We start from the raw sequence: 105166 nt of genomic DNA, 5'->3' as shown, positions 1-105166 counted from the left end.
ATGAGAAATAAAATAAGAAACGGCATTTCTCATTGTTTTTATGCCTTTTCACCTTAAAAATCATGTATTTCTCATACTTATTTAAATCATTTCTCATTGGGCATAAAACAACATGAACCGGATTTGAACAATCTGAAACATTTATTATGCACTTGAAAAAGGTATGGAGAACCGTTCAATAAAATATCTGCGGAAAAACTAAAAGACCAGGAAACAATAATCGGGTTCAAGGCAAATGCCAAAAAGGATAACGCTTAATTACACATTATCAAGCAGTTATCAAGATGACAAAGAACGACATACGCATGTTTTTCTATAAGCATTTCTATCGTTGCACTCCAGTACACAGGCTTGTTCACTCTAGTGCACAGGCTTAGGCACTCGAGTGAACAAAGCTGTGTACTCGAGTGGAACAAGACAGATGGCTATAGAAAAACATAGCAATGATTAATCAAAAACATAGAGACAACAGGTGAACGGCATAAAAACAAGCTATAAAACACAGGAAGTTGATAGGGAGTTGACAGGGTGATGGATGAGAAATGCGATAAAAAAGAGAAAGAAGCCATGAGAATTATGCTAAAGCCAATGAGAAACAGTTGAAATAGCTATGAGAAACACATGTTTTTTGAGGTAAAATGGCTGAAAAACAATGAGAAATGCCGTTTCTTATTTTATTTCTCATGCTGATATACTACTGATTAACAACAAATTGACTTATAAACAATGAGAACATGAGAAATGAAAATGAAAAATCGTTCCTAGTAGGGATTTAAGTTTTTCCGTAGTCTCCCGCTCTGCCTGAGCCTATCCGGCAAGGAAATAAACTCCAAACACCTACCCTTTCCGCACGCCAATCCCTAAAAACAAAGAGATTAAACGTGGAAAAGGGTAAATGTAATATGATTCAATCCGGCAATCTATTGGCGGAACAAAAAGAATTGCGGACGAGTATATAGCTGTATATCTTTTACTTTACCGGATAAGAACGAGCCTTCACGCACTTTCACCCGTAGGGCAGAAACTTTATATATCTCCTTCATGTCAATAATAATCTGATGAGGATGGGCAGAACCGACAGTCGGATCTGTATGCCAAAATGAGGAGACATCGCCATCGTATAAGTTCTCTCCTACTCCCAAATTTTTATCAGACAGTTCACTACTTACATAGACAACTTCCCATTTTGTCTTATCAATCGCCTGTCCCTTATCGTCCAATAACTCGACTTCCGAAATACAAGCCTGATTGTCATCGGTATAAGAAGAAAGCGTTTCGATGCAAAAATGGCGTAATGTTGTGGCAACGGGAAATTCAAATAGCTGCCAGTCATTGGATTCCTGTACGGTGGCTTTCAGCGCAATATCTCCCTTTTCAAGAATTGGAGTTCCCTGGACGATACGGCGTTGTCCTTGTTGGTAGTTCTTATCCACTCCCAGGCTGTCGAGTATGGGTTGGCCCAAACCTTGCAGGATACGGTTTCCGGTATCTTCCATTTCAAAGACAACGATTTCATTCTCCCCTTCTTTCAGCCAGGGGGCAGGCACGTATAAAGTCTGCTGCGGGCCGATGTTCCAAAAACGTCCGAGTGATTTTCCATTTACCCAAACAGCGCCTTTTCCCCATTGGCTCATATCGACAAAACAATCCCCTTTCTTTTGAAGGTTGAATACGCCCTTATGGAAAGCCGGAACTCCACGCACCGGTTCGCCGAAATTCAGTTCGGACACCTTTTCTTTATAGAGAGGTAACGGAGTGATAGACCATCCGGTCAGTTTTTCATCTCCCCATAGCACTTGGTTCGTAATCCCTTTGCGGTTGAACTGTATATCAGGGCCGTAGTTGACGCGCCCTGTGTTTTCCACCAATATCTCCAAGACGGCAGGCGCCTGGGGAATATCCAATAGTACGTTATTCTGATTGTAACGGCGATCCAGGCTTGCCACCTGTTTTCCATTCACCAGAATCACGGCATAATCACGCAAGTCCTGTATGATCAGCTTTTGTTTTCCCGCCTTGTTGATGGTAGTCTGATAATGTATATATCCGAAATCAACGCCCAGGTCTTCCATTGAAAATACATTTTCCGATTGGGTAGTCTGATGGAAAGCAGATTTCAGGGGAGCACTCTCTTTCAGTTCAATCGCAGCAAAGGACGTTGTCGGATTATCGGCAGGCACTTCAGGCAATACCGTTCCTTCGGGCAGATATTTCTGAATCACTTCCCTGAAAGCATGATATTTGGGGTAACAGTTTCCCCATTCGCCCAAAGGCGCGTCATAGTCGTAGCTTGTGGGTTGCGGACGATAGCCGCCGGCTGTATTCGCCCCGTTCGTATACCAGAAGTTGGTTCCGCCATGAAACATATACATGCTGACGGACACACCATGTCCCAACATCCAGTCCAGTTGTTCCGCCGGACGCTTATAATCGACCGTCGAATGATGCTGTCCCCACACATCAAACCATGCCGGATAAAATTCTGCCACGAAATACGGGCCACCCGGATGATATTTATCTATAATCTTAAAAATATCTTCGCTGAATACACCGTTCAATGTGGGCAACGCCCCGTCGATATGTCCGGCCTCAACCTGTCCGCCACCGTCACAAGTAAACAGCGGGACATTAAATCCCGCCTCCTTTATCATATCGCGGAGAGCAGCCAGGTATTCCTTATCCGCATCGTAAGAGCCGTACTCGTTTTCCACCTGTACCATCAGTATGTTACCGCCATTGTTGATAGTCAGCGGAGCCAGTTGTTCGCCAAGCGCCTTGATGTACCGTTCGCAATATTGCAGGAAACGGGCGTCCTTGCTACGATAAACCATATCCTTTTCCTTCAGGAGCCAGGAAGGATAACCACCGAAGTCCCACTCCGCACAGGCATAAGGCCCCGGACGAAGTATCACATACAAATCCTCTTCCTGTGCGAGACGGACAAATTCGGCTACATCCGCCTGTCCGCTAAAATCAAACTCACCGGGTTGGCTCTCATGGAAATTCCAAAAGACATAAACCGATATGGTGTTCAGCCCCATCACACGGGCTCTTTTCAGGCGGTCGCGCCAATATTCGTGAGGGATACGGGCATAATGCATTTCGCCACAAATCAATTGTACGTCTTTCCCGTCGATGTTGAAAGTTCCACCGTCCAGCTTGATACGTTCTTTGGGAGAGCAAGCCAGGAACAGGAGTGGAATTAGCAAACCGAGTAATGTCCGACAAAGTTTTTGCTTATTCATGGATATTAAATTGTTATATTCTTATTTTATCTTGTCATACCTATTGCACAAACGCATGACGGAATTTATTTATTTTATTCCATCCGCCACGCGTAAAGTCAGGAACGGCAACCGAAGCCGAACCATTTTCGATGGAAAGGCGGGTCAACTCCGCCATACAACACCATTCTGCCAAATCATATACATCCATATCCAACGGCAAACCGTTGCGCAGACAATACACCAACCGATAATCCATGATGTAATCCATACCGCCATGACCGCCCACTTTCCTGGCTGTCTCTTCCAGTTCCCGGTGAATGGGGTGTTTGTATTTGTCCATTATTGCCTGTTTGGCTTCTTCGGACATGGAAACGTGCGCGTTCAGGTTCTCATGGTTGGGGACGATATGAGTATCCACCTGTTCGGGACGCAGGCAATATTCTTCGACCGGGTATTTGCTGGCATATCCGTCTGTGCCGACCAATTGGTACATACGGCTATAGGGACGCGGTGTCATTACATTGTGCTGGATAAGCATCGTCTTGCCATTTTCCGTACGGATGACAGTAGTCGTCTGATCGCCATTCTGAAAATCTTTCACTTCCTCACCCGTTGTTTTTCTGATATATGCAGGCCCGTTGACCGCTTTAGTGTCCATAGCCACCAGTGTCTTCATCCTGTCTCCCCGGTGAATATTGAGCAACTGGCAAGCCGGACCGATGCCATGTGTCGCATATATGTCTCCCCGGTTATTACGATTGTAATCCATACGCCAGTTGTTCCAATAGGAAGTCCAGTATTCTTCAAGGTTATGGATATAAGCGCCTTCTACGTGCAGAATCTCTCCGAACACTCCCTGTTGCGCCATGTTCAGCGTAGTCAGTTCGAAGAAGTCGTACACGCAGTTTTCCAGTTGCATACAGTGCTTGCGGGTTCTTTCGGACGTATTGACGAGACTCCAAATCTCATCCAGTGTCATGGCAGCCGGCACTTCAATAGCCACGTGTTTGCCGTGTTCCATGGCATATACCCCCATTTCGGCATGATGCTTCCAGTCCGTAGCTACATATACAAGGTCTATATCGTCCCTTTCGCATAACTGCTTCCATGAGTTTTCATCTCCATAATAAGCCGTAGCTTCGGGCAAACCGGCTTCTTTGAGAATATCCTGCGCCTTTTCCACGCATTCCCGGCGAATGTCGCACAAAGCCTTGATTTGCGTGCCCGGAATATGAGTGAAACGGGCAACTGCTCCCGGGCCACGCATCCCCAGTCCGATAAATCCGACCCGTACAGTGTCTATCTTGGGAGCTGTCAACTGAATGACATCTTCCTGCCCCGAAGGGCGCTCCATAGTAGCTACTACAAGGGGTTGTATAGTTCCTTTCTTCTGCCCGCAGCCGGAAAAGCCGACAAGCAGAAGTAGGGAAATCATTAAATTGAAATATATCCTGTTCATAACGTTCTTTCTTCTTACAAAAAAATATTAGCGGGTAATCTTATTTACAATCTCCGTCAAAGACATACGTGGCGCATCGTCTGCCATATGCAGGTTCTTTTCCACCCATTCGCGTTCCCAATGAAAATAATCGGGCGCTTGCGCTGTCTCTCCGCGAAGCAAGGCGCGCTGATAGTCAAAGTAAACCATCCAACGATCTTTGTAGTAGGTGTTCATCATGCCCGCCCATTCTTTATAGGCATAATCATGCAAATTGTCTTCCGTCGGTATGTGCTCGCCCCAATAAGTGATAAGCATCATCAGATTGTGGAAATTGTTCTTTTTCTCTGCGGCGGTATTACCTGCATCTTTCGCTTGCTGCTGCCAGGTGCTCAGGCGGAAGAACGGGTCTTGTGCCAATAGTTCGTTTTCGGTATCTATCATATCGAGGAAGCGGGATACTTGCTTTTCATACTTTTGCGTATCTTTCTCCTGATAAGCAGTCATTATAGCATTGAATACCGAATCGGCATCATTCGCTATCACTTGCCGCAGAAAGTGTATCAGGTCGATGCGATAGGTACGGACATCACTGAATTGGGGCATTGCCCTGGCAAACAGGAGTGCCGCTTTTCGATAAAGCTCCGTGTCGTATTTCTTAGCCAGTCTTCCCCAGGAAGAGACGGATTTGAGTTCCAACGCCGGACGCGCACATAAGATGTTTTCGGGCGGGCCTTCCTGATAACCGACTTCACTGCTATAAATGGATTTCAACATCATTTTCCAGGCAGTCCGTATATCATCGGTGATGCGTCCATAACGGGCTGTAATATAAGATTCCACCCATTGGTCTACATCTACGCGGTCTTTGTGCCACACCAATTCAAGCAACAGTTCATAGGTAACCGGGGTATTATTAATGCCTTCGGGCAAAATGCCTACTCCCTTCATATATGATGCGTATTCTCCATTCGAAGCACGGTGAACCTCATCGGCAAAACGTTGCAACTTTCCGTTGATGCCCGGCCTTTCGCCAAAGTTAGTGACGGTAGCCCAGATGAAAGGAGTTCCCTCGTAGCCTTTGCGAGTCTCCCAGTTGTTAGTGTTTTCGCCGAATAATTCCTGTACCAGTACGTAGCGTTTATCCAGTTTCTCAAGCAGTCCCGGCTTCGGGTTGTCCTGCCAGCCTTGCAATACCCAGACGGATTCCGGGAAGTATTTCTGCATTGTTTTCTGTATAGCCCGGCCTGCGTCACCCAACGCTACGCCGTCCGTTGCTCCGCCTTCGTGAAAAGGGTCACCGGAGAAGAAACGGATATCCGACCCATACAAACGGCGGGTTTCTTCATAAAATATTCCGGCTATACGGTCGAATTCGGGATCCGTCGGGTCGAGAATATCCGGCCTTGTGAAAGCTCCCCAAGTGCCTTGGGGGATGATATGCGCCTTACTTTTGTTTTTCAGGTTGCTCGGCACCATTCCGTAGAATCCGGGCATCAACGGTTCGATACCCAGTGACTTCATGCGTTTCAGCATTTTCTGTACGAGTTTCTTCCGGCTGTCTATCTGCGACTGGGGCATAGGGCCGCCCCATCCTTCGATATTTCCCATCAACCACCAGGCATTATAGGCAGGGCCGGTGATAAAGTCGGCAATCTCCTTTTCCGAATAGTTCATCCGGCGGAGCGTGTTTTGCCATACAGCTTCCGATCCGTTGGCTACCAGCATCAGGTTAACGCCGTTGAGCGCCATCCAGTCAAGCTCCCACTGCCAGTCGTACCAATCGTAGAAACTCATGGTATAATTAAAGGTACAGTAATTCAGCGCATAGCGATATATAGATGAGGTTTTGACTGTTACGGGTTGGTCAATGACCGGAAGCTCTTTTACGGGGGCGAGCTGGTCACCAAGATGCGACATACTGCGATGGCAGTAATACCTCAAGTACCAGTTGACACCGACTGCCGCCGCATTTGCGCCGGTAGCCTGAACCAGTAGTTTCTTATTTACTGTCTGCAATGTGAAGCAATCGCCGTCCGAAGAGGGCATTGCCTTGAACTGAATATGTTTGCCCAGCCACGGAGCACGACGGGATACAAGTTCCCGCACGCCGTCGAACGGAGCGGCATAGGTATGGGCTGCCGTACACAGCAACACAAAAAGAATAGCCAGAGAGTGTTTCAATATTTTCATGATTTGTATATTTGAACAAGTAAAAGGGCAGATACTTTATTGATCGGCACCTATATTAACAGAATGAATCTCACAACGCTTGTCACCGTCTATGTCGAACATTCCGATGACATATCCCCGATATACAAGACCTGTGCCGATGGCCGGCGAAGCGGATTTCAAGTGTAAGTCCGGTTGTCGCGTACGGGTGCTTTTCAGCAGCGGGTCTACATTGAACACCGATGTCCGGTCGCCGCTTGCGGCCTGCCAGGCGGAAAAATCGGTATATTCTTTGCCGTCCCACATCCATTTATGGTTTTTCTTGTTCGGTGAGAAGTAGATATTGCCGCCGATAAAGTTATTCTTTCCCGAGGTGGTGTATTTGCGGATAAAGATGTCTCTGTCCGACAGGGCATAAATGATATTGTTGGCTATCACATTCTCCTCGCACAATTCGGACAGGCGGATTTCACCTTCACTGCTGTTGTCACGGTCGTTCACTTTCAGGTAGTTGTTTGTGCCGTCCAGTTGTCCGCCTTTCAGGTTGTTGTTGAACAAGGTGTTGTTCACCACATAGCAACTTTTGGTGCTCAGCCCGTCGAAACCGAGATAGGCTCCCATATAGATGCCGGTACGGAAGTTGTTGTACACGAAATTGTTGCGTACGATGCAGTCCTTGGTTTGCAGTTTGTAGCTTTCGCTGCACAGCCCGATTCCCCGGTCGCATTCAAAGACTTCATTCTGTTCTACAATCGTATTTCCGTTGCCGCACAGGTAGATGCCAATCGCTCCGCCATTGGATACGGACTGGCTCCAGTAATCCTGTGACTTTTCGTGCGTGCAGCGATATACTTTATTGCGGCGCACTATTCCGTTACGCGCATAATTGACCGAAATATCGCCATGAGGATTCAGGTTATCTCCGCCTGCGATAATGATACCGATGTTTTCCACATCATGCACTTCATTATCCTGAATCGTGAAATCGACCACGTTGCCTGCCAGTGTGAAGGCTTCGCTTGTGCCGCTATGAATCTCGAATATCTCGCATTTTTCTATCAGCAGATTGCGAATCGGGGTGTTGTCGTTATTACCTAACACCAGGATGGCATGCGCGCTGCGCCAGTCACCTTTGGCATCGACCAGCGGGCAATCATTCTTTATGTCGTACACTTTGCATCCCCGGAAGGTGATATTGCCGGAAGTACCGCTTATATAGATACCTTCCGGGTCTGTGTTGTTCTCCGAATCATGGGCATGGCAGATATGCAGGTTTTCAAATTGCATATAGTCGATACTGTTAAGCTGTACCAGAGCATTCCCCCACCCTTTGATATACAGTCCGGAACCGTCTATCCTGGCTGTCTCGCCGGGATAACTTTTCAATGTTATCATCTTGCCGGGTTTTCCCGAACGTGTAGGAACGACAAATTCGCCGTATGAGCCTTCACGCAGGAAAACGGTATCACCGGGGTTGACACGTTGCAGCGCGTTGGCTATCGTCTTGAGTGGTTTTCTTTTACTTCCATCATTCGCATCGTTACCGGTCGGAGCTACATACCAATGGGCAGGGGTAGCTCCGCACGCCAACAAGCTAAATAGAAGAAAGCTAATGAGCGAGCAAAAACTTTTTCTCATTTCTATTTTGCTTTTAATTGAAAATCATTGAGTTTATTTATTTCATTGCACTGTCACTGATCGGCACCTATGCTGATCGTCGTTCCGCTATAACGTACGTCACCGTCAATATCATAGTTGCCAACGAAATAGGCAGCAATGAAATGGCCTTTCCCCTTTGCTGGCGAACCCGGCTGCAAATGCAGGTTGGGATTAGGAAGACTGGGACTCTGCAACAAAGGATCGACATTATAGATTGAATTTTCATCACCGCTGGCTTTCTGCCATGCTGCGAAGTTCGTGTATTCGACACCATCCCAGAACCACTTGTGATTGGCGGTAGTCGGAGAATAATAGAGGTTATATCCTATTTTATTCTTGCTGCCGGACTTGGTGTACTTACGGACGAAAATATCCCTGTCGGTCACTGCGTATATGAGGTTGTTCATGATTGTATTGTTGGTACAATTCTCCGCCAATCGGATTTCACCCTCACTGTCCTTTTCGTCATTGATGTTCGCTGAATTATTGCTTCCGTTCAGTGCACCGCCAACCAGATTATTGTGGTAGAGGGTGTTGTTTACTACATAGCATCCGGACGTACCGCCGATGGTATAGCCGATATAATCGCCCAGATAAATGCCTGTACGATAGTTGTTGTAAACAAAATTATTACGCACGATACAGTCTTTGGTCGCCAGTACATCACTCTCACTTATCAGGCCGATGGCACGGTCGCACTCCCATACAATGTTCTGTTCGATGACGGTGCTTGCGCCTCCGCAGACATATATCCCGATAGCACCATAGGCAGCGGGGTTATTATAAACGCCTTCCCAGAAATCTTTTGAGACCTGATGGGAACATCTGTATACCCTGTTACGTCTCACTACTCCGTTACGTGCATAATTCACGGATATATCGCCGCCCGCGTTCAGGTTATCTCCACCCGCCACGATGATTCCGATATTTTCCACATCATGCACTTCGCAGTCCTGTATGGTGAAGCCATCCACATTTCCGGCGATGGTCAGCGTCTCACTCGTTCCGGTGTGTATATCGTAGATTTCACATTTTTCGATGGTCAGGTTGCGTATCGGAGTTCCGTTATCGTCGCCTATCACCAGGAATGCATGCGCACTACGCCAGTCACCGTTGTTGTGTCCCGCAAGGCAGGTACTTTTTATATTATAGACTTTGCAGTTACGGAAAGTGATGTCTCTCGATACTCCGTTGATATATACCCCTTCGGGGTCGGTGTTGACGTCCGAATTCGTAGCGTTGCAGATATGCAGGTTTTCAAAGGTCATGTATTGGATGCTTTTCAGTTGCACCAGAGCGCTAAACCATCCTTTGATAGTCAGTCCGGTTCCATCAATCTTGGCCGTTTCACCCGGATAGCTTTTTACCGTTACCAGTTTGCCCTTTTTCCCCGAACGTGTAGGAGTGACAAACTCATGGTACGCGCCTTCCCGAAGGAAAATCGTATCACCGGGATTGACCCGCAGCAATGCTTTGGAGATACTTTTCAGAGGACTTTCAACAGTACCGCTGTTTGCATCATTGCCTGTGGTAGCCACATACCAGCTCACCGGTTCACTGCCGGAAGGATCACCGGGATTATCCGGGGCACCCCCGCCATTGCCCCCTTGTTCGTTTCCCGGTTTGCCCGTAAGCTCCTTGTCGTCATTGCCACATGCACTAAGACCTATGAACAAGGCAAAAGCCATTAGAATCATTTTCTTTCTCATCTGTATTTCTTTTAAAGTTGTTTACTCGTAAACAATTTTTCTTATTACATTATTCTTCTTGTCATAGACATAAATCACACCATTCTTGTCGACAGCAAGATCCTGCGGGCCTGCGAAAACGGCTGACGAGCCATTCGCGTCTACATATCCTTCCTGAGTACCTCCTGCCACCAAGCGTACCGTCCTGTTGGTCATATCGAGCAAACGGATACTTTGGTCGAGATTCTCGCCACCATTCCACGAACCATTACCGGCCACGTAAATATCCCCATTCGAATCAATAGCCAAATCACACGGATACGTAAAGAGGGCGTCTTCAAAAGCTCCGTTCAAATATCCTGCCGTACCCTTGCCTGTCAGAGTCTCCGCTTCCCAAGTGCCCGCTTTGAATTTGACTATGCCATTCAGTATCTGATCGGCTCCGTACAAATTGCCTTCCTTGTCCAAAACAAGTCCTCTGAAGTTACCGGTAGCAATCTGGGTAGAACCGTCTTTTGTCCATTTATATATACCGCTATTGGATGAGACAAAAATATCTCCGTTGTTCTTATCCACAGTCAGCATCCAAGGTTCAAAGTCAGTCGCGCCGAGTGTGGTAACCACGCCGTCAGGGGTTATTTTCCTGATTTTCCATCCGAATACATCGGTCATGATGATATTGCCTTCCGCATCACAATCCATACCATAGAGTCCGTTGAAGCGAGCTTGTGCTCCTGTCCCGTCTACGTCACCTCTGTTTCCGGCGAGTCCGGCCAAAGTGGTAACAGTCCCGTCAGGAGTAATCTTGCGGACGCAGTAGTTGACACAGTCACCTACGTACACGTTTCCATCATTATCGACACAAATTGAACCTTTTCTCCAGTCTTCGGCAGGATCTCCCTTAGCACCGTCGAAGAAGAACAACGCTTCGCTTCCAATGCCATCCTGGTATCCCGGTTCGCCATTGCTGCTACCGGCAAAAGTAGTAACTACCGCTGAGAACGAATAGGTGAATGCTTCAATGGTGCGGACGGGTTCGCGGTTGGCAACAGTAACCGTCAACACACCGTCTCCCAACTTAGGCGGAACAATAGCCATGATATTGTTCATGTTGCAACTCAGCACTTTTAAAGGGATGTTTCCTAAGGTCACCGAGATATCTTCCGGATTTTCCGAGAAGTTCTTTCCGGTAATAAGGATTTCCGTTCCGGCACTACCACTGGTCGGATAGAAGCGGTTCACTACCACCGGACTGCCGGCATCGTGCCCGTCGTCGTCCTTACAACTGCTAAACAGACTCGTACTGCATACCAGCAAAGTCAAAGTAATATATTGAATAATGTTCAGTTTCATAAGACTTATCATTTTTCTACGGTTGTTATTTTCTTTACACAATTATTCCGGCGATCCAGCACGTACACCGTACCATCCTTACCAACGCATACAGAAGAAGGAGCACCAAAGGCAGCAGGCAGACTCTCGATGGTAGAGTTGACACCTGCATAGGAGAGCACTTCGAAACTGCTGTCCGTATTGCCGGATGTTCCCGAACCGGCGAATGTGGAAACCATTCCAGTTTTCTGGTCTATGTAACGAATACTCTGGTCGGCACTGGCTGTCGAAGCTTCTGCCGTACCATTGCCTGCCACCAAAATATTTCCGTCCGGCGCAACAGCGATTCCCCACGGGCTGGTAAATGTAGCTTCATTGTACGCACCGTCGGAGTGTCCGCTCCGTCCGCTGCCGGCTATCACAATCGGGTCATCCCAACGATCCTTGACATATTTAATAATTTGATGGGTTCCGATATTCGTTACATAAAGATCTCCCGTTGTTTTATCTACGTCCATTCCGCCCGGGCTACCATTGCCTGTGACAATCACAGTACCATGATTACTTGGATAACCACCGTAATCATTCAAGTCCTTCAGAAGAATATTGCCATTTGAAGTCATACTGTAAAGCCGGTTACTTGCCTCGTCAATCGCCAGGCTGACAGCTACCTGCCATCCCATATAAAGGGCTTTTCCATCCGGTTCAAAACATATGGTTGCCGAAGTCCAGTCATCACTGACATACATATTTCCTTTACTGTCAATTTTTATATCAGTGGGACGCATTACTGCGTTATATGAACCTGCACCGCCATTGTCCAATCGCCAGTTAAGTCCCCAGTCTACATCATTTTCCGTTCCTGTACCGGCCACTTCGCTAACAGTTCCGTCGGGCGTGATTTTACGAATACGCAAATTACCGATATCTGTCAGATATACGTTGCCATCGTCATCTACCGCGATACCACCCCGGCGGTATTCCCAATCCGCACACATGATATTAAATTCGGAACTTCCCGGCAACGTGGTGATCGTACGTTCGAACAAGAGGTCTTTATATTCAAACTCGCCCGTAGAAAGCGTTCTTCCGTTGAAACTGATGATAATAGGCCAGGAACCGAAATCCGTTTCGGGAATAGTCACTTGGAAATAACCTTCTTCTGCCGTACATTCTGCCGTTATGTCATTATACGTTGCCGTCGGATTCTTGATTTCTGCCGGTAGGTTCTCTACATAGATGCGTACTTTCGTCCCTACTTTTCCGTAAGCAGGAGAAAAACCTGTGATGGCTGTTTTCTGGAAAGCAAAGTTTACTTCTGATTGAGCAGTCTTTCCTTTTGCATTGATGACAATAGGAGCTGTCCCTATCGCTTCATTATCGGGAACCTCGACCAATAACTGTTCTTCATTGGAACGCAGGATGGAGAGTTCCACTTCATTGATGGTCACGCTGATAGAAGCCGCATCCAAGGGGAACTGCTCTCCATTTATCAATAATTGTGTGCCGCCTTTTCCTGTATTCGGAGCAAAGTCATAAATAGAAAGCTCTCCGGAGCGGAGCGATAATGACTTTTCATCATCGTCCGTACACCCCCCGGTAAAAATGGCTGCTGTCAGAATAACAGCCATAGATATATAGTATGAAATTGTTTTCATTTTGCTATCTTATTAATTTTATATTATCGGGTAAATTCTACCATCCCGGATTCTGTACCAAGCCACGTCCGCGGTCAATCTCCGTCTGATAGATAGGATACAAGTACATCTTATTATCCCAATATCTGGTCTGCAAGATTTTACGTTCATAGAAACCTTCAAAAGCAAAGCCTTGTCCCTGATCGTCAGCAAGTACATTCATACGATAGATCTTGCGGTTTTCTTCTTTCTCATAAAGCAGGCGGCGGGCAAGTGTCCAAAAGCGGTCGCCTTCGAAAGCAAGTTCGATTTGACGTTCACGGAGAATCCATTCACGCATCTTTTCCTTGTTTCCCAAATCCTGCGGGTAGGTAGCCGTAATATTCGGAATACCTGCACGGTCACGGATTTCATTAAAGTAGCTGATAATTTTGGAATCTTCAGGATTGTATTCATTCATCGCTTCCATATAGTTCAAAAGTATCTCAGCGTAACGAATATGTATATATGGACGATATACCGCCTGGTCATTACGGATACTGGAAGAGGTACTTACTTTCTTCGCTACATTGTATCCGGTAAAGTCAGTCATCTGCGTTCCTGCACCCGATGAACCGGAATAGTAATATTCTGCTCTTCCGAATCCATCCTTATTCTTGTCGGATGAAAAGAAGTTGCGGTCGTCTACGGTAATGGCAGAAAGTACAGGGCGTCCATTGTAATGTACGGAAGCATAGAAACGGGGCTCACGGTTGACGTACATATTCGATTCTCCCTTGCGGTATCCCCGGTTTATTTCATTACGGACTTTTCCGTATTCTGCGGGGTCGTCTTCTTTCGCGAATCCTGCTTCGGTATAGTTCTCATCATCATTGATATCCAGGCCGTCACGGGTCAGGAATGCATCCACGATATTTTGTGTCGCATTCTGCATGCTATATCCGCCGTTTTTCGGGTTGCAGCGTTTGTCGTATCCCCACTGCCAGTCTCCGGATTTATGCGTAGCGAATATGACTTCCGCATGATTGCCGGACATAAATAAATCGCGGAAAGACAAATAAGGGTCAAAGGTTCTGTCACCGCTTTCCGTATTGCGGTAGAGGTGATAAATACCCAAATCAATCACATCTTCGGCAGCCTCAGCGGCAATCCGCCACTTTTCGTTATCCTTGGTCTGCGGCGCCAACAGTTCACCGTCCTTATTCTTGAAATCCTTAAAACGGGGATTTCCATTCCAAAGTTCGCTGGCTGCCAGTAAACGTACTTGTGAGATAACGGCCAAGGCGGCGCCTTTCGTAGGACGTCCCAGGTATGCCGTAGAAGTCCATACCTCAGGAAGTTCGTCCAACGTAGATTCCATCAGTCCACAAACATACTCCACACATTCTTCAAACGGACGACGCACGTATTTATTAAAGTCTTCGTCCTGTTCGACGGGCTTATCAAAAATCACAAACGGGCCGTACAAGCGTAAGATGTTCCAGTAGAACCATCCGCGCAGGAAGCGTGACTCTGCCTTGTACTGTATCTTCAGGTCTGTACTCAGTACGCCTTCGGGAACACGGTCTATATTCTGTTCAAAAATAAGCGCTTTCTGGATACCCCGATAAGCGGCATTCCATTTATTATCTCCCAGTGTATTGGAAGGGCCCCAATTGCCTTCCACCATCTTACGGACATTCGTATTGGAGAATACACAAGAGCTTTCATCGGCAAAGCCAAATACGACCGGGTCATCCGTAGATAACCAGATATATCCGTAGATATTATATAAGTAAGATTCTGCATCTGTACGGGTTTCCCAGATCATATCCGATGTTTTCAGATTCTCAGGCTTCTGATCCAGATAGTCACAGGAAGTGACTATTCCCATCACACCAACAGATAATAATCCGGCAGCCAATATACGGTTAAATATTTTTCTCATTGTTTTCATTGCTTGATTAGATTAAAATGAAACTCTCATTCCCAAGGTCACCATACGTGATAGCGGATATTTCGCGCCATTAGAGCCTAGTTCGGGATCCCACAGTTTGAATTTGGAGAAGGTAAGCAGATTTTGTCCGGACAGGTAGAAATAGAGGTATTCTATTCCCTTGTCCATCAGTCTCTTATTCTCAAGGGTATATCCCAACGATGCTTGTTTCAGACGCAGGTAGTTACCGTTTTTCAGCCAATGTGTACTATTTACATAGTTATTGTCACTGGTACTGGCATTGGCGGTCATACGCGGATACCATGCATCTGCACGCGGATTATCTTCCGTCCAGCGATCCAGTGCCTTGGTTATAACGTTACTCGGATTCAGTCCCATGCCGGTGAAAGGTACGATACCTACTCCGCCTGCTCCCCAATCGCCATTGCCTGTGTCCATAGAGCCACCATTAGCCATAATGGATACATCGGATACACCCTGGAAGAACAGGGACAGGTCAAAGTTATGATAGTTGACGTTGAAACCCATACCGTAAGACCAGGAAGGGAACCAGGACTTACCCAGATAACATTGGTCGTTGGCATCAATCACATTGTCGTTGTTGAGGTCTTTGTATTTGATGTCACCGGGAGCCAGTTCACGCAATTGCTTCGGACTGTTTTCAATCTCTTCCCAACTCTGGAAATAACCGTCGGCTACATAACCGTAGTATTCGCCATAACGGGTTCCTTCACTCTTCTGATAAGAATATTGCATATCCGGTTCGTCACGGAATACGATTTTGTTTTTACTGTAAGTCACGTTACCATACAGGCGTAATCCCACTTTGTTATTGATACGGGTCTGATATTCGAGGTTGGCGTCCAATCCCTTATTATCCATCTCACCCATGTTAGCGTAGATAGCGGCATCAAATCCTGCCATGCTCGGTAAAGAAGAACGCTGAATCAGAATGTCTTTACGTCTTTCCCAATAATAATCCAGTGTCAGGTTGAGTTTGCCTAAAAGCATCATTTCCAAACCGATATTTGTTTTATAAGACTTTTCCCAAGTCAGTTTGTTTGAGCCTAGAAGAGTCTCCCTGATACCATATACGAGATTACCATTCGGACCAAAACCGTAGTTATTTCCGCTTCCGAACTGGGTAAAATAGGCAAAACGGTCGCCTGTTCCGCCAATGTTATCATTACCTACAATACCATAGGAAGCGCGCAACTTTAATAAATCAACCGTATGAACGATGTTTTGGAAAAAGGGTTCATGCGAAATCACCCATCCTACGGAAGCGGCAGGGAAAAAGCCGAAACGGTGTCCGGGAGCAAAATTCTCCGAACCGGTATAGGAACCGTTTATTTCTGCCAAGTAGCGGTCTTTATATCCATAACCCAAACGGGCGGCAACGGCCTGATTACGGTAAGGGATGGATGCAATGGCACTTCCGGCGGTAGCAATCATACGGTTACGCATATTATAGAGTACCATTCCGTTGATGTTGTGTGAACCGAATGTGCGGTCATAGGCTATGTTCGCTTCGGTATAGATTACCCTTTCTCCGGTATCACTGTGCTCGTAATAGAGTTCGTCGGAACCTTCTTTGATAGGTTTCCCGAAGATAAGTTCTCCATTGCCGTCACGTTGGTTGGCATACCACAAGTCCACTCCTCCCGTACGTTTGTTATTAAATTCACTATAACTGTCGAATGAAAAACGTACATAGGCCGAAAGACCTTTGGTTATGAAATCTAATTTCTGATTGACTGTAAACACTGATTGCAAGGCAGGACGGAAGGTATCGGTATAACCTGTGTTCTGCACTTCATTCATCGGGTTGGAACCTGCATTGGCGGGTGGGCCGGCCCAACGTCCGTCCGGATAGCGGACAGGGAAAGCAACCGGTGAAGTGGAAAATGCTTCGTACCAAAGTTTACTGGAACTAATGCCCGGATAACGTGAATCGACCATAATGGCAGATAGGTTCATCTGCAATAAGGTGGTTTTCGTTATATTCACGTCTACATTGCTACGGAAGTCATAACGTTTATAATTCAGGTTAGGATTATAGCCGTTTTCATCCTTTACGTTGTATTGTCCGCCTTGATTATAGAAAGAAGCTGACAGGTAATAACGAACCAGGTCGCTACCGCCACTGATATTCAGATTGACATTGGATACGGAAGATACTTTCTTATAGATCTGATTAATCCAGTCTACATTCGGGTATAAGTAGGGATCCAATCCGCTTTCGGTCTTCAATATCTGCTCGCGGGAATAAACTTCATTCAATCCTGAGTTTCGACGGCTTTCATTATAAAGCATCATATAGTCCGTACCGCTCAACATTTCAGGTACTTTGGTGAAGTTTGTAAAGCCTGTCTCTGCCTTGATAGAGATTTTTGGTTTGCCGACTGTTCCGCGCTTTGTAGTAATAATCATTACGCCGTTAGCACCTTTCGCACCATATACGGCAGTGGCGGAAGCGTCTTTCAGCAGAGAGATGCTGACAATGTCTTCCGGGTCGATATTGTTATAGGCACCCCCATAAGTGGAGTTTACGTCGTCACGCTGTACACCGTCTACAATAACCAGTGGAGAAGTGTTTCCCGTGAAAGTACCGATACCACGGATAGTAAAGGTCGAGTTATCGTATCCCGGCTCACCGCTGGATTGCACGGAGATGATACCTGCCACCTTGCCTTGCAAGGCGTTACTCAGATTTGCGACCGGAGTTTTCAGGCTTCCTATATTCACCGAAGCTACCGAACCTGTCATCGTCACTTTCTTTTGAGCACCATAGGCAACTACCACAACTTCTTCCAAACTTGAAGTCGCTTCCTCCAAAGAAACATTAATAGTAGTCTGATTACCTACTTTTACAGTCCGGGGTTCATATCCCATAAAGCGGTATTCCAGTGTTGTCTGGCCATCGGGCACTGTAATCATATAAAATCCGTCGATGTCAGTAATCACTCCGGTAGTGGCATTTAATAATTTCACACTTGCTCCCGGAATTGACTCACCAGTGGTAGTAGTGACGTTTCCTTTTACGGTACGCGATTTCTTCGTGTCGGCTGTATTTTCTTCTTTCGCAGGAAAGAGTAATATTTGCTTGCCCTGAATTTTCCAGGAAATTCTTTTGCCTTTAAAAGCCTGTTCCAGCACGACATCTATTGACTGTTTCTTTGCTGAAACGGTAATGCGCTGATTCGCATTTAGTTGATTATCTTTATAAAGGAATGAATACCCGCTTTGGGTTTGAACGGCTTCCACAAACTGTTTCAGCGTAACGCTTTTCATGTTTAAAGTCAACAATTCTGACTGTTGTGACCATGACTGGACAGGTACAAAGAAGAGTAGAAATAATATTTGCCAGGTACATAGTCTGAGCTTCCCCAAAAAGGATGAGGGCAAAATAAAACCTCTCACTCCCTTTGGGATTGAAATATTTTTCATAAATTTGCAATTTAAAATTAATAAAAGGTAGAGTTAATTTTAATCTGAAGAGGATTGGAAAACGGGAATTTTCCGATCCTTTTTTTCTTTTTTCAAGTGGTGTTCATCATTTTTCTTTTTAGGGTTAGCAATTTCTTTTTCAGTTTATCATACTATCAGGCTGCCTATCTCTTTTATTTCGGAGTCACTAAGTAAGTGCCGTCCGGTTGTTTCTGAAAACGAATGGGAGTAATCAAATCAATCGTCTCAAAAATATTCTCTAAAGACTGCTCTATGTCAAAACGTCCTGAGAATATTTCCTCTTTCAATCCCTCGCCTTCAATGCGAATCTCCGTATGGTAACGCTTGCTCAACATAAACATCACATTATCCATTTTCTGGGATTCGATATTCATATATTTATCTTTCCAGGTAGTGTAGAGCTGAAGATCGACATGGCGCACTTCAATGCCGGAGTACTGCTGGACACGCCCCATCTCACCCGGCCTTAAAATCACCCCGTCTTCTGTCTTGTTACGCTCATTCAGTTTCACGGAACCGGATTCCAATACAACTTCCGCCGTATTCTCCATTTTGGATACCCTGACATCAAAGCGGGTGCCAAGTACCATTACTTCTACAATGTCCGTAACTACCTGAAAGGTTCTTCCATTATCTTTCTTCACATCAAAGAAAGCTTCACCTTCGAGGTATACTTCACGGTTGCGTCCCGAAAGTCCATCCGGATATTTCAAGCTCGAACCGCCACCCAGCCAAACTTTGGAATTATCAGGAAGTGTAAACAACAGGGCTTCTTTTCCCTGATTCATCACAATCAGCATATCCGGTTTTCCCAAAAGCTGATAGCCCAAAAGTCCGCCCAACACAAACAAAACGGCAATACTGGCAGCAACGGCACAACGGCGGATGATTAGTTTCAGCCGAGGCTTCCTGTCTGTCTTCATGCCTGTTTCTATCTTACTCCAAGTTCGGTTCATGGCTTCTTCTGTCTGATGGGTATCCATGTGCACCAGCGAGTCTTCCATCAACCGGGAAGCACGCTGCAAAGAGGAGTCCTCTTTCAACATCTGTTCCAGTGACTCTTCTTCCTCTTTATTTAAAGAATGGTCTGTTCTTTTAGCGAGCAAGTCCCATATTTTACTGTCTTCTTTCATCGTTCTACAAGTATTATTAAGCGCTTCTATTAATAAAGACAGAAATAAAATAAAAAATACGTAGTTGAATTCAAATAAAAAGTTACTTTTGCAAATAAATATTGTTAATAGACGCTTCTACATTTCTATTATTTTATTGTAAACACCTTATAATCAAATTCTTGAATATGTTACACAGAGAAGATGACATTAGTTGTCTATTACGTCAAATCAGTGAAGGTAATGCTTCTTGCTTTGAAAAAATGTATAAGCGGTACTTCAAGAAGTGCTATTCCATTGCGTTATATTTCGTCCAATCCGCTTCGGTCGCTGAAGATGTGTTGTCTGAGGTATTTCTCACTTTGTGGGATAAACGTCAGAACCTGAAAGATGTGAAGGATTGGGATTCTTATTTATTTATCACAGTCAAAAACCATGCTCTTTCATTTTTGGAGAAACACCGCCAGTACAATCTAAGTTCCATCAACCAAATCGTAATAGAAATACCCGGAAATGATCTCACTCCGGAAGAGAAACTGCTGAAAAAAGATATGGAGGAGAATATGCAACAGGCCATCCAGCAACTACCCGAAAAAACAAGAATCGTTTATTGCATGGCGAAAGAGGAACTTATGAGTTATAAACAAATCAGCGAAGCACTGGACATATCCGAAAGAACTGTCAATACACATATGACCAATGCTATTCGCAAATTAACAGCAAGCCTGCGAAAGTATTTTAAGTAAGTTAAATCATCCGGGCTAATATTTGCTCTATTTCAACCAAATCATCCGGTGTGAAATCCAAATGTTCCAATGCTCTTAAATTATCTGCTAATTGATTCACGGAACTTGCCCCCACAATGACCGATGTCATTCTATCGTCTTTCAGTATCCATGCCAATGCCATTTCTGCCAGAGTTTGCCCACGACGACGGGCTATTTCATTTAACTGCCGGGCAGCCTCTATCTTTTCAGGAGTAACTTGCGAACGCTGAAGGAAACCGGAAGAGCGGGCGGCTCGCGAACCTTCAGGGATACCGTTCAAATATTTGTCAGTCAGCAAGCCTTGCGCCAAAGGGGAAAAGGCGATAAAGCCGGAACCGAACTCAGCAGCCAATGGAAGGGTTTCGGCTTCCACCGCACGGTCGAACATACTGTAACGGTATTGGCTGATAAGACAGGGTACACCTGCTTTTGCCATCATTTCGTAAGCTATGCGGGCTTGTTCGGGGGGATACTTGGATATGCCGATGTAGAGGGCTTTGCCTTGCTTCACTATATCAATCAATGTTTGGATGGTTTCTTCTACCGGGGTTACTCCATCATAACGATGGCTATAAAAAATATCGAAGTACTCCAGACCTGTACGGTGGAGACTCTGGTCGATACTTGCCATCAGATTCTTACGAGAACTATTGCCACCGTAAGGTCCCGCCCACATTTCATGTCCGGCTTTGGAAGAAATAATCATTTCATTCCGATACCCCTGGAAGTTCTCTTTCAGGATTCGTCCGAAGTTAGTTTCCGCACTTCCGGGAACAGGGCCGTAGTTGTTTGCCAAGTCGAAATGGGTGATACCCTGATCGAAAGCGTACTTAATCATGTCGGTTGCCACATTGAAATCGTCCACACTACCGAAGTTGTGCCATAGTCCCAAAGAGATGAGAGGTAATTGCAAACCGCTTTTGCCACAATATTTATAGGGCATATGTTCGTAGCGGTCGACAGCAGGTTGATAATTGAAAGAGTTTTCCATAAGGCAAAATTGTTAGTTTTCTAATATAGTCCGTTAGAACTGGAAATAAATAAACGGTTGAATCTCCGAGCTTTTCATTTGGATGACGAGGTAAATCAAGCCTGTCATCAGCAATGCTTTCCCTATGAAAGGCAGGCGGATTACTCCACGGCACACGGCATTTTCCCAACTATCGGGCGCAAAATGGAGCATGAAGCCGAGCAGCATTAAAGCGAACACGCGCCAGTAACCTTCTATCAACTGCGGAAAAAGTTGGGGACGGAAAGTGGTGAATAACTGTTTCAACATATCCATCGAGTTTTGAAAATCAGCATTGCGGAAGAATATCCAACAGAAGCATACGAAATGGAAAGTGATGATAACGCCGAATACACGACGCCAGCCATGGCTTTGCTCACCTTTCTTGCGCCCGGTGATTGTCATCCACATTTTATGCAATGCCAAAGCTACACCGTGGAAGGTTCCCCACAGTACGAAATTCCAGGATGCTCCGTGCCATAATCCACCAAGAAACATGGTGATTATCAGATTCAAGTATTGACGGAACTTTCCTTTCCGGTTTCCACCTAAGGAGATGTATAGATAATCTTTCAACCAACTGGACAGCGATATATGCCAACGACGCCAAAATTCGGTAATGGAAGCGGATTTATAAGGAGAATTGAAGTTCAGGTTGAAATGGAATCCCAGTAGCAGGGCGATGCCGATAGCCATGTCACTATATCCTGAAAAGTCGCAATAAATCTGCAAAGCATACCCGTAAAGCCCCATCAGGTTCTCGACTCCCGAATAGAGGGTAGGATTATCGAAGATACGTTCTACAAAGTTGATGCTGATATAATCGGAGATAATGGCTTTCTTGAAAAGACCGGAAACGATCAGAAAGATTCCGCGTCCGAACATCTCCTGTGAAACAAATAAGGGTTTCCGGATTTGTGGGATAAAATCGCGGGCACGTACGATAGGGCCTGCCACCAATTGCGGGAAGAAAGATACATAAAAGGCATAGTCCAAAAGATTGGTCAATGGTTTTATTTCTTTTCGGTAAACATCGATGGTGTAGCTCAATGACTGAAAAGTGAAAAAAGAGATGCCGACAGGCAGGAAGATGTCGAGAGCGGTAAACTCTCCACCCATCAATGAAGCGATCACTCCACCCAGGAAATTGGTATATTTGAAATAGACAAGAAGTCCCAGATTAATACCCAAGCTCAAAGTGACCAATCCTTTACGCTTCCAATGTCCCTGGGTACGATCCATCAGTTGCGCAAGGAAGAAGTCGGCAACAGTGACTATGGCAAGCAGGAAGAAATAAGTACCACTACTCTTGTAGTAGAAATAATAGGAAAAGAGGGTGACAAACAAGATACGGGCAGTGTATTTATGTTGTAACAACACATACACTACCATGAAAGCAGCGAACAGCCAAAGGAAGATACCGCTGCTGAATATCATCGGCGCTTGCGGGTCGTAGGTAAGTACCTCTTTTAGTCTACTGAAATCTATATCAATGGGAAACATAGTCGTTATATGCTTTTATGATGGCTTGGTATAATAAATTTCCTTGAAGGATATATCCTTCGGGTAAATAATGTACATGATCGGGACGCATCAATTTGGCTTCCGTCCAGTTGGTGCAGGCACGACGCTTGCCGCCGACTACATCGTACATATCCCAGACCAGCAGGCGATTATTTTTAGCATAGCGACGAATCGTCTCTGCGGCTGTCGCCGTGCGGGGATTAATGGCATAGGTACGTCTGCGCCTTCTTTGCCGGAAACTTTCATATGAACCCGGTGGAGTAGTGAGAAGAATAGGCACGTTGGGAAGACTGTCGCGCAGGAGTTTTACCAGTTCATCCATCTGATTATAGTGCACATTCATATTATAACGCCGGTTATGGCTTTCATTCGTTCCGAAAGAAAGAATCAACAGTTCGGGTTTCAAGGCTGCGATTTCGGCGATACGGTCGGGATGGGTAAAGGTGAGACAGGTGGCTCCGTTCACTCCTTTGTCTATGTAGGAGACAGCACCGAAAGTCTCGGTCAGGCGGGTTCCGGTAGTTTGCGGATAAATATGTCCGCGTACGTGGCTGTCACCGATATGAACGATGCAGACTGTATCTTCGGAGAGTCCGGCACGCACTTGGCGGAGATGTTCGAATACAGGAGACAACAGGGCTATGCTGTCGATAATCTCATTCCGTCCGGTTTCACGGAAAGCTGTCGGGAAGAAGATTTGCGCAGAGATGGTATCATTCGCCCAGGTCATTTCACGCAAGGGCTTGATTTTCTTTAGAGTCTTGCCTAACGGTGGGCAAGCAGGGATACGGTCTTGCGCTGTCGCTTCCGGCACGAAACAGGAGATGTTCAGGATTACAGTCCAAATAAACATTATAACAGGCAGCAGGTTATTCTTTCTCATAAGCTCTCCTCCTGTCGTGTTGTTCTTTACCATATATCAATGTCTCATAAAGCAGTCCTGCCAAGTGTTTGCCACCCCGGAAGTTGATATGCGTATAGTCGTAGTTTGCCATAGACGGTTTGGCATGGACAAGTTTCGCCATACTACCTTCACCGCCCATTGCTTCGAACATATTCCAAAAGGCGATACCGCTTTCGGCGGCGATATTCTGTTGATAACGGATCAGGTTCTTGACACCCGGCATAGTGCGAAGTTCACCATTCTCGTTCTTGTAGTCACGGTCACCGACACTTAACAGCAAGATTCCGGCTTGTGGAAAACACGTTTTCAGATGGTCGATGGCGGTAAGTAGTCCTTTCTGGTAGTTATCGTAGTTACGTCCGCGTTCGGTAGCGACGTTCAACCCGTATTCAAGAATAATCAAGTCGTAGGGACGCTGACGGTTAAATTCCTTCAACATTTGTTGCGGGATGCCACGCAGGGAAAGACCGGAACTGCCACGCAAGGAGAAGTTATCGAGAATGATTCCTTTCTTTCCGTCCATTGCCAAGCCATAAAAGAGTGTGGAGTCGGCACGGTCTACCGTCCAACGGATAGAGCCGATGCGCCCGTCTACCTGAACTTCCTGCAAGCTGCCGGAAGGTGGCAGAGCGTAGCTTCTACTGTCTCCTTTGTTCACACGGGCAGAGAGGTGGACGGAATCTCTATTATAGAAGAAAATAGAAGCGCGCTGACAGGTATCAAGCAATGAGGCGTATTTGCTCTGTCCGCGCAGTTCTACATAAGCCCCATTTCGGGGAACGAAATAATGACCGGAGATGCCTTGCTTTTTCCTGTCAAAATAGACGCTGTCCGTCACTGCGTGGCTCGCCCATCCACCGAACATATGCCGCACCGTAGGACGGTAACCGCTTGTCATGGAAGTGATGGTGACGAAACCTACTCCACAACCGCCGAAACGTTTCTGAAGCATTTCGCGTAAGTCGGCTGTAAAGATGTCCGCTTCGATAAAGGAGTCACCGAATACGGCAATACGCACTAATTTATCATCGGATGATTCGGAGGTTGCGGAAGAGACCCGGTCGAGGGCTTCGTAAAAAGGAGCCATGCCACGATGGGTGGAATCGCTATAATCTTCAATACAGGTCATACCCGCCCGACAGGTATCTACAAAAACCGGTTTCACCACAGGCGGCAGAGGAATACTGTCCGAATCGGCCACGGCTGTATCTGTACCCGGATAGCGAATATCGCTCAAAAGGTCTACACGCCTCAGCGTGTGTCCGTCTATGGTGATGGCCGGAAGCCAATGAAGCCCCAGCAGGGCTGCAAAAACAATCAGTACAAACCACAACGAATATTTCAAATAATTCTTTATAATCTCCATAATGTTCCAAAATCCCAAACGACCGCAAAGATAGACAAAAGCCATAAAAAGAAAGGAGAATCTACATTATTTATGAGATTCTCCTTTTCGTTTTATTTATCTGCCGAACCGAATATCAAATGGTCCGTTCAATGTTCCACACAAATGCACGCAAGCCTAATTGCTCAGTTTGCAAGTCCATCTTATGCAAGATATCCAACAGCGGGTCAACTTTACTGTCGTCTACAACGGTCAGGATGGACGAACACATACTCGGCCAGGCATGGCTTCCGAAATGAGGGTCGCCTGTCTTCGAGCCGCGTCCCTGTACTCTCTCGAGATATGTGAAACCACGGCAACCCAAACGGTCGAGCAACGCAATGATTCGTTCGTAATAAGCCTGGTCGAATGTTATCAATACTGATTTCATATTTCTTAGTTGTTATTTCTTAATGATATCCTAATTATTTTCCTGGTAATAAAGATCCAGTTCACGTTGACGACGGAGTTTACGACGCTGGTTCTTGATTCCCGTTCCTGCGAATACACAATATAAGGTAGGAATCAGAATCAAAGTCAGAACGGTTGATACCGTCAGACCACCAATTACGGCAATCGCCATCGGGCTCCACATCTCGGAACCTTGTCCGCCGGCTATTGCCATCGGAATCATACCGAGAACGGTGGTAGCAGTAGTCATCAATACCGGACGGAGACGGCTCTTACCGGCCGTCACTACGGCGTGCAACACCGACTGACCGCGCTCCCGACAGAGGATGATGTAGTCGATAAGCACAATACCATTCTTCACCACAATACCAATCAACATGATACCTCCCAACAGACTCATGACACTCAATGTGCTGCCCGTGAAGAACAATGCCATCAAGACACCGCTAAACGCAAACGGCAGTGAGAACATGATGATGAACGGATAAGTCAGAGACTCGAACTGCGCAGCCATCACGATGAATACGAGAACCACAATCAGAATGGCGAGTGTACCCAAGTCGCGGAACGAATCCTGCTGATCTTCGTACGAACCGGAAATCTGAATGGTCACATCACCCGGCAGGTGCATCTTGTCAATAATCTGGTTACCGGAAGCAACCACATCACCCAACGGAGCACCGGAAATTACGGCGGACACCGTCACGATACGTTCGCGGTCTTTACGCTCGATGGTAGGCGGAGCAAAACGTTCTACTACCTTTCCGACGTCTTTCACACGGACGGACTCACCTTTGCTATTGTAAATAAGAATGTTCTCTATACTTTCAAGACTTGTACGATGTTCGGGCGCGTAACGCACTTTGATATCATACTCGTCTCCATCTTCACGATATTTGGAAGCGACGGCACCATTGATACGGTTACGGAGATAGTTACCGGCAGTTGCCAGGTTCAGTCCGTGCATCGCCAGTTTCTCGCGGTCGAAGTCTACCTGATATTCCGGCTGGTAGTCGCTACGGCTGATGTTTACTTCGGTTACGCCTTTCACATTCAGCAACTCGCGTTTCAGACGGGCTGCCACGCTATCGGTCATTGCCATGTCGTATCCGTACACTTCGAAGTCAGCACTGGCTTGGGCAGACATACCTGTATTGCTACCACCGAGAATTACCTGCGCCTTACTGAATTCAGGATAGGCTTTCAGGTCAGTACGCATCTCGTCGCAGACTTTTTCGAGCGTGATGTTACGATCGCCCGGATCCACCAGACTGATGTTGAACGAGATAATATGCGAACCGTTGTCCTGCATGGAAGCCCATGTATTGTCCGAGTCGGCTTGTCCCACTGTATAGTTACATACTTTCATAATGCCCTTATACTTGGTCATCCACTGGTTGGTCAACTTCTGCGAAAGTTCCTGTGCTATCTCTTTTCTCGTACCGATAGGCAACTCCAGTTGCACTGCAATACGGGCGTTATCCTGCGCTGGAAAGAACTCTGTACCAATACCTTTGGCACACAGCAAGCTGACAGCGAAGAAAGCGATACATCCCAGAACGATTATCCAACGATGACGCACTGCCCAGTTCAGCATCTTCGCATACCAGGTGTCGAGTCCGTCCAATGTTTTTTCAATCGGGGTAAAGAGTAGTTTAAATGCTTTCGACTGCTTCTTCTGCAAACGTAGCAACTGCGAACAGAGCATCGGCGTCAGTGACAAAGCCGCCACGGTGGAGATAAACATGATGGCACACATCATCCAACCCAACTGTTTGAAAAGTACACCGGACATACCGCTTACCATCGTCAACGGGAAGAATACGGCAATCATGGTCAGCGTAGAAGCAATAACGGAAATCGCCACCTCATTCGTTCCATGCACGGCCGCCTGTTTCGGGTCGGAACCGCGTTCGATATGTGTCGTTACGTTCTCAAGTACTACAATCGCGTCATCCACCACCATACCGATAGCGATAGAAAGGGATGAAAGCGAGATAATATTAATCGTATTTCCACTGATCGCCAGGTAAATGAATGAAGCAATCAACGAAAGCGGAATGGTGATACAGATAATCAACGTCGCACGCCAGCGTCCCAGGAAGAGGAATACGACTAATACTACGAACAGCAAGGCATAGGCTACGGTTTCCGTCAAACTGTCGATAGTGTTCAAAATGTTATCGGACGTATCGACGATAACACCAATCTTCACGTCACTCGGCAGGTTCTTCTGAAGTCTCGGCAGTGCATCGGCTACTTTCCTGGAGATTTCTACCGAATTGGCTCCCGACTGCTTCTGAACAACAATCATGGCACCCTGCACACCGTTATTATAGGTTTCCTGTGCACGCTCTTCTACCGTATCCACAATTCGGGCTACGTCACGCAAAAAGACATTCGCCCCATTGTGCGTACCCACCACGACATCTGCCAACTGGCTGGAGTCATCAAATTCTCCTTCGACACGCAAGGAGTATGTCTCACTACCGATATCGAAGTTACCACCCGGAATGTTCTTGTTCTCGGCTCCGATGATGGAGCTGATTGTTTCGATGGTCAAGTTATAGGCTTCCAGTTTGTTGGGGTCGCAATATACCTGTATCTCACGTTGCGGCGCACCACTGATGGACACCGTTCCAACTCCCGGAATACGTGCCAGAGGGTTAACCACACGGTCGTCCAATATCTTGTAAAGCGCGGACTGGCTCTCATTCGCCTGTACGGAAAGCAACACGATAGGAATCATGTCCGTACTGAACTTGAAGATAATCGGGTTCTCGACATCATCGGGAAGCTGTGAGCTTACCATGTCGAGCTTATCGCGCACATCATTTGTGAGGACGTCAATATCATTACCAAACTCGAACTCCAATGTAATCAATGACATATTTTCGGAAGAACGAGAGGTTATATGTTTCAGGTTGCTCACCGCGTTCAGTGTATTTTCGAGCGGGCGAGTCACATTATTTTCTATATCCGAAGCACTTGCGCCGGGATAAGCGGTCATTACCATGATCGTGTTTGTATCAATGTCCGGATACAGGTCGATAGGCAATTTGGACAAGGAGAAAAGACCAAAGATCACCACTGCCAGGAAGCAGAGCGAGGTCATAATCGGTTTCTTAACCGCACCTTCGTATAAACTCATTTCTTTAGGGATTAATTTGTTAGTGAACAGTGATTGATGAAAAAACGCCAATCACTAATCGTTAACCGTTTATTTATTTCTCAACTTCTACTTCTACGCCGTTCACCAAACGTGCCTGGCCGGCAACTACAACTTGAGAATTATCGGGCACACCGGATTTCAACTCGTACTCCGCACCCATACGTCTACCTAACTCTACTTTATTATAAGATACTTTACCATCTTTATAAACGAACACATAACGGTCGCCGGAACCTGCCTGCTTTACGATAGCCAAATCAGGAACGACCACGTTGTCGGCCGTACCGAAGTTCAGTGTAGCACGGGCGAACATCCCGGGACGTACACGCTGATCCCTGTTATCCAGTTTGATTTCGACCGGGAATGTGCGGGTAGTGGCGTCTATCGTAGGATAAATCAGGCTGATCTTTCCTGTAAATGTCTCGTCACCATATACATCGAGTTTCACATCGACAGGTGCGCCTTTCTTCACTTTGGTAAAGTAAGTTTCGGAAACATTGATAAGGAGTTTCACCGGAGTGATTTGTTCTACTACCAGTACAGGGTCACCGCCACTGTACATATCGCCGTTATCATAGTTGCGTGCAGTAACTACACCGTTGATAGGACTCAGCAAAGAGGTGTTTTCCACCAGATTCTTGTAAGCTGTCTTCTTCACGTCGAGTTGCATCTTCGAAGCATCCCACTCCGACTTGGACGCACCGCCTACTTTATAGAGTTCGTCGATACGCTTGAATTCTATCTCCTGATTATCTAGTTGCAGCTTTGTCTGTTGCAGGTTGGCCGCATCCATTTCCACTAATTTCTGTCCTTTGGATACGCGGTCGCCCACTTCTACAAAGATACGGTCGATACGCACGGGAGATGAAGGAGCGATGTTGTTTTTCGCTTCCGCTTCTACCGTTGCCGTGTAATCCTGTATCTGGTCTACGGGACGTGCCGTTACGTCTGCCAGCTTCACGATGGGTTTGTCTTCCACCTGCTCCGTGGCAACTTTATCTTTTCCACCTGTACATGAGCCCATAAATACAGTTAACAATAGGGCTGCCAATTGGATACTTGTTTTCATATTCCTTAGTTGTAATTTTTTAGTTGTCTATCTTTATTCTTTTCCCAATACTTGGTCGAGGTCTGCCTTAGCAACCAGATAATCATATATGGACTGATTGTAAGTGAGTTGTGCCTGAGTCAGTGATACCTGCGAACTATTGAGTTCGAGCACCGTACCTTTACCTACATCATAGCGTTTTTCGGCAATGGTCACTGCCTTCTTTGCCTGCAACACGTTTTCTTTATTGCTGACTACCTGCTCTGTACTGGCAGCCATATTGTTACGGTAACTTACAATCTGCATATTCAATTGTCTTTCTGTGTCAATACGGTTCCAGTCCAACTGGCGCTGCTGAATACGGGCGGATTTCACTTTCGTAAAGTTGCTTGCCTTATACAAAGGGATGCTAAGATTGAACATCAGGCTTGAACTGTTGCTCCATGTATAATCGAAGAAGTTGATATTCGGATTATACAAAGACTGATAGTTGTAGGAGAAGCTCATTGACAGGGTCGGCATGAAATTCGTTTTCAAGGACTTTACGTTCTTCTCCAGTAACTTCATGTTCAGTTCCAACTGCTTCATGGTGGTATTGTTGTTCAGATTAACCTCTTCTTCCTTCAACTGATTGGCAAACATAGCCATCTCGTAATTAGTCAGATTATCATTAATCTTAATCTCCACATCGGCTGTAATGCCCATCAATACCTTGAGCTGCAACTTAGCGAGAGTCACTGCGTTGGCTGCCGCAATCAGGTTCGGTTTGATGCTGCGCATCTGCACATCCGCACTGATTTTATCGTATTCGCTCACAGTCCCCTGCTGATATTTGGCGTTGACAACATTGTAATTGTCTTCTGCCAATTTGTAGCTTCCCTGAAGCACTTCGTAGCTGTCTTGCGCAAGCATCAACTGATAGTAGGCTTTGCTTACCTGATTCACCAAATCCAGTTTGGAAGCACGCGACTTCTCCACTGCCAGTTCAATATCCGTCTTTGTCATTGACATGGCGCGATATACACCCGGCACGAACAAAGGCAGATTTATGCTCAATCCGGCATTGGCGGTATTCGTACCGTCCTGTCCCATCTTGAACGACATATCATTCAATTTCATTTCGGCTGCCTTGATCGTATGATCCACAGACCCTGCGATACTGGCTTCCGGCAACAGACTTTGCCACGCTTCCTTGCCGGCAACTTTCTTCAAAGCGATTTCTTCTGCCGCCACTTTCATTGTCGGATTCTCATCCAAGGCAATTTCCAAGGCTTTTTCTAAGGTTAAGGTTAGCGTATTCCCCGCTGTCTGCGTTTCTTGCGCTTTTGCAAAACCAAATGCACAGAGCACTACAGCCATCAAAAGAATCTTCTTACCTGTCAGTCTTTTCATTTTGTTCATAAAACTGGTTTCTAATTTAAATCTTTAATTGTTTGTCAACAGAACCTCATTCTTCCTTATTCTACAATGCGGTTCTTACGGTATTCTTGTATGAAATCTTCCAGTACCTTGGCTCCTTTCTCTGTGGAGATGCCGCGGATATAGGTAAACATGATAGACTCGTACACTTCTATAAATGGATATTCATTGCAAATGTCCGTATTCAGCAGCACATCAAACTGCTCGCGTACCAACAAATTGACAATGGCAAAATTCACGTCCGAACGAAAGATGCCCTGATCGACTCCAACCTTGAAGAAGGACATCGTTTTCTCCGAATCGCTGTCCTGACGGGCTCTCATCATCTCATACACCTTCGGGTATTTCTTGATGTCTTCAAAAAAGCGCTTATTAGTCTTATGGAACACCTCGATGCTTTTCTGAAATACCGCAAGTATCACTTCGAGCACGTTGTGCGACTCCTCAAATATCTGCTGCAAATACTTGTCCCTGTCTGCCTGTGCCTTCAGTATGCATTCCTTCAGCAATGATTCTTTGTCCGAAAAAACTTCATAGAGTGTACGTTTGGATATACCCAATGCAGCCGCAATGTCGTCCATCGTAATACTCTTGATGCCTTTCGAGGTGAAAGCTTCCGTTGCCGTCACTACGATTCGTTCTCTTAACTCTGCTCTTTGGGAAGCGTCTTTTCCATGCTCTGTCATCGTTCGTTCTTCTTAATTGTTTTAATGCAGTTTTCGTTTTTTCTTCATTCACAAAGGAAAAACGGAACAAAGATATATAGAAAACTCAATTAACAAATCTAGTTTCCTTGTATTTATAATCCATTTGAGAATTATTATCATTCTGCAGACTGATATGAAAACAAGTGTTAAGAGGAAATACGGAACAAATACACGGCAAAGATAAGAAGTAAAGGAATAAGAAGTAAAGTTTTATCGCTATCAGAAGGGTTCTGACCGATAAAGGCCGGATAAATGCCGATGAAATTCGACGCTTACCCGGCCATAACAGTCACCCTTATTAACGAAAAACGAAAAAGGGATGGGTTTATGGTTAATATTCAATTTGGTTCCTTTTCAGGAAGGCGACTGTTTTATGTATCTCCTTGTACATCACGATGTCATCTTTCACAAAAGGTACTTCTTTCCTGTATGCGTGAAGGAAACGTTCCAGTACGGGAGACGTTTTTAGCGGGCGACGGAAATCGATGCCTTGAGCGGCGTTCATCAGTTCGATGGCAAGGATATGTTCGAGGTTGTCCATTACTTTATATAGCTTGGTGGCAGCATTGGCACCCATACTCACATGATCTTCCTGCCCGTTGGAAGAGACGATGGAGTCGCTTGATGCGGCATAGCAGTACATTTTATTCTGGCTGACCATTGAAGCGGCGGCGTATTGGGGAATCATAAAGCCGGAGTTCAGGCCGGGATTGGCTACCAGAAATTCGGGGAGTCCACGGAGTCCCATAATCAGTTGGGAAACACGGCGTTCGGAAATATTTCCCAATTCGGCGAGAGCGATGGCAAGGAAGTCATAAGAGATGGCAAGCGGTTGCCCATGGAAGTTTCCGCCGGAGATGATCCGGTCTTCGTCGGGGAAGATGGTGGGGTTATCGGTGACGGAGTTGATTTCCGTCAGCAGGACGGAAGCGACGTAGCGGATGGCATCTTTCGTGGCACCATGCACTTGCGGGATACACCGGAAGGAATAGGGATCTTGCACATGTTCTTTGTGACGTTCAATCAATTCGCTGCCGGCCAGTAGTTTGCGGAAGGCTTCGCCTGTCTCAATCTGTCCCCGGTGAGGGCGGATTTGCTGAATACAGTCCATAAACGGGTCAATACGGCCGTCGAAGGCTTCGAGGGAAAGGGCGGCAATCAGGTCGGCTTTCTTCGAAAGGCGGAAGGCTTTGAGCATGGCGAATACGCCGTTGGCGCTCATAAACTGGGTGCCGTTCAACAGGGCGAGCCCTTCTTTGCTCATTAGCTTGACGGGTTCCCAGCCAAATTCGTCGAGAACGCTGATGGCTTCGCATTTCTTTCCTTTGTAGTAGACATCGCCGACACCGATCAGGGGAAGGAAGAGATTGGCCAGTGGGGCGAGGTCGCCGGATGCTCCAAGAGAACCGCGGTCGTAGACAATGGGCATGACGTCGTTATTGAAGAAATCGAGGATGCGCTGCACGGTAATGAGTTGAACACCGCTATGTCCGAGGGAGAGGGCGTGGGCTTTGAGCAGCATCATTAGTTTGATAATGACGGGGCGGATTTCTTCACCTACGCTGCAAGCATGGCTCTTTATCAGGTTTTCCTGGAGTGTGCCCAGTTCATCGGAGGAGATGTTTTTGGTACATAAGGAGCCGAAGCCTGTTGTAATGCCATACAGGGGTTCTTCGGAAGAAGCTATCTTACGGTCGAGGTAGTCGCGGCATTTCTGAATGCGCAACTTTGCTTCGGGAGCCAGTTCCAGTTTCAGGTTCTCGTTGATAATCCGTTCGATGACTTCGAAGGTCAGTTCGCCGGAACCGACATGATATACATTTTTACTCATACGCGCAAATCTTGGTTAACGGCATCCAGTATTTCTTTCTCTTTCTGACAGGCGGCTTGCTCTATCTTATCGGCTTCGGTTTGCAGTTGCAGGACAAATTCCCGATCTTTGAGCGAACCGAGGTTGATGCGGACATTCAGCAAAGCTCCGAGGACGGCGGAACGGGCGGACATCATGGCGACACAGGCATCTGTGACGGCGTTGCGGTTGCCGAGGTGGACTACGTCTGCAATGATTGTCATCATGTCCAGGGCTTTTCGGGCTACTTCCAGGGGAATGAGGGCGGCCTTTTTAGTTGCTTCCTGAATGGCGGCGCTGCGGGCGGCTTTTTCTTCATCGGTCGCTTTGGGAAGTTTGAAGCAGGCAAATACTTCGTTATAAGCTTCGGAGTCTTTGTCAATGAGTGCGATAAACTCGTCAAGCAGGCGGAGGGTGATAGTTTGGGCGTGTTGCATCAGTTCTTCGCTGACTTCGTAGCCTTTTTTGCCGACGGTAAGCCGGGCTACCATTGTGGTGAGAGCGGAAGCTAATGCTCCGTTCAGCGCAGCAATACTGCCACCACCGGGCACAGGGTCACTGCAAGCCACTTTATCTAAGAAATCTTTTACGGTTAAATCTGCTAACATGGTATTCTGTTTTTTTAATTGGTTATTAATTGACGGGGTATAGCATACCGCCTTTTATGGTCATTATTACACTATTCATTCCTATATAGTAAGGTAGAATGTGATAGTTTGCGGAGTTCAGGACGACAAAGTCACCTTGCTTGCCGACTTCAATGCTGCCGATACGGTCGGCCCGGTGAAGGGCGGCAGCTCCGTTCAAGGTCAGGGCGGTGATGGTTTCTTCTACGCTTAGTTTCATGTAGATGCATGCCAGGGCGATAGTCAAAGGGATAGAACCTGAGAAACAGCTTCCCGGATTGAGGTCGGTGGCAAGGGCTACGGCGCAGCCGGCGTCGATCATTTCACGTCCGCGTGCATAGGGTTCTTTCAGGGCAAAGGCGGTCAGAGGCAGCAGGGTGGCTACTACACCGGTATCTGCCATTGCACGGATTCCGGCATCGGAAGCGTGTAGCAGATGGTCAGCCGATAAGGTACCCAGTTCGGCTGCCAGTTCAGCGCCGCCGAGGGAGACTATTTCGTCAGCATGAAGTTTCAGCAGGAAACCCTGGTCTTTGGCGGCTCGGAGCAGGCGGCGGGATTGCTCGATGGAGAAAACGCCTTGTTCGCAAAAGACATCGCAACATTCGGCGAGTTCGTTCTCACGGATAACCGGAAGCATTTCACGAATCAGGAAGTCGATGTAGTCGTCACCTCTTTCTTTGTATTCTTCGCTTTTCCCTTTATATTCTCCAGGAAGGGCATGGGCACCGAGGAAGGTGGAAACGATGTCGACACGTTTATGTTCGTCATTGTTCAGGCTACGCATTATTTTTAGTTGCAACAGTTCGGTTTCACGATCCAGACCGTAGCCGCTTTTTCCTTCTACTGTGGTCACTCCCATCGTACTCATCTTCTTCAGGAAGCTTTCGGCTGTCGAACGGAGTTTCAGGAAGTTCATTTTCCGCGTCGCTTTCACGGTACTGGCAATGCCGCCACCACGTTCCATGATAGACATGTAGCTTTCGCCTTTCAGACGCCAGGAGAATTCTTCGGAACGTTCACCACCGAATACGAAATGGGTATGGGAATCGACAAAGCCGGGCAGCAGACAGTGCCCGCGGGCATTGTAATGCCAGTAGTGCTGATAGTAGCCGTCGCGGTCTTCACCACGGTTCTCGCCGACGTAGGTGATGATGCCTTTAGTTACTTCCACCGTCCCGTTTTCTATGATTTGCAGTTGCGACATTTCTTCCCCTTTACGGGCGGAAAAGCCGATAGGGGTGACGATGCGGGCGTTGAATATAATCAGGTTTTCACTCATATAGTTGTTTTTAATTATTCCATAATACGAGCTTCCAGAACTTGCTGCATGGAGAAGTTTTCTAGTCCGAGGTAGTAGGATGCTGTGTCAATCAGGGCTTCCATCGGCACAAGGCCGATTATCTCGCTGCCGACAATCGTAACACCGTAGCGGCGGGCTTCGATACGTGTTAATTCGAAGGCACGGTAAAGGGCGGTACGGGTGTAGTCGGTCATGTTGATGGATACTTGCGTTATGTTCCGTTCTTTCAGCTCTACTCCCATCGCCTTGACATAGCGGAGTCCGCCATTGATGTGGCGGATATTTTTGGCTATCTTGGTAGCTATTTCGAGATTGTCCGTACTTAGGTTGATATTATATGCGACAAGCGGCATACGGGCTCCGATGGCTACGGTTCCAGCAGTGGGGTGGCGTTCGGCGGGGCCAAAGTCCGGTTGCCATTCGGGAAGTTTTATCTTTTCGGCCATTCCTTCAAATTCACCTTTGCGGACGGAAGCGAGATTTTCGCGGTGTGGCGCGGTGGCGGATTTTTCGTATAGAAAGACCGGAAGGTTATATAGTTCGGCTACGCGAGCGGCAACTTCTTTTGAAAGTTCGACGGCTTCTTCCATCGTAGTGTTTTTAATGGGAATGAAAGGGACAACATCCACTGCTCCCATGCGGGGGTGTTGTCCTTTATGATGGTTCAGGTCTATCAGACGGACAGCAATTCCGATGGCTTCAACCACTGCGTCACGCAAGGCTTCCGGTCCACCGACGAGAGTGACGACCAGACGGTTATGGTCTTCATCGTTGCTGTAATCGAGTAGCTTTACGCCTGCCTTGCCACGGAAAGGAGCTACTATCTTATCTATTTTCCCTAAATCGCGTCCTTCACTGAAATTGGGGACACATTCGATGATTTTATTCCAACTCATGATAAATATTTATGTTATAGGTTACATTTACAGGATAACTATAGGTTTTATTCAATTATATGCCTTATTTAATTCCACTACATATATTGTTTAATACAACCACATGTATTATTGGGCTCAATTGCATATTTTATTTCAAACGCCTACATCTTCGGGTAGTTCCGTATATTGTGGGAACTTATTCTCTTATCTTATGAGAACTTATTCCCGCAATATAAAGGAACATTTTCCCATATTTTGTGGGATTACTTCACCGTAATATCTGAAACTATTTTCTTTATTAATTCTTCGTCAGCCAAATAGGGCAGTGTTATCTGATAGTCTCCGGCGTGGGATTCGTTGAATGCTTCACTAGTTTCTATTGCATGCGGATTACGTGCCCAGGAGCGTCGGGCTACACCACCCATTACATCCCAAAGCATGGCGGAACGAAGTATTTCATCCACCCGTTCGCTACCATCGCATACCATACCGAAACCACCGTTTATTGCTTTACCAATACCGACTCCGCCACCATTGTGCAAAGCTACAAGACTCATTCCACGGGCGCAGTTTCCGGCAAAGCACTGCACTGCCATATCTGCCATCACATTGCTTCCGTCTTTTATATTCGATGTTTCCCGGAAGGGGGAATCCGTGCCGCTCACGTCATGGTGGTCGCGTCCCAACATGATAGGCCCTACTTCGCCACGGCGAACCATTTCATTGAAGCGGAGTGCTATGTTCATTCTTCCCACAGCATCCTGATAAAGAATGCGTGCCTGCGTTCCCACTACCAACTGGTTCTTTTCCGCATCACGTATCCAATTATAATTATCCAAATCCTGACCGCGTCGATTGACGTCGATACATTCCATGGCTGCATGGTCTGTCTTTATCAGATCTTCATGTTTTCCACTCAGGCAAACCCACCGGAACGGGCCGTAACCGTAGTCAAAGAGTTGAGGTCCCATAATGTCTTCTACGTAACTCGGCCAGATGAATCCGTCTTTCTCGTCTACACCGTTGCGGGAGATTTCTTTTACTCCGGCGTCATAAATCGCTTTCATAAAGGAGTTTCCATAGTCAAAGAAATAGGTACCTCGTGCTACCAGCTTTTTGATTACTTCGAAATGACGGTGCAAGGAGATATCCACCAAACAGCGGAATTGCTCGGGAGATTCGTGAAGAAGTTGTGTACGCTCTTCAAAAGTCAGTCCGGCAGGGCAATAGCCGCCTTCGTAAACGGCATGACAAGAGGTCTGGTCGGATAATAGTTCAATGGAGATATTCTTTTGTTCGGCATATTCAAGCAGATCGACTACATTGCCATGATAGGCTATTGAACAGGGTTCGCGACGCTGCATCGCTTCGTTTGCCATCCGGTATGCCTCTTCCATATCTTGCGTGACGTGTCCTACCCAACCTTGGCGATAACGTGTTTCAATACGGGAACTGTCTACTTCGGCTATTATGGAAGCGGCTCCGGCTATCTCGGCAGCTTTAGGCTGCGCTCCGCTCATTCCGCCCAAACCGGAAGATACAAACAGATGTCCCCGCAAATCTTTGTCTTGTGGAATACCGAGTTTCAAGCGCCCCGCATTGAGCAGGGTATTAAATGTGCCATGGACGATTCCCTGCGGGCCGATGTACATCCAACCGCCGGCTGTCATCTGACCGTAATTAGCTACTCCCATCTGGGCGGCAATGTGCCAGTCGTGCTGATTATCGAATTGGCCGATCATCATGGAGTTCGTTATAATGACGCGGGGAGCGTCGGGACGGGAACGGAAAAGCCCTAAGGGATGACCGGACTCTATGACCAGGGTTTGTTCCTGGGTTAGTTCTTCGAGATATTGTTTAATCAGGCGATATTGCATCCAGTTTTGGCAAACTTGTCCGGTCTCACCGTACGTGACAAGTTCGTAGGGATACAAGGCTATATCAAAGCAGAGATTATTGTCAATCATCACTTGAAAGGCTTTACCTTCCAGGCATCGACCACAATACTCATCTATTGGTTTTGCTTTCAAATCGCCTTCAGGACGAAAGCGGTATCCGTAAATCCGTCCGCGAGTACGCAGTTCTTCCATAAATTCGGGGGCTAACTGCTCGTGCCATTCAGAGGGGATATAACGCAAAGCGTTTTTTAGTGCTGTAACTGTTTGAGCCGGAGTAAGTGTGTAACCACGGTCGGGAGCTCTCCGGATACCTTTTACAAAACCCGGATAAGACGGTAGTGTGTTGCCAAGAGTCATCTTCATACTAAAGCAGAATTAAGGATTACAAACTGTAAGTAATACAGCCGTACAACTCTTCGCAAGATAGAAAAAAAGAAGATAAAAGGCAAGAAAAACTTCACTTTTCTTGTCAGAAAGTTATTATTTCTGTTTATCCCGCAATTCCAGCAAATATTTAAAAGTATGCTTTGCCTCCGGGCTGTCATCTTTCAAATAGGCTTGTTTCAATTCGGGGTATTTCTTTAATAATTCAAGCATCTTGTCTTTGTCCATGAATTCAATCTTTCCTGTCTCGGCATTCAATTCATAGCAGACACGTTTTGTGACCAAGCTCGAAGCTGCAAGGGCGTCACCGATATTTCCACCCAGCTTCACATCATCGTCTTCTACAAAATTCCCACCGACAACAGAGCCTAAAGGCACGGCACAGAAATAGATTTTTTTATCTAACTGGACAGCCGGAGCATACCAAGCTCCGAAACGCAGTTTTTTATATCGCAACTTACGGCAATTCAAATATAAATCACCTTTTTCATCGCGCACAGCAAAACAACGCTTTTTCAACCGCCGTCCCATAGACTCGTCATCACCTGCCGTTACCCGGTAATCGGCACCACCGGTCAGCACAATCTGATTCCGGGAACGCTTTTCTACCCGCAGTATGGCAACGGTATCGCCATCTTGAGCAAGCAACTCTTTCAAGTTGGAATAAATTATGTTTTGCGCAATTAACGGAAGGCTAATCACGCTCATCAGCAACAATAAGATACATCCTTTCTTCATAAGCCATCCTCCTTTCCTTGCTAAACGCATTTTAGAGTGGAAAGTTATAAATTTTAGCGGATAAATGCAAGGGGGAGTACAGAAATATCGAAAAAAAAGGAACTGGAAACCAATATTTGCTTCCCTGATGCACTTTCTCCATATGCATTATCAGGCGATATATTCGGATAATTATTGTCGAATCCATATTTTAATCTCCTACCGTTAATAAACAGTAAATCTGCTCCCGACTAAAACAAGCTGCTATCACGAGCGTTGTGAATTATATTACCTTTGCGAAAAAGTATTGAATTTGTCATGGAAAAACTGGAACAGATTATCGCTACATATCAACAGATTATTCAAAAAGCAGAGTTGGAGCTGCAAAGTGCCCGGAAACGTATTTATTACATTAGTCTATTACGATTGGTTTTATTCGTCGGTGCCATAGCCGGTGCAGTCACTTTCTGGGCTGACGGGTGGCTGTATATCTCTGTATTTGCCATCCTGCCTTTTATCCTATTTGTATGGTTGGTAAAACGTCACAACTTTTGGTTTCACCGGAAAGATTTCCTGAAAAAGAAAATAGCAATCAACGAACAGGAGTTGAGGGCTATCCAATATGATTTCTCTGATTTTGAAGACGGTGAAGAATATATTGATTCGGGACATCTCTATACTTTCGATCTGGATGTATTCGGGGAACATTCTCTTTTCCAGTATATTAACCGTACATCAACACCTGTCGGCAAACAGCATCTTGCAGATTGGTTCAATAGTCATCTGGAAAATAAGGAAGCCATTGAACAGCGCCAGGAAGCTATTCGCGAATTATCCACAGAACTGGAATACCGGCAACAAATCCGTTTACTTGGATTACTTTATAAAGGAAAGCCCGCTGATACTACCGAAATTAAAACATGGGCCGACAGCCCAAGTTATTACCGAAAGCATACGTTATTACGTATTATCCCGATAACGGTAAGTATCATCAATCTCGTATGTATAAGTCTTGCCTTTTCAGGTATTTTGCCTGCCAGCGCCGCCGGCGGGGTATTTATTAGTTTTGTCATATTCAGTTCTGTCTTCTCCAAAGGAATTACAAAACTGCAAACTACTTATGGTAAAAAGCTGCAAATTCTCTCCACATATGCCGATCAGATTCTTCTTACGGAGAAAAAAGAGATGCACAGCCCTATATTGCAGCAATTAAAAGCGGAACTTACCAGTCAGAATCAAACAGCTTCGCAGGCTGTCCGCCAGCTTTCCAAATTAATGAATGCACTGGATCAACGGAGTAATTTGCTAATGAGCACTATTCTCAACGGACTTATATTTTGGGAACTACGTCAGGTTATGCGAATTGAGCAATGGAAGGATACGCATGCCAAAGACCTTCCCCGCTGGATAGAAACGATCGGAGAAATAGATGCTTACTGCTCGCTGGCAACATTCGCATACAATCATCCTGAATATATTTATCCGAAGATTTGCTCTCAGTCTTTTCATTTACAGGCTAAAGGACTCGGTCATCCTTTAATGGATCGGAACAAATGCGTGCGCAATGGAATAGACATCGACAAGCGTCCTTTCTTTATTATTATCACCGGAGCGAATATGGCAGGTAAAAGTACTTATTTACGTACCGTAGGTGTAAATTATCTCTTAGCATGCATTGGTGCTCCTGTCTGGGCGGATCAAATGGAGATATATCCGGCCCGCCTTGTCACTAGCCTTCGTACCAGTGATTCATTGACCGACAACGAATCGTATTTTTTTGCTGAGCTGAAACGGCTAAAGTTAATCATAGATAAGTTGGAAGCCGGAGAAGAACTCTTCATCATCCTGGACGAAATTCTGAAGGGTACAAACTCTATGGATAAACAAAAAGGTTCTTTTGCACTCATCAAGCAGTTTATGAATATGAATGCGAATGGTATCATCGCAACTCATGACCTTCTATTGGGAACTTTAATAGATTCTTTCCCACAGAATATCCGGAACTATTGTTTTGAAGCAGATATCACGAATAATGAGCTTACTTTCTCTTATCGGATGAGAGACGGAGTTGCGCAAAATATGAATGCCTGCTTCTTAATGAAAAAAATGGGGATAGCCGTTATTGACGACTAATCCCCATCCTTATGTATGAAAATTAAAGTTCAGTTTTAATTCACATTATCCCTGCTTGCTTTTTGAAAGAAAAGCTACCACAGCAGAAGCGCCGTCATTCGTAAAATACTGCACGGACGTTATCGGCTGATAATTGTAAGGCACAAACTGGAGCAACTGTACGGCTGCAAACTTCTTGTCTTCAGAAAGTATCACGTCCATACGTATATTGCCGCTTGACTCGCTCTTAATAGCCGAGTCGGTAGAGAATGAACCCGAATTAACTATATTTGTCAAAGAGTCCATATGCTTCAAATCAAAGAAGATGCTCTGCTCTTTAGCCACGCTTCCGGTAGGTAAATAAACGACTTCCTTAGATTTCCAGAAAAAACGGAAAATTCCCATCAGGAATAGTCCGGTTCCAAGAACCATTAAAGCCATGCTGACAGTAGATGATTTGTCTTCCAGTTGAAAAGTGGAAGCGAATGCTAAAATCCCCACCAATAACATGACAGAAGAGATAATAACTCCGGAAACACTGGTACGTTTAGCGATATCAGGATGTGAAGATGCAAAAATAGTAGCATCAATAACTTGAGTAGTTGCCATAATATTTAAAATTTAATTTATTAGTAAAAATATAAAGATAGTAAGGGTTACCAGTATGCGGATTATACCAGTAATCATAAAAGAAATAATACCAATAAATTAACTGCTAAATAATAATATGCCTTAGAGTAAATACATAGTATTCACTCGCTGGTTGGCAATAATAGGAAGTTGTTGTGTTATAAATCCGCCCTAAATGTTGGGAAAGTGAATTATCACGCTCAGCACCGCATTGCTGCAAATTCCTCAATGTAGTGAAGTATTCTCCAAGCTGTACACGTTGGATACGTGTCACGGATATTTGATGACTCTGCAAATTTGTCAGTTCGGCCACAGGTGAACAAGGAAACTCAGGAGCACTGATCTGTCCGTGTTGTTTCATTGAATAGGTAACAGCATTCTCTGTCTGCTCCACTGTTTTTTCAGTGAAAACATTGCCTGCAATCCCGTGAAGGGCAACTGTCAGCAACAGAAACAATATTACCTTTATAAATTTTGCCATATTCTCCTGCAAATATAACAGATTCCACTTATGAAAAGTTCATTCGGGGTATCTTTTAATTTATCTTAGGATAAGTAAACAGGCTCGTAACAAAAAAGGCCATCCCTTTCGGAATAGCCTTTTTTATATCTATAAGAATAATTGTTGAATTATTCTGCTGATTCTACTTTTAGTTCTTCAACTTTCGGAGCTTCAGTTGCAGGAGCTTCAACAGCAGCAGGAGCAGCTTCGGCACTCTTCTTAGAACGACGAGTACGAGTGGCTTTCTTAGCAACTTTTTCTTTAGCCATGTTTTCATTGTAGTCAACCAACTCAATGAAGCACATTTCAGCGTTGTCCCCCAAACGGTTACCAGTCTTGATGATACGAGTATAACCACCCGGACGATCAGCAATCTTAACAGAGATTTCTTTGAACAGTTCTGTTACTGCAATCTTATCTTGCAAGTTGCTAAATACAACACGACGAGAGTTCGTAGTGTCTTCTTTAGACTTAGTAATCAAAGGCTCAACAAACTTCTTCAAAGCTTTTGCCTTTGCAACAGTCGTAGTGATTCTTTTGTGCTTGATCAAAGAGCAAGCCATGTTAGATAACATAGCACTTCTATGAGAAGCAGTACGACCTAAATGATTGAATTTTTTATTATGTCTCATTTTTTATTCTTTATCCAATTTATATTTAGAAATGTCGGTTCCAAACGACAGATTCAGACTTTCCAGCAAATCATCAAGCTCGGTAAGCGATTTCTTTCCGAAGTTTCTGAATTTCAGCAGGTCAGTTTTGTTGAACTGTACCAAGTCGCCAAGAGTTTCTACGTCAGCAGCCTTCAAACAGTTGAGGGCACGAACTGACAAGTCCATATCAACGAGCTTAGTCTTCAACAGCTGACGCATGTGCAATACTTCTTCATCAAACTCTTCATTGCCGTCAGTATCGTTACTTTCAAGCGTGATCTTCTCGTCAGAGAACAACATGAAGTGATAAATCAGAATTTTTGCAGCTTCTTTCAGCGCTTCCTTCGGATGTATAGAACCGTCGGTACTAATTTCAAGTACTAGCTTTTCGTAGTCAGTCTTCTGTTCTACACGGAAGTTTTCTACAGCATACTTGACATTACGTATCGGTGTATAAATAGAGTCGATTGGAATTACATTAACATCCGTGCAATACTCGCGATTTTCATCGGCAGGTACATAACCACGTCCTTTGTTAATTGTAATATCAATCTGCATAGTTGACTTAGAATCTAAATGACAAATAACTAATTCCGGATTTAACACTTCAAATCCAGTCAAATACTTACCTATGTCACCTGCTTTAAATTCACTGGAATTCTCGACAGTGATGCTCACTTTTTCGCTCTCGAACTCTTCAACTACTTGCTTGAATCTTACTTGTTTCAGATTCAAGATAATGTTGGTAACATCCTCTTTTACTCCAGGTACACTAGAAAATTCATGCTCCACACCATCGATTCTGATGGTAGTGATAGCAAAACCCTCTAATGAAGAAAGAAGGATACGGCGTAATGCATTACCTACGGTAATACCAAAACCCGGTTCCAACGGACGAAATTCGAATTTACCGAATCTGGAGTCCGCCTCCAACATCAATACTTTATCAGGTTTTTGAAATGCTAATATCGCCATGAAATTAATTATTATTTAGAATACAATTCAACGATCAAATGTTCTTTAATGTTCTCAGGAATGTCTGCTCTTTCAGGTATGTGCAACATTTTACCAACCTTTGAAGCTTCGTCCCATTCCAACCATGCATACTTGCTGTGATTGAAACCAGCGAGAGAGTTAGCAACAACTTCCAAAGATTTAGATCTTTCACGAACACCAATCAATTGACCCGGTTTTACTGCATATGAAGGAATGTTTACCACTTCACCATCTACAGTAATGTGCTTGTGACCAACCAACTGACGAGCAGCAGCACGCGTAGGAGCAATACCCAAACGGAATACTACGTTGTCAAGACGGCTTTCCAGCAATTGAAGAAGTACCTCACCGGTAATACCTTTAGCAGTAGCTGCTTTTTCAAACAAATTGCGGAATTGTTTCTCTAAAACTCCATAGGTGTATTTAGCTTTCTGCTTTTCACGAAGTTGCACACCATATTCAGAAGTTTTTCTTTTTCTAGAATTACCGTGTTGTCCGGGAGGGTAGTTCTTCTTTGATAAAACTTTATCAGCTCCAAAGATTCCTTCTCCGAATTTACGGGCGATTCTTGATTTTGGTCCAGTATATCTAGCCATTTCTTTTTAAATATTTAATTGTTTATTCATGAACTCAATTTGTTGCAGCCGCGATTACAGAGAGAAATTAATGTAATCCAAAAACAAAATCAAGATCATTGTAAGTTAAAGGTAAATTAAACTCTACGTCTTTTTGGAGGACGACAACCATTATGTGGAAGCGGAGTTACGTCAATGATTTCAGTAACTTCGATGCCAGCACCGTGGATAGTTCTAATAGCAGACTCACGTCCGTTACCTGGACCCTTCACATATGCTTTTACCTTTCTAAGGCCAAGATCGAATGCAATCTTTGCACAATCCTGGGCAGCCATCTGTGCTGCATAAGGAGTATTCTTTTTAGAACCTCTAAATCCCATTTTACCAGCAGATGACCAAGAGATAATCTGCCCTTCACTGTTTGCAAGAGAAACAATAATATTGTTGAAAGATGAATGAACATGCAACTGTCCATTAGCGTCTACTTTCACATTTCTCTTTTTAGCTGCAACTGTTTTTTTTGCCATATCAACAATTATTATTTAGTAGCTTTTTTCTTATTAGCAACGGTTTTCTTTCTACCCTTACGAGTACGTGCATTGTTCTTAGTGCTCTGACCTCTTACAGGCAGACCAATACGGTGACGTACACCACGGTAGCAACCAATATCCATTAATCGCTTAATGTTCAATTGGATTTCAGAACGAAGATCACCTTCTACCTTATACTCTGCACCGATAATCTCACGAATCTTAGCAGCTTGATCATCTGTCCAGTCCTTAACCTTCAGATCTTTATCTACACCAGCTTTATCTAAAATTTTTGCTGAACTACTGCGACCTATTCCATATACATAGGTCAACGCAATTTCACCTCTTTTGTTCTGAGGTAAATCTACACCAACTATTCTTATAGCCATATACTAAATTATTTTTTTTGCAAAAATAACAAATTATCCTTGACGTTGTTTATACTTAGGATTTTTCTTGTTAATAACATACAAACGGCCATTACGTCTAACGATCTTACATTCTGGCGTGCGTTTCTTTAATGATGCTCTTACTTTCATATCTTATTTTATTTATATCTAAATACAATTCTTCCTTTCGATAAGTCGTAAGGAGACATTTCGACTCTCACTTTATCTCCTGGCAGGATCTTGATGTAATGCATCCTCATCTTGCCTGAAATATGTGCGGTAATCTCATGCCCGTTTTCTAATTCAACACGAAACATTGCATTCGACAATGCTTCAACTATAACTCCATCTTGTTCTATTGCAGATTGCTTTGCCATATTATATTGCTTTATCTCCTAAAACTTCTTCTATGAATTTGAATGATGACAAAATATCAGCTTCACCAGCTCCTACAGCTACCGTATGTTCAAAGTGTGCAGCACACTTACGGTCTCTGGTCCTCACCGTCCATCCGTCACGTTCCATAATCACTTGCCGGTCACCCTGTGTTATCATCGGCTCTATCGCTATGCAAAGGCCTTTTTTCATCAAAGGTCCATATCCTCTCTTACCGTAATTGGGAACTTGAGGATCTTCATGCATTTCATGACCAATGCCATGACCTACAAACTCACGCACTACACCATAAGAATGAGACTCACAATATTGCTGGATAGCATATCCGACATCTCCGATTCTTTTGCCTTGCACTGCATTCTGAATGCCAATATATAACGCTTCTTTAGTAACCTTCAACAAATTACGAACTTCTTCGTCTACCTCTCCTACACAAAAAGTATAAGCAGAATCACCACAAAAACCATTCATATAAGTTCCGCAATCCACAGATACGATATCACCTTCTTTCAGGACAATATCGTTTGGGATTCCATGCACCACCTGTTCATTTACAGAAGTACAGAGAGATGCGGGAAACGGTTCCCCGTATTGATTCGGAAATCCTTTGAAAGTTGGAGTTGCTCCGTGATCTCTAATGAATTCTTCAGCAACTTTATCCAACTCACGTGTAGTTACACCGGGCTTCACCAGTTTGGCAACCTCTGCCAAAGTCTTTCCGACCAGCAGGTTGCTCTGACGGAGCAATTCTATTTCATCTTCTGTTTTAAGAAATATCATTTCTAATCTAAAGAATTAATATGCCGCTACACCAGCGCGTCCTTTAATACGACCTGACTTCAACAGACCATCATAATGTCTCATCAACAAATGACTTTCAACCTGTTGCAGTGTATCAAGAACCACACCTACAAGAATTAACAAAGACGTACCACCGAAGAATTGAGCGAAACCGGCTTGTACTCCGAATATACCAGCAAATGCAGGCATAATGGCAACCAAAGCCAGGAAGAAAGAACCCGGTAAAGTAATACGAGACATAATATCATCAATATACTCTGCTGTTTTCTTTCCCGGTTTAATGCCAGGAATAAAACCATTGTTTCTCTTCATATCCTCAGCCATCTGAGTCGGATTAATTGTAATTGCAGTATAGAAATATGTAAATAATATAATCATTACCGCAAAGACAAAATTATACCAGAAACTTGTATGATCTGTAAACGCATGCAAGAAACCGCCTGCATCATTTACATTGGAAAAACCGATAAATGTAATAGGTATAAACATGATTGCCTGAGCAAAGATGATAGGCATTACACCAGCAGCATTCACTTTCAAAGGAATGTACTGTCTTGCACCACCATATTGCTTGTTACCTACAATTCTCTTAGCATACTGCACAGGAATCTTCCTTGTACCCTGCACCAAAAGAATAGCAGCGCCAATCACTAACAATAAGAATACGATTTCAATTATAAACATAATCAGACCACCACTCTTATTTGCTACTCTTGATACAACCTCCTGCAACAGAGCATCAGGGAAACGGGCGATAATACCGATTAAGATGATAAATGAAATACCATTACCAATACCTTTATCAGTAATTCTTTCACCAAGCCACAAAATAAACATACTACCTGCTGCCAAAATAATGGTAGAGGTAACCATAAACAGAGTCCAATCTAATGAAGCATTTAAGGAAGGGCCAGCCTGCATTTTAAGATTGAGCAAATAAGAAGGGGCCTGAACTAACAATATAGCGATCGTCAGATAACGAGTATATTGATTCATTTTTCTTCTGCCGCTCTCACCTTCGCGTTGCAGCTTCTGGAAATACGGTACAGCGATTCCCAACAACTGGATTACGATAGATGCAGAGATATAAGGCATGATTCCTAATGCAAAAATAGAGGCATTAGAAAATGCTCCTCCAGAGAACATATTTAACAAGGCTAAAAGGCCTTCACTTGTTTGTTCGTGCAATTTTGCCAACATAGCCGGATTGATACCCGGTAATACGACATATGATCCGAAACGGTAAATTGCCACAAACAATATGGTGATGAGGATCCGCTGTCTCAGATCCTCAATCTTCCATATATTCTTTAATGTTTCAATAGCTTTTCTCATTGAATCAGAGTTTTACTACAGTTCCACCAGCAGCTTCGATAGCAGCAGTTGCAGTCTTAGAGAATGCATGAGCTTCTACTTCCAGCTTGTTAGTCAGAGTTCCGTTACCCAATACTTTTACCAACTGATTTGAAGAAATAAATCCTGCTTCGATAAAGTCGTTAACACCAACTTTTGCCAAGCTCTTAGCTTCAGCAAGTTTCTGGATAGTATCCAAGTTGATTGCTTTATATTCTACACGATTGATATTCTTAAAACCAAATTTAGGAACTCGACGTTGAAGAGGCATCTGACCACCTTCAAAACCGATTTTCTTAGAGTATCCAGATCTTGATTTAGCTCCCTTATGACCTCTTGTAGAAGTACCGCCTAAGCCAGAACCAGTTCCACGTCCAATTCTTTTTCTTGTCTTAGTAGATCCCTCTGCAGGTTTTAAATTACTTAAGTTCATATTGTAATTTCGTTTTATTATTCAATAAATGATTACTTAACAATGGTAACCAAGTGTTTTACCTTATCTACCATTCCAAGAATTGAAGGAGTGCTTTCGTGTTCAACCACGCGGTTCAGTTTACGAAGTCCCAGTGCATCAAGAGTTCTTTTCTGATCAGCCGGAGCACCAATTCTACTTTTAACTTGTTTAATCTTTATAGTTGACATATCCCCTCCTTATCCTCTAAATACTTTTTCAACACTAATACCTCTGTTCTGAGCAACCATTCTTGCATCACGCATTTCGCTTAAAGCTTCGATTGTAGCTTTAACAAGGTTATGCGGATTTGAAGAACCCTTTGATTTTGCCAAAACGTCAGTTACACCAACACTTTCCAAAACAGCACGCATAGCACCACCGGCTACAACACCAGTTCCGTGAGATGCAGGTTTGATGAATACTTCAGCACCACCAAATCTAGCTGATTGTTCATGAGGAACAGTACCTTTCAAAATAGGTACCTTCACCAGGTTCTTTTTAGCTGACTCAACACCTTTAGCGATAGCAGCTGTTACTTCACCTGCTTTACCAAGTCCCCAACCAATGATACCTTCTTCGTTACCTACAACAACGATTGCAGAGAAACTAAAAGTTCTACCACCTTTGGTAACTTTAGTAACACGATTAATAGCAACCAATCTATCTTTCAGTTCTATATCGTTAGTAATCTTAACTCTATTATTAACTCCTGCCATAATGATTAAAATTTAAGTCCACCGTTACGAGCAGCATCAGCTACTTCTTTTACTCTCCCATGATACAAGTAACCATTACGGTCGAAAACAACAGTAGTTATACCTGCTTCCTGAGCCTTTTTAGCAATCATCTCACCAACTTTAGCAGCTTGTTCTTTTTTAGCAACCTTCTCAGTCACACCTAAAGAAGAAGCAGCAGCCAGTGTCTTACCAGAAAGATCATCGATAATCTGGACATAAATTTGCTTGTTACTTCTAAATACACTCATACGCGGACGTTCAGTAGTACCTGAAATCTTATTGCGTACGCTATATTTGATCTTAACTCGTCTTTCTATTTTTGTTGTCATAATAATCTAATTTTATATGATTTACTTAGCGCCGGCTGATTTACCAGACTTTCTACGAATTACTTCGCCAACAAACTTAATACCTTTACCCTTATATGGTTCAGGCTTACGGAAAGAACGTATTTTAGAGCAAACTTGACCAAGCAACTGTTTGTCACACGATTCCAATATGATAAGAGGATTCTTATTTCTTTCAGACTTAGTTTCAACCTTTACCTCAGCAGGCAATTGAATGAAAATATTGTGTGTATAACCTAAAGCCAGTTCAATGATGTTACCTTGGTTAGAAGCACGATAACCTACACCGACAAGTTCCAACTCTTTCTTATATCCTTCAGATACGCCCACAACCATGTTATGAACCAATGAACGATACAAACCGTGGAAAGCATGTTTCTGCTTCGGGTTATCAAGCATTTCTTTATCGTTTTCTGTTAAAGTCACGTGTCCATCTTCAATGGCAACATTGATAGCAGGATTCACATATTGGCTCAATTCGCCTTTGGGTCCCTTTACGGTAACCACATCATCCTTCAGAGTGACTGTCACTCCAGCAGGAATACTAATGGGTAATTTTCCTATTCTTGACATTCTAATTCCTCCTAATTAATATACATAACACAAGACTTCACCACCGATCTTCAGTTCTGCAGCCTCTTTGTTAGTCATTACACCTTTGGAAGTAGATATTATAGCAATACCCAGCCCATTAATAACACGCGGCATATCTTTATAACCAGTATACTTACGCATACCCGGAGAAGATATTCTTTCTAATTTTTTGATTGCGTTAACTTTGTTAACAGAATCATACTTCAAGGCAACCTTAATAGTTCCTTGAGGACCATCTTCTACAAACTTATAGTTAAGAATGTAGCCTTTTTCAAAAAGAATCTTAGTGATTTCTTTTTTCAAGTTCGAAGCGGGAACTTCAACAACTCTGTGCTTAGCACCAATCGCGTTCCGCAACCTCGTCAAATAATCTGCTATTGGATCAGTCATATAAAATAAATTAAATTAATCAGGACTTCCCTGACAATATTTAAACAATAATTACCAGCTTGCTTTCTTTACGCCTGGGATCAGTCCGTTAGATGCCATTTCACGGAATTGAATTCTTGAAATTCCGAATTGGCGAATATAACCTTTAGGACGACCAGTCAGTTTGCAACGGTTGTGCATACGAATCGGATTAGAATTCTTCGGCAACTCTTGCAACTTCTGTGCAGCTTCGAAAGCGTCAGCAGGATCACCTGTTCTAACGATTTGCTTCAAAGCAGCTCTTTTTTCCGCGAATTTGGCTACTAATTTAGCACGTTTTACTTCACGTGCTTTCATTGATTCCTTTGCCATATCTATTAGTCTTTTTTAGCGTTTTTAAAAGGTAAACCGAATTCCTTCAGCAATGCATAACCTTCTTCATCTGTTTCCGCAGAGGTTACAAAGGTAATATTCATTCCGAGAATTCTTGTAATACTATCGATATTTATTTCAGGGAAAATAATTTGTTCCTGAATACCAAGGGTATAGTTACCTTTACCATCAAACTTACTTTCGATACCTTTGAAGTCACGGATACGAGGAAGAGCTACACGAACCAATTTTTCAAGGAATTCGTACATTCTTTCACGACGTAAAGTTACCATAACGCCAATCGGCATTTTTTTACGCAACTTAAAGTTTGCGATATCTTTACGAGAAATGGTAGCTACAGCTTTCTGACCTGTAATAGCTGTCATTTCATTGATTGCAACTTCAATAATCTTCTTATCGGCAACAGCCATACCTAAACCCTGATTGATAACAATCTTCTTAAGTACGGGTATCTGCATTGTAGAAGAATACTGGAACTGTGATTTCAATGCAGGTGCTATACGCTCTGCATATTCTTTCTTAAGACTAGCAGTATTACTCATTACTTAATCTCCTCTCCTGATTTTTTAGAATAACGCACTACAGTTCTTTTACCTTCCAAAGAACTTACTTTTCTCCCAATACGCGTTGCTTTACCAGTTTTTGGATCAACCGGGTTCAAGTTTGAAACGTGGATAGAAGCTTCCTGCTTCACAATACCACCTTGCGGATTCTTTGCATTCGGTTTTGTGCTTTTAGATACCATGTTGATACCTTCTACAAATGCACGTCCTTCTTTAACAAGAACCTTCAATACACGACCAGTTTTGCCCTTATCTTCACCAGCATTTACGTAAACTGTATCGCCTTTTTTAATATGTAATTTACTCATTACTTAAATCTTTTACAAAATTAAAGTACCTCAGGCGCAAGTGACACAACTTTCATGTTAGTAGCACGAAGTTCTCTTGCTACAGGACCGAAAATACGACTTCCTCTAATTTCACCTGCATTATTCAACAACACGCAAGCATTATCATCAAAACGTATATAAGAACCATCAGGACGACGGATTTCTTTCTTTGTACGTACAATCAAAGCCTTTGATACTGCACCTTTTTTAACATCACTAGAAGGGATAACACTCTTCACTGAAACAACAATGACATCCCCCACTGAAGCGTAACGACGACGTGTACCACCCAAAACGCGGATACACATAGCCTCTTTAGCTCCACTGTTATCACATACTGTAAGTCTGGATTCTACTTGTATCATAATTACTTAGCTCTTTCAATTATTTCTACTAATCTCCATCTTTTAGTCTTGCTCAAAGGACGAGTTTCCATGATGCTTACAGTATCACCGATATTGCATTCATTCTTTTCATCGTGAGCATGGTACTTCTTCGTTTTGCTAACGAACTTACCATATATAGGGTGTTTTTCCTTAAATTTGGCTGCAATTGTGATAGTCTTATCCATCTTATTGCTCACAACAACCCCTGTTCTTTCTTTTCTTAAATTTCTTGCTTCCATCAAGCTGATCATTTATTGTTAAGTTCTCTTTGGCGTAACTCAGTTTTCATACGCGCAATAGTCCTGCGTAATTGTTTGATTTGAGCAGGATTTTCCAAAGGAGAAATAGAATGATTGATAACCATTTGGTCATAATTAGCTGTTTCTGCCTCTACTCTTTCTACTAAATCACTAGTAGTCATTTCTTTAATTTCTGCAATTTTCATAACACTTACGCATTTTGATTTTGAATATCATAATCACGTCTTACGACAAACTTCGTTGTAATAGGAAGCTTTTGAGCAGCTAAGCGCAATGCTTCTTTCGCGATTTCGTAAGATACTCCTTCAGCTTCAATAATGATTCTACCTGGAGTCACAGGAGCCACAAATCCTTCCGGAGCACCTTTACCTTTACCCATACGTACATCGGCAGGTTTTCTAGTGATCGGTTTGTCCGGGAATATACGGATCCAGATCTGTCCTTGACGTTGCATATATCTTGTTACTGCAATACGAGCAGCTTCGATCTGACGGCCTGTAATCCACTTAGTCTCCAAAGCCTTTATGCCAAAAGAACCAAAGGCCAGCTGATTGCCTCTCTGAGCAATTCCTTTCTGACGGCCTTTTTGTTGTCTTCTGAATTTTGTCTTTTTCGGTTGTAACATAGTTTCCTAAAATTCAAATTCGTTTAGCGATTATTTTTCTTTCTTTTGAAGTTCTTTCCGCCGTTGTTTCCACCATTGTTTCCACGACCACTTTCTTTGCTTTGTGTAAAGTTCGGAGCTAATTCTCTCTTACCAAATACTTCACCTCTACAAATCCAAACTTTGATACCCAGCAAACCTACCTTAGTCAATGCTTCTGCATGACAGTAGTCGATATCAGCTCTGAAAGTGTGCAACGGAGTTCTTCCTTCTTTATACATTTCAGAACGAGCCATTTCAGCTCCATTCAAACGTCCTGAAATCTGAATTTTGATACCTTCAGCCCCCATACGCATTGTGTTTGCGATAGCCATCTTGATGGCACGGCGATAGGCAATTTTACCTTCTACCTGGCGAGCGATGTTGTTAGCAACAATCACAGCATCCAGTTCAGGTCTTTTCACTTCAAAGATATTGATTTGAATATCTTTGTCGGTAACCTTCTTCAACTCCTCCTTTAGCTTATCAACTTCTTGGCCACCTTTACCGATAATAATACCCGGGCGAGCAGTACAAACAGTAATAGTAACGAGCTTCAGCGTACGTTCAATTACGATTCTTGATACACTTGCCTTTGCAAGTCTTGCATTAAGATATTTACGGATTTTGCTATCTTCCAGCAAAGAATCACCGTAATCATTTCCACCATACCAGTTAGAATCCCATCCTCTGATAATTCCTAAACGGTTGCTTATTGGATTAACTTTTTGTCCCATCTACCTTAATTTTGATCTTCGTTATTACTTTTAGCACCAACGAACAATGTTACGTGATTTGAACGTTTGCGAATTCTATAACCTCTACCCTGCGGTGCCGGTCTCATTCTTTTGAGTGTAGCGCCACCATCAACAAAAATCTGTGTTACGAACAACTCGCCACTTTCTGCTTTACGTTCGTTTTTCTGTTCCCAGTTAGCAATTGCAGAGCGAAGCAATTTTTCCACTCTTGCAGCAGCTTCTTTTGAAGAAAATTTCAAAACACCAAGTGCTCTGTTCACTTCCATACCACGGATCATGTCTGCAACCAGACGCATCTTACGCGGAGAAGTAGGAACATTTTGCAATTTTGCAAAATACATGGTCTTAAGGGCTTCTTTTCTCTTTTCAGCCGATATTTTTTTTCTTGCTCCCATTATTATTTATTACTTTATTATTTCAAATAAATCCTGTTATCTTTTCTTGTTACCAGCGTGTCCTCTGAATGTACGAGTTGGAGCAAATTCGCCCAACTTGTGTCCTACCATATTCTCGGTAACATAAACAGGAATAAATTTATTTCCATTGTGAACTGCAACTGTATGGCCTACAAAATCAGGCGAAATCATTGAAGCTCTGGCCCAAGTCTTTACTACGACTTTTTTGCCAGATTCATTCATGGCAAAAATTCTCTTTTCAAGCTTTACGTTAATATATGGACCTTTTTTTAATGAACGACTCATAGTTTACTCAATTAATCAGATTACTTTTTTCTTCTCTCAATAATGTACTTAGATGATTGTTTCTTAGGAGCTCTAGTCTTAAGTCCCTTAGCGTACAATCCCTTACGTGATCTTGGATGACCTCCTGAAGCACGTCCTTCACCACCACCCATCGGGTGATCAACCGGGTTCATAACAACGCCACGGTTACGAGGACGGCGTCCTTGCCAACGAGAGCGTCCAGCTTTACCTGAACTTTCCAATCCATGATCAGAGTTACCTACACTACCGATAGTAGCTTTACATGTGCTAAGAATCTGTCTTACTTCACCTGAAGGCAACTTGATTACACAATACTTACCCTCACGAGAAGTCAACTGTGCAAAGTTACCAGCCGAACGAACCAGAGCAGCACCCTGTCCCGGACGTAATTCGATATTGTGAATCACAGTACCCACCGGAATGTTTTGAAGAGGAAGAGCATTACCAATCTCTGGCGCTGCTGTTTCACCTGACATCAGAGTTGTGCCAACTTGCAATCCATTGGGAGCAATAATATATCTTTTTTCTCCATCAGCATAGAATAACAAAGCGATACGAGCCGAACGATTCGGATCGTATTCAATTGTCTTAACCACTGCCGGAACACCGTCCTTATTTCTCTTGAAATCAACAATTCTAATCACCTTTCTATGACCGCCACCCATGTAGCGCATAGTCATCTTACCTTCGCTGTTACGACCGCCAGATGATTTCTTACCATATACAAGAGACTTTTCTGGTACTGATGCAGTAATTTCCTCGAAAGTACCAATAATTTTATGTCTTTGCCCCGGTGTTGTGGGCTTAAATTTACGTACTGCCATTTTTATTAAATATTGCTATAAAAATCAATAGTATCTCCTTCTTTCAATGTCACGATTGCTTTTTTGAATGCATTCGTACGACCATTGATGATACCTGCCTTGGTATAACGGCTCTTATTTTTGCCAGCATACTTTACAGTATTCACATCAACTACAGTAACATTATAAAGAGCTTCAACTTCCTTCTTAATTTCCAGTTTGTTAGCATCAGGACGCACAACAAAGCCGAAACGATTCAGCTTATCAGTGATTGCAGTCATTTTTTCTGTTACCAACGGTTTAATAATAATTCCCATTATTTAAGCCTCCTTTTTAAATTAAGATATTGTCAATAGCCTTCAAAGAGTTTTCAGTAAGCACAACAACTCCAGCATTCAATACTCTGTAAGTATTTAATCCTGAAATAGTCTGCACATTAGCACCCTCGATGTTACGAGCTGACAAATATACGTTTTTATTTGCTTCCGGTAAAATTACAAGTAGCTTTTTATCGGAAACTTTAAGATTTTTTGTCATTGCAACGAAATCCTTTGTCTTCGGAGCTTCGAAATTGAAATCTTCCACAACAACGATTGCATTGTTTTGAGCTTTATAAGACAAAGCGGACTTACGAGCCAATGTCTTAACTTTTTTATTCAACTTGAAGAAGTAGTCTCTTGGTTTCGGGCCGAAAACACGTGCACCACCAACGAGAACCGGTGAATTCATATCACCACGACGTGCTCCACCGCCACCTTTCTGACGACCGATCTTACGAGTAGAACCACTGATTTCACTTCTTTCTTTTGACTTATGAGTACCCTGGCGCTGGTTGGCCATAAATTGTTTTACGTCCAGATAGATAGCGTGGTCGTTGGGCTCAATTCCGAAGATAGATTCGTTTAACGTAACCTTTCTCCCAGTGTCTTCACCTTTAATGTTATATACGTTAACTTCCATTATTTCTCAATTAATACGATTGAACCTTTGCAACCCGGGATAGAACCTTTGATCAAAAGAAGGTTATGCTCCGCGATTACTTTTAATACCTGCAAGTTTTGTACAGTGACTCTGTCACCGCCAAGTTGTCCACCCATGCGCATTCCCTTGAATACTTTTGCAGGGTAAGAACAAGCACCGATAGAACCCGGTTTACGAGCGCGGTTGTGCTGTCCGTGAGTAGCCTGACCTACACCACCAAAACCATGTCTTTTTACTACACCCTGGAAACCTTTACCTTTAGAAGTACCAACAACGTCAACAAAGTCAGCGCCATCGAACAATTCTACAGTAACTGTATCACCCAGATTCAATTCTGTTTCAAATTCTTTGAACTCGGCCAAGTGTCTCTTCGGTGTTACTCCAGCTCTTTTGAAATGACCCATCAACGGTTTAGTTGTATGTTTTTCCTTTTTGTCCTGGAAACCCAACTGAACAGCTGCATAGCCATCTTTCTCTACGGTTTTAACCTGAGTAACAACACAAGGACCTGCTTCGATAACAGTGCATGGTACGTTCTTACCATCGGCACTGAAAACGGATGTCATTCCGATTTTTTTTCCTAATAATCCTGGCATTTCACTAATTTTTAATTATCAAACTTTAATTTCTACTTCCACACCACTCGGTAACTCCAACTTCATCAGAGCGTCCACTGTCTTAGCTGTTGAGCTATAGATGTCGATCAATCTCTTATAAGAAGAGAGTTCAAACTGTTCACGAGACTTCTTGTTAACGAAAGTCGAGCGGTTCACTGTAAAGATACGCTTGTGCGTAGGAAGAGGAATTGGACCACTAACAATAGCACCCGTAGCCTTTACGGTTCTTACAATTTTCTCAGCTGATTTGTCAACCAAGTTGTGGTCGTAAGATTTCAATTTAATTCTAATTTTCTGACTCATTATATTTTAATTTTAGATAGTTATAAATAAGATAAAGCGGCAGGCTAAGAGTCATTCGCTAGCCTGCTGCCTTAGATATTTTAGAGTAAATCAGCACGTCCCTTTACTTCATCCAATACTGCTTTAGCAATAGAAGTAGAAACCTGAGCGTGATGAGAGTAAACCATTGATGAAGTCGCACGACCCGAAGTAATAGTACGCAATGCAGTCACGTAACCAAACATTTCAGCCAACGGAACCATTGCCTTTACAATACGAGCACCTGAACGGCTCGATTCCATACCTTCAACCTGACCACGACGCTTGTTCAAGTCACCAATAACATCACCCATGTTTTCTTCCGGAGTTACAACTTCCAGCTTCATGATAGGCTCCATCAATACAGGACCGGCTTTAGCACATGCATTCTTATATGCCTGGATAGCACAGATTTCAAAAGATAACTGGTCAGAGTCAACCGGGTGGAATGAACCATCAATCAAAGTTACCTTCAGTGAATCCAATGGATAACCTGCCAAGACACCATTCTTCATCGCAGAAGTGAAACCTTTCTGTACTGAAGGAATAAATTCTTTAGGAATATTACCACCTTTCACTTCATCGATAAACTGCAATCCACCTTCTTTAAAGTCTTCATCAACCGGACCGATCTTAACGATAATATCAGCAAACTTACCGCGACCGCCAGATTGTTTTTTATAAACCTCACGAAGGTCAACTGTTTTTGTGATAGCTTCCTTATAGTTTACCTGAGGCTTACCTTGGTTACATTCTACTTTAAACTCACGCTTCAAACGGTCAATAATGATATCCAAGTGAAGCTCACCCATACCAGAGATAACCGTCTGACCTGTCTGTTCGTCAGTTTTCACTGTAAATGTCGGATCTTCTTCAGCCAGTTTAGCCAAACCATTAGACAATTTATCCATATCTTTCTGAGTCTTAGGCTCAACAGCAATACCGATAACCGGTTCTGGGAAGTCCATTGATTCGAGTACAATCGGTGCACTTTCATCACACAAAGTATCACCAGTATGGATATCTTTAAAACCTACACCTGCACCAATATCACCAGCACCGATTACGTCAACCGGATTCTGTTTATTTGAATGCATCTGGAATAAACGGGAAACACGCTCCTTCTTGCCTGAGCGAGAATTATAGATATAAGAACCAGCTTCAATCTTACCTGAGTACACACGGAAGAATGTCAAACGACCTACATACGGGTCTGTTGCAATCTTAAATGCCAATGCAGAAGTCTTTTCATCATCACTAGGCTTACGATCTTCTTCAGCACCAGTATCAGGATTTGTACCGATTACATTTTCCGTATCCAATGGAGAAGGCAAGAAAGCACAAACATAGTCTAGCAATGTCTGAACCCCCTTGTTCTTGAATGAAGAACCGCAGAGCATCGGAACAACAGCCATTTGAACAGTAGCCTTACGAAGAGCTCTCAACACTTCTTCTTCAGTAATAGTAGAAGGGTCATCGAAATATTTCTCCATTAAAGCATCATCAAATTCTGCTACTTTTTCGAGCATTTTATCTCTCCATTCGTTTGCTTCATCAACAAGATCAGCAGGTATTTCTTCCACTGTATAATCAGCACCCATTGTTTCGTCATGCCAATAGATAGCTTTCATCTTGATCAAATCAACCAAGCCTTTGAAAGATTCTTCTGCACCGATAGGAACAACAATCGGGCACGGATTAGCACCCAAAACGTCCTTCATCTGGCGCACAACCTCGAAGAAGTCTGCACCAGAACGGTCCATTTTGTTAACGTATGCAATACGAGGTACGTTATATTTATCAGCTTGACGCCATACTGTTTCAGACTGTGGTTCTACGCCACCTACCGCACAATAAGCAGCAACAGCACCATCCAAAATACGTAACGAACGTTCTACTTCAGCAGTAAAGTCAACGTGTCCCGGAGTATCAATCAAGTTGATTTTGTAAGTATCACCATCATATTTCCACCTTGTTGTTGTTGCAGCAGACGTAATAGTAATACCACGTTCTTGCTCCTGCTCCATCCAGTCCATAGTAGCAGCACCATCATGTACCTCACCAATTTTGTGAGTCAATCCAGTATAGAACAGGATACGTTCAGAAGTTGTTGTTTTTCCGGCATCGATGTGAGCCATGATACCAATATTACGAGTCAAATGTAAATCTTGCTTAGCCATCTTTTAATTCCTTTTACTTTAAGTTTTTAATTGATTGTATCTTATAGTATTAGAATCTAAAATGAGCAAATGCACGGTTAGCTTCAGCCATTCTATGCATATCTTCTTTACGTTTGTATGCACCGCCTTGTTCATTGAAGGCATCCATGATTTCAGCAGCCAACTTGTCAGCCATTGATTTACCACCTCTTTTACGAGCAAACAGGATCAAATTCTTCATTGAGATTGATTCCTTACGTTCCGGACGGATTTCAGTAGGAACCTGGAAAGTAGCACCACCTACACGGCGAGACTTAACTTCCACTTGCGGAGTCACATTATCCAAAGCCTTTTTCCAGATTTCAAGAGCAGATTTTTCTTCATTAGGAAGTTTCACTTTCACTGTTTCCAGAGCGGCATAAAAGATTTCATAAGATGTATTCTTCTTACCATCATACATCAAGTGGTTTACGAACTTTGAAACCTTTTGGTCATTAAAAACGGGATCCGGAAGGATTACGCGTTTTTTTGGTTTTGCTTTTCTCATTTGTTTGAAAAATAATGTTTTTGTTCTTGGTTGTCTACTTCTCGACTTCTTCAACTCTCCCTCCGGAGAATTTACTCAACCTTTAGCATTTCCAACAAACTAAAACGTAAGTTATTACTTTGATTTTAATTAGATCTTAATCCTTATTTCTTCTTCCCCTTAGCAGGTGCGGCAGCTTGTCCTGGTTTTGGGCGCTTAGCTCCGTATTTAGAACGTCTTTGAGTACGGCCAGCAACACCTGCTGTATCAAGTGTACCACGAACGATGTGGTAACGTACACCCGGAAGGTCTTTTACACGACCGCCACGTACCAAAACGATTGAGTGTTCCTGCAAGTTGTGTCCTTCTCCCGGAATGTAAGAGTTAACCTCTTTCTGGTTAGTCAAACGTACACGAGCTACTTTACGCATTGCAGAGTTCGGCTTCTTCGGAGTAGTAGTATATACTCTCACGCAAACGCCGCGTCTTTGAGGACATGAGTCCAAGGCTGGAGATTTACTTTTCTCCACCAGCACTTCGCGTCCTTTTCTTACTAATTGCTGAATTGTAGGCATTTTAATTGTTTTTTGATTTATATTATTGTTATATTAATTTCGTAACTATACATTTTGGGCTGCAAAAATACGAATAATATTTGAATATTCAATGCACCACAACCTTTTTTTATTTTTTAATATTTTTATATCAGTCTCACGCTTCGCCTTTTACAGTTGTCAGAGGAGAAATAGGAGATTCATCGGAAATACGTATCGGCCCAAATACCCGTTCATATTTAGCGATATTATCTTCCAATGCCCGCAACAGTCGTTTTGCGTGTTCAGGAGCTACGATGACACGCGATTGTACGCCAGCTTTAGGCACACCCGGCATCACGCGTATAAAATCCAGGATAAATTCTGAACTTGAATGGGTTATGATAGCAAGATTGGCATATGTACCTTGTGCTACCTCTTCTTTTAACTCAATCTGTAATTGTCCGTTGTTATTTTGCTCTTCCATTATATTATATGATTAATAGTTATCCTGCAAAATAACACAATTTTCCTGAAACAAAGGCCATACACCCAAATAAAAAGGAACAAAAAAAGGAGCAATTACCTCATTCGGCAATCGCTCCTTCTCATATAGTCAATTGAATTGTATTATTCTACTTCATTGTAGTCGAGTACTGTTTTCTTATTTGCCAAGATACGGTCATACTCCTCTTTCGAACCAACGATCAATTTTTCATATTCACGCTGTCCTGTACCTGCCGGAATCAAGTGACCACAGATCACATTTTCCTTCATACCTTCGAGTTTATCAACCTTACCGTTAATAGCAGCTTCATTCAATACCTTCGTTGTTTCCTGGAAGGAAGCAGCCGACATAAAGCTTGAAGTCTGTAAAGCGGCACGTGTAATACCCTGAAGAATCTGAGTAGATGTAGCAGCCACAGCATCGCGAACCTCAACAGGTTTCAAGTCACGGCGTTTCAGCATACTGTTCTCATCACGCAGCTTACGGGCAGTTACAATCTGGCCAGCCTGCATACTTTGAGAATCACCAGCGTCAACCACAACTTTCTTACCCCAGATACGGTCATTCTCTTCCATGAAGTCCAGCTTGTCTACAACTTGCTGTTCCAGGAAGCGAGTATCACCCGGTTCGTCAATCTGTACTTTACGCATCATTTGGCGAACGATAATCTCGAAGTGCTTATCATTGATCTTCACACCCTGCAAGCGGTATACATCCTGAACTTCATTCACGATATATTCCTGTACAGCTGTAGGACCTTTAATAGCCAGGATATCCGCAGGAGTAGTAGCACCGTCAGACAATGGAGTACCAGCACGTACATAGTCATTTTCCTGTACTAGAATCTGTTTGGATAATGCAACCAGATATTTCTTAACCTCACCAGTCTTGGAAGTTACGATGATCTCACGATTACCACGTTTGATCTTACCCATTGTAACCTCACCATCAATTTCAGAAACGACAGCAGGGTTGGATGGATTACGAGCTTCAAACAATTCGGTAACACGAGGAAGACCACCCGTGATATCACCCGCCTTACCTACGGCACGCGGAATCTTCACGATTACTTCACCGGCTTTCACTTTCTGACCATTTTCGATAATCACGTGACCACCCACCGGCAAGTTGTAAGTACGTATTAAATCACCATCTTCTGTCAGGATATGAGCCGTAGGAACCTTCGTCTTATCCTTAGATTCAATAATGATAATTTCGCGAAGACCTGTAGCTTCATCCGATTCAACCTTATAAGTAACGTTTTCAATTACGCCCTCAAATTCGATCTTACCAGTTGCTTCCGTGATAATAACAGCGTTGAACGGGTCCCATTTAGCAATCAACTTGCCTTTTTCTACCAGTTCCCCATCACCTACATATAACGTTGAGCCATAAGGTACGTTATGAGTAGAAAGAACGATACCAGTATTTACATCTACGAAACGGACTTCAGCCAAACGACCTACTACCACTTTCGCAGACTCACCCATTTCATCAACGATATCTACAGTACGCAACTCCTCAAATTCAAGACGTGCATTATTTTTAGCAACGATACTTGCATTTGCTGCGATATTGGCAGCAGTACCACCGGCGTGGAACGTACGCAATGTCAACTGTGTACCCGGCTCACCGATAGACTGAGCAGCGATTACTCCGACAGCTTCACCCTTCTGAACCATACGGCTCGTAGCCAGGTTACGTCCGTAACATTTAGCACAAACACCCTTTTTAGCTTCACAAGTCAATACCGAACGGATTTCAACACTCTCGATCGGAGAATTTTGAATCTTCTTACCGATTTCTTCTGTGATTTCTTCTCCACCGGCAACTATCAATTCGCCAGTAGTCGGATGAATAATATCATGTACGGAGACACGTCCCAAGATACGTTCATACAGAGTAGCAATAACTTCATCGTTATTCTTAAGGTCAGTACAAACCAATCCACGGAGTGTACCGCAGTCTTCTTCTGTAATAATCACATCATGTGACACATCCACCAGACGACGAGTCAAATAACCGGCATCGGCAGTCTTCAAAGCGGTATCCGCCAAACCTTTACGAGCACCGTGGGTAGAGATAAAGTACTCCAACACCGAAAGTCCTTCTTTAAAGTTCGACAAGATCGGGTTCTCAATGATCTGACCACCTTCAGCACCTGCTTTCTGGGGTTTTGCCATCAAACCACGCATACCTGACAACTGACGAATCTGTTCTTTAGAACCACGGGCACCTGAGTCAAGCATCATGTAAACAGAGTTAAATCCTTGATCATCCGAAGAAATAGTCTTCATCAAGATGTTAGACAACTCAGAGTTAACATGTGTCCAGATATCAATTACCTGATTGTAACGTTCGTTGTTGGTAATGAAACCCATGTTATAGTTGTTAACGACTTGTTCAACTTCGTCGTAACCCTTCTGTACCAAAGTTTCTTTTTCCTTCGGAATGATAATATCACCCAAGTTGAATGACAGACCACCCTTGAACGCCATCTGATAACCCAAATTCTTGATTCCATCCAGGAAGTCCGCGGCCTTAGCCACACCACATACCTTAATTACATCACTAATAATATCACGAAGAGATTTCTTAGAGATAATAGTATTGATATACCCTGCTTCAGGGGGAACGATTTCATTCACAATCACACGTCCTACTGAAGTTTCGCGCATTACGTCTACAATGTTACCATTTTCGTCAACGTCTTTCACGATTACTTTCACCGGAGCGTGAATATCCACTTTACCTTCGTTATAAGCAATCAATGCTTCTTCCGGACCGTAGAATGTCAAACCTTCACCCTTTGCACCGGCACGTAACTTGGTAATGTAGTATAGACCAAGAACCATATCCTGTGCAGGCACAGTAATAGGCGCACCATTTGCCGGATTCAAGATATTATGTGATTGAAGCATCAACATCTGTGCTTCAAGAATTGCTTCATTGCTCAAAGGCAAGTGAACAGCCATCTGGTCACCGTCAAAGTCGGCGTTGAATGCCGTACATGCCAACGGATGCAGCTGGATAGCTTTACCTTCAATCATTTTTGGCTGAAAAGCCTGGATACCCAAACGGTGCAATGTCGGAGCACGGTTCAACAGTACCGGATGCCCTTTCATTACATGTTCCAAGATGTCCCAAATCACCGGTTCCTTGCGGTCAACGATTTTTTTCGCAGACTTAACAGTCTTAACGATACCACGTTCGATAAGCTTGCGGATAATAAACGGTTTGTACAGTTCGGCAGCCATCAATTTAGGAATACCGCACTCACCCATTTTCAATTCAGGACCAACGACGATTACCGAACGAGCAGAGTAGTCAACACGTTTACCCAGCAAATTCTGACGGAAACGTCCTTGCTTACCTTTCAAACTGTCGGACAGTGATTTCAACGGACGGTTGGCATCTGTCTTTACAGCACTTGATTTACGTGAGTTATCAAACAAAGAATCGACAGATTCCTGAAGCATACGTTTTTCATTACGCAAGATTACTTCCGGAGCCTTGATTTCAATCAGTCGTTTCAAACGGTTGTTACGGATAATCACACGACGATAAAGGTCGTTCAAGTCAGATGTAGCAAAACGGCCACCATCCAGCGGAACCAACGGACGAAGTTCAGGCGGGATAACCGGTACGATACGTACAATCATCCATTCCGGTTTGTTGCGTCCGCGTGATGCACGGAACGATTCTACTACCTGAAGACGTTTCAAAGCTTCATTCTTACGTTGCTGGGACGCATCGTTTCCGGCGCGGTGACGCAATTCGTAAGACAAAGCATCCAGATCCAAACGAGCCAGCAAATCATAAATAGCTTCGGCTCCCATCTTAGCGATGAATTTGTTCGGATCATTATCTTCAAGATATTGATTGTCCTTTGGAAGCGTATCCAGAATATCCAGATATTCTTCTTCAGAAAGCAAATCATATTCAGCTACGCCATCTTCAGCTTTTACACCCGGCTGAATAACAACATAACGTTCGTAGTATATAATCGAATCCAGTTTCTTTGTCGGCAATCCGAGCAAATAACCGATTTTATTAGGGAGCGAACGGAAATACCAGATGTGAGCCACCGGCACAACCAACTGGATATGTCCCATACGTTCACGACGCACCTTCTTCTCAGTAACTTCCACACCACAACGGTCGCAGACGATACCTTTATAACGGATACGTTTGTATTTACCGCAATGGCACTCATAGTCCTTGATAGGACCAAAAATGCGCTCGCAGAACAAACCGTCACGCTCGGGTTTGTACGTACGGTAATTAATGGTTTCAGGCTTCAAAACTTCACCACTCGAATTCTCCAGGATTTCTTCCGGGGAAGCCAGACCAATCGAGATCTTCGAGAAATTACTTTTCGACTTATTTTCTTTTCTAAAAGCCATACTCTATATAATTGAGATTTGATAATTGAATCATTGGAAATTGAAAAGACACGGATGTCAACAAGCCTTCATCGGCTTGTTGACATCACGTATTCTTCATTATATTATTCTAGGTTGATACTCAAACCTAAACCTCTCAACTCGTGTAACAATACGTTCAAGGATTCCGGTATACCGGGTTGCGGCATCGGTTCCCCCTTCACTATTGCTTCATAAGCCTTTGAACGTCCTACCACGTCATCAGACTTGATAGTCAGGATTTCCTGCAGGATATGAGCAGCACCAAATCCTTCGAGTGCCCAAACCTCCATTTCTCCGAAACGCTGACCACCGAATTGTGCCTTACCACCAAGAGGCTGCTGAGTAATCAATGAGTACGGACCGATAGAACGAGCATGCATCTTATCTTCAACCATGTGGCCTAACTTCAACATATAAGTTACACCCACAGTTGCCGGCTGGTCAAACTGCTCACCTGTACCACCATCACACAGATAAGTTTTACAGTAGCGGGGCAATCCTGCCTTGTCTGTCCATTCATTCAGATCCTCCATTGTAGCACCATCAAAGATAGGAGTCGCGAATTTCACACCCAATGTCTTTCCGGCACGTCCAAGTACAGCTTCAAAAATCTGACCGATGTTCATACGAGAAGGCACACCCAACGGATTCAATACAATATCGACCGGAGTACCGTCTGCCAAGAACGGCATATCTTCCTGACGTACGACACGTGACACGATACCCTTGTTACCGTGACGACCCGCCATCTTATCACCAACACCGATCTTACGTTTCTTGGCAATATATACTTTAGCCATCTGAATGATACCTGCAGGAAGTTCATCGCCAATAGTAATAGCAAACTTCTTACGCTTCAATTCAGCATCCAGTTCTTTATATTTCTTGATGAAATTCATCACCAAGTCACGAATCATGCCGTTGATATGGTCGTCATTCGTCCAGTTACTTAACTGAATAGAAGTAAAGTCAAGTGAATCAAAGTCAGACGCGCTGAATTTAGCCCCCTTAGCAATCACTTCCGCACCCAGATAATCTTTCACACCCTGAGAAGTCTTACCTTCTGTCAAAGTCATCAGTTTCTTAACCAGGATACGTTTCAAGTCCGCTACCTTTGATTCGAATTCATCATCGATCTTAGGCAACAATGCCTTATCAGCAAGCTTAGAGCTACGATTCTTGATAACACGTGAGAATAACTTCTTGTCGATAACAACACCTTTCAAAGAAGGAGAAGCTTTCAGTGAAGCATCTTTCACATCACCGGCCTTATCACCAAAGATTGCACGAAGCAGTTTTTCTTCAGGAGAAGGATCAGACTCACCTTTCGGAGTAATCTTACCGATCATGATATCACCCGGTTCGATACGAGCACCAATTCTTACGATACCGTTTTCGTCCAGATCCTTAGTAGCTTCTTCACTCACATTCGGGATATCAGAAGTCAATTCTTCCATACCACGCTTTGTTTCACGAACTTCCAAAGAATATTCTTCTACGTGAATTGAAGTCAGCAAGTCCTCGCGTACCACACGCTCGTTCAAAACGATAGCATCCTCATAGTTGTAACCCTTCCAAGGCATATAAGCAACCAACAGGTTTTTACCCAGTGCCAGTTCACCCTTTTCAGTAGAATAACCTTCGGTCAATATATCGCCTTTCTTCACACGTTGTCCTCTCTCACAAGTCGGGCGTAAGTCAATCGTCATGTTCTGATTGGTCTTACGGAATTTAGGCAATCTATATTCCTTCAAAGCTGGTTCGAAGCTTACAAATTCTTCATCCTCTGTACGGTCATACAAAATACGAATCGTAGTAGCATCCACGTAGTCAACTACGCCATCCCCTTCCGCAGTAACCTGCGTACGAGAATCTCTAACCAACTGACGTTCGATACCTGTACCAACAATCGGCGCCTCGCTTCTCAACAATGGAACTGCCTGACGCATCATGTTTGATCCCATCAATGCACGGTTAGCATCATCATGTTCCAGGAACGGAATCAATGAAGCTGCGATTGATGCAATCTGCTGAGGAGAAACGTCCATCAAGTCCACTTCCTGTGGTTCAACAACCGGGAAATCAGCATCCTGACGAGACTTAACTTTATTACGCACGAATGTACCGTCATCATTCAACGGAGCATTACCCTGTGCAATAACCTTTTCTTCCTCTTCTTCGGCAGTCAGATAAATCAGACCGTTATCAGAAAGATCCACTTTTCCGTTTTCAACCTTGCGATACGGAGTTTCAATGAATCCGAGTTCATTAATTTTTGCGAATACACACAATGAAGAAATCAAACCGATGTTCGGACCTTCAGGAGTCTCGATCGGGCAAAGACGACCATAGTGTGTGTAGTGAACGTCACGAACCTCAAATCCGGCGCGTTCACGGGAAAGACCACCAGGACCCAGCGCAGACATACGACGCTTGTGCGTGATTTCAGCCAACGGGTTTGTCTGATCCATGAATTGAGACAAGGCATTCGTTCCGAAGAAAGAGTTGATTACAGAAGAAATAGTCTTCGCGTTAATCAAATCAATCGGAGTGAACACTTCATTGTCGCGAACGTTCATACGTTCACGAATCGTGCGGGACATACGAGCCAAACCAACAGCAAACTGGTTAGAAAGCTGTTCGCCCACCGTACGCACACGACGGTTGCTCAAGTGGTCAATATCATCCACATCTGCCTTAGAGTTAATCAACTCAATCAGATATTTGATGATTTCAATGATATCTTCCTTCGTGAGGACACGCACGTCCATATCAGTCGTCAAATTCAACTTCTTGTTGATTCTGTAACGACCTACATCACCAAGGTCATATCGTTTTTCTGAGAAGAACAAGTTGTTGATAACTTCACGTGCACTTGCGTCATCAGCCGGATCGGCATTACGCAACTGACGGTAGATATACAACACAGCTTCCTTTTCCGAGTTACTCGGGTCCTTCTGCAGTGTATTATATATAATAGAGAAATCGGACTGGTTCGGTTCATCCTTATGCAAAAGAATATTTTGAACTCCCGATTCCAGGATTTCATCCACGTGCACTTCTTCCAATACGGTTTCACGGTCGATAATAACCTCGTTACGTTCGATAGAAACCACTTCACCGGTATCTTCATCAACGAAATCTTCAATCCATGTTTTCAAGACACGTGCAGCCAGTTTGCGGCCCAGCACTTTCTTCAGATTTGTCTTGTTAACCTTCACATCTTCTGCAAGGTTGAAAATTTCAAGAATATCTTTGTCATTCTCGAAACCAATCGCACGCAACAGAGTAGTTACCGGCAATTTCTTCTTACGGTCAATGTATGCATACATCACATTATTGATGTCGGTAGCAAACTCAATCCACGAACCTTTAAACGGAATAATACGAGCCGAATAAAGTTTCGTACCATTGGCATGTACACTTTGGCCGAAGAACACACCCGGAGAACGGTGAAGCTGTGACACAACTACGCGTTCGGCACCGTTAATGACGAAAGTAGCCTTATCAGTCATGTAAGGAATCGGTCCGAGGAATACGTCCTGAATCACCGTATCAAAATCCTCATGATCGGGATCCGTACAGTAAAGCTTAAGTTTCGCTTTTAAAGGAACACTATAAGTGAGCCCACGCTCTATACAATCATCGATGGTATAACGCGGCGGATCAATATAATAGTCCAGAAACTCAAGAACAAAATTGTTTCTAGTATCGGCAATAGGGAAGTTTTCAGCAAATACTTTATACAATCCCTCATTCTTACGCTTTTCAGGTGGGGTATCTAATTGTAGAAAGTCTTGGAATGACTTCAATTGTACTTCCAGGAAATCCGGATATTCGAGCGGATTCTTAGTCGAAGCAAAATTAACTCTTTGATTTACAGTATTTGAAGACATCTATTAATGAATTTGGAGAACTTAATTTGAAATATATACACAAAAAGGTTAAGAATCCTCTTGCGAAGGATTCCTAACCGAATTACCTGATTACCAGGCCAATGTTATTTAAGTTCAACTTCAGCTCCAGCTTCTTCCAATGTTTTCTTCAATGATTCTGCTTCGTCTTTAGCCAAACCTTCTTTAACTGTGCTAGGAGCACCGTCTACCAAGTCTTTAGCTTCTTTCAAACCTAGGCCACAAGCTTCCTTAACGGCTTTAACAACCTGAAGTTTAGCTGCACCAGCGCTTTTCAACACTACATCGAAAGAAGTTTGTTCTTCTACAGCAGCAGCACCAGCTGCAGGACCAGCAGCAACAGCAACAGCTGCAGCAGCAGGTTCAATACCGTATTCATCTTTAAGGATAGTTGCAAGTTCATTAACTTCTTTTACTGTCAAGTTAACCAATTGTTCTGCAAAAGCTTTCAAATCTGCCATTTTTTGTATGATTTTAATTGTTTAAATACTTTGTTGTTTTTGAAAATTATTCGGGTCTCTCACCAAGTGTTTTGAGTACGCCGTGAATGGTGTTACCACCTGATTGAAGAGCAGAAATAACATTCTTGGCCGGAGATTGCAACAAGGCAATAACATCAGCGATAACTTCATTCTTACTCTTGATTGCAACGAGAGCATCCAATTGATCTGCACCAACGTAGAAGCTTTCTTCTGCATATGCAGCTTTCAGTCCGGGAATACCGTCTTTCGCTTTATCTTTGATAAGTTTAGCAGGAACGTTTGCAATGTTGCTAAACATAACGGCAGTAGTACCTTTCAAAGAATTGTAAAGAGGTGAAAAGTCTTCTTCCAGGCTTTCCAGTGCCTTATGAAGCAGCGTGTTTTTAACCAACATCAATTTGATGTCAGATTTAAAACATTCTCTTCTCAATGCGCTGGTAGCAGCAGCGTTCATAGCTGTAACATCTACCAAATAGAAGTGACCATATTCCTTTACTGTAGCAGCAATTTGCTCTATAATCGTACTTTTATCTTCCTTTCTCATTTTTTCTCTGTTTTATTAGATTTCATCCACTGATTTCGGGTCGATTTTGATACCCGCACTCATTGTACTAGAAAGATAAATACTCTTAATATACGTACCCTTTGCCGCAGTCGGTTTCAGTTTGTTCAGAGTAGAGATAAACTCTTTCGCATTGTCGCGAATCTGATCAGGACTGAATGATACCTTACCGATAGAAGTATGAACGATACCGCTCTTATCAACTTTGAAGTCGATTTTACCTTGTTTTACTTCTTTTACAGCCTTAGCAACATCCATAGTTACAGTACCACTCTTCGGGTTCGGCATCAATCCACGAGGACCAAGTACGCGACCGAGTGCACCAATTTTACCCATGATAGATGGCATAGTGATGATAACATCAATATCAGTCCATCCACCTTTGATCTTTTCAATATATTCGTCAAGACCAACATAGTCAGCACCAGCTTCTTTTGCAGCAGCTTCAGCATCCGGTGTACAAAGTACCAATACACGTACTTCCTTACCAGTACCATGAGGAAGTGAAACAACACCTCTCACCATCTGGTTAGCTTTACGTGGATCAACACCTAAACGTACATCTATATCCAGTGAAGCATCAAACTTGGAAAAAGTAATTTCTTTCACCAGAGATGCAGCTTCTTTCAGTGAGTATGCTTTCCCTGCTTCAATCTTTTCTGCAGCTAACTTTTGATTTTTTGTCAGTTTACCCATTACAATTGAAGTTTATTAGTTATTAACCGGGAACTCCCCTTTTACAGCGATACCCATACTTCTAGCTGTACCTGCAACCATTCTCATGGCAGCTTCCACAGTAAAACAGTTCAAGTCAACCATTTTGTCCTGAGCAATCGTACGAACTTGTTCCCAAGTAAGCTCGGCAACTTTCTTACGGTTAGGCTCAGCAGAACCACTCTTTACCTTAGCTACTTCAAGTAATTGAATAGCAACGGGAGGAGTCTTGATTACAAAATCGAAAGACTTATCTGCGTAGTAAGTAATGATAACAGGTAAAATCTTACCTGCCTTGTCTTGGGTTCTGGCATTGAATTGCTTGCAAAATTCCATGATATTGATACCCTTAGAACCTAGAGCAGGTCCAACTGGGGGTGATGGATTTGCAGCGCCTCCTTTAATCTGTAATTTGATTAGTCCAGCAACTTCTTTAGCCATTTTTTTATTGATTTATATATAAACATTAAACGAAGAACAACAACAGCGTAACAATTCCGCGTTATTCTTTTTCCACTTGCATAAAGCCTAATTCAAGCGGCGTTTTGCGCCCGAATATCTTCACCATGACCTTCAGTTTCTTTTTTTCACTATTCACTTCTTCAATGATGCCACTGAATCCGCTGAAAGGACCAAAAGTAACCTTAACAGTTTCCCCAACTACGTATGGAATATTGAGTTCTTCACCCGTTTCCTGCAGTTCGTCAACTGTACCAAGTATACGATTCACTTCTGACTGTCTGAGGGGCACCGGTTTTTCGGAGCCGCCAAGAAAGCCTATCACATTCGGAGTGTTGCGCAAGTGATGAGAAACCTCACCAACCAAAGCAGCCTCCACCAAAACGTAACCAGGAAGATAACTTCTTTCCTTCACAATTTTTTTGCCATTGCGAACCTGGTACACCTTTTCAGTAGGAATCAATACCTGAGATACATATTCACTAAGGTCGCTGTTTTTAAGATCAGCTTCAAGATATTCCTTTACCTTAGCTTCTTTACCACTAATAGCACGCAGAACGTACCATTTTTTTTCAATCTCAGCCATTTTTTAATTCCTATTTTTTAATGTGGATAAACAATTTTTTCCATGAAATTCTGGAAACAGACATCCATACCCCATACTACCAATGCAATAAGCAGGGAAGCATATAAAACAACTACTGCACTGTTAGCAAGTTCAGAATACGTAGGCCACGATACTTTATGAACAAGTTCGTCGTAAGATTCTTTAATATAAGCTATTACCTTTTTCATTTGAATAATATTAGCACGGGAAGAGAGGCTCGAACTCCCGACACCCGGTTTTGGAGACCGGTGCTCTACCAACTGAGCTACTCCCGTGTGTACATAATCAGTTCCCGATTAAAACCGGGAACTGATTAAATATTGTGTATTAGTCAAGAATTTCTGTAATCTGACCAGCACCTACCGTACGTCCACCTTCGCGGATAGCGAAACGAAGACCCGGATTCAATGCTACTGGGTAAATCAACTCAACTGTAATAGTTACGTTATCACCCGGCATTACCATTTCAGTTCCTTCCGGCAAAGTGATTTCACCTGTACAGTCCATAGTACGCAGATAGAACTGAGGACGATATTTGTTGTGGAACGGAGTGTGACGACCACCTTCTTCTTTCTTCAGGATATAAACCTCAGCTTTGAATTTAGAGTGCGGTTTAATCTGACCCGGTTTGCAAAGAACCATACCACGTTTGATTTCGTTCTTATCGATACCACGAAGCAACAGACCTACGTTGTCACCAGCTTCACCTTGATCCAACAATTTACGGAACATTTCAACACCAGTTACAACTGATTTCTTATCTTCACCCAAACCAAGAATTTCAACTTCGTCACCTACATGGATAACACCAGTTTCGATACGACCTGTTGCAACAGTACCACGACCTGTAATAGAGAATACATCTTCAACCGGCATCAAGAAAGGTTTATCAACATCACGCGGAGGCAGCGGAATCCAATTATCAACAGCATCCATCAATTCCATAACTTTGTCTTCCCACTTTTCAACGCCGTTCAATGCGCCAAGAGCAGAACCCTGGATGATAGGAGTATTGTCACCATCAAAATCATAGAATGAAAGAAGTTCTCTCATTTCCATTTCAACGAGTTCCAACATTTCAGCATCGTCTACCATATCGCACTTGTTCAAGAATACAACCAGACGAGGTACGTTTACCTGACGAGCCAACAAGATATGTTCGCGAGTCTGAGGCATCGGACCATCAGTTGCAGCACAAACAATGATAGCACCATCCATCTGAGCAGCACCTGTTACCATGTTCTTCACATAGTCGGCGTGTCCCGGACAGTCAACGTGTGCGTAGTGACGGTTAGCTGTTTCGTACTCAACGTGTGAAGTATTAATAGTAATACCTCTTTCTTTTTCTTCAGGAGCGTTGTCGATAGAATCGAAAGAACGCAATTCAGAAAGACCTTTTTTCGCCAACACAGTAGTGATAGCAGCTGTCAACGTTGTCTTACCGTGGTCTACGTGACCGATAGTACCAATGTTTACGTGCGGTTTGGTACGTTCAAATTTCTCTTTAGCCATAGCTTTACTTGTTATTTATTTGATTAATAATCAGCATTTACATCTTTATGAGCTGTTACCGGGATTTGAACCCGGGACCTCTTCCTTACCAAGGAAGTGCTCTACCACTGAGCTATAACAGCAAGAAAAAGAGCGGAAGACGGGGCTCAAACCCGCGACCCTCAGCTTGGAAGGCTAATGCTCTATCAACTGAGCTACTTCCGCATTCTCGCCAAAGTTGTCACTCTGATCTTGTGGGCAAAGATGGATTCGAACCACCGAAGTCGAAAGACAGCAGATTTACAGTCTGCCCCATTTGGCCACTCTGGTATTTGCCCTTGTTTTCATTAAATAAAAGAACTAAAACAAACAATATGATAACAACCGTTGTTTTATCTTCATCCTTCATCTTTTGAGCCTCTTGTCGGATTCGAACCAACGACCCCGAGATTACAAATCACGTGCTCTGGCCAACTGAGCTAAAGAGGCGTTCTAGCTAAAAAATGCAACCGTCACGATCTAACGCGAGCGAAACGGCTGCAAATTTAGTTATTTATTTCTTTTCCGCAAAATATTTGCGCTTTTTTTATTTGATACGTTGCTTTTCCTTGTATTTAACCAGTTGTTTACCGAGCGCTTCCACATCCAAATCAATTGCTTCTTCAAATGTGTCGCACACTTTGCTTGCATAAAACTCTCCATTTGGAATAAGAATCTTAATGCCCGCTTCTTTATTATCAGCAACTTCCGGCTTAACTACCTTTAATGACACCTCTACTTTCTTTATATCTTCGTAATATTTTTCCAACTTAGACACTTTCTTCTGAATAAATGCCTGCAATTGCTCTGACGCATCAAAGTGAATTGATTGAATTCTAATATCCATACTTACCTCCTTGTTTTTTAAGCTCTTGGATGAGCTTGTTTATACACTTTTTTAAGTTCTTCAAATGTAGCGTGCGTATAAATCTCGGTAGTTGTTATACTCTCGTGACCCAAAAGTTCTTTTACTGCACCCAACTCCGCCTCATTATTCAGCATCGTGGTAGCAAAAGTATGCCTCAACACGTGAGGGCTCTTTTTTTTCAGCGTCGCCACCTTTGACAGGTTCCGTTTCACTAAATTATAGACCAGATTCTTATAAAGCCGTTCGCCGTTCTCTCTAATAAAGAAAGCCTCCGACCTCACCGGAATCATCTCGTTTCTTATATCAATATATCCAAGCAATAAATCCCGCAACTCATCACCAAACGGAATTAGTCGTTGCTTATTTCTTTTCCCGGTCACTTTCAGAAGAGAAGCCGAAAAATCCACATCCTTATCATCCAAACCTATTAATTCAGAAAGTCTCATGCCGGTAGCATAAAACACCTCAATAATCAATCGATCCCGACAACCTTTAAATCCTTCGCCAAAATCCGTATCATCCAGTAACCGGTTCATTTCGTCTTCTTTCAAAAACACAGGCAACGGCTTTTTGTTCTTAGGCCCCTTTATTCTGCATAAAGGATCTATCGCCGTCTCTCCTTGTCTTAAAAGATACTTATAAAACGCCCGGAGCGAACTTAGCTTACGATTTACAGAAGTTGAGGTATATCCTCTATCCATCAACGAAACAATCCATTCACGAACGAGTTCAGCCTCGACCTTCAGCGGATCAAATTTTCCGTACTCTTCTTGAGCAAACTCCTGCAGTTGCTTTATATCTTCACCGTACGCAAGAACGGTTTTTTCCGAATAATTCCGCTCATACTGGAGATAATCAAGAAAAGATTCTATCAACATAATATCGCTACATCTAAAATCGTGCAACGAATGTATGAAAAGAATTCAATAATTCAAAGGAAATTACGAATTATTAATCTTCTATTTGCTGAAGTTTTTGTACGTAAACTGCACGTTCTCTCTTAAGTCTGTTAGTTACAGACGGTTTGTCAAACTGCTGTCTGCGTCTCAACTCTTTCACGATACCAGTTTTCTCAAATTTTCTTTTAAACTTCTTCAGCGATTTCTCAATGTTTTCGCCTTCTTTTACAGGTACTACAATCATTTTGTTACTATTAATATGTTATGATTAAAAATTTCCGCAGTCAAATTGCGCCGCAAAATTACACATACTTTCTTTATTCACAAAACTTTCGGCAAATATTTCTCAAAAACTATTCATAAACAAGGCATTAAACACAGAAAGTTAGTACCTTTGAGTCACTTATGTACCTATAATAATATAATAAAGTATGAAACAGAGTATAAAAGAACGATTGCATGCGCTGCGCATGACATTCCATCCCAACCAAATCAAGGCATTAATCATTCCGAGCACCGACCCGCATCTGAGCGAATATGTAGCCCCGCACTGGATGTCGCGCGAATGGATTTCGGGTTTTACAGGTTCTGCAGGAACTGTCGTCGTATTAATGGATAAAGCCGGACTATGGACAGATTCACGCTACTTCCTGCAAGCTGAAAAAGAACTGGAAGGTAGTGGCATTACAATCTATAAGGAGATGTTGCCGGAAACTCCAAGCATCACCGAATTTCTCTGCCGGAACTTAAAACCTGCCGACTCTGTGAGTATCGACGGAAAAATGTTTTCCGTACAACAGGTGGAACAGATGAAAGAAGAACTTGCAACTCATCAGTTGCAAGTCGACATTTTCGGTGATCCGCTGCAAGGTATTTGGAAAGATCGCCCTTCTATACCTGATTCTCCGGCTTTCATTTACGATATTAAATATGCAGGAAAAAGCTGTGAAGAAAAAATAGACGCCATTCGTACAGAATTGAAAAAAAAGGAAGTTTATGCTTTATTCTTATCAGCTTTGGACGAAATAGCATGGACGCTCAATTTAAGAGGAAATGACGTACATTGCAATCCGGTAGCAATCAGCTATTTACTAATTACACAGGATGACGTGACTTTTTTTATCTCTCCGGAGAAAGTCACTCCAGAGGTGGAAGCGTATTTAAAGGAACAACAGGTAAGTCTGCACGATTATGATAAAGTAGAGAGTTTCCTAAGTAACTTTACCGGTAAGAATATCCTTATCGACCCTAAAAAAACAAATTTCGCAATTTATTCCTCCATCAATCCGAATTGTTTGATTGTTCGTGGAGAATCTCCCGTAGCGTTATTAAAAGCGATTCGTAATGAACATGAAATAGCCGGCATTCATGCGGCTATGCAGCGGGATGGCGTGGCGCTTGTCAAGTTCCTCAAATGGTTGGAGGAAGCAGTTCCTTCCGGCAAAGAAACAGAATTAAGCGTAGACAAAAAGCTACATGAATTCAGAGCCGCCCAATCTCTTTATATGGGAGAAAGTTTCGACACAATTGCAGGATACAAGGAGCATGGAGCAATCGTACATTATTCGGCCACACCGGAAAGTGATGTAGCACTCCAACCCAAAGGATTTCTACTTTTAGATTCAGGAGCCCAATACTTGGACGGAACAACCGACATCACACGAACAATTGCATTAGGTCAGCTCACTGAAGAAGAGAAAACAGACTATACCTTAATATTAAAGGGACACATTGCATTGGCAATGGCCAAGTTTCCTGCCGGAACCCGTGGCGCACAACTTGATGTGCTGGCACGTCTCCCGATTTGGAAGCATGGAATGAATTTCCTTCATGGCACAGGACATGGGGTCGGTCACTTCCTGAGTGTGCATGAAGGTCCGCAAAGTATCCGTATGAATGAAAACCCGGTAGTACTACAACCGGGCATGGTCACTTCCAATGAACCTGGCGTATATAAAGCCGGTAGTCACGGGATACGCACGGAGAATCTGACGTTAGTTTGCAAAGATAAGGAGGGCATGTTTGGCGAATACTTTAAATTCGAGACTATCACATTATGCCCGATCTGCAAAAAGGGAATCATCAAAGATATGCTGACGGCAGAGGAAACAGAGTGGTTAAATAACTATCACCAGACTGTTTACGAAAAGTTATCGCCATCGCTTAACGAAGAAGAAAAAGTTTGGCTACAGGAAGCTACTGCTCCTATATAAAAACAATGTGCCTGACATCCGGGTGTCAGTACATACGACACCCGGGTGTCGGACAATATAGAATAGTATTCAATTAAAAACATTACTAGAACAGATATATCTTATGGCTTTAATCAAATCAGTACGGGGCTTCACTCCCGAAATCGGCGAAAACTGTTTTCTCGCAGATAACGCAACTATCATAGGAGATGTAAAAATAGGAAATGACTGTAGCATTTGGTTTAGCACCGTTTTGAGAGGTGATGTCAACTCCATACGAATCGGCAATGGAGTCAATATCCAAGATGGAAGCGTGCTACATACATTATATCAGAAATCAATAATTGAAATTGGGGATCATGTTTCTGTAGGACACAATGTGACCATCCATGGAGCGACTATCAAAGATTATGCGTTAGTCGGAATGGGGGCAACCATACTAGACCATGCTGTAGTCGGTGAAGGCGCAATTGTTGCAGCCGGGTCTTTAGTTTTGAGCAATACAGTGATTGAGCCGGGTAGTATTTGGGGAGGAGTACCTGCCAAATTTATTAAGAAAGTAGACCCGGAACAAGCTAAGGAGTTAAATCAAAAGATTGCTCACAATTATCTGATGTATTCACAGTGGTATAAAGAGTAACTTTAAATAAAACCAATAACAACATTTCGCTTCTCCTTATTCCTATTTTTTAAGAGTAAGGAGGAGCATCTCTTTCAAAGCACCATTAAACCTTGTCAACTACATAAACACATCATCTACCAACACATTCTATAAGATTTATATTATCGGAATCACCTATTATTGATTAGTAAGACCTATATTCAGATTATTTAACCCTTTGACAACCGACAAATTACGATTTATTCGTAGTTTTGTAAAACATCAAATCCAAGTAATGAATTAACAAGCACTTATTTATTATGAAAACAAAACTGCTGCTCATAACTCTCTTATTAGTAGAAACAATAACTGCCTATGCCCAAAACATAGAAAAAGAATATTTAAGCCGAAATCATGCAAACCGAAAGGAGTTGAATTATACATTACCCGCTCCCGAATATCAGAAGGGAAAAGCCACTTTAAGTGGCACGATTTCCAATTACAATCCGGATGACAACCTGATATTCAAAATTGGCGCTCCCAATATCGTAATGGGAGCAGCCGACACCCTTTTCCCAACTGTTGAAGCAGACGGAAGTTTCACAATTGATATTCCTCTCTATCATAGCACACAAGTACGGATGATAATAGGAAATGCCGATTTAGTCATCCTGCTAAGTCCCCAAAAGGAGACAAACGTAACTATCAACCTAAACAATCCGCCAGGAAAACAATTTGTTTTTAGCGGTCACTATGCTACCATCAATAATGAATGGTGCCAACCTGAATTGATAACCAAAATCCCCCCTGTTTACATAAATGGCAACCTATTGGACTCTATTGCAGGTATCAGTGCCAACGAATTCAAGAAACGCTGCATTAACCAATATAAACAGTACATAGCGCACAACGACGCACAGTTGCAATTCAGCGAAGTTACCCGTACACTCGCCAATCTCTCATGCGCATTTGACTGTCTGGAAAACCTGCAGGCTACCCACTATTGCTTACAAACTGCTTACCAAAAGAAAGAAAACATCACGCGGGAACAAGCATTTGCCGCTTTCCTTGATATACATTTACCAGATGATTTTCACAATTACTTGAAAGATTTTCCTGTCAATCACCCTTTGGCCCTCTATTGCTATAATTACCGCAATGTAATAACAAATTTTTTATATGACACACACTATGATCCACTCTCTATGGAGAAATATCTATTGGGAAATGCACCACTCACAAAAGAGGAGCAGACACTCATTCATCAACATGAAGCCGCATTTAGAGCAGGAGTCGCCTTCCAGCGACAAAGCGACTTGGGTACACTCGTCAATAAGTATGCTAAAGAAAGAGACGATTGTAATTGGAGCGTATTTTCCGAAACAAAAAAACGTTTAAACCATATCTTGCAAGACAGTACCTGTTTGTTAATTGACTACGTCCGGGCAATCTATATGCGTTCCAGTTTATACAATCTGAAACCACTGACACACCGACAAGAACTCATGGCTTCGGAAATTACAAATCCTATATTCTTAGGTATCATTCAAGATATGAACCACCAGATGCGCCCCCGACAGAAAACGGCAACCAAGAAATTCACTGTTTGCGAAGCACCACAAGTCCCTGAAAAGGAACTGTTGAACGCTCTCATTGCCCGACACAAAGGAAAGGTACAATTTATAGACTTTTGGGCTACCTGGTGCGGTGGTTGTCGGCAAATCATCAAAGAATATGAACCGCTAAAGAAAGAAATAGGTGAAGACCAAGTCGCCTTCATTTACCTCACAGGGCCCAGTTCTATAAAAAAGACTTGGGAGATACTCATACAAGACATTGCCGGAGAGCATTATTGGCTAAACAAAGAACAGTGGGGTTATCTTTGGAATCATTTTCAGATGACGGGCTTACCGATGTACCTGATAATAGATAAAAAGGGAAATATCGCAAAACGATTCACCCACGTAACAGTCAAAGAATTGAAAGAATTGCTAGGGTTAGAAATCAACAAATGAAGTATCTATCTACAAGTGCAGATAAAAGAAGTCCCCTCTAAAACAGCAACTTTTAGAGGGGACTTATATTGACCCTGCGTTAATTCACACAGTATATATCAGAAATTTATCATATGCATTATCTTCTCCGTTGCTCCGGCATTGCTAGTCACATAATAACCGGCATTCGTTCCGGTTTCACGCAAGAACACCTCATCCGTGAGGAAACGGTCTAATAAAGTTTTCAGTTCATCGTAATCCTTAATAGAGTAAGCACCTTTTGCTTCAAGCAGTTGCACTGCTTCCATAAACTTCTGATATTTCGGCCCGAAGATTACGGGAATGCCATATACGGCGGCTTCCAGTGTATTGTGGATGCCCACGCCAAAACCACCACCGACATAAGCAATTTCTCCATACCGGTAAATGGAAGAGAGCAATCCGAAACAGTCTATAATCAGACAGTCCGCTTTCAACACATTCTTTTCGTCAGCACGGGTATAGCGTACATACGGACGTTTCAGTTTGCTGATTATTTCTACCAGATGATTCTCGTCTATCACGTGCGGAGCAATAATCAGTTTCATTTCCGGATGATTGTTGAAATATTCGAGGAATAAATCTTCGTCTGGTCCCCATGAGCTTCCGGCTACAAAAGTAAAGGCATTACCGCCTTTGAACTTTTCAACCAACGGAAGGTCTTTGGCTTCTTCACGGATTTGCAACACCCGGTCAAAGCGTGTATCCCCTACTACTGTCACACGGCTGATACCGATCTTTGACAAATAACGTTTTGAAGCCTCATTCTGCACAAACAGATGGTCGAAGTCTTTCAGTACACTGCGGTAAGTTCCACCGTACCACTTAAAGAATATTTGTTCGCGACGGAAGATGGACGATACACTATATACCGGGATACGACGCTTGTGAAGTTCATCCAAATAGTTTTTCCAAAACTCGTATTTGATAAAGAACGCCATGCAAGGATTCGCTATATCAAGGAACTTCTTCACATTCCTCGGTTTGTCAAACGGCAGATAACAGACAATGTCCGCTCCCCGGTAGTGCTTGCGCACTTCATAACCGGAAGGAGAAAAGAATGTCAGCAATATCTTATAGTCAGGATACTTTGCCCGAATCATTTCAATCAAAGGGCGCCCCTGCTCAAACTCACCCAGTGAAGCAGCATGAAACCAGATATACCGCTCCCCTTTCTCCACTTGTTGGCGCAGAAGTTCGTATACCACCCAATGCCCCTTCATCATCTTTCGGGGCTTGCGGCTAAACGGAGCAGCTAAATGGACGATAAAGTCATAAATGACTATTGCCAGGTCGTAAAGCATAGTACTTGTCGATTACTTCAAAACCTCTACTGCCCGCTTCATACGAGCCACTGTCTCTTCTTTACCCAATACCCAGGAAATATCGAACATATGCGGGCCTTTTCCTTCGCCAACCAAAGTCAGACGGAAAGCATTCATGATATTACCTGTATGATAGCCTTTTTCAGCAATCCAGTCCATTACGACTTTTTCCTGTCCTTCGATGCTAAAGTCCTCAATACCGACAATCACTTCCGCCAGTTCAGTCATGCATTTGGCAGAATCTTCTTTCCAACGTTTCTTTACTGTTTTTTCATCATATTCAGTAGGAGCCACAAAGAAGAAGCTACATACATCCCACAGTTCTTTAACGAAACTTACGCGGTCTTTCATCATACCAACCACAGTCACCACCTTTTCAAAAGGAACATCCACACCGTGCTCTTTCAACACCGGTAAGAACAGTTCAGCAATTTCTTCGTCAGGTTTCTGCTGGATATATTGATGGTTGAACCATATCCCTTTTTTATAGTCGAACTTGGCTCCCGACTTGCTGCAACGGTGCAGGTCGAACAACTTAATCAGTTCGTCCATCGACATCACTTCCTGGTCATTGCCCGGATTCCATCCCAGCAAAGCAAGGAAATTGATAACCGCTTCGGGCAGATAACCGGATTCACGATAACCTGAAGAAACGTCTCCGGATTTCGGGTCATGCCATTCCAACGGGAATACAGGGAATCCCAGACGGTCACCGTCACGCTTGCTCAATTTTCCGTTACCTTCCGGTTTCAACAACAAAGGCAGGTGAGCAAATTCCGGCATTGTATCTTCCCAACCGAAAGCACGATACAACAGTACATGCAACGGAGCGGAAGGCAGCCATTCTTCACCACGAATGACATGAGAGACTTCCATCAAATGGTCGTCTACAATATTTGCCAGGTGGTAGGTAGGCAGTTCGTCTGCCGATTTATAAAGAACCTTATCATCAAGGATAGATGAATTGATAATCACTTCACCACGAATCAGGTCGTTCACATGCACGTCCTCATTCGGTTCGATTTTGAAACGGACTACATATTGTTTGCCTTCAGCAATCAGTGCGTCCACTTCTTCTTTCGGCATAGTCAGTGAATTGCGCATCATTCCACGGGTAGATGCGTCATATTGGAAGTTTGCAATTTCAGCACGTTTAGCGTCCAGTTCTTCCGGAGTATCAAAGGCGATGTATGCTTTTCCATTTTCCAGCAAAACCTGCACATATTTCTTGTAGATTTCGCGGCGTTCGGACTGACGGTACGGGCCATGTCCGCCACCGAAGCTCACGCCTTCATCAAAGTGGATACCCAACCACTTGAAAGATTCGAGTATATACTCTTCCGCTCCCGGAACGAACCGGTTAGAGTCAGTATCTTCAATACGAAATATCAGGTCTCCGCCGTGTTGACGCGCAAATAGATAATTATACAAAGCTGTACGCACACCACCGATGTGCAATGCTCCAGTAGGACTCGGAGCAAAACGAACTCTTACTTTTCTTTCTGCCATAATTTGGGTTAGTATAGGTAAATCGTGGCAAAATTAAACCTTTTTTTCCACACTATTGTTTTTTTTTGTACTTTTCGCAAAAATTTCAGTGGATATGGAACATTTGAAGAAGAAAAAGAGTTTTTCATGGAGAGATTTGCTATATAAATCGCTGCTGTTTGTGGGCACTGTGGCACTGATTGTCTATTTCCTGCCGCGTGACGGCAAGTTCAACTATCAGTTTGACATAAACAAACCCTGGAAGTACGGGCAGCTGATAGCTACTTTCGACTTTCCTATTTATAAGGACGATGCCGTAGTGAAAAGGGAACAAGATAGTCTGATGGCTCTTTTCCAGCCTTATTACGAACTTGACAAGAAAATCGAGAAGGACGCAATAGCCAAACTGAAAGAGAACTACCACACAAATCTGAAAGGAATACTTCCTTCCATAGATTACCTGCGCTACATCGAACGAACCTTAAAAGAAATCTATCAGGCAGGAATTGTATCTACGGAGAGCATACAGCAGTTACACAAAGACAGCACTGCGTCTATCATGGTCATTGATGACAAACTGGCCAACGCGCACCCTATCGACGGTATTTATACTGTAAAGAAAGCGTATGAGTATCTGCTTTCGTCGGATTCCGCCCACTTCAACCGGGAAATCCTCAGACAATGTTCCCTGAACGAATATATCACTCCCAACCTCACCTTTGACGAGCCAAGAACCCAAACAGCCAAAGAAGAGATGCTGAACAACTATTCCTGGGCAAACGGATTGGTAGTCAGTGGGCAAAAGATTATCGACCGGGGAGAAATTATTAGTCCCGCAACTTACAATATATTGGAATCACTGCGCAAAGAATCTATCAAGCGCAATGAATCCATGGGACAAAGCCGGTTGATTCTTGGCGGACAGATTCTATTTGTCGGCATGTTGATGCTTTGCTTCATGCTCTATCTTGATCTGTTCAGGAAAGATTATTATCAGCGAAAAGGAAGTCTATCGTTACTTTTCACATTGATTGTATTTTATAGTATCATCACTGCTTTTATGGTGACGCATAATGTATCCAGTGTATATATCATACCCTATGCGATGCTACCGATTATTATCCGTGTATTCCACGATTCGAGAACGGCTTTTCTGACACATGTCATCACGATATTAATTTGCTCCATATCGCTGCGCTTTCCTCACGAGTTTATTCTGACTCAGTTGGCAGCCGGAATGATCGCGATATTCAGTTTAAGGGAGCTTTCGCAGAGGTCGCAGCTATTCCGTACGGCGCTATTAGTCATATTGACTTATGCCGCTATTTATTTTGCTTTCGAGCTGATGACGGAAAACGGGCTTTCGACTGACTTTTCGAAATTGAATATACGGATGTACACCTATTTCTTTATTAACGGAATCTTGTTGTTATTCGCTTATCCGTTATTATTCTTACTTGAAAAGACATTCGGATTTACCTCTAATGTTACTTTGGTGGAACTTTCGAATATTAATAATGACCTGTTGAGACAAATGTCCGAGACAGTGCCCGGTACATTCCAACACTCTATGCAGGTAGCCAACCTGGCAGCAGAAGCAGCCATCCGTATCGGTGCAAAAAGTCAGTTGGTTCGTACGGGAGCTTTATACCATGATATAGGGAAGATGGAAAATCCGGCTTTCTTTACAGAGAATCAATCGGGTGGGGTCAATCCGCACAAGAACCTAGGTTATGAACAAAGCGCGCAGGTTGTTATCAACCATGTCACGGACGGGTTGAAATTGGCTGATAAGCATAACCTGCCCAAAGCCGTCAAAGACTTTATCAGCACCCATCACGGACGGGGAAAAACCAAGTATTTCTATATTTCATGGAAGAACGAGCATCCGGATGAAGAGCCGAACGAAGAATTGTTCACTTATCCCGGACCAAATCCGTTCACTAAAGAACAGGCTATCCTGATGATGGCGGATGCCGTAGAAGCTGCGTCACGCAGTCTGCCGGAGTATACGGAAGAAAGTATCAGTAACCTGGTCGACAAGATTATCGATTCCCAGGTTACTGAAGGTTATTTCAAAGAATGTCCCATCACTTTCAAGGACATCGCAACCGTAAAAGCTGTATTCAAAGAAAAATTAAAGATTGCTTATCATACCCGGATCAGTTATCCGGAGTTAAAGAAGTAAGCAAGCCAGCACAAGCATCTTCAAGGACATCAAGCACATATTCAAATCCCTCGGCTCCTCCATAGTAGGGGTCGGGGACATGGTCTGCAGGCATGTGGAAACAATACTCCGTCATGCGATGAATCTTCTTCCACTCTTCGGGAGAAGGGGCTTTATCCTTCAAGTCATCGATATTACGGTCGTCCATACCGATAATTAAATCAAAATTATAAAAATCCTCCGTACGGACAGGACGCGAACGGTGCACCAGTTCATAACCGCGCCGTGCCGCATGGGCACGCATCCGGCTATCCGGCAGTTCGCCTTGATGATAAGACAGGATTCCGGCAGAGTCTATCACAAACTCTTTTTCCAGTCCCGCTTCCTTTATCAAGTGAAGCATTACGCCCTCTGCCGTAGAACTACGGCAGATATTTCCGAGACAAACAAATAGTATTTTCTTCATATTTAAAAACATTCTATGCGACAAATATCACTATTTTAAACCGAAACTACAACATTGAAATTGAAATTCACGAAACAAGAATTTCAGACATAACAGAAAATTTCTTAATAGAATGAACCTTTCCATACATCCCACTAGTCTTTTTTCATTCTTTTTTCTTTTCTTTGCCATACAAACGATAACATAAAGCATAAACCTATAAAAAAGAATGGAAGTATGGGAAAGCCAATAACCAAATTTGCCGATGGCAGTTACCTTGAATATGCTCAAGGAAAATTCGACCAATGGTGTGTATATTTAACTCGTCCTAACCAACCCAAATACGCTCCTCAAGATTGGCAGTATTTCCGAAGATTGGCAGATTGGGCTACAAAGCATAATGCACAAAATTTATACAATGACTTTATTGAAATATATAACCAGACAACGCCTGACTTAAACGAAGTCATTTTAGAGAAAATCAAAACGCTTTCATCCAAATATGGCGAGGATGCTTTAGATATTTCAATAGACTTCACTATTATGTATCTGGGAATGATTGCAGAAGAACAAAAGGAAAACACCAGATTAGGGAAACGGATAAAAAGGCTAGGAGTACACCAAGTACTGATAGACAAAATATCATATAACATCGCAGCAAACTTCAGCAGAGGTAAAAAGTGGTATGATATAGCAAAAGAATGCTCATCCAGAGGTTTTTAAATATGTCAAGGATTAATATATCTCCTATTATTGATTTGGCTTAATGGAAGAAAAAAAAGAATATCAGCATTCCGTTTCCAATGCTGATATTCTTTTAAGAGAATCTGAATTTACCGATTTAATTGATAAGGATAACACTAATAACGATAAGACTCCTATGAATCTCCATTATATTATATCCTTCTCAAAATGAGTTCAATATCTGGTTCGCCCGGTTCACGGTGACTGCTGCCGGAATTTCCGGCATATCTCCCAAATTGAACGGAGCCAGCATCTTTTCTATTTTCTTTAATCCGGCTTTATTTCCTTTCTTCTCGAATTCCTGACGGAGAATATTTATTTTCTCATGCGCCTGTACTCCTTCTATCAGACGTTCGAAGCGGATACAGCTACGTGCTCCGGGATAGACCAAATACGTATCTCCGGCAGCCCACGTACGGAAACGTGAATCGAGCAACGGTTCCAACGGCCAGCTATTATATGCCCAACGCAGATAACCGTCCAAATGTTTCTTTGAAGAATAGAAACTCATCCAAGCAGCTTCCGCCGGGTCAGAGAAAGTAAACGTATTAGGATGCGCTTCCGTGCAACAAGTATAATAGGTGGTGCGCTTATTCTCGGCTTTACGGCGGATACGTACATCTTCGGGGTAGTTCTGACCGATTACAATGCAATAATCATATAAATCCGGTTCAATCTCCGCATGATAATTTCCTGCCAACGAAACTTTAAAATCCGGGTCAGCCTTGCGAATCACTTTCAATGTTTTCTGCATCACCTCCATCGGGCGTTCGTCCATGGCGATAGTGCAAATATCAAACCAGCCTTTTTCTTTCAGATGCTTGGAGAAAGAAGCAAGCATTGCCACCCACATTTCTTCATAAGCCTGTTCGCCCGGAGCAGTCTTTACCGCTTTCAGAGAGTTCGTTGCCTGGTCGTAATATTGGAAAGACAACTCCCAGGGCACCATTGAGTAACAGTTAATCTGCTTGTCAATGCCTACGCTCATCATAAATTCCACCCAACGGTCGAAGATAGTATAGTCAAATGCCCATGTACCGTCGGCACGCTTCATCCAGGTCACCATTGTATCGAAATAATCTTCCGTCTGACCATTCCAAGGCTTATGCATCAAAGTAGCCGTAATAATCTTCTGTCCGGCATTTGCCAGCATTTTCATCAAAGGACGCATGGCGTCAAGATGCTCCTGGCTCCACAGAGGAACCTGATAATAACGGGCTACGGCATACGGACTTTGCCACAAGTCCAGATGGAAAGCCCATTCCGACGGCTGAGGAAGCTCGCGGGAAGAAACATTTATTTCAAGATTCAGACGTTGCAACAGGCGTGAACCGTCGTTGACCAATAACTCACCTTTATAAGTTCCGGGAGCAGCTGATTGTGGGATCCAACATTGCACCCAGATAGGTTGAACGGTGCGGGCAGGCAATGCCATTGACTTCAGGTTCGAGTCAATCGGGTCGGCTACCAGCAGCGAATCGAAGTCCACCGATTTGCGGTGACCGCAAGCCCCTCTCCCATCCTTGTTCAGTTCATCTGTCATCACATAACGTACAAATCCGGCAGTCAATGCCTCTTTTGGAAGAATGTTCCCTTTCTTGTCTTTAAAGTCGGAGAAGCTGAAGTTCAGGTCTTTCAACTCTGCTCCTGTCCATACAACAGCTTGCGCATTTACGCGTTCGCCACGCCAACCCTTCAGAGAAATACTCTTCTGATTTTTCAATGAGGGAAGCCGATGCTTCGCATAGCGGGTGTCTGTTGTACCCCAAGAGACTTGCGTCGTTGTGACTGCCGCCCATTCCTTTTCGGAAGGTGTCGTAGGGTCGGGCAATTCCTGATAAGTTCCTAAAGGGAATTTCGGTTGTCCTGTCGGAGTTCCACACTGAGTAACTCCTTGCTGGGCAAACAGAGCACTCATACTAAATAGACTAGCTAAAGAAATAATAGTAAGTCGTTTCATGGTTAGTTAATTAAATGAATAAAGGTTATTTATAAGGGGGAATAATTTCTTTCATCACATAGGATCTACATCATAATAGATAATCAAAGATTTATAATGTTCGTCTTCAATCATCTCACGCTGGATGCGCAGCAATAGTTCCCGTGCACGTCCCATCGGTGCATTCTGCTCAATCTTCACCACTATCTTTTTAATAAATAATGTCTGGATACGGGCAACCGGCGGTTTATCCGGCCCCAGCACACGGTTACCGAATACAGCTCTCAACTTGTTTGCCATCACTGCCGCCATTTGGTCGAGCAAGGCTTCATTATGATTTTTAAGATAGACATATACCAGGCGGTAATAAGGCGGATAATGGAACATCTGACGTTCCGCCAGTTGTCCGTTCACCATATCCTCATAATCATTGGCGATGACCTGGTGAATAATCGGGTGCTCGATACTTTTGGTTTGCAGCACCACTCGTCCGCGCTTGTTCTTACGTCCGGCACGTCCCGAGACTTGCGCCATCAGTTGGAAAGCACGCTCGTAAGAACGGAAGTCGGGATAGTTCAGCATGGTATCCGCATTCAGTATTCCAACGACACTTACATGGTCGAAGTCCAGTCCCTTGGATACCATTTGCGTCCCGATGAGTATGTCCGTCTTTCCTTGTTCAAAGTCCGCGATAATCTTCTCGTAGGCGGAACGGGTACGGGTCGTATCCAAGTCCATCCGTGCTACGGCAGCTTCCGGGAAAAGGACTTTAATATCATCTTCAATCTTTTCCGTACCAAAACCGCGGTTTACCAGTTCCGTCCCTTCACAAGCGGGACAAGCCTTCGGAAGTTGGTAGGTATATCCGCAATAGTGGCAGGTCAGTTGATTGATTCCTTTATGATAGGTAAGGCTTACATCACAGTTCTTACACTTCGGCACCCAACCGCAGGTACGACATTCTATCATCGGAGCAAAACCACGACGGTTCTGAAAAAGAATCACCTGTTCCTTCTGCTCCAAGGCTTCTTTCATATATTGTATCAGAAGCGGTGAGAACTGTCCCACCATCCTCTTCTTGCGATGCAATTCCTGTATATCGACCGGAATAATCTCCGGCAACTGGATTTCTTTATACCGTTCTTTCAGTTGTACAAAGCCGTATTTTCCATCCATCGCATTCTGCCATGACTCGATGGACGGCGTAGCTGTTCCCAGCAGTGTCTTGGCTCCATACATGGCTGCCAACACAATCGCCGCACTACGGGCATGGTAGCGGGGCGCCGGGTCTTGCTGCTTATACGTATTTTCATGCTCTTCGTCCACAATCACCAGTCCCAGATTCCGGAAAGGCAGGAATACGGATGAACGGACACCCAAAATTATATCATAACCATTTTCTCCGAGTTGTTTCCGCCATATCTCAACCCGTTCGGCATCGGGAAATTTGGAATGGTAAATGCCCAGGCGCGAACCGAAGACACGCTGCAAGCGTTCCGTTATCTGAGTAGTCAGCGCAATTTCCGGCAACAAGTATAATACCTGCTTGCCCTGACGGATGGCTTCTTCTATCAGATGAATATATATTTCCGTCTTGCCACTGGACGTTACCCCATGAAGCAGGCAGACATTTTTCTCTTGGAAGGATTGTACTATCTCATCATGTGCCCGTTGTTGAAACTCATTCAGAGCATTCAGTTCTACAACCTCTTTCTCCTGTTTGTTCAGCCGACCGATTTCGTGATAATAAATCTCGAAAATCTTCTTATCCACCAGCCCGTTCAATACGGCAGGAGCGACATTAGCCCGTTGCAGCAGTTCTTTCTTGGAGATTTCTTTCGGAGCAACGTCTCCCAAAATGCCCGAACACTCTACATATTTCATAAGGAGCGCCAATTGCTTCGGAGCACGGGAGAGTATGTCAAACAATATATGAAGCCGCTTCTCGTCGGCTGCTCCGGCAAGGCGTACCCGTGCTTCCGTCTTAGGTTTGTAAGTACGCCGCAATTCTTCCTTTACGAAAATCGCTTCTTTATCGAGCAAGGATTTAATGACAGTAAGGATATTCTTGACACCACTATCCTTCTCCAGTTTGGTGACGCATTGCTGCGAATCGACAGCCAGCAAATCCAAAATGCGCTGTTCACGTTCGGGCAATGGCGCGTCCGCTTCGAAGTCGGGATTGTATTCTACAATCGTTTCACTTTCAAGTTTCAGCCCCGAAGGCAATGCCGCCTTATATACATCTCCCTGCGTACAGAGGTAGTAATCAGCTATCCATTCCCAGAATTTGAACTGATTCGGCAATAAAATAGGAGAAGCATCCAGTAATGTCGATATGTCTTTCACTTCGTATTCTGTCGGAGCACAATAATGAACGTTACGGACGATAGCTGTATAGAACTTCTTTCGCCCGAAAGGAACCACCACGCGGCAGCCTATCTTCACTTCTTCCGCATACTCGTCCGGCAAAGAGTAAGTAAAGCTCTTCGGAAGCGGAAGTGGTAATATGACATCTACATATCTTTTCATTGCAGGCACAAAGATATAAAAAAAGAGGCTTCCGACAGTCGAAAGCCTCCAGTTCTATCTATCAAGTTAAAAAAAACAATAAGAGTGCCAACATTAAAGCTCTCCCCCTCCGGTACTGACCATACCGGAGAAGGTAGAACTTAAAAAACAATTGTGTTAAATTACAGGCAAACTCTTACTTCTATATAAAACCTATTGAAAAAAATCCATTTTACACGTATCCTATTGAGTTACTTTACAGAAACGAATATTATACTTTCTACTACTATCAGAGACATCTCCACCATCTTCAACACCACTACCCATATCCTTTAAATATCTCCAACGATTGGCAGCGTTAGTAAATTCCTTCGCCCAATACCATCCCGCTGAAAAATCATTCTTTCCATTATTATAAGCAGAACGAAGTTGCTCAAGCCCCGGTACCGCCCACGTACCATTACCTCCCTCATTCAATTCCGCCAATGTACTTTCGACATCCGTCCAGCAAAGGTTCTTATGCAATAGCGTAATACGGCCGATTTCTCTCGTTTCTTCTCCATAAGTCACATTCAAGATATACTCACCCGCTCCGCTAACTTTTACAGTAGCCCCCTCGGGAATTCCATCATCCACATAACTTACCTTTCCGTCAGCAGATACCTGCATTACTTTACGTCCCATTACTTTATGACTCCATTGATATGTAGCTCCTTCATAAACAGGTGTTGTAATTGTCAATTCCTGTTCTCCGGCATAAGGGGCAGGAGCCGCCATCAAGCCCACACTGAACGGATCAGTCGGATCGTACTCAAACGGCAGAATCTTGAGTAATCTTACCGAACGCATTGTTGATTTCTCAGGAGCCCAAGTCGGAGCATTTTCCCAATAAGGATCGAAGAAATAAACATACGCCCAACTTGTAGCACTTTCTTCACTGGTCCAATAACTGACAGCCGATGCCTTCTCCGTCACCTCGTCATAATAAAAGTCATTAATATCATTATTATATAACTCTTTCATCTGTTCTCGGTTGGGCAATGTCCACAAATCACTTCCCAGTTCCCCTACTTTTGCCTTAGCCTCATCCCAAGTCATTCTTGCATGTTTCACAGTCAGTGTAGCAACATCCTTCGATACTCCGTCCTTACCTACACTCAAAATATATTTCCCTGCACCAGTCACAGTCACAGAAGCACCCTCTTCGATGCCATCCTCCATATATTTCAATTTATTATTAGACAGACCAAGCAGCGTAGTGCGTCCTGCACGTTCATGTCGCCACTGATATGTATATTCCGGATACACCGTACTAGTTACTTTCAGTTCATGTTCATTGAACTCGCCCGTATCAGTAGCAATGACAGTGGGATAATAAGGAGAATGATATTGTAACTCCATGCCTTCACCATCTCCGGAGAAAGCAATATCAGCTATATAAGAAGCCCCCTCGCCCGACAGTTCAATCCCGGTTTCTCCTATCTCAGTTTCGTTGCCACTCTCATCTTTAGCAAACAGTTTCAACTGCAATGAAGGATTGGCAGGCAACAGCACACGCGCGGAAAACGTTGTAGCATCGCCATCTACAGAAACCCAACCTTCACCATCCGTATCCGTTCCTTTCATCACAGTTTCCAGTTCACCTGCTTCACCCGACGGATGCAGATTATAGCCATAAACAGAAGCCCCGCCCTTAATTACTACTTTTACCTTCACAATATCTCCTGTCGTGGACATACGTGCAGCAGGGTGCAATAAATTAAATGTATATTCACAGCCTATCGGCTTCAATGCAACAGGAACCGTATTAATAGTGCTTCCCATTGTGAAATTTCCCGTAGCCGCCACTATGGACGGTATTTCCCCCGTCATATTCCCGTCTTCATCCGTCAGTTTTAAAAAGGCATCCGCCATTTTAGTCTCCCCTTCCTTTAGGGCGAGCTGAGGCAACTTTTCATTACTTTCTGCACCGAGACAGAGATAAGTGTAGTTTCCGGCCGGCACTTCAAGGCTTCCGTTACCATTAAAAGTAAGTGTCTGGGTGTACACATTATCACTAAAAAGACAAACCTTATAAACAGCAGGTCTCATAACTTCGGGTGTTGTCATCCCTTCCAACACATCAGGAGCTTCAACGGTGAAAGTGAAATCCAGTGTTTGTTTCCCGTCATAGACTCCGATCGTTTTCAGATCACTTTCACATGACATCAAAAGAGATGTAAATAATGTAGCCAATACTATTTTGCTTTTCATTATCATCATTTTTTTAGGTTCTAATTATTAGTAATCTTCAAATCCTTATCCACACGCACTATATCCTCAGGCTTCATATGCTCAGTCACGATATTCATGCCAAGCACATCTTTCCCATACCGGTTGCCGAAGATATCCGCTTGCTTACAACCGTCAAGATAAAACATCGTTTCCCGATAGAAAGGAGCGTAATTGTACGAACGTTCCACTACATTTCCGGCAAACGTCAATCCACGTACAGCACGTGCGTAAAGCAGTGCATAGTCATAGTGCCTGAACGTATTGCCTTCGATACGTATATTCTCATGATAACAGAGCGCATGATCGGAGTCAGGACGATAAGAAGGCGTGACAGTGATGACAGCCTCCCCCCATTCGTGTCCGGAAGTGAAACAATCTTCAAAAACATTATTTTGTATCCGGACATCCTTGCAACTACCAGACTCATACCAGTAATCGACATCCCCTTCTATCAGAATAGCCGCACCGGCGGTACGGAAATAGTTATTTTCGATCGTCACCTTTCCGGGAGTCGTCACAAGGATTCCTCTCGCACGGTGTTTTTTCAGTATACGGCAGTTACGTATCTCAAAATCAGCCAAGTAAGATTTATTTTCCACAAAATCCCCGGCTGCGATAGACACAGGCATAGGCTTTTCCAATGTCACCAAGCGGCTCGTACAACCTTTATCATCCGTTTCCTTACGGATTGCCTTAATCCGGTTCACCACTCCCCGTTTCAAGGAGTCATGCTTCAGAAACCAAAGTTCGTCTCCTGCCCCGATAGTCATATTCTGCCGTTCGGAACATCCGGTGCGGAAAGTATATTCATCCACTATATCAGCTATTTCCACATACATGCCATGTACATTGATAAAATCATCTCCGTGACCGGTATGCTCACAACTGTCTACCTTAATCAATCCCCTACAAGCATTGAAATGGAAAGCATCTGCTATCAAGCTGAATACCCGTCCTTTCTTTTCATTGACTTTCATATTCATGTTACAAATCGTCACATTCTCGCAACGAACTCCCACCAATCCATGACTGGGACAATGATATATATCAATGTCTCTAAATGTCACATCTTTACTGCCGAACATGTAGAATCCATCCGTCATATACCGTCCATGCCACAGGGCAATATATGTGCCCAGCTCAGGTTCGAGAGTCCTCGAACCAAAGAAACGAACCACTCCCGGAGAAATCTCACGCGCTATGCCCGAAAACAAATCACGTCCCATTGGCATATCACGTGTCCGGTAAACAATTTCCTGACGTTCCTTATCATACAGGTTATAAGCGTGAATACCCTGCTTCCACCCTTCGCCAATACCCCGGAACACCGAATCCTGAGAAGAAATTTCATACGGATAAGCTACCGCATCAATAGCAAGATCCACATATCCGTCTCCCAACTCCATGATTTGCCCTTGCGTAATGTAAGGACGCTCCCAGTCAATGGAAAAATTGCGGACAGTAACATTGGAGCATGAATCAATAGTTCCGATAACCAATGGTCCATGAAAGATAAATTCAGCACCATTGCCATCAATAACAAGATTCTTCATGCTTTGTACATCAAAAGCCTTGCTTACTCCCTGCAAGGAATCTACATAGAAATGATAAGTTCCCGCAGGAAAAAACAATTTGGCAGAATCCATCTTCGCAGCTGCCGCCAATGCATCCCGCACGGCCAATGCCGTATTGACCGAACGTTCACCGGAGACAGCTCCGTAGTCACATATATTTAATTCATAAGAACGGGTATTACAAGCAGCCAAGGCACAAAGCAGAAAAAACCACCCTGTCATCTTACAAATAAAATTCTCCTTATACTTTTCTATCATATATCCGCCCTTATTAATAGTTCACCGCTTGCGGCCGTTCGTCAATCGCCATATTAATCTCAGGATAAGCTCCACCGGGACATAATACTTTGCCCTTGAACCCCTTCGACTCATCATAATAGCATCTTATCCAATCCACATCCATCTTAGGAAGCTTGTTCGGATCCGTTTCATTCACCCATGAAGGCAACCAATTATCCACATCATTTGCCCCATCCTTATTCCATCCAGAAGACCAAGCAGCATTTCCGCCACCATCTTTTTTCTGCATATCCAAGTTCAGAATCAAACGGAACCCGTGAGGGTTGGTAAACCAAGTGTAATTCCAGTCCGCCATCGTGCCCGTTATTGCTTCGTCAGTGAAAGGAGCCCACAAATTCTGGTCATTCCAGGGACCCCTGCCAATGCTGATACTACCTCCACCATTCACCGTTCCATAAGTCTTGCCATTCATGCCAAACTTTATCTGACCGGTAGTCCACTCCATCCAATAAATATTATATTTGGTATAATCCACCCCATCACTTTGATGTAAATAATAACCTGTAGTCTTAGCATGACCGGATGTAGACTCCAAAGAATGCATGGTCGAACAAACTACATTATCCTTAGGGTTCTGAGTCTCCAGCAAGTCTATCTCGCCACAGTTGGGCCAGTTCAGGAACGGCCATAAGTCTCCATTCTGACCATCGTAGGTATAATAGCGGTTGGACATAAACCAAAGGGCATTACCCGGATTATACTGCTCCTGCTGATTTTCCAGCCGCATACGTATCTCGATACGCATCCCCGGACGGAAATCTGCCCAATGAGTACCGACATGTGGAGCATCCGATATTATACCACCCACTTCCCAGTTATTATACATATCAGGATTTGGATTATTAGCCAAATAATCACTACGCCCCATCGGGAAGTAAAGAAAGTCCTCATCATCTATCTTATTCTTTACACTCCTGCGCGCCCACAATTCCAAATGTCCGGCCCCCGTCACACGGGTTGTACTCTCTTTGGTAAACGTACTGTTAAGCTGCATATGGAAGTTCTTGTACTTCTCGAATCCGCGTGGTTGCGGATTTTCCGGGAACACATTGTTGGGCTGGGCATTATAACGATGAAATTCATGTGATGTATAGAATTTCCATCCCGCAGCAGCCAGACTCCCATTCGGATGTGAATCTCCGGGACGCATATTCGCTTCCAGCCCCGTATTGTCAGCATACAACGTAGAACGGAATTCTTTATCGGGACGAGAATAGACAGAACGTTCGTCCATATTCCCCGGCGCAGCCTCCACATCCAAATCCTGCCGGAGAAGCGTGCGGTATTTCGGTTCCAACAGTTCTATATCCGCCCCCTCAGCCGGTTCGAGAAGTATGGTTATATTTTGCCGGTTGCTTCCGGACTTCACTGTTATCTCTTCAGATTCCGCCTTCGACTCGACAAAACTCAGTTCGGTAGGGAAATTATCAAAAAGTCCGTCCGCATCCAGTTCCTCTCCGTCATCGTTTACCAGTTTCACAGAAATAGTAGCAGGAGTTATCAACATCTTGTTCTGATTAAGATAAGTTACTTTTATCTTGAATTTATCCGATGCCCACAACTCAGTCCCGGCATTTTCAAGAGAAACCAGTGCCGTGTTTTCCGCCATATCATCGCCCGGTTTATTAGTACCACCGGATAAGTCCGGAGCAGGAAGTCCCGAATAATCGGGGACAAGCAATTCTTCACCACAAGAAGCCGATATGAAGGCAACAATAACGAATGTACCACCCGCCAAGACTCTTTTTGCCATTCGGCCTAAGATATATTTATTCAGATTCATCTTTTGTATTTAATAAGGTTAAACATCTCTTGTCAATATCCCGGGTTCTGGTTCAGCACGCCGCCATATTCACTGATATAATCGATAGGAATCGGGAAACGGGTCTTATATCCGTACACTCCCATGTTATTAGTCAGAATGTCCGAGCCCGGAGTTGCAGCAGCATACTCTACAAACTTATCATGACGTACAAGATCCATAAAGCGATGCCCTTCCAAGAATAGCTCAAATCCTCTTTCTTTCAAGATCTTCTCACGAAAACGTTCCTGGTCATCCTGATGCGCATAAGGTGTCAGTCCGGCACGTCCACGAGTGTACTCAAGCCATTGATAAGCGTTTTCCGGATTACCTTCCAGTTCGTTAACCGCTTCTGCCATGGCAAGCATCACATCTGCATAGCGGAACACGACGAAATCATGATTGGACGATTCGCCCACCTGATTGGGGTCCATGTCATACTTGAAAGGAACGGCTCCTTTCTTAAAGGTCTTGGCATCCGTATTATCACGATTATAAAGCAATCCGTCAATACCGACAAAAGAAGTGATGATATTCTCCTTATACCGTTTATCATTCTTATCGAAAGAATCGACAAAATTCCAGGGGAGCGCATATCCTTCCGAAGTCTGAACCTTGTATTTCTGCGTATCCGGGTGCAATGCAGGCATTACGTGCGCATGATATTCGTTGCCGTTAATGCCGACTTTCAGAGAAACGGCATAGATAATCTCGTGGTTATGCTGATTGCTGATACTAAACACGCTAGTATAGGTCTTCTGCATCTCATAGTATTTGAGGTCTATGATTGCCTGTGCATATTGCTTCACAGCTTCCCAACGCGTCCGGTTGTCATATTTCTTTCCATTGATATCTCCCATTTTATCCCACAAGCCAGCATTGCCCACCATAAAGGTTTTCATCAGAATCATATTTGCGATACCCTGATTCATGCGGCTTTTATCCGTACACTCACTGGGGTGTTTCAGAAGGGGCAGTGCTTCTTCTATCAGCTTCTGGATCATGCCGATATATTCCGCGTCAGACGAACGGGGATAGAATGTCATGTCGGTAGTGTCCAGTACCTTATCCGCGGGAATCACCGGTACCGGCCCGAATACGGAATAAAGCCGGAACATCATATACGCCTGCGCAGTCTTCGCTTCGGCTATCATTTCATTTTTCACCTCATCGGAAATGCCGTCAGCAGATTTAATCCTTCCGACAAATGCCTGAGCACGGGTGATGAACTTATATTGTCCGAACGGATCCAGGTTTTCAGAAGCCCAAAGCATATTAGAGTTATTATACTGATGCTTGTCAAAACGATCCCAGTTCCAATAGCAATCCATTACGTCAGTCGCCAGTTCGGGGAACGTAGTCATTGCCCCCATCAACATACCGTGGAACAGTCCGCCCGAACGCCCTGCCAACGGATCATAAACCGAATTTAATGCTGCTTCCCAGTCTTTCTTGGTTTGCGGGAAGACATCTCCGGAAAGTAGAGAAGAGTCTTCTTTGTTCAACGTACAGCAGGACAAAGAGCACAAAAGCAATAAGTTTGCCAGTATATAGTATATCTTTCTCATCTTCGTTTATAAATTAATGTGTAAACCAATAGTATATGTATGGCTGTTAGGATAGCTGAATCCATTATTGTCCGTTTCAGGGTCAATTCCCAAATAAGGAGTAACCAGGAACGGGTTCAACAGGCTGACATATACACGCACTGAATTGATTTTGTATGCCGGAAGGCTGAATGTATATCCCAAGTCGATGTTACGCACACGGATAAACCATGCTTTCTCCATATAAAAGTCACTGGCAAACTCTTTTCCCACTCCATACTTACGTTGTAGCGAAGAAGGATACTTACCGTACTGATGGTCACTGTTCCAGCGTTCTTTCACTTCCACCATTTGGTTGGAACCCTCAATAAGTATTCCCGCGTCAGTCAGAGTCGCTGCCAGTCCGTTCTGTTTCCATTGATTGAACTTACCGTACATTCCGATGTTGAGGTCGAAATTCTTATAACGGAAAGTATTGTTGAAACCAATCGTATAAGGCACGTTGACCGCCACTTTCTGCAAATCAGCCTCGTCTATCTTCCCGTCCGGCTTTCCGGTACGCAAGGGATATCCGTCCTCATTGTACATTATATTGCCATCTTTTGTCATATAACCGTCCACATCGGCGAACAGGATAGTCCCGGGCACGGGATTAGACGTATAGCTCACGCCATTTCCCGGTTGAATCAGCCCCATGGAGACAAGTCTCCACTCTTCACCCATATACGCTTTTTCAGTCTCGTAGATTTTCGGTACCCAGTTGCGGTCGCGTTTAAGCCAACGGTCACGATAGAAAGTCAAAGTCATGCCAGTATTCCACTGGAAATTTTTTCTTTTAATAGTTTCCGTATTGACAGAGGCTTCAAAACCGTAAGTCTGTTTCTTTGCGTCAAGATTGACAACCATGCTGGTGACCTCACTGGCAGACGAAAGACGGCGTACACCAAGAATGTCCGATATGACACGGTTAAAATAATCAAGACTACCACTGACACGTCCATTCCAAAGCGAGAAGTCCAGACCGATATTAAAGTCTGTCTGCGTTTCCCATTTCAGGTTCGGGTTACCTAATGCATAAAGTCCGATAGCCGTATTATAGGTGTCACCGAAAATCACATTCCCACTTTGCCTATACACATTGTAAGGATAGGCTGTGAAAGCATTTCCGTTATCGTCCGTACCGCTGAGGTTGTCGTTACCGGTCTGTCCGAATCCGGCGCGTAGTTTCAACTGGTCGACCGTCCCTTGCAGACTCTTCATAAATTTTTCACGGGCGAAGTCCCATCCCACAGAGATACCGGGGAAGTACCCCCATTGATGATTCTTACCGAACATGGACGAGCCGTCAATACGGAAGTTGGCAGTCAGGAAGAAACGTTCGTCAAATGTATAGTTGACACGTGCATAGTAGGACAATGTTTCGGCAAACGTCGAGCCTGAACCGACAGTCGGCTTACTGCCTGCACCGGCACCCAAGTTATTCCACGAGAAACTATCAGACACGAAGTCCGTGTTGCCTGCCAATAAGTATTGTGTCCCCATCTTCATATATTCAGTACCGGCCGAAACAGCTAAATAATGCCGGTCGTTCAACATGGTACTGTAATTAGCACTAAACTGCAACTGATAATCGGTTTTCTCATTATGGCGCCTATCCGCCTTACCATTGTTGGCTCCCCCTACCTGCGTAGAAAGAGGTGCATAATAATATCCCTCACTCTGGCTGAAATCGGTTCCAGCCACACCTTTCAGTTTCAGATTCTTAATCGGTTCGTATTGAAGAAACACATTGGCCAGGAAGCGCGTAGTACGTGTTTGGTTGGTCAGTTCCAGTTGTGCCACCGGGTTGGGTTGGTTAGTGCCAAGCACTTTCTTCGAGTAGTCACCGTTTTCGTCACGTACCGGAAGATTGGGCGAGAACATATAAGCACTTTGCAATAATCCTGACGTCAACCCGTATCCGCCGTTGTCCATAGCCACGTTATCCATATCAATGCGGCTGAAGTTCAGACTCATGCCAGCTTTCAACTTCGAATTGAAGTCCTGGTCAAGGTTTAATTGGCCCGAAAAACGACGGTAGTCATTATCCTTGACAACCCCTTTGTTGACATAGTAGTTGACAGAAGCCATGTATTTGGTCTTTTCACTTCCGCCGTTGACGCTGACGCCGTAGTTCTGTGTCATGCCCACCCGGAGCACTTCATCCAGCCAATTGGTGGAATAAGGATTTTCCCGTATACTTGCATCCGAAAAAGTAGGAGTATAGTTAAAGTCGGACATTTTATTAGGCCCGTAAAGTCCTATCTTATTCGTGTACATAAATTCCTCCAGGTTCGCACGGTTCACTTCTGTCATAAAATCGGAGCCGGAGAGCACATCGGGCAATCCGTAAGCCTTGATAAAACCGGTGTTCGCAGTAAAATCCACACTTACCTTACCCGCCTTGCCACGCTTGGTCGTGATAAGAATGACCCCGCCGGCAGCACGTGTTCCATATACGGAAGTAGCCGAAGCATCCTTCAGGATGTCAATACTTTCGATGTCGTTAGGATTGATAGAAGCCAGTGTAGCATCCGTACTTCCACTGCTATAGTCGCCGGCAGTAGCATTAGAAAAACCCGTCACCGGAAATCCGTCGATAACGATAAGCGGCGCCCGGTTACTTGCCGAACCACGAATCTGCATATTGACCGCCCCGCCCGGTTGGGCGGAGTTGATAATAGTGGACAAACCTGCCGCCTTTCCACTGAGAAACTCCGATACGGAAGCCGCACCTGCCTGAGGGATATCGCTCATCTTGACATTGGTGATAGAACCGGTAATTTCTTTCCGCTTCTGCTGCCCATATCCTACCACTACCACTTCTTCAAGTTGCTTGGAGTCTTCCTGCAACACAACTTTGTAAAAAGTACCGGCACTCGCCTTTACATCTTTTGAAAGGTAACCGATATAGGAAATCTGCACATCTGAATTTTCCGGTATCTTAAGCGAGAAATTTCCGTCGATATTGGTAATAGTCCCCAACGAAGTCCCCTTGACCAATACGCTGGCACCGATGACAGCCTCGCCCTTTTCGTCAAGGACAACGCCTTTCATCTCAATCTCCTTTCCTGTCTTTTTCGGTTGTTGGGCTTTCCCGACTTCCTTAAATGTAAGTGTGATATATTTGTTGTTCTCCACGTAAGCAATGTCCGTCCCTTCGAACAGGATGTCCAGCACCTTTTGGATGGGTGCATTTTCTTCTCTGACAGTCACTTTCCTATCCAAGCCCTTCAAATCATCACTGTAGAAGAATTTATATTCGCTTCCTTTCTCTATAGATTTCAGGATTGACTTTATAGGTTTCTTGATTTCATTTACACTGACTTGTGCAGAGACGCTTGCACACATACTGAACAATATCAATATGCATACAAAATTACAGTACAGTATTTTCATTGTATCCGATTTTTAATTAATATAATAAGGTAGTTCTCAAGCTTTTACAGTAATGAAGAGCCTCTTCATCACTATACAGAAATTCAATGTTCATTAGTCTTTCCGCATCATACAAAATTTAGGGTTAATACTCATTCATTTGAAAACAGCAGTTTTATTGAGCTCTAAAAAAAACTGTATCAGACCTTTGTTCGCATTCGACGTGCGAAGCTAACATTAATGCCTCCAGCACCGATGCGAGATTATCACTTCGCAGGTATCCTGTGAAACGTTTCTCCTTCACCTCTTCCGACTCGAAGACCACATTCAAGTGATAGATGCGTTTCAACCGACGGACAGCCTCCTCCAGTGTTTCTCCTTCCAAATAGATATTACCGTTTTTCCATTCCCCGAAGCGCCGGCTGTCAATACATTCTTCTTTGGACAAGCGATTTTCCGCCTTATCGAAAAGAATCTTTTCATCAGGTAATAATATCGTTTTCCGGGAATCCCGTTCTATTTCTACTTTTCCTTTTACCAGTACAGCCGATGCTTTCTTATCCGATTGATAAGCACAAACACCGAACTCCGTACCTAATGCTTTTACTGAAAAATATTCTGTCTTTACGATAAAAGGAACATCCGGATTTTTTCTTACATCGAAATAGGCTTCACCCTCCAGGTGCAAGGTTCTCTCTTTGGTATTATAATCAGTAGCATAGCTCAACCGGGACTCCGAATTGACCCAGGCGACAGAACTGTCGGGGAGAATCACCATCACACGTTCTCCCTTATTGGTAAGAATGGCAGTTGTTTGCAAACCGGAAGAGCGGAAATGCATCCGGTCTGAATAATAATATCCCGTCAAAAACAGAAAAATGGGAAAGAAGATAACAGCAGCATATTTTGTCCACCGCATCCATTTTCTGCGAACGGAAAGTTGCATCGTCTGCCCGGACTTGTCCATCAGCAGATAAATACGGTTCAAGATGCGTTCCTTAACTTCCGACGGTATCTGATTGGGAGCAGCTTCCCATTCTTCATCCATCCATGCATCTATGTACCGGGAATCCTTTTTAATCCACTCCAGCAATATATGTATTTCGTCCTTTGTCGCAGTGCGAGCAATGAACTTATGAAATAATTCTATAAAATATAAATTATCCATTTCTCTTCAATTTATATCTTATACAACTACCTCACATTATTTCCGTGATTACATCATGCTATATTTAACACAAATAAACAATTGAGTCGGATTATCAACTCAAGAATCCCCCTAAAGCTATCATTATAAGAACAAAGTCATATTCACTGGATACTCTTTTGCGGATATAAGCAACTGCTTTTGTCAAATGTGACTCGACTGTATTTTCCGATATCTGTAACCGGGCGGCTATTTCTTTATTCGACAGGCACATCTTCTTACTCATGATGAATACCTTACGCCGTGCCTCCGGCATTTGTTCTATCACAGAGTTGATAAAGTCATCCAGTATTTTATAATCAACCTCTTCCTCCACCGAGTTAGAAGCCATCGGGCGTGAAGCTAAATTCTCCTGATAGAGAAACTCTACCATCTGATGTTTGAAGTGATTAAGCAACATATTTTTTGCCATCGTAGAAAGGAATGACTGAAAAGACTTGTTTACGTCAATCTTATGATGCATTTCCCACACTCTCAAAAACACGTTTTGAGTTATATCTTCAGCTAAATATTGATTATTGTTGGATATTTTAAGGATAAAACTATATAACTTCCCACTATATTGGCCATATAATATAGATAAGGCTTCAGCATCGCCTTCATGCAACCGATGAAGTAAAGTGTGGTCTGTCATTATATAATAATTAATGCCGAATTATTAAAAAATCAATCAAGAAAGGATGTCTCTTTAACAAAGACATCCTTTTATATAAAACTTAATCTTTTAGAAAATATAAGCAACGGATACTTGCCAAGTCTTGGTTTTGTATGAACCGTCTATTCCTTCAAGCTTGGCAGTGTCACCCAACGGGATGTTATAATTGGCACCAACCTGCAAATGATTGAGCAATTTCACACCCGCGCCAACGTTAATACCGACTTCGGCTTTCTTCTTGTCGGTTTTTACGCCTTCAATCGTTTTATTTCCCGCAAAATCGAAATAAAAATCAGGGCCGGCAGCAATATAAAGTCCCAACAGACTTCCCAAACCGATGTTATACTTCAAGTTGACCGGAATATCAAGACCGTTTTGCTTGACTGTGTATTCATCATTCCCCTCAGACACTTTTATACCTCTTTGGGCAAAAAGCAGGGAAGCATCTACCCCCAATCCTACGATTGGAATATTAAACTCAGCCATCGGTCCGATAAAGAAACCGGTAAAGTTATCCTTCTTAAAGTTTTCGCTCACATTAGAGAAACTTGCTTTTGACAAGTTCAAACCTCCCTTTACACCAAAGTGTATTTGCGCCTGAGCAGGCATTGCCATACCAATGCATACAGCAATCATTAAAGCACCAAAAATCTTTTTCATAAATTTACGTGTTTATAATTCGGGACAAAGATATATAATTAGAATAAATAAACACAATTTATCGGTTTTTTGTTCGCTCAAAGTCGTTGTAGTTCATCCAAGTATGCCCCTCGCTTTGCAAATATACGTACAATTGTAGATAAATGCGAAGGTGATATGCGTAAAGCCATCTTCTTTGTCAAAGAGACACTGCAATTCAATTGAAGCCGTTC

At 43.6% G+C, this 105166-nt stretch carries 93 protein-coding genes and 5 tRNA genes; 7 read left to right on the top strand and 91 right to left on the bottom strand.

The genetic code is table 11. The features are described 5' to 3' along the window. Positions 1 to 920: 920 nt before the first annotated feature. The 10 genes from BQ7997_RS17540 to BQ7997_RS17495 form a co-directional block, all read right to left on the bottom strand. On the bottom strand, positions 921 to 3245 hold the full coding sequence (locus BQ7997_RS17540) for a beta-galactosidase (RefSeq protein ID WP_073347374.1): 2325 nt from the start codon (positions 3243 to 3245) through the stop codon (positions 921 to 923). A gap of 40 nt (positions 3246 to 3285) precedes the next feature. Continuing rightward, the gene (locus BQ7997_RS17535; RefSeq protein ID WP_097677817.1) at positions 3286 to 4686 is read right to left on the bottom strand and encodes a Gfo/Idh/MocA family protein; all 1401 of its coding nucleotides are present in this window, start codon (positions 4684 to 4686) and stop codon (positions 3286 to 3288) included. A gap of 27 nt (positions 4687 to 4713) precedes the next feature. Next, positions 4714 to 6858: an alpha-N-acetylglucosaminidase gene (locus tag BQ7997_RS17530; protein WP_073347372.1), complete on the bottom strand. Its 2145-nt coding sequence runs from the start codon at positions 6856 to 6858 to the stop codon at positions 4714 to 4716. Between the two features lie 36 nt (positions 6859 to 6894). Further along, complete coding sequence (locus BQ7997_RS17525) at positions 6895 to 8475, bottom strand: DUF1565 domain-containing protein (protein ID WP_073347371.1); 1581 nt, start codon at positions 8473 to 8475, stop codon at positions 6895 to 6897. Positions 8476 to 8528: 53 nt separating this feature from the next. Then, positions 8529 to 10205 (bottom strand): right-handed parallel beta-helix repeat-containing protein, encoded by a 1677-nt coding sequence (locus BQ7997_RS17520; protein WP_073347370.1) that lies wholly within the window; start codon positions 10203 to 10205, stop codon positions 8529 to 8531. 21 nt (positions 10206 to 10226) lie between these two features. Next, a complete protein-coding gene (locus BQ7997_RS17515; RefSeq protein WP_229088309.1) occupies positions 10227 to 11537 on the bottom strand; it encodes an IPT/TIG domain-containing protein in 1311 nt (436 codons plus the stop codon). An 8-nt stretch (positions 11538 to 11545) separates the two neighbouring features. Continuing rightward, positions 11546 to 13174 carry an IPT/TIG domain-containing protein gene (locus BQ7997_RS17510; protein ID WP_073347369.1) on the bottom strand — a complete coding sequence of 543 codons (1629 nt, stop codon included), beginning with the start codon at positions 13172 to 13174 and terminating at the stop codon, positions 11546 to 11548. A gap of 37 nt (positions 13175 to 13211) precedes the next feature. Beyond that, the gene (locus BQ7997_RS17505; RefSeq protein WP_044654126.1) at positions 13212 to 15080 is read right to left on the bottom strand and encodes a RagB/SusD family nutrient uptake outer membrane protein; all 1869 of its coding nucleotides are present in this window, start codon (positions 15078 to 15080) and stop codon (positions 13212 to 13214) included. A 21-nt stretch (positions 15081 to 15101) separates the two neighbouring features. After that, complete coding sequence (locus tag BQ7997_RS17500) at positions 15102 to 18383, bottom strand: TonB-dependent receptor (protein WP_235817314.1); 3282 nt, start codon at positions 18381 to 18383, stop codon at positions 15102 to 15104. A 329-nt stretch (positions 18384 to 18712) separates the two neighbouring features. Beyond that, the gene (locus BQ7997_RS17495) at positions 18713 to 19693 is read right to left on the bottom strand and encodes a FecR family protein (protein ID WP_073347367.1); all 981 of its coding nucleotides are present in this window, start codon (positions 19691 to 19693) and stop codon (positions 18713 to 18715) included. Positions 19694 to 19860: 167 nt separating this feature from the next. Between BQ7997_RS17495 and BQ7997_RS17490 the strand changes: the two genes are divergently transcribed. Beyond that, positions 19861 to 20418 (top strand): RNA polymerase sigma-70 factor, encoded by a 558-nt coding sequence (locus BQ7997_RS17490; RefSeq protein WP_073347366.1) that lies wholly within the window; start codon positions 19861 to 19863, stop codon positions 20416 to 20418. 1 nt (position 20419) lies between these two features. Here the strand turns inward: BQ7997_RS17490 and BQ7997_RS17485 are convergent, their stop codons facing one another. The 15 genes from BQ7997_RS17485 to BQ7997_RS17415 all read right to left on the bottom strand — a co-directional run bounded on the left by BQ7997_RS17485 (position 20420) and on the right by BQ7997_RS17415 (position 39693). Continuing rightward, positions 20420 to 21430 (bottom strand): aldo/keto reductase, encoded by a 1011-nt coding sequence (locus tag BQ7997_RS17485; protein WP_073347365.1) that lies wholly within the window; start codon positions 21428 to 21430, stop codon positions 20420 to 20422. Between the two features lie 33 nt (positions 21431 to 21463). After that, positions 21464 to 22951 (bottom strand): MBOAT family O-acyltransferase, encoded by a 1488-nt coding sequence (locus BQ7997_RS17480; RefSeq protein ID WP_073347364.1) that lies wholly within the window; start codon positions 22949 to 22951, stop codon positions 21464 to 21466. Continuing rightward, the gene (locus tag BQ7997_RS17475) at positions 22938 to 23855 is read right to left on the bottom strand and encodes an SGNH/GDSL hydrolase family protein (RefSeq protein WP_073347363.1); all 918 of its coding nucleotides are present in this window, start codon (positions 23853 to 23855) and stop codon (positions 22938 to 22940) included. Before BQ7997_RS17475 ends, BQ7997_RS17480 begins: the two co-directional genes overlap by 14 nt. Next, positions 23842 to 25242 (bottom strand): SGNH/GDSL hydrolase family protein, encoded by a 1401-nt coding sequence (locus tag BQ7997_RS17470; protein ID WP_073347494.1) that lies wholly within the window; start codon positions 25240 to 25242, stop codon positions 23842 to 23844. The genes BQ7997_RS17475 and BQ7997_RS17470 overlap by 14 nt, the downstream gene beginning before the upstream one ends. Before the next feature lie 115 nt (positions 25243 to 25357). Then, positions 25358 to 25651 carry a PG0541 family transporter-associated protein gene (locus BQ7997_RS17465; protein ID WP_022136803.1) on the bottom strand — a complete coding sequence of 98 codons (294 nt, stop codon included), beginning with the start codon at positions 25649 to 25651 and terminating at the stop codon, positions 25358 to 25360. A 30-nt stretch (positions 25652 to 25681) separates the two neighbouring features. Next, positions 25682 to 28822, bottom strand: coding sequence for an efflux RND transporter permease subunit (locus BQ7997_RS17460; RefSeq protein WP_073347362.1), 3141 nt, complete (start codon positions 28820 to 28822; stop codon positions 25682 to 25684). Between the two features lie 73 nt (positions 28823 to 28895). Next, a complete protein-coding gene (locus BQ7997_RS17455) occupies positions 28896 to 29912 on the bottom strand; it encodes an efflux RND transporter periplasmic adaptor subunit (protein ID WP_022136805.1) in 1017 nt (338 codons plus the stop codon). A 33-nt stretch (positions 29913 to 29945) separates the two neighbouring features. Continuing rightward, positions 29946 to 31292, bottom strand: a complete 1347-nt coding sequence (locus BQ7997_RS17450) for a TolC family protein (protein ID WP_073347361.1) — start codon at positions 31290 to 31292, stop codon at positions 29946 to 29948. A gap of 56 nt (positions 31293 to 31348) precedes the next feature. Further along, positions 31349 to 31996, bottom strand: a complete 648-nt coding sequence (locus BQ7997_RS17445; protein WP_044654056.1) for a TetR/AcrR family transcriptional regulator — start codon at positions 31994 to 31996, stop codon at positions 31349 to 31351. A 352-nt stretch (positions 31997 to 32348) separates the two neighbouring features. Continuing rightward, on the bottom strand, positions 32349 to 33848 hold the full coding sequence (gene hutH / locus BQ7997_RS17440) for a histidine ammonia-lyase (RefSeq protein WP_044654055.1): 1500 nt from the start codon (positions 33846 to 33848) through the stop codon (positions 32349 to 32351). Next, positions 33845 to 34474, bottom strand: coding sequence for a cyclodeaminase/cyclohydrolase family protein (locus BQ7997_RS17435; RefSeq protein WP_044654054.1), 630 nt, complete (start codon positions 34472 to 34474; stop codon positions 33845 to 33847). Before BQ7997_RS17435 ends, hutH begins: the two co-directional genes overlap by 4 nt. Before the next feature lie 25 nt (positions 34475 to 34499). Further along, a complete protein-coding gene (hutI, locus tag BQ7997_RS17430) occupies positions 34500 to 35774 on the bottom strand; it encodes an imidazolonepropionase (protein WP_073347360.1) in 1275 nt (424 codons plus the stop codon). A gap of 14 nt (positions 35775 to 35788) precedes the next feature. Continuing rightward, entirely contained in the window at positions 35789 to 36691 is a 903-nt protein-coding gene (gene ftcD / locus BQ7997_RS17425; RefSeq protein ID WP_073347359.1) for a glutamate formimidoyltransferase, read from the bottom strand. Positions 36692 to 36936: 245 nt separating this feature from the next. Beyond that, positions 36937 to 38934, bottom strand: a complete 1998-nt coding sequence (locus tag BQ7997_RS17420; RefSeq protein WP_073347358.1) for a urocanate hydratase — start codon at positions 38932 to 38934, stop codon at positions 36937 to 36939. 117 nt (positions 38935 to 39051) lie between these two features. Then, entirely contained in the window at positions 39052 to 39693 is a 642-nt protein-coding gene (locus BQ7997_RS17415) for a DUF6563 family protein (protein WP_073347493.1), read from the bottom strand. Positions 39694 to 39990: 297 nt separating this feature from the next. Here BQ7997_RS17415 and BQ7997_RS17410 point away from each other — a divergent pair, with 297 nt between their 5' ends. Continuing rightward, on the top strand, positions 39991 to 41805 hold the full coding sequence (locus tag BQ7997_RS17410; protein WP_073347357.1) for a MutS family DNA mismatch repair protein: 1815 nt from the start codon (positions 39991 to 39993) through the stop codon (positions 41803 to 41805). A 45-nt stretch (positions 41806 to 41850) separates the two neighbouring features. On the opposite strand, the gene BQ7997_RS17405 is transcribed toward BQ7997_RS17410, so the two are convergent. From BQ7997_RS17405 to rpsU, 53 genes are all read right to left on the bottom strand, one after another. Further along, positions 41851 to 42393, bottom strand: coding sequence for a hypothetical protein (locus BQ7997_RS17405; RefSeq protein WP_073347356.1), 543 nt, complete (start codon positions 42391 to 42393; stop codon positions 41851 to 41853). Between the two features lie 106 nt (positions 42394 to 42499). After that, positions 42500 to 42895 carry a hypothetical protein gene (locus BQ7997_RS17400; RefSeq protein ID WP_044655933.1) on the bottom strand — a complete coding sequence of 132 codons (396 nt, stop codon included), beginning with the start codon at positions 42893 to 42895 and terminating at the stop codon, positions 42500 to 42502. 149 nt (positions 42896 to 43044) lie between these two features. Further along, entirely contained in the window at positions 43045 to 43548 is a 504-nt protein-coding gene (gene rplQ / locus BQ7997_RS17395; protein ID WP_073347355.1) for a 50S ribosomal protein L17, read from the bottom strand. Between the two features lie 3 nt (positions 43549 to 43551). Continuing rightward, a complete protein-coding gene (locus tag BQ7997_RS17390) occupies positions 43552 to 44544 on the bottom strand; it encodes a DNA-directed RNA polymerase subunit alpha (RefSeq protein ID WP_004296325.1) in 993 nt (330 codons plus the stop codon). An 11-nt stretch (positions 44545 to 44555) separates the two neighbouring features. Further along, a complete protein-coding gene (gene rpsD, locus BQ7997_RS17385; protein WP_044655935.1) occupies positions 44556 to 45161 on the bottom strand; it encodes a 30S ribosomal protein S4 in 606 nt (201 codons plus the stop codon). A gap of 116 nt (positions 45162 to 45277) precedes the next feature. Further along, entirely contained in the window at positions 45278 to 45667 is a 390-nt protein-coding gene (gene rpsK / locus BQ7997_RS17380) for a 30S ribosomal protein S11 (RefSeq protein WP_004296327.1), read from the bottom strand. An 11-nt stretch (positions 45668 to 45678) separates the two neighbouring features. Next, a complete protein-coding gene (rpsM, locus tag BQ7997_RS17375) occupies positions 45679 to 46059 on the bottom strand; it encodes a 30S ribosomal protein S13 (protein WP_004296328.1) in 381 nt (126 codons plus the stop codon). Between the two features lie 33 nt (positions 46060 to 46092). Next, positions 46093 to 46209 carry a type B 50S ribosomal protein L36 gene (gene ykgO, locus BQ7997_RS17370; RefSeq protein WP_002558051.1) on the bottom strand — a complete coding sequence of 39 codons (117 nt, stop codon included), beginning with the start codon at positions 46207 to 46209 and terminating at the stop codon, positions 46093 to 46095. Between the two features lie 8 nt (positions 46210 to 46217). Beyond that, on the bottom strand, positions 46218 to 46436 hold the full coding sequence (gene infA, locus BQ7997_RS17365) for a translation initiation factor IF-1 (protein ID WP_002558052.1): 219 nt from the start codon (positions 46434 to 46436) through the stop codon (positions 46218 to 46220). Position 46437: 1 nt separating this feature from the next. Continuing rightward, positions 46438 to 47235, bottom strand: a complete 798-nt coding sequence (gene map / locus BQ7997_RS17360; protein ID WP_073347354.1) for a type I methionyl aminopeptidase — start codon at positions 47233 to 47235, stop codon at positions 46438 to 46440. Positions 47236 to 47250: 15 nt separating this feature from the next. Next, positions 47251 to 48591, bottom strand: a complete 1341-nt coding sequence (gene secY / locus BQ7997_RS17355) for a preprotein translocase subunit SecY (protein WP_004296330.1) — start codon at positions 48589 to 48591, stop codon at positions 47251 to 47253. Between the two features lie 4 nt (positions 48592 to 48595). After that, entirely contained in the window at positions 48596 to 49042 is a 447-nt protein-coding gene (gene rplO, locus BQ7997_RS17350) for a 50S ribosomal protein L15 (RefSeq protein ID WP_044655423.1), read from the bottom strand. A 32-nt stretch (positions 49043 to 49074) separates the two neighbouring features. Then, complete coding sequence (rpmD, locus tag BQ7997_RS17345; RefSeq protein ID WP_002558056.1) at positions 49075 to 49251, bottom strand: 50S ribosomal protein L30; 177 nt, start codon at positions 49249 to 49251, stop codon at positions 49075 to 49077. A 9-nt stretch (positions 49252 to 49260) separates the two neighbouring features. Further along, positions 49261 to 49779 (bottom strand): 30S ribosomal protein S5, encoded by a 519-nt coding sequence (rpsE, locus tag BQ7997_RS17340; protein ID WP_004296333.1) that lies wholly within the window; start codon positions 49777 to 49779, stop codon positions 49261 to 49263. Positions 49780 to 49784: 5 nt separating this feature from the next. Then, the gene (rplR, locus tag BQ7997_RS17335) at positions 49785 to 50129 is read right to left on the bottom strand and encodes a 50S ribosomal protein L18 (protein ID WP_044655424.1); all 345 of its coding nucleotides are present in this window, start codon (positions 50127 to 50129) and stop codon (positions 49785 to 49787) included. 21 nt (positions 50130 to 50150) lie between these two features. After that, on the bottom strand, positions 50151 to 50720 hold the full coding sequence (gene rplF / locus BQ7997_RS17330; RefSeq protein WP_044655425.1) for a 50S ribosomal protein L6: 570 nt from the start codon (positions 50718 to 50720) through the stop codon (positions 50151 to 50153). A gap of 15 nt (positions 50721 to 50735) precedes the next feature. Continuing rightward, complete coding sequence (rpsH, locus tag BQ7997_RS17325) at positions 50736 to 51131, bottom strand: 30S ribosomal protein S8 (RefSeq protein ID WP_004296336.1); 396 nt, start codon at positions 51129 to 51131, stop codon at positions 50736 to 50738. Between the two features lie 51 nt (positions 51132 to 51182). Beyond that, a complete protein-coding gene (gene rpsN / locus BQ7997_RS17320; RefSeq protein WP_044656440.1) occupies positions 51183 to 51482 on the bottom strand; it encodes a 30S ribosomal protein S14 in 300 nt (99 codons plus the stop codon). A 5-nt stretch (positions 51483 to 51487) separates the two neighbouring features. Beyond that, positions 51488 to 52045, bottom strand: coding sequence for a 50S ribosomal protein L5 (rplE, locus tag BQ7997_RS17315; RefSeq protein ID WP_004310886.1), 558 nt, complete (start codon positions 52043 to 52045; stop codon positions 51488 to 51490). Next, positions 52045 to 52374: a 50S ribosomal protein L24 gene (gene rplX / locus BQ7997_RS17310; RefSeq protein WP_073347353.1), complete on the bottom strand. Its 330-nt coding sequence runs from the start codon at positions 52372 to 52374 to the stop codon at positions 52045 to 52047. Before rplX ends, rplE begins: the two co-directional genes overlap by 1 nt. Before the next feature lie 20 nt (positions 52375 to 52394). Beyond that, positions 52395 to 52760, bottom strand: coding sequence for a 50S ribosomal protein L14 (rplN, locus tag BQ7997_RS17305; protein WP_024988104.1), 366 nt, complete (start codon positions 52758 to 52760; stop codon positions 52395 to 52397). Between the two features lie 2 nt (positions 52761 to 52762). Further along, a complete protein-coding gene (gene rpsQ, locus BQ7997_RS17300; protein ID WP_097677816.1) occupies positions 52763 to 53032 on the bottom strand; it encodes a 30S ribosomal protein S17 in 270 nt (89 codons plus the stop codon). Next, entirely contained in the window at positions 53029 to 53226 is a 198-nt protein-coding gene (gene rpmC, locus BQ7997_RS17295; RefSeq protein ID WP_005675431.1) for a 50S ribosomal protein L29, read from the bottom strand. The genes rpsQ and rpmC overlap by 4 nt, the downstream gene beginning before the upstream one ends. 5 nt (positions 53227 to 53231) lie before the next feature. Beyond that, complete coding sequence (gene rplP, locus BQ7997_RS17290) at positions 53232 to 53666, bottom strand: 50S ribosomal protein L16 (RefSeq protein WP_007212073.1); 435 nt, start codon at positions 53664 to 53666, stop codon at positions 53232 to 53234. Positions 53667 to 53689: 23 nt separating this feature from the next. Next, positions 53690 to 54421 carry a 30S ribosomal protein S3 gene (gene rpsC / locus BQ7997_RS17285; protein ID WP_005675430.1) on the bottom strand — a complete coding sequence of 244 codons (732 nt, stop codon included), beginning with the start codon at positions 54419 to 54421 and terminating at the stop codon, positions 53690 to 53692. A 5-nt stretch (positions 54422 to 54426) separates the two neighbouring features. Continuing rightward, positions 54427 to 54837 carry a 50S ribosomal protein L22 gene (rplV, locus tag BQ7997_RS17280; RefSeq protein ID WP_004296344.1) on the bottom strand — a complete coding sequence of 137 codons (411 nt, stop codon included), beginning with the start codon at positions 54835 to 54837 and terminating at the stop codon, positions 54427 to 54429. A 36-nt stretch (positions 54838 to 54873) separates the two neighbouring features. Beyond that, positions 54874 to 55143, bottom strand: a complete 270-nt coding sequence (gene rpsS, locus BQ7997_RS17275; RefSeq protein ID WP_008762037.1) for a 30S ribosomal protein S19 — start codon at positions 55141 to 55143, stop codon at positions 54874 to 54876. Positions 55144 to 55163: 20 nt separating this feature from the next. Next, positions 55164 to 55988, bottom strand: a complete 825-nt coding sequence (gene rplB, locus BQ7997_RS17270) for a 50S ribosomal protein L2 (protein WP_073347352.1) — start codon at positions 55986 to 55988, stop codon at positions 55164 to 55166. A gap of 5 nt (positions 55989 to 55993) precedes the next feature. Next, positions 55994 to 56284 carry a 50S ribosomal protein L23 gene (rplW, locus tag BQ7997_RS17265; protein WP_007747932.1) on the bottom strand — a complete coding sequence of 97 codons (291 nt, stop codon included), beginning with the start codon at positions 56282 to 56284 and terminating at the stop codon, positions 55994 to 55996. 16 nt (positions 56285 to 56300) lie between these two features. After that, positions 56301 to 56927, bottom strand: coding sequence for a 50S ribosomal protein L4 (rplD, locus tag BQ7997_RS17260; RefSeq protein WP_073347351.1), 627 nt, complete (start codon positions 56925 to 56927; stop codon positions 56301 to 56303). Then, on the bottom strand, positions 56927 to 57544 hold the full coding sequence (rplC, locus tag BQ7997_RS17255) for a 50S ribosomal protein L3 (protein WP_044655660.1): 618 nt from the start codon (positions 57542 to 57544) through the stop codon (positions 56927 to 56929). Before rplC ends, rplD begins: the two co-directional genes overlap by 1 nt. Positions 57545 to 57562: 18 nt before the next feature. Then, entirely contained in the window at positions 57563 to 57868 is a 306-nt protein-coding gene (gene rpsJ / locus BQ7997_RS17250; protein WP_002558075.1) for a 30S ribosomal protein S10, read from the bottom strand. A gap of 80 nt (positions 57869 to 57948) precedes the next feature. Further along, positions 57949 to 60066 (bottom strand): elongation factor G, encoded by a 2118-nt coding sequence (gene fusA, locus BQ7997_RS17245; protein ID WP_073347350.1) that lies wholly within the window; start codon positions 60064 to 60066, stop codon positions 57949 to 57951. 49 nt (positions 60067 to 60115) lie between these two features. After that, positions 60116 to 60592, bottom strand: a complete 477-nt coding sequence (gene rpsG / locus BQ7997_RS17240) for a 30S ribosomal protein S7 (RefSeq protein WP_073347349.1) — start codon at positions 60590 to 60592, stop codon at positions 60116 to 60118. Positions 60593 to 60735: 143 nt separating this feature from the next. Beyond that, positions 60736 to 61146 (bottom strand): 30S ribosomal protein S12, encoded by a 411-nt coding sequence (rpsL, locus tag BQ7997_RS17235; protein WP_002558078.1) that lies wholly within the window; start codon positions 61144 to 61146, stop codon positions 60736 to 60738. Positions 61147 to 61282: 136 nt separating this feature from the next. Beyond that, complete coding sequence (locus BQ7997_RS17230; protein ID WP_022136606.1) at positions 61283 to 61591, bottom strand: DUF3467 domain-containing protein; 309 nt, start codon at positions 61589 to 61591, stop codon at positions 61283 to 61285. 143 nt (positions 61592 to 61734) lie between these two features. Continuing rightward, complete coding sequence (gene rpoC, locus BQ7997_RS17225; RefSeq protein WP_073347348.1) at positions 61735 to 66018, bottom strand: DNA-directed RNA polymerase subunit beta'; 4284 nt, start codon at positions 66016 to 66018, stop codon at positions 61735 to 61737. A 104-nt stretch (positions 66019 to 66122) separates the two neighbouring features. After that, positions 66123 to 69935, bottom strand: coding sequence for a DNA-directed RNA polymerase subunit beta (gene rpoB / locus BQ7997_RS17220; RefSeq protein ID WP_073347347.1), 3813 nt, complete (start codon positions 69933 to 69935; stop codon positions 66123 to 66125). Between the two features lie 104 nt (positions 69936 to 70039). Beyond that, a complete protein-coding gene (gene rplL / locus BQ7997_RS17215) occupies positions 70040 to 70414 on the bottom strand; it encodes a 50S ribosomal protein L7/L12 (RefSeq protein WP_044655862.1) in 375 nt (124 codons plus the stop codon). A gap of 46 nt (positions 70415 to 70460) precedes the next feature. After that, the gene (gene rplJ, locus BQ7997_RS17210) at positions 70461 to 70979 is read right to left on the bottom strand and encodes a 50S ribosomal protein L10 (RefSeq protein WP_044655863.1); all 519 of its coding nucleotides are present in this window, start codon (positions 70977 to 70979) and stop codon (positions 70461 to 70463) included. 15 nt (positions 70980 to 70994) lie between these two features. Continuing rightward, positions 70995 to 71693: a 50S ribosomal protein L1 gene (gene rplA / locus BQ7997_RS17205; RefSeq protein WP_004296360.1), complete on the bottom strand. Its 699-nt coding sequence runs from the start codon at positions 71691 to 71693 to the stop codon at positions 70995 to 70997. Between the two features lie 15 nt (positions 71694 to 71708). Next, on the bottom strand, positions 71709 to 72152 hold the full coding sequence (gene rplK, locus BQ7997_RS17200) for a 50S ribosomal protein L11 (protein WP_004296361.1): 444 nt from the start codon (positions 72150 to 72152) through the stop codon (positions 71709 to 71711). Positions 72153 to 72213: 61 nt separating this feature from the next. Next, on the bottom strand, positions 72214 to 72756 hold the full coding sequence (nusG, locus tag BQ7997_RS17195; RefSeq protein ID WP_044655864.1) for a transcription termination/antitermination protein NusG: 543 nt from the start codon (positions 72754 to 72756) through the stop codon (positions 72214 to 72216). Between the two features lie 17 nt (positions 72757 to 72773). Then, positions 72774 to 72965, bottom strand: a complete 192-nt coding sequence (gene secE / locus BQ7997_RS17190) for a preprotein translocase subunit SecE (RefSeq protein WP_004296363.1) — start codon at positions 72963 to 72965, stop codon at positions 72774 to 72776. Between the two features lie 14 nt (positions 72966 to 72979). Then, positions 72980 to 73052, bottom strand: a tRNA-Trp gene (locus BQ7997_RS17185). 52 nt (positions 73053 to 73104) lie between these two features. After that, positions 73105 to 74289: an elongation factor Tu gene (tuf, locus tag BQ7997_RS17180; protein WP_044655865.1), complete on the bottom strand. Its 1185-nt coding sequence runs from the start codon at positions 74287 to 74289 to the stop codon at positions 73105 to 73107. Positions 74290 to 74339: 50 nt separating this feature from the next. After that, positions 74340 to 74411, bottom strand: a tRNA-Thr gene (locus BQ7997_RS17175). Between the two features lie 9 nt (positions 74412 to 74420). After that, positions 74421 to 74493 (bottom strand) — tRNA-Gly (locus tag BQ7997_RS17170). A gap of 30 nt (positions 74494 to 74523) precedes the next feature. After that, positions 74524 to 74606, bottom strand: a tRNA-Tyr gene (locus BQ7997_RS17165). A gap of 77 nt (positions 74607 to 74683) precedes the next feature. Then, positions 74684 to 74757: transfer RNA gene (locus BQ7997_RS17160), tRNA-Thr, on the bottom strand. 97 nt (positions 74758 to 74854) lie between these two features. Next, positions 74855 to 75154: a ribosome hibernation-promoting factor, HPF/YfiA family gene (hpf, locus tag BQ7997_RS17155; protein ID WP_044655866.1), complete on the bottom strand. Its 300-nt coding sequence runs from the start codon at positions 75152 to 75154 to the stop codon at positions 74855 to 74857. Positions 75155 to 75171: 17 nt separating this feature from the next. Then, the gene (gene xerC, locus BQ7997_RS17150; RefSeq protein ID WP_044655867.1) at positions 75172 to 76053 is read right to left on the bottom strand and encodes a tyrosine recombinase XerC; all 882 of its coding nucleotides are present in this window, start codon (positions 76051 to 76053) and stop codon (positions 75172 to 75174) included. 73 nt (positions 76054 to 76126) lie between these two features. Beyond that, positions 76127 to 76318: a 30S ribosomal protein S21 gene (gene rpsU / locus BQ7997_RS17145; RefSeq protein WP_022137136.1), complete on the bottom strand. Its 192-nt coding sequence runs from the start codon at positions 76316 to 76318 to the stop codon at positions 76127 to 76129. A gap of 187 nt (positions 76319 to 76505) precedes the next feature. On the opposite strand from rpsU, the gene BQ7997_RS17140 reads away from it, so the two are divergent. The 3 genes from BQ7997_RS17140 (at position 76506) to BQ7997_RS17130 (ending at position 80882) form a co-directional block, all read left to right on the top strand. Further along, positions 76506 to 78287 (top strand): aminopeptidase P family protein, encoded by a 1782-nt coding sequence (locus tag BQ7997_RS17140; protein ID WP_073347346.1) that lies wholly within the window; start codon positions 76506 to 76508, stop codon positions 78285 to 78287. 103 nt (positions 78288 to 78390) lie between these two features. After that, on the top strand, positions 78391 to 78906 hold the full coding sequence (locus BQ7997_RS17135) for a gamma carbonic anhydrase family protein (RefSeq protein WP_073347345.1): 516 nt from the start codon (positions 78391 to 78393) through the stop codon (positions 78904 to 78906). 281 nt (positions 78907 to 79187) lie between these two features. Next, positions 79188 to 80882 (top strand): TlpA family protein disulfide reductase, encoded by a 1695-nt coding sequence (locus tag BQ7997_RS17130; protein ID WP_083589279.1) that lies wholly within the window; start codon positions 79188 to 79190, stop codon positions 80880 to 80882. 98 nt (positions 80883 to 80980) lie between these two features. On the opposite strand, the gene BQ7997_RS17125 is transcribed toward BQ7997_RS17130, so the two are convergent. Beyond that, positions 80981 to 82204, bottom strand: a complete 1224-nt coding sequence (locus BQ7997_RS17125; RefSeq protein ID WP_073347344.1) for a 3-deoxy-D-manno-octulosonic acid transferase — start codon at positions 82202 to 82204, stop codon at positions 80981 to 80983. 12 nt (positions 82205 to 82216) lie between these two features. Continuing rightward, positions 82217 to 83734: a glutamate--tRNA ligase gene (gene gltX / locus BQ7997_RS17120; RefSeq protein ID WP_073347343.1), complete on the bottom strand. Its 1518-nt coding sequence runs from the start codon at positions 83732 to 83734 to the stop codon at positions 82217 to 82219. A gap of 94 nt (positions 83735 to 83828) precedes the next feature. On the opposite strand from gltX, the gene BQ7997_RS17115 reads away from it, so the two are divergent. Beyond that, positions 83829 to 85901, top strand: a complete 2073-nt coding sequence (locus BQ7997_RS17115; RefSeq protein ID WP_073347342.1) for an HD family phosphohydrolase — start codon at positions 83829 to 83831, stop codon at positions 85899 to 85901. On the opposite strand, the gene BQ7997_RS17110 is transcribed toward BQ7997_RS17115, so the two are convergent. Further along, complete coding sequence (locus BQ7997_RS17110; protein WP_073347491.1) at positions 85876 to 86346, bottom strand: low molecular weight protein-tyrosine-phosphatase; 471 nt, start codon at positions 86344 to 86346, stop codon at positions 85876 to 85878. The two genes, BQ7997_RS17115 and BQ7997_RS17110, sit on opposite strands and share 26 nt — an antisense overlap. 216 nt (positions 86347 to 86562) lie before the next feature. Here BQ7997_RS17110 and BQ7997_RS17105 point away from each other — a divergent pair, with 216 nt between their 5' ends. Further along, the gene (locus BQ7997_RS17105) at positions 86563 to 87048 is read left to right on the top strand and encodes a DUF7004 family protein (protein ID WP_073347341.1); all 486 of its coding nucleotides are present in this window, start codon (positions 86563 to 86565) and stop codon (positions 87046 to 87048) included. A 184-nt stretch (positions 87049 to 87232) separates the two neighbouring features. Here BQ7997_RS17105 and BQ7997_RS17100 read toward each other — a convergent pair whose 3' ends face one another. From BQ7997_RS17100 to BQ7997_RS17055, 10 genes are all read right to left on the bottom strand, one after another. Further along, on the bottom strand, positions 87233 to 89029 hold the full coding sequence (locus tag BQ7997_RS17100) for a DUF4091 domain-containing protein (RefSeq protein ID WP_022139046.1): 1797 nt from the start codon (positions 89027 to 89029) through the stop codon (positions 87233 to 87235). A gap of 54 nt (positions 89030 to 89083) precedes the next feature. Beyond that, positions 89084 to 91540: a replication restart helicase PriA gene (gene priA, locus BQ7997_RS17095; protein WP_073347340.1), complete on the bottom strand. Its 2457-nt coding sequence runs from the start codon at positions 91538 to 91540 to the stop codon at positions 89084 to 89086. A 222-nt stretch (positions 91541 to 91762) separates the two neighbouring features. Then, entirely contained in the window at positions 91763 to 93772 is a 2010-nt protein-coding gene (locus tag BQ7997_RS17090) for a hypothetical protein (protein ID WP_139260924.1), read from the bottom strand. A 20-nt stretch (positions 93773 to 93792) separates the two neighbouring features. Then, on the bottom strand, positions 93793 to 95625 hold the full coding sequence (locus BQ7997_RS17085) for a right-handed parallel beta-helix repeat-containing protein (protein WP_073347338.1): 1833 nt from the start codon (positions 95623 to 95625) through the stop codon (positions 93793 to 93795). A 13-nt stretch (positions 95626 to 95638) separates the two neighbouring features. Further along, a complete protein-coding gene (locus tag BQ7997_RS17080) occupies positions 95639 to 97420 on the bottom strand; it encodes a DUF5014 domain-containing protein (RefSeq protein ID WP_159436779.1) in 1782 nt (593 codons plus the stop codon). A gap of 62 nt (positions 97421 to 97482) precedes the next feature. Further along, the gene (locus tag BQ7997_RS17075; protein ID WP_083589278.1) at positions 97483 to 99036 is read right to left on the bottom strand and encodes a RagB/SusD family nutrient uptake outer membrane protein; all 1554 of its coding nucleotides are present in this window, start codon (positions 99034 to 99036) and stop codon (positions 97483 to 97485) included. Positions 99037 to 99042: 6 nt separating this feature from the next. Continuing rightward, on the bottom strand, positions 99043 to 102453 hold the full coding sequence (locus BQ7997_RS17070) for a TonB-dependent receptor (protein ID WP_073347335.1): 3411 nt from the start codon (positions 102451 to 102453) through the stop codon (positions 99043 to 99045). Positions 102454 to 102607: 154 nt separating this feature from the next. Next, positions 102608 to 103600 carry a FecR family protein gene (locus BQ7997_RS17065; protein ID WP_073347334.1) on the bottom strand — a complete coding sequence of 331 codons (993 nt, stop codon included), beginning with the start codon at positions 103598 to 103600 and terminating at the stop codon, positions 102608 to 102610. Between the two features lie 94 nt (positions 103601 to 103694). Further along, complete coding sequence (locus tag BQ7997_RS17060) at positions 103695 to 104273, bottom strand: RNA polymerase sigma-70 factor (protein WP_073347333.1); 579 nt, start codon at positions 104271 to 104273, stop codon at positions 103695 to 103697. A 90-nt stretch (positions 104274 to 104363) separates the two neighbouring features. Then, entirely contained in the window at positions 104364 to 104954 is a 591-nt protein-coding gene (locus BQ7997_RS17055; protein WP_073347332.1) for a porin family protein, read from the bottom strand. Positions 104955 to 105166: the final 212 nt, after the last annotated feature.

It is taken from the genome of Bacteroides congonensis (assembly GCF_900130125.1).
Classification (GTDB): Bacteria; Bacteroidota; Bacteroidia; order Bacteroidales; family Bacteroidaceae; genus Bacteroides; species Bacteroides congonensis.
This window is presented reverse-complemented; position numbering and strand designations above follow the sequence as displayed.

Excerpts from the sequence above, each read along its gene's own strand:
- BQ7997_RS17405 (WP_073347356.1), bottom strand. The coding sequence starts at position 42,393 with ATGGCAACTACTCAAGTTATTGATGCTACTATTTTTGCATCTTCACAT.
- BQ7997_RS17415 (WP_073347493.1), bottom strand. The coding sequence starts at position 39,693 with ATGAAGAAAGGATGTATCTTATTGTTGCTGATGAGCGTGATTAGCCTT.
- rplK (WP_004296361.1), bottom strand. The coding sequence starts at position 72,152 with ATGGCTAAAGAAGTTGCTGGACTAATCAAATTACAGATTAAAGGAGGC.
- BQ7997_RS17400 (WP_044655933.1), bottom strand. The coding sequence starts at position 42,895 with ATGGCAAAATTTATAAAGGTAATATTGTTTCTGTTGCTGACAGTTGCC.
- rplE (WP_004310886.1), bottom strand. The coding sequence starts at position 52,045 with ATGAGTAATACTGCTAGTCTTAAGAAAGAATATGCAGAGCGTATAGCA.
- BQ7997_RS17420 (WP_073347358.1), bottom strand. The coding sequence starts at position 38,934 with ATGAAGATGACTCTTGGCAACACACTACCGTCTTATCCGGGTTTTGTA.
- priA (WP_073347340.1), bottom strand. The coding sequence starts at position 91,540 with ATGAAAAGATATGTAGATGTCATATTACCACTTCCGCTTCCGAAGAGC.
- rplR (WP_044655424.1), bottom strand. The coding sequence starts at position 50,129 with ATGACAACAAAAATAGAAAGACGAGTTAAGATCAAATATAGCGTACGC.
- BQ7997_RS17450 (WP_073347361.1), bottom strand. The coding sequence starts at position 31,292 with ATGAACAAAATGAAAAGACTGACAGGTAAGAAGATTCTTTTGATGGCT.
- hpf (WP_044655866.1), bottom strand. The coding sequence starts at position 75,154 with ATGGATATTAGAATTCAATCAATTCACTTTGATGCGTCAGAGCAATTG.
- rpoC (WP_073347348.1), bottom strand. The coding sequence starts at position 66,018 with ATGGCTTTTAGAAAAGAAAATAAGTCGAAAAGTAATTTCTCGAAGATC.
- BQ7997_RS17530 (WP_073347372.1), bottom strand. The coding sequence starts at position 6,858 with ATGAAAATATTGAAACACTCTCTGGCTATTCTTTTTGTGTTGCTGTGT.
- BQ7997_RS17230 (WP_022136606.1), bottom strand. The coding sequence starts at position 61,591 with ATGGAAGAGCAAAATAACAACGGACAATTACAGATTGAGTTAAAAGAA.
- BQ7997_RS17460 (WP_073347362.1), bottom strand. The coding sequence starts at position 28,822 with ATGAGTTTATACGAAGGTGCGGTTAAGAAACCGATTATGACCTCGCTC.
- rpsE (WP_004296333.1), bottom strand. The coding sequence starts at position 49,779 with ATGGCAGGAGTTAATAATAGAGTTAAGATTACTAACGATATAGAACTG.
- rplQ (WP_073347355.1), bottom strand. The coding sequence starts at position 43,548 with ATGAGACATAATAAAAAATTCAATCATTTAGGTCGTACTGCTTCTCAT.
- BQ7997_RS17080 (WP_159436779.1), bottom strand. The coding sequence starts at position 97,420 with ATGGCAAAAAGAGTCTTGGCGGGTGGTACATTCGTTATTGTTGCCTTC.
- BQ7997_RS17140 (WP_073347346.1), top strand. The coding sequence starts at position 76,506 with ATGAAACAGAGTATAAAAGAACGATTGCATGCGCTGCGCATGACATTC.
- BQ7997_RS17060 (WP_073347333.1), bottom strand. The coding sequence starts at position 104,273 with ATGACAGACCACACTTTACTTCATCGGTTGCATGAAGGCGATGCTGAA.
- rpsD (WP_044655935.1), bottom strand. The coding sequence starts at position 45,161 with ATGGCTAGATATACTGGACCAAAATCAAGAATCGCCCGTAAATTCGGA.
- BQ7997_RS17070 (WP_073347335.1), bottom strand. The coding sequence starts at position 102,453 with ATGAAAATACTGTACTGTAATTTTGTATGCATATTGATATTGTTCAGT.
- BQ7997_RS17465 (WP_022136803.1), bottom strand. The coding sequence starts at position 25,651 with ATGAAATCAGTATTGATAACATTCGACCAGGCTTATTACGAACGAATC.
- BQ7997_RS17535 (WP_097677817.1), bottom strand. The coding sequence starts at position 4,686 with ATGAACAGGATATATTTCAATTTAATGATTTCCCTACTTCTGCTTGTC.
- rpsG (WP_073347349.1), bottom strand. The coding sequence starts at position 60,592 with ATGAGAAAAGCAAAACCAAAAAAACGCGTAATCCTTCCGGATCCCGTT.
- BQ7997_RS17135 (WP_073347345.1), top strand. The coding sequence starts at position 78,391 with ATGGCTTTAATCAAATCAGTACGGGGCTTCACTCCCGAAATCGGCGAA.
- rpsK (WP_004296327.1), bottom strand. The coding sequence starts at position 45,667 with ATGGCAAAAAAAACAGTTGCAGCTAAAAAGAGAAATGTGAAAGTAGAC.
- BQ7997_RS17515 (WP_229088309.1), bottom strand. The coding sequence starts at position 11,537 with ATGAAACTGAACATTATTCAATATATTACTTTGACTTTGCTGGTATGC.
- BQ7997_RS17115 (WP_073347342.1), top strand. The coding sequence starts at position 83,829 with ATGGAACATTTGAAGAAGAAAAAGAGTTTTTCATGGAGAGATTTGCTA.
- BQ7997_RS17525 (WP_073347371.1), bottom strand. The coding sequence starts at position 8,475 with ATGAGAAAAAGTTTTTGCTCGCTCATTAGCTTTCTTCTATTTAGCTTG.
- BQ7997_RS17500 (WP_235817314.1), bottom strand. The coding sequence starts at position 18,383 with ATGAAAAGCGTTACGCTGAAACAGTTTGTGGAAGCCGTTCAAACCCAA.
- BQ7997_RS17100 (WP_022139046.1), bottom strand. The coding sequence starts at position 89,029 with ATGAAACGACTTACTATTATTTCTTTAGCTAGTCTATTTAGTATGAGT.
- rpoB (WP_073347347.1), bottom strand. The coding sequence starts at position 69,935 with ATGTCTTCAAATACTGTAAATCAAAGAGTTAATTTTGCTTCGACTAAG.
- BQ7997_RS17445 (WP_044654056.1), bottom strand. The coding sequence starts at position 31,996 with ATGACAGAGCATGGAAAAGACGCTTCCCAAAGAGCAGAGTTAAGAGAA.
- BQ7997_RS17505 (WP_044654126.1), bottom strand. The coding sequence starts at position 15,080 with ATGAGAAAAATATTTAACCGTATATTGGCTGCCGGATTATTATCTGTT.
- tuf (WP_044655865.1), bottom strand. The coding sequence starts at position 74,289 with ATGGCTAAAGAGAAATTTGAACGTACCAAACCGCACGTAAACATTGGT.
- BQ7997_RS17540 (WP_073347374.1), bottom strand. The coding sequence starts at position 3,245 with ATGAATAAGCAAAAACTTTGTCGGACATTACTCGGTTTGCTAATTCCA.
- secE (WP_004296363.1), bottom strand. The coding sequence starts at position 72,965 with ATGAAAAAGGTAATAGCTTATATTAAAGAATCTTACGACGAACTTGTT.
- BQ7997_RS17390 (WP_004296325.1), bottom strand. The coding sequence starts at position 44,544 with ATGGCGATATTAGCATTTCAAAAACCTGATAAAGTATTGATGTTGGAG.
- ykgO (WP_002558051.1), bottom strand. The coding sequence starts at position 46,209 with ATGAAAGTAAGAGCATCATTAAAGAAACGCACGCCAGAATGTAAGATC.
- BQ7997_RS17480 (WP_073347364.1), bottom strand. The coding sequence starts at position 22,951 with ATGTTTCCCATTGATATAGATTTCAGTAGACTAAAAGAGGTACTTACC.
- rplF (WP_044655425.1), bottom strand. The coding sequence starts at position 50,720 with ATGTCAAGAATAGGAAAATTACCCATTAGTATTCCTGCTGGAGTGACA.
- BQ7997_RS17055 (WP_073347332.1), bottom strand. The coding sequence starts at position 104,954 with ATGAAAAAGATTTTTGGTGCTTTAATGATTGCTGTATGCATTGGTATG.
- BQ7997_RS17130 (WP_083589279.1), top strand. The coding sequence starts at position 79,188 with ATGAAAACAAAACTGCTGCTCATAACTCTCTTATTAGTAGAAACAATA.
- BQ7997_RS17075 (WP_083589278.1), bottom strand. The coding sequence starts at position 99,036 with ATGAGAAAGATATACTATATACTGGCAAACTTATTGCTTTTGTGCTCT.
- BQ7997_RS17490 (WP_073347366.1), top strand. The coding sequence starts at position 19,861 with ATGTTACACAGAGAAGATGACATTAGTTGTCTATTACGTCAAATCAGT.
- rplN (WP_024988104.1), bottom strand. The coding sequence starts at position 52,760 with ATGATACAAGTAGAATCCAGACTTACAGTATGTGATAACAGTGGAGCT.
- rplW (WP_007747932.1), bottom strand. The coding sequence starts at position 56,284 with ATGGGAATTATTATTAAACCGTTGGTAACAGAAAAAATGACTGCAATC.
- rpsS (WP_008762037.1), bottom strand. The coding sequence starts at position 55,143 with ATGAGTCGTTCATTAAAAAAAGGTCCATATATTAACGTAAAGCTTGAA.
- rpsL (WP_002558078.1), bottom strand. The coding sequence starts at position 61,146 with ATGCCTACAATTCAGCAATTAGTAAGAAAAGGACGCGAAGTGCTGGTG.
- BQ7997_RS17485 (WP_073347365.1), bottom strand. The coding sequence starts at position 21,430 with ATGGAAAACTCTTTCAATTATCAACCTGCTGTCGACCGCTACGAACAT.
- BQ7997_RS17455 (WP_022136805.1), bottom strand. The coding sequence starts at position 29,912 with ATGAAAACAAGTATCCAATTGGCAGCCCTATTGTTAACTGTATTTATG.
- BQ7997_RS17105 (WP_073347341.1), top strand. The coding sequence starts at position 86,563 with ATGGGAAAGCCAATAACCAAATTTGCCGATGGCAGTTACCTTGAATAT.
- rpsN (WP_044656440.1), bottom strand. The coding sequence starts at position 51,482 with ATGGCAAAGGAATCAATGAAAGCACGTGAAGTAAAACGTGCTAAATTA.
- rpsQ (WP_097677816.1), bottom strand. The coding sequence starts at position 53,032 with ATGATCAGCTTGATGGAAGCAAGAAATTTAAGAAAAGAAAGAACAGGG.
- ftcD (WP_073347359.1), bottom strand. The coding sequence starts at position 36,691 with ATGAGTTGGAATAAAATCATCGAATGTGTCCCCAATTTCAGTGAAGGA.
- BQ7997_RS17085 (WP_073347338.1), bottom strand. The coding sequence starts at position 95,625 with ATGATAGAAAAGTATAAGGAGAATTTTATTTGTAAGATGACAGGGTGG.
- BQ7997_RS17435 (WP_044654054.1), bottom strand. The coding sequence starts at position 34,474 with ATGTTAGCAGATTTAACCGTAAAAGATTTCTTAGATAAAGTGGCTTGC.
- xerC (WP_044655867.1), bottom strand. The coding sequence starts at position 76,053 with ATGTTGATAGAATCTTTTCTTGATTATCTCCAGTATGAGCGGAATTAT.
- rplB (WP_073347352.1), bottom strand. The coding sequence starts at position 55,988 with ATGGCAGTACGTAAATTTAAGCCCACAACACCGGGGCAAAGACATAAA.
- rplD (WP_073347351.1), bottom strand. The coding sequence starts at position 56,927 with ATGGAAGTTAACGTATATAACATTAAAGGTGAAGACACTGGGAGAAAG.
- BQ7997_RS17520 (WP_073347370.1), bottom strand. The coding sequence starts at position 10,205 with ATGAGAAAGAAAATGATTCTAATGGCTTTTGCCTTGTTCATAGGTCTT.
- rpsC (WP_005675430.1), bottom strand. The coding sequence starts at position 54,421 with ATGGGACAAAAAGTTAATCCAATAAGCAACCGTTTAGGAATTATCAGA.
- rpmD (WP_002558056.1), bottom strand. The coding sequence starts at position 49,251 with ATGTCAACTATAAAGATTAAACAAGTTAAAAGTAGAATTGGTGCTCCG.
- infA (WP_002558052.1), bottom strand. The coding sequence starts at position 46,436 with ATGGCAAAGCAATCTGCAATAGAACAAGATGGAGTTATAGTTGAAGCA.
- rplO (WP_044655423.1), bottom strand. The coding sequence starts at position 49,042 with ATGAACTTAAGTAATTTAAAACCTGCAGAGGGATCTACTAAGACAAGA.
- BQ7997_RS17495 (WP_073347367.1), bottom strand. The coding sequence starts at position 19,693 with ATGAAAGAAGACAGTAAAATATGGGACTTGCTCGCTAAAAGAACAGAC.
- hutI (WP_073347360.1), bottom strand. The coding sequence starts at position 35,774 with ATGAGTGAAAACCTGATTATATTCAACGCCCGCATCGTCACCCCTATC.
- rplA (WP_004296360.1), bottom strand. The coding sequence starts at position 71,693 with ATGGGTAAACTGACAAAAAATCAAAAGTTAGCTGCAGAAAAGATTGAA.
- BQ7997_RS17110 (WP_073347491.1), bottom strand. The coding sequence starts at position 86,346 with ATGAAGAAAATACTATTTGTTTGTCTCGGAAATATCTGCCGTAGTTCT.
- BQ7997_RS17065 (WP_073347334.1), bottom strand. The coding sequence starts at position 103,600 with ATGGATAATTTATATTTTATAGAATTATTTCATAAGTTCATTGCTCGC.
- BQ7997_RS17125 (WP_073347344.1), bottom strand. The coding sequence starts at position 82,204 with ATGCTTTACGACCTGGCAATAGTCATTTATGACTTTATCGTCCATTTA.
- nusG (WP_044655864.1), bottom strand. The coding sequence starts at position 72,756 with ATGGCTGAGATTGAAAAAAAATGGTACGTTCTGCGTGCTATTAGTGGT.
- secY (WP_004296330.1), bottom strand. The coding sequence starts at position 48,591 with ATGAGAAAAGCTATTGAAACATTAAAGAATATATGGAAGATTGAGGAT.
- BQ7997_RS17090 (WP_139260924.1), bottom strand. The coding sequence starts at position 93,772 with ATGAAAAGCAAAATAGTATTGGCTACATTATTTACATCTCTTTTGATG.
- rpsU (WP_022137136.1), bottom strand. The coding sequence starts at position 76,318 with ATGATTGTAGTACCTGTAAAAGAAGGCGAAAACATTGAGAAATCGCTG.
- rplP (WP_007212073.1), bottom strand. The coding sequence starts at position 53,666 with ATGTTACAACCGAAAAAGACAAAATTCAGAAGACAACAAAAAGGCCGT.
- rpsM (WP_004296328.1), bottom strand. The coding sequence starts at position 46,059 with ATGGCTATAAGAATAGTTGGTGTAGATTTACCTCAGAACAAAAGAGGT.
- rplL (WP_044655862.1), bottom strand. The coding sequence starts at position 70,414 with ATGGCAGATTTGAAAGCTTTTGCAGAACAATTGGTTAACTTGACAGTA.
- fusA (WP_073347350.1), bottom strand. The coding sequence starts at position 60,066 with ATGGCTAAGCAAGATTTACATTTGACTCGTAATATTGGTATCATGGCT.
- BQ7997_RS17510 (WP_073347369.1), bottom strand. The coding sequence starts at position 13,174 with ATGAAAACAATTTCATACTATATATCTATGGCTGTTATTCTGACAGCA.
- rpsH (WP_004296336.1), bottom strand. The coding sequence starts at position 51,131 with ATGACTGATCCAATAGCAGATTATTTGACGAGGTTGCGGAACGCGATT.
- rpmC (WP_005675431.1), bottom strand. The coding sequence starts at position 53,226 with ATGAAAATTGCAGAAATTAAAGAAATGACTACTAGTGATTTAGTAGAA.
- BQ7997_RS17470 (WP_073347494.1), bottom strand. The coding sequence starts at position 25,242 with ATGGAGATTATAAAGAATTATTTGAAATATTCGTTGTGGTTTGTACTG.
- map (WP_073347354.1), bottom strand. The coding sequence starts at position 47,235 with ATGATATTTCTTAAAACAGAAGATGAAATAGAATTGCTCCGTCAGAGC.
- rplC (WP_044655660.1), bottom strand. The coding sequence starts at position 57,544 with ATGCCAGGATTATTAGGAAAAAAAATCGGAATGACATCCGTTTTCAGT.
- BQ7997_RS17410 (WP_073347357.1), top strand. The coding sequence starts at position 39,991 with ATGGAAAAACTGGAACAGATTATCGCTACATATCAACAGATTATTCAA.
- rpsJ (WP_002558075.1), bottom strand. The coding sequence starts at position 57,868 with ATGAGTCAGAAAATTAGAATTAAATTGAAATCTTACGACCACAACTTG.
- hutH (WP_044654055.1), bottom strand. The coding sequence starts at position 33,848 with ATGAGTAAAAATGTATATCATGTCGGTTCCGGCGAACTGACCTTCGAA.
- rplV (WP_004296344.1), bottom strand. The coding sequence starts at position 54,837 with ATGGGAGCAAGAAAAAAAATATCGGCTGAAAAGAGAAAAGAAGCCCTT.
- BQ7997_RS17475 (WP_073347363.1), bottom strand. The coding sequence starts at position 23,855 with ATGAGAAAGAATAACCTGCTGCCTGTTATAATGTTTATTTGGACTGTA.
- gltX (WP_073347343.1), bottom strand. The coding sequence starts at position 83,734 with ATGGCAGAAAGAAAAGTAAGAGTTCGTTTTGCTCCGAGTCCTACTGGA.
- rplJ (WP_044655863.1), bottom strand. The coding sequence starts at position 70,979 with ATGAGAAAGGAAGATAAAAGTACGATTATAGAGCAAATTGCTGCTACA.
- rplX (WP_073347353.1), bottom strand. The coding sequence starts at position 52,374 with ATGAGTAAATTACATATTAAAAAAGGCGATACAGTTTACGTAAATGCT.